This window comes from Pedobacter sp. B4-66, from assembly GCF_018492665.1.
Classification (GTDB): Bacteria; Bacteroidota; Bacteroidia; order Sphingobacteriales; family Sphingobacteriaceae; genus Pedobacter.
In genome coordinates this window covers 173,015-288,357 of the sequence record NZ_JAFVME010000003.1, presented here as the reverse complement: position 1 = coordinate 288,357, position 115,343 = coordinate 173,015, and the positions used below count along the sequence as shown (strand labels likewise).

The window sequence follows — 115,343 nt, the reverse complement described above, 5'->3', positions numbered from 1 at the left end:
AATCCCGGGTTAGTGCAAAACTGACCTGACCCCATGGTTACAGAACCAGCCAATCCCTTTGCAATTGCTTCTCCTTTGACCTTCAATGCTTCGTCCATTAAAATAACCGGATTTATAGCACTCATTTCGGCATATACCGGAATGGGCTCAGGTCTGTTAACTGCAGCGGTATAAAGTATCATCCCTACTTTTCTAGATCCTGTAAAACCTACAGCCTTTATTACCGGATGCTGAACAAGCTTTACCGATTGATCATTAGTAAGATTTAACGCAGAGAATACACCTTCTGGCATTTGGGTTCTTTGAGCAGCTTTAATAATTGCAGATGATATCAACTCACTTGTACCTGGATGTGAAGGATGTGCCTTAACAATCACAGGACATCCTGCCGCAAGTGCAGAAGCAGTATCTCCGCCGGCAGTAGAGAAAGCCAACGGGAAATTACTGGCACCATAAACTGCTATAGGGCCAATTGGAATAAGCATCCTTCGGATGTCAGACTTTGGCAAAGGAGCTCTTTCAGGTTGTGCGGTATCAATCCTTGCATCTAAATACCAACCATCACGAAGCAACTGAGCAAACATTTTTAACTGCCCACAGGTACGACCTCTTTCGCCTGTTATTCTTCCTACTGGCAAACCTGATTCTGCAACAGCTCTTTCTATTAGTGACTCATCAAGCGCCATTATTTCATCAGCAATTGCTTCTAAAAACTCCGCACGTTGTATTGTAGACGTGTTTTTGTAAATTACAAAAGCTTGCTGTGCCAGTGTTAGTGCCCCCTCTAACTCAGTTTCTGTAGCATAAATAAATTTTTCGGATATTGAAACATTCTCTGTTGGATTGAAAGCTTGAAAACTGCCCTCTCCTTTACCACTACGAATATTTCCAATAAAATTCTCACCTGTTATAGACATAATTCTTTATAAAATTTAAAGCTACTTCCGTTATAAACGAATAGCAATATGATTTGTTAATGTTCCTATATTATCAATACTTATACTAACCTCGTCCTTTTCATTCAAAGTAAAGTCATTAGGAGGTACTATACAAGTTCCGGTCATTAAAAAACAACCGTTCTTGAAATCACATTCAGCATATAAATAGATCACCAACTCATTTAGTGAACGTTTCATTCTACTAATAGAAACGGAATCACGAAATACCTCTTTATTATTTCTCTTTATCACCATTTCTATCATTGTCTTGTCCGAAATTGGTGTTTCAGGGACATATAAACATGGTCCTAATGCAGCACTTCTTTCATAAATCTTAGCCTGAGGAAGATACAATGTGTTTTCTCCTTCGATACTTCTGGAACTCATATCGTTACCTACAGTATAAGCCTGTATGTTTCCAGATGAATTTATAAATAGCGTTAACTCGGGTTCCGGCACATTCCAGGTAGAATCTTTTCTGATATTTACATGCTGATTATGACCTGCAACGCGATGAGGTAAGGACTTAAAAAACAATTCCGGACGGTCTGCATCATAAACTTTATCGTACATACTTGCACCACCAGAATCCTGAGATTCCTCTTTACGGGCATCACGACTGCGCAAATAGGTTACCCCCGCTGCCCATACTTCTTGCTGTCCAATCGGAGCTTCAACACCATTTTCTAATATTGCTAATGCTTCATCGTTTTGCAAAATACTCCCTTCAGTTGATAAATGAAGCAAATGCTGATGTAGATTATCATTATTTATCAAGGTATCCCAATCAGTATTTAATAGATAATGTCCAGTATCACTATGCAAAATTGCACCATGTTTAGTTTTATATAATTTCATATCCTTGTTTTAATAATCAAAATGTCTGTTTCTTATAATGATATCCCTCTTTTCCATGGGATAAAGTCGTTGTGGCCTAGTACTTCGGCCTTGGCTTTTACCTGACCGCTTGCTATCTCAATGATGTAATCCAAAATTCGTTCTCCAACTTGTTTGATCGTTTCTTCTCCGGTTATTATAGTCCCTGCATCGATATCAATGATATCATTCATCTTTTTATACAGTGTTGTATTGGTTGAGATTTTAACCACGGGAGCAATCGGATTACCGGTTGGAGTGCCTAACCCAGTAGTGAAAAACACAAGAGTGGCACCTGCTCCAACTTCGGCAGTTGTTGACTCGATGTCACTACCTGGTGTGCATAGCAATGTGAGTCCCGGTTTAGAAACTTGCTCAGGATAATCCAGTACGTCTATAACAGGGGATGTACCTGCTTTTTTAGCTGCACCTGCGGATTTAATTGCATCAGTAATTAAGCCATCGCGAATGTTGCCTGCAGACGGATTTGAATCAAAGCCTGATCCTACTGCTTTTGCCCTTTCATGGTAAGCGGTCATTAGCGTCATAAACTTTTGCGCAACACGCTCATCTACGCATCGATCACTCAACTCTTGTTCAACACCACAAAGCTCAGGAAACTCCGAAAGTATTACTGATGAACCCAAAGCAACTAAAAGATCAGATGTGTAGCCTAAAGCCGGATTAGCTGAAATCCCGGAAAAGCCATCTGATCCTCCACATTCTAATCCAATGCAAAGTTTACTTAAAGGTGCTGGTTTACGTTTATATTCATTAGCCTCTATTAAACCTGTAAAAGTCTGTTTAATGGCTCGTTTCATTAGTTCAGATTCAGAACCTACTTCCTGCTGTTCAAAACAATACAATGGCTTGCTAAAGTTAGGATCACGCTTAGCAATCTGTTCTTTAAGCAATGGTATTTGCGCATTCTGACATCCCAGACTTAATACTGTAGCCCCTGCCACATTAGGATGGGTAATGTATCCGGCAAGCAATCCGCAAAGGTTAATAGCATCGTCTTTTGTACCACCGCAACCTAATGAATGTGTTAAAAACTTAACACCGTCAATGTTTGGGAACACCCTATTTTCGGCCTCAGCATCGGCATTGGTCATATCTAAATCTATACTCAGTATATCTTCTTTTGATATGCCTGCCCTATGCATCTTAACCAATTGCTGCACTTGACTGTAGTAAGAAGAGTCATTGTCATTATACCCTAATCCTTTCATAAAGGCGTCCTGAATCACCTGTACGTTCTTATTTTCACAAAACACCAAAGGGATAATAAGCCAGTAATTGGCTACACCAACAGTTCCGTTTTCTCTGTGATAACCCATAAAGGTTTTATCGTTCCATAATGATGTTTCAGGCACTTCCCAACTGGTTTTTCTTTCCTTAAGTTTGTAGTTATTAGCAGCATGACTAATATTACCTGTAGTAACTACTTCACCTTTTTTAATGGTTTTAGTTGCCTTGCCTACAAGTACGCCATACATTATAACATTATCTCCTTCTTGCAAGTCTACAGTGGCAAACTTATGCTTTGCCTGCACATCAGTAATCAAATTGTATGTTCCACTATCAGTACTTACAGACTCCCCTGCTTTTAAATCTGACAATGCTACTTCTATATTGTCTGTACTATTTATTTTTAATGTCCTCGATTTCATTAACCAACTGTTTATTTTTTCAAATCTTTTCTAACAACATCCTTCAGGGCCACAATAATTATCAGCTACCTGAGGATTTAATCCTCCTTCTATTTCTTTATTTGTTGCAAAACGAATACAGTCGACTACAACTTTAATATAGAATTCATCATCTAAGTCCTTATAGCCCTTTTCTTTTGAAAGGAATATTTGTTTTTCTTCTCCTTCTTTTAATCCTTCTAATTCCGCTTCAAGTGAGGGTAATATCGACCCAATACCATGCAAATAGTTAATAGGTAAACCATTAAGATTATCCTCGAGTATTTCTCCTTTGCTATTCTGCATTTTGTATCTAATAGATACCACTGTTTTATCCTCAACTTTCATAATATTGCTCGTATTGAATTAGTCAAGTATTCTGTGAATTGGCTTAGGATAACCAGGCTTAAAAGATGATAGCCTTTTTTGAACCACTTTATAGCCATTTTTTTTCTCCGCTTCCTGAATCAAATTCAATAAGAGTGACTCAAGATGGTCAGGGTCTGATTGTACCCTTGCATTTATAAGAATCTCCACTTTACCTGAAGATGTTTTTCTATTTCCACTTAAAGAAGACTGACTTCCGGCAGTGAAGCTGATTTTCTCTTGTTGTGTTCCATCGTCAATAAAGAATTTCAAATGACCTATAGCTAATTTTTCCATATTTATTGCTTCATGAAACTCCTTAATCAATGCCATTCCATCTTCAAATGCATTATTAGTATCTGTAAATAGTTCAATTTCTAAGTCAAGCCAAGCTAACTCCGCCTCTCCGGCACCATATATATCATAGTCGATTACTAATGAGTCTCTGGTCTTTATTTTAAAATCAACTAATGCAGTCATCCACTTCTTTATGCTCGATTCATCAAGTGAATTTTGAAACAGCGTTGTTTTATCAGGATACTTTTTACCCACCAGTAGTTTCATTTTTTCAAATTCCACTTCGCTTAATGAATCAATTTTATTTACTATTAATAAATCAGCTTCGTCAATTTGCTTTTTATAGATGTAACTTACACTATCTACAAATAAAGGAGCTCCCTGAAGCATTGTAGGTAACACATTAGCATCAACAAAAACAGTAATTACAGTTTCTATGTCTTTATTGAATTTTTGTAAAGGTTTAACCACTGTAGCAATCATATCTGTGCATGAACCAACAGATTCAGCAAATATCACTTCAACATGATCGCTCTCTTTTAAGGCTGCTATTTGATTATCAAGCTTATCATAATTGCAACAGAAACAACCATCCGCAACTTCCATAACCGGAATATTGGCATTCTTAATAAACCTGGTGTCAACTAGCTCTACTCCCTGATCATTGGTGATAACCCCCACCTGTATTCCTTTACCGATCAGTTCAATAGATGCATTTAGAATAGCAGTAGTTTTACCGCTACCCAAAAAGCCACCAATGAGATATAATTTCATAGCACTGATTTTAATATAAACTAAGAGAACTTTGATTCTTTACCAGCTATCACAGTTTTTTTAACCGGTATACTCCCATAAGCAACACTTAGTGAGACTTTATTATCCTTAAAATGTACAGTGCCAAATCCGGTAGCTGTAGATACAAAACTTGTAAAATCACCAACTTTAGAATCTACATGTAAGATCTTATCCACGGCATCATACCGCACACCGGTAAGTCCTTGAAGCAGTCCATAGCTAGACATTGCTCTGGCATACCAATGCCCACATTCGTATTCATTAAAAGGATTACGAACCCGTCCATCATATCGGTCACGACAAGCTTTTACAATATCTAACCCTTCATTAACTTGCCCCATAAGCATCAAATGCGATGCAACCTGATATTCAATGCCAGTCCACACTTCATTACTATAAACAAATGGTAAAGAAAGCATTCCTCCCTTTGGCCACGAGCACAACAACAATCCACCTTCATGCCCTGCAGCATATGATGGACGTTGAGGATTTACGTGATCACTTAAATCAGCTTTCAGATTATATTTATGAACAGACAGTAAATGGCTTTTGGTCTTTTCAATATCCAATGGCTCTTCAAGTCCGCACATTTTCGAAATCCATCCTCCAAGAATACCATCAGATAAACAACCGGTTCCATACTGGTATTTTGGGCCTTCTTTTTTTAATATCTCCAATGCTTCTGAAGTATATTGAGTAGCAAACGATTGTTGATTTACCGGATTTGGAGCATTTAAACCTGTCCATTGTATTTTCTGATTAAAGTACTCTCCATTATATAATTCACTTTCCATGAATTTTTTACCGGCAGTATAAAGAGTTTTGTATTTTGATATATCCTTTTTAAGAAACTGTCCCATTTTTATAATGGCATTTAAAGCACCTAGATAAAAACTGGTACACATTCCGTCTGGACCCCAGAACTCAATATCGTATGTGTTATGATGAGGTTCTTCAATTATACCTTTACCCCTCGGATCCCAGGTTTTGATGGCATAGTCCATACTCGTCTTTACCATCGGATACATTTTTTTTAGCCAAACCGCATCGCCACTAATCCGCCATTCCCGGTATACTTTCATAATACCCCCAAGCTGACCGTCGGCAGCAGCATGAAAATCATGCTTAGCTGAGCTTATTGGCATATTTGCTCTAAATTGCTGATGACCTTCAAAATTCTGATTCTCACAGAACTCCGTAGTTCTCAGGCTCCTTTCTAAAACAGGAAAAAGATGAGGGATTGCCTGTGCGTAGTTCCATACATGTGTGCAGCTACCATGACAACAACCTCCATCATCTCCACAACCCTCCCAGCTCCATAACCGTCCATCAAATTGTCTCAATACAGTAGGAGATTTAAGAATGGTAAGGTTCGCAGCAACGGCTTCAGTAACCTCTGGAGGTAAACTGCTTGAATAAAAGGCATCGCGGAATAAGATTGATTTCTTTTGCAGTTCATTGTACTTGTTTAACAAATAGTCTGCTACCTCATTAATATCTTTAAATTTACTGCTATACCAAGGCTTATAGTTTGGTGAATTATAAGTTGATTTCTCTTCGAGACCACTAGCTGATGGGACAACACAGCATTCTGCCGAATCGGCCTTCTTTGAATCAATAACCATTTCACCTATACGTAGGTCCGAATCTGGCACATACCAAGCCATCATAAGTCTTACTGTTTTTTGTTCTCCGGCTTTTAATGTAAAGGGCACAAACAATGAAGCTCCCGGCGCATCTGAATCGGGTTCCTGTGCTTTAACTTTACCCTCTTTAATGGTATTCCACACCATAGTTAACGGATCAAACCAACCGCCTCTAAACCAGCAGTAGTCTACGGTAGCCGGTTCATTGGTAAAAATTGAGAAATCAGTTCTTAGGTGTGGTTTCTCGTTCGTGCCATCTTGCGATAGAATGAAACCATTAGGCATCTTTTTTATAGATCCTTTTTGTCCACCCTGCAACACAAAATTTCTTGAATTATAAGAAAAAACAGCCTCAATTGTTTCATTACTCTTATTGGTAAATTTATATTCCAAGGCGCCTACAGGTAAACTGGAGTTATCCTCATCAGTAGGAATAAAAGGGCTCCAACCTACTATCTGGGTTTTTAAAGGAATGTCTTTTTCTTCAAGATCTATAGTTGCAAACGGGAAACGATCGGTAAACACCGCACTGTTAAATCTTGGAAGCCCATAATTTGCTCCGCTTGCTCCGTTTCCGGTACCTCGTTGACCAAACATTTTCCATTCCTCAACGGGGCCTTCGAGTACACGGGCAACAACTTTTTCTCCTTTAACAGCAATCGCTGCAAACATATTAGGTTCATGAAATATTTCGGGTCTATTGCGAATGGACATATGAGATATTGCTCCACTACCTTCTAAACAAAACATTCCGGCACCTAAACCACCAATAGGAAATGCTACTCTTCTGAGATGCTCTTCTTTATAGCTGCTGTTGTAAGCTCTTTTGCTCTTATCCTTTGATGAAGAGGTCTGTGATACTTCTGTATCCTTAGTAAGAGTTTCCTCTTTACTTTCACTTGCCAACATCACTGCAGGCATAGCTGTAAGACCAAAACCTCCTATAGCTACCTTTTTAATGAATGAGCGACGGTTATCATTGTTTTTCATCAGAATATTGTTTTAGTGATGTTGCATTGAAATATTTTTTGATTCGATCTTTTTCCCAATACCTTTTATGGCATACCAGGCAATAAATGCGAAACAAAGCATTGGTATTACAAAGGCTATAGACATACCGAAATTATCGCCGATAAGTCCCATTATTGGTGGGCAAAACGCCCCACCTGCTACAGCCATTACTAAAAATGACGCGCCTTTTTTCGTTAACGGACCCAAATCATATACGCCTAAAGCAAAGATGGTTGGGAACATTATCGACATAAAAAAGTAAGTGAAAAATAAAGCCACTACCGAGAACCATCCAACCTCCAACAGTACAATAAACACAAGAACGGTATTAACCAAAGCATATATGCCAAGTAGCTTTTGTGGTGATAAATATTTCATCATGTATGATCCAGATAAACGACCTATCCAGAAAAGCCCCATTCCACCAATAGCAAGAATAAGAGATGCAGCTTGTTCAGGATTTTTAGGTGTAAATACCTCACCGAACCAACCTAAGTGTTGCATGATATCTTGAACTGGCCCAGTTACATTAGGGACAGTTTCGGTAACATAGTTAATAAAGAAAGAGTTAACCCCTGTTTGAGCTGCTACATATAGAAACTGAGCAATTACCGCCAGTACAAAAGCCGGATGCTTCAATAAGTTACGCATTGGTGGATCTTCAGCCAATTCAGTATCGCTGGCTTCCTTAACCTCAGGTAGCTTAATCAGCATAAAGATAATGGCAACAACAACAACAATTCCCCCTACCATCATATAAGGTCTAACCAACGAATCGAACTTATCTACCCCTGGAGTGTGTTCTGTGCCAAAAATGAATAATCCACCCATTAATGGCCCAAGTATCCATCCTAAACCATTAAAGGACTGAGAAATGTTAATCCGCCTTGCGGCATACTCTTTAGGCCCCAAGATAGTAGAATAAGGATTCGCTGCTGTTTCCAGACAAGCTAATCCACAAGCCAGTACGAACAGCGCAAGTAGAAAAGGAATGAATGCCTGAAACTTAGCCGCAGGATAAAAAAGGAAAGCCCCTATAGCAAATAGCACAAGCCCTAAAATTATTCCCTTCTGATAGCCAAAGCGCTTCATAAATAGCCCTGCCGGTACTGCCATCACTAAATAACCGATGTACAAAGAAAACTGTATAAAGCCCGATTCTGCTTTTGATACATGTAAGATATTTTGGAAATGCTTATCCAGCACATCAAGTAAACCATGAGCAAAGCCCCACAATAGGAATAAGCTGCATATGAAAATAAAGGGCATAAGATAACTCTTGCCGTTTTCCGTTCTAAACATAGTATTCAGTATATATTTGGTTACAACTTATATTAGTATGGTTGATAAGCTTAGTTCATCAACCATACTAATAATGCGATTTAGTCTTTAAATGTGTCGGCAATCTCATCTAATGAGATACCCAGAACTTTTTTAGCGATTTCATTTAATGCAGTCTTATCACCTGTAAAATGAAATACGCTATGCATATGCGTATGCTTCTCTCCCGGTTTCAAGAATGTAGGTGGAGATACACTTTCCAACTCATAGAACGGCCCCATTTGAGAGCCATCAGCCAATGGTCCATCATTGTAAGCGTTCATACCATCCCCACTAAAAGGATCTTTATCTGGTGTCCACTCCTGATTCAGGTATTTAGCTTTATTATTTACATCAAACATGGTAATGGTCAGCAGATTTTGATCTGCAGCATAACTTCCAGCAATGTTTTTAACTCTTAGCGGAGGAATACCTAGCTTACCGCGAGATTTACCATCAGCTTTAAACAATAGAATACCGTTTTTGTAAGTAATGCGATCTTTTGCAATTTCTCCAAAATAGTCCGTTGTGGCTACTTTACCCGGTGCATTTTCGATATAAGGAATAACAATTACTGTTTTTGGTGATGGACTAAACATATCCAGACTCCAGATACAAGGAGCACCTGTTTTTTCTGTCCATTCATTAGTTCCGGTATTGATGATTGTATTTAATGTTTTAAAAGCAACCGAGTTAATTTTAGCATCCAAAGTAATACCTAAAGCATTCTCTATACTATCCTTTTCAAGAATCTCAACATCTCTTTCCAGCTTTATTTTCAAGTTAGTACCTGCATAGTTTTGCAGTTCCATATCCTTATTTAAAGAAGCTTTCTTTCCGTCAGATTTTACTAAAGTCCAGCTTTCACTATCAATGCCAGCAGGAGTTTTCCAGTTTTTAAACACCATGGAATCGCCAGGCTTAAAATAAAGTGAAAACTTGCCGCCCTCAGGGCCAAGCCATAAACGATCTTCGCCGCCATAAGCATTCATATGTGGGTCTAATGGCTTACCAAAAGCCTTATAATTAACCCAGCCGAAGCTTTTTCCATCAAGCCCTTCGGCAGTCGAGGTAAATACCTTTGCCTGATATTTAGGCGATAAAGCAAGCTGAGCACTTCCATCATGGTTTTTTAAAACAACGATACTGTCGTTTTCATTCAAGAAGTTTAAATCGTAACCAAATGTGCCTTTTTCATAGACCTTTGTAGCATCTTGCTTTTTGGAACCGGATTGACAAGAAATAATCATCATGCCAGCCATTATTAGTGAAGGAATCTTTAGCAATTTCATCTTATGAGTTTTAAGAGTATGGTTAATTAACTTCTAATTCATCTCTCGAAGGTAGTTTCGGGAAGCTACCATGAGGTTCTGTTTGATACCAGTAAGCTACAGTCATGATATCTGATTTCTGTGCTAAATATCTTCCACCATCTCTCCATCCTAAATCCTGAATGGTTACTTTAAGGTCCTTATCAAAGCGTATAGGGTCCATGATATGCCACCTGTACATTCCAAATCTTTGCTGAGCCTTGTATGTTCCATCTGGTCTAATTACCTGATGCAAACCCGCATAAGGAGTGCTGTATTCTACATACTTACCACCTCTATCGAAGTTATAAGATCCACAGAAATAATCCTCTGTTCCTGTTCCTGCGATTGTAGGGTATTCTTTATCGCCGTCTAAAAAGAACTTAATCTCTCCTTCGCCCCACCATCCGTTATTATTTACGCCAAGTCCCATGTAAAGACCAACAAATTGTCCTTTACCTTTTACACCATCAATTATAGTGTGTAAAGAAGTGGTATTAGGATTTGATCTTCTGTATTGTGCATGAAAATAAGCCTCATCATCTGCAACTGGAGTAAGTGCATAGTTAACCTGATAATATAACCTCATCTCATCTCTAGGATTGATGTTCTCAATCGTGATTTTACATTTCTTTCTGAACGGCATTTTCCAGTAGCAGTTAAATGCACTGCCAGGATTAACGCTTACCGGCAAAGAGTTTAATGGAGCATATTCTCCCCAACCCATCCCAAAGAATGCGCCTACAGGAGCTTCAATTGATGGTTCTTTCTCATCATCCCAGTAGAAACGTAAAATAGAGAACTGCCAGTTTCCAGTTGGTGTCATCCATATCTGCTGTATAGCACCCGGGCCTTCCATTTCGGCAATGGTTATGGTTTCTCCGCTTTTAACAATTATAAAGGGATTTACTTTCCAGCCAACGCCCAAGTCACGAGCCTCATTTGCAGCATTGGCTACGTTGCGCTGTCCTTTGTTTTTAACCGGATCTGCCATTCCTCCCTTACCTTTTTCGCCGGTAAAGTTCTCCGGACTAATGGATCTGGTCTTTGCGTCAGATAGTCTTGATAAATTACCAAGATTCATATCTAAGCCATCAAATTTCTTAGGTTGTTGCGCAACAGCAGGTAAAACAAAAATAGTTGCGACGATCAGTAATAAAAGCTTTCTCATAATTTTAAATTGCGATGTGCCTCAGTCACTTAACGCCTTTTGTTTTTAGAGATGTATGCTTCAGATTTTTAAAGTCTGAATTTGCTTACACGTTTAAGCTAAAAGGGATAAAAAAAAAATGCTGAGCACTTCGTGTTTTAAATGGTTTATATTGGTTGTGTAATCAAACTTAAGCTTAAACGTTTAAATGAGCAAATATTTTTTTACTTTTTTTTAGCCCTTACCGTAAAAATCCCATTCAATTATTATTTGAACCACACGATTGTCTCACTACCAATCTTGACGGTATACTCAATTGCGTATTAGTGTTTTTCTTATCCGTGATGTTCTTAATTAGTATTTGAACAGCCTTTTTACCCATTTCTAAAAGTGGTTGCTCAATATAAGTTAATGGAGAATAGAAAAAATCAAAAGCCTCACTCTCATCAAAACATACTACAGCAATGTCATCTGGAACCTTACAGTTCAAGTTATTTAGCGCCTTTAAGCCCTTTAACGTAAGCGTATTTGTTGCAAAAAATAGAGCATCCATTGAAGGATTCTGAGCTAATAGCTCTTTAATACCAGCTTCTACATCGTCCTGAGTAAAATCAAAGTCTACCGTTTTTATTAGTGGCGTTTTAGCTTTTAATTGCTTATTATCTTTAAGGGCATCCATGTAACCTCGTCTTCGGTCAAGCATATGCACCAGATCAGTTTTATAAGCTATCATGCCAATGTTTTTATGTCCTGCCTTTATTAAATGAGAAACAGCATTGTACGAAGCGTCATAATTATTGGTTACCACATAATTAGTTTCCAATTCTTTAAAATACCTGTCAATTAATACTAATGGAATATTGTTTTTTAAAATAGACTCTATCTGATCTTGCGAATTTTCTGCTGGTGCGATAATAAAACCATCAACCTGTCTTTCTGTTAAAATATTAATCAGGTTTTGTGATTTTTTAGGGCTTTCATCCGCACTTGCAAAAATAACTGTGTAATTAAAGTTCTTGGCTTCATCTTCAACGTTTCTGGCCAGATTGGCAAAAAAAGGATTAGAAATGTCAGCTACTATTAGTCCGAAAGTATGCGATTTACCTGTCTTTAAGCTCTTTGCAATCTGATTAGGCTGATAACCCATTTCAGCAGCGGTATCTCTTATCACTTGTGCAATCTCCTTACCTACCCTCGCCTCTTTCTCTTTATTGTTTAACACATAAGAGACTAATGCGGTAGATACACCTACGGATTGAGCAATATCTTTAATGGATACCTTTTTATTCATATAACAAATATATGCTTAATCGTTTAACAAGAAAACAATTAAATAACTCAATTGTTTCTTGTTAAATCTTTGCGTAATTTTTCGATAAACAACTATAAATAGATACCTCCAATAAAATTTAACTTAAATATTTCTTAACTATGAAAAAAATCGCCTTACTACTTTCATTGTCCTGTGCCAGCATTGTTGGCTATGCACAAGATAAGCCCGCTACCGACACGACTAAAACCTGGACTATCCACGGTGAAAACACTTTTTTAATCAATCAGAGTTCTTTTTCAAATTGGGCAGCAGGGGGTGTAAATTCAATTGCCGGAAATCTTGTTTTCAATTATGACTTTAACTACAAAAAGAACAAATGGAGCTGGGATAATAAAGCAATCGTGGGATTTGGTCTGAGTAAGCAAGACGATATTGGCGTCCGTAAAAATGACGACAGGTTTATTTTGAACAGTTTATTGGGCTATAAAGCCTCTAAATACTGGATGTATACTTTCTATGCAAATTTCCAAACTCAATTCGCTAAAGGATACAGATATGGTGGTGATGAAAAAACACTAATCTCAGATCTACTTGCTCCAGCTTATCTAACCTTAGGACCTGGTTTTGCTTACAAACGTGATGATAATTTCAGAGTCAACATCTCTCCATTTGCTTCCCGCTTTATCTTTGTAAAGAATAGAGAATTAGCTGAATCATTTGGAAACGATCCAATGAAAAGACTTCGTTATGAATTTGGTGCTTCATTAGATGCTTATTACAAAATAAATCTTGTAGAAAATATTAGTTTAGAAAATATCCTGAAATTATACTCTAATTATCTCGATAAACCACAAAATGTTTATACAGATTATACAGCCAATCTTTTCATGAAGGTAAATAAATTTGTAACCGTAAACGCCGGCGTACAATTGCTTTACGATGATAAGACTGAAATCCCAATCCTAGATGCTAATGGAGCGAGGATTGAAGGTGAATTCAAAAAAGCACTACAAGTAAAACAGATTTTTGGCGCTGGTTTTACTTATAAATTCTAAATATAGATAAGTGAACAAGGTTCCTGGAGCCCGTCATCCTGAATTTATTTCAGAAGGACGGGCGCTTTGTAACCAGTGTCTTAATAGGATATTGGAGCCGGTTGTTTTGTTCTAAGATTAACGATAGTCCTGTTAATGTAAGGAATCAGTGCTATAATCAATATTACAGCAACCAATAAACCACTTATAAATGTGTAATAATCAACAGCTGATCTAAGCTGGGCCTGAATTTCAATAGATCTACTTAACAAGCCATTGGCAATTTTAGCAGCTTGTCCCGAAGGAACTCCCTTTGCCATTAATCCTCTTTTATAAATCTCTAATTTCTCCAGTGCAACAGGGTTTAATGATGAAATACGCTCCTGAAACCTGTTTATATGATTGGTTTTGTTATAAAGCTGATAAAAGTTAATCAGCGCTATGCTACTGCAAAAACCTATAAAGCGAAAAAATACACCAACCGCTGAAGCAGTACCACCTAAGCGCTCCGGAACAGAGGAAACAGCAAAAACTATCACTGGAGTCATCAGCATCCCAGCCCCCATTCCCTGAATAATTAGAGGAATAACAAAGGTTGAAGCGTCTGCCTGAGTATTAAAAAGAAAAATCATCCAGGCATGAAATATCAACAACAAACCAAAGCCATAAATCCAGATCAATCGCATGGGTCTTTTTAAAATCAGGAGTCTTGAAGAGATTAGAACACTAATGCCAATTCCTATGATATTCACCATCATCATATAAGCAATATGGATTGGATCCATCCCTAAAACTGTGGCAAAATATAGGTTAGTGATATTAAGAGCGCCACGCACAATGTACAGTACAAAGATTAAAAACACTCCGATAATATAGTTTCGGTATTTAAATACCTCCATGTCCTGACTAGGTCTTTTTAATTTAAGCTGTCTGAAAACATGAATTGTAAGCAAGGCAAATATAGCCCAGCAACTTCTAACAATACGCTTATCTTCCAGCCAATAGTATTGCTGACCATAAGCCAGTACATAGCCAATAAAACAAAGCATTAAAGCGTAAATTACAAAACTTGCCCAGTCTACCTGATAAAGTGGAATTTTACGGTTTAAACGTACCGTATTCATTATGGACAACAATAAAATTGCCCCCGGGATATAACAAAATATGATCGCCTTGTACAAAAAATTATAGTCGTAGGTATCTACAATTGGCGCAGTTAGCAGGATTGATATTGGACTTATACACAGCAACATACCGTAAAAAATAGAATAACCAATCTCCCGGGCTCTCTCACTCTGTAATCTGGTAAATATTAAGGTAATACAGATGCTGGTAGTGCCGCAATTGGCCATTCCTTGTATAAACCTAAATATAAAAAGTGTATGTAAATTATGTGTATTATAGCAAATGTAAGAAGTAACAATCTGCAAAATAATACCCACTAAAAAGTACTCTTTAGTGGCTAAATAAACAAAGAAACGTCTTTCTAAAGCAAAGAAACTGGCGACAGCAGCATAGAATATAATCATTGAATACTGAACATCGGCCGGTTCAATACCATAGTATCCGGCAGCAGCGGTTGGATTGGCTGTAGACAAGCCAAAAAGTAGCAAACAAGGTAAAATAACAATGAATATTGTGCCCCTGATCAGCCACTCGGGTGCCCAACTTTTAAATACCGGTTTTACAGCGATCATTGGTTTTTAGCAATTACAACAATAGCGTTCATTCCTGCTTTAAGTTTGTCCGTCAATCTCTTACCATCATCTAACTTAATTTTAACCGGAATACGTTGCACCACCTTCACAAAATTGCCTGTAGAATTATCTGGCGGCAATAACGAAAACCTTGCTCCTGTAGCTGGAGATAAAGAAACGATAGTGCCTTGAAATTCCTCTCCCGGAAAGGCATCAGTTTCTATAACTGCATGGCCGTTTAGCTTCATTTTGGCAATTTGAGTTTCTTTAAAATTGGCAATAACCCATTTACCGGCTTCCTGATCTACAATAAAAGCCAATGTTTGTCCTGCCTGTATCAACTGACCTTCCTGAATGGTTCTTCTGCCCATTTTTCCGTTATATGGAGCTGTAATTACTGTGTAACCTACATCAAGTTTGTTTCTGTCCAAAAGTGCCTCTCTGCGTTTTATTTCTGCTAAATACACATCTCTTTGAGATCTGATGTCGTTTACTTTAGAGGTAGAGGTTTCGTAGCCGTTCAATGCAGATCTGTATTCAGCATCTGCAACATCCAAAGCAGCTTTGCTATTTTCCAACTGTTGAAGTGTTGCCGACTCTACTTTAAATAACTTCGAATAACGATCGTAATCCTGTTGTTGCTTTAAAAGTTTCGCTTTTGCAGAGGCGATTTGAGATTTCATTACACTGGCTGCCTTAGTAGTGGTTTGCTCATTGCTTTCCATTACTTTAATCTGAGCCTGTGCATTCAACAACGCAGCTTCCGCTTCTTGCTGACCTAGTTTGTACTCGCTATTATCGATAATTAACAGCGTATCGCCTTTATTTACGTCTTGATTTTCTTCGTATTTTATGGCTCTTATGTATCCTGTTACTCTTGAAGTTATAGGGTTTATATATTCTTCTACTTGTGCATCGTTGGTCTCTTCGTATTTATAGAGATCCAGTAAGGAAATTGCTCCCCATATCATCAAACCAACAACAATAACACCTGCAATCCAGGCTGTAACTTTGGTGATTAATTGATCGGTACTCGTGTAGTTTTTCTTTTTAGTTCGCATTTTAAAGTTTGCCTATTGCTTTTTGTAATTGAAAATATTGTAATTGTGCTGCTATCTGTGACGCCGCTAGGTCAAATCTGGTTTGCAGCAATTGTGTATCTGCATCTAAAAGATCTGTTAGTAGTGATAACTGATTGAAATAAGTATTGTTAACGATCCTTAGGTTTTCTGTAGCTTGCTTAATGTTCTGCTTAGCCACATCAATCCGAGTAATGGCCTCTTTATACCTTAAATAAACTTCGTTAACTTCTTGTCTAACTTTATCAGTTGTTGCCTCATGCTCAACTTCTCGTCGTTGAAATGCAATTTCAGCAGCCTTGGTTTTATGTTTGTTGTGGTAAAACGAGGATATAGGAAAACTTGCTTTTATACCACTTAGTCCAAGTCCATAAGTAGCTATAGAATAAGGGTAAAACTGAATTTGAGGATAGGAATATGCATAATTTGCAAACAGCCCTACTTTAAATGACACATTCGCTTTTACTTTTTTCAGTTCCAACTTATTCAATTCCGTTTCCCTTTCAGAGATTTTTAACTCGTAAGAGTGCGAAATGGCCTCATCAAGGTATTCAGGATAAGTTTTGACAGCTAAACTAGTATTCGCTAACGAATCAGGTGCTATTTTAAAATCATCCTCCTCGCCTATCAATATCGATAACTTTTGGTTGGCAATGCTAATGTCATTGTCAATCTGTATTAACGACATTTTTTGGCGCGACAACTTAAGTTCCGCTCGTAATACATCGCTTTTTAGTATCACTCCATTTTTAAGGAGTTGCTTGATCTCCTGAAGTTGCCTTTCCTGATCGCTGATGTTCTTTAGCAACAGCTCTTTAAAAACTTTACTTCTTTGCAGATCAAGATAATAAGCAGCTGATTTTAATTTAATTTCGGCGGTAGTCAGGTTTAGTTGCTCCGCAGAAAGGCTTCTTTTTTCTTTCTCTTCTTTAATCTTTAAATTGGTTTTATTCCCGTTGTAAAGGTTTAGATAAGCATTGCCTCCAAAACTATAGGCCGTATGCACCACTTCAAATTGTGATGGCGTATGAAACAAGCCATTATCGTAGATAGGCATATTACTTACTCTTGCATACTCACCCTCGGCTTCAATATCGGGCAATCGTTCTGCTTTAGCATCTTTTATAGCCTCTTCAGATTCGCTGAGCTTTAAATTCTGCATTCTAATAGTCTTGCTATTGGTTTCTGCTTTGTTCCAAACTTCTGTTAATGATAAGTGACTTGCCAATGGCTCCTGTTGAGCTAATGTAGTACTTGAAATGAGGACTGAGAGCGAGATAAGAGCATAGTGTTTTTTAAAGGGGTACATATAGTGTATTGAATACACAAAGGTACATATATGGAAAAGCTGTAATTTTATCTATATTGCCAATTATTTGTCCATTCCAGCCAATGAATACTCTACAGACCTCTGATTATCTCAATGCAATTGACTTAAAACCAGACAGTATATTCGTTTTACATGAAAAACTGGAACGTAAGTTACCTGCTCATTCACATACTAAAGGTCAGTTAACATATGTTCAGGGTGGAGTGGCTTTTATACATATAGAAAGTGTCACTTATATTATTCCTGCCAGGCATTATGTATGGGTGCCGACTGGTTTAATGCACTTCCTTGAAGTCAGACACCATGGAACAGTTATCCGAAATATCTATTTCTCTAACCAAGATGACGATAATGCCCCCTTTTTTAAGCAGTTAGCGATCTATCCAGTCAATAATCTTTTATTGGAGATGATTCTGTTTACCGAGAAGTGGAATGGTTCTATCTCTCCGGACAACGTGGTTCCTTTTCAATTTTTATCTTCCTTAAAGAACCTGCTTCCTCAGCTTGGCGTTAAAGAATTTCCAATTGCCTTGCCTACAACAAATAACGAACGCCTACTTCCAATTATAGGTTTTTTGGCTCGTCACTATAATGAACCACTGACTTTAGAAGAGATCGCCAAGAAATTTGGAATAGCAGAAAGAACGCTTTCCAGATTATTTCAAACTGTAATGAGCATCTCTTTTCTGCAATATTTAAAATTATTAAGGATGGTTAAAGCCATTGAGATGATTTTGCAAACCAGTAAATCGACAAGTGAAATTGCATATGCAACAGGATACAACAGCCTGGCAGCGTTTAGTAAGGCATTTTATCAGCTAACCAATATTCGTCCTTCTGACTTTGGAAAACGCTAACATAAGCCAGCTATATACAGTTGTATTTATGTAAAATCCAAGAAAGAAATCGAAATGACTCAAAACTGCCTGTTTTCAGGCTTTAGTCTGACCTGAGTCTGACTTGAGTCTGTGTTGAGTCTGACTTGAGTCTAAGAGGTTATAGTCTTAATCAAGAAATGATTTTCTCTCGCTTTAGCAACAAATTAAAGTTTTTTCGCCTTAATTACAGCCTTTAATATAAAAAGAAAGCGGGAACGATCATACCAACCGTTCCCGCTTATCTAAATTAACGCTCTCAATACAAAGACGTATATTTAACAGTAATATTGTATAAAGTTTAAAAAAATATTCAGGCCATGTCAGCAATCACAAGAAAGACTAAAATAGACGCGTCTCTTTTTTATGACACTAAGGATAACAATAAGCAACTTATTCAACTCCTGGAGCATCATATTAATAAAACCGGAGAATTGGAGAAGTTGATTCTGGATTATGAATATGGCAAGGGTAAAATAGATAACATTGAAATATTAAAAGATACCCTTGTTAGCAACGAAAACTTAATAGGCAAATTTAAGGCAGGTTATCATATCAGCGAATATTCTATATGTGCGGCAATTGATTACACCGACGTACACTCCATGGATATAGATTTTGCTATTGACAAAGACACTAACGAACTTATACTAACCGGTGAAACCCGTTATGAAAGATTTGATGAGATTTAAATGAACAATAAACAGTTTATTTAAATAACTCAAAACCATGTTTAGCATCATTCCAAAACTCATCTAGCGCTATCATACGAGGCTTAAAAAAGGAGATAAGCTTTGGCCAGTCATCCTGCTTAAATATGCTCACATCCGGCAAACCGATATGAATTTTGCTAACTGTCTTACCATACTCATCAATAGTATGAATCTCCCACTTCCATTCTTCTCCTAAAGTGCCACTTAACAGCTTTTTATATTCTTCAAACTGTTCAAATAGAAGTTGCTGTATGGCTAAGTCAGGATGTGACATTTCTATCCCTATCCATGCCGACTTTTTATCAACCTGCATTTTAAAAGCCAAATGTTTGATGCCGGTCTTATAGTTGATCCAGTTAATTCTTAATCCTTCTGCGGAAGGTTGTAATGCCATATACTGCCCATAAGCAGTCCAAAAAGCTTGCTTAATTTGCGAAGCCTGATCTTTTGAATACAATCTTTATAGTTTAATTGATACTTATACCGAACCTGTCTTTTTCTTAGCTCTGAAATGCAAAAATACAGCAATAGCTGAAATCAGCACTAGAATTAAAGAAGAAATCATTGAAATTTTATCTCCCACTAGGTAAGATGTCGGCTCAAACTTGAACTCTAAATTATGACTTCCCGAAGGCAACTTGGCTGCTCTAAGTATGTAATTAGCTCTAAAATAAGGGATTTTGTTGCCATCCAAATAAGCATTCCAACCTTTATTGTACCAAACTTCGGCAAATACAGCCACAACATCTTGTGAACTTTTATATTTATAAACCAGGTGATCTGGATGATATTCGGTCAATTCAATCTTCGCAGTAGAATCTGTTAATGGTTTTATGTCACCAATTTGAGATTTAAAGATTTCATCAACTATTGCAGTTGTTTTTGGATCAAACTTAGTAATGACTTTCATTTCCTCATCCGCATTTTTCACGTAGCTAATGTTGCTGATAAACCATGCGTTTCCTAAAGCAGTCTTTCTTTCAATAGCCTGAGGTGTCGGACTAGCTTTGTCGGCCATTATTAAGTATTTGGTATTCAACATATCCAATATAGGCTCGTTTATAGTACCATTGAATTGAGCTGTAATCATCTCATCATAGCGCTGTAGCCTTGCAGAGTGCCTTCCTCCTACCGATTTATGGAAGTATGAGGCCGAAGCATCAAAGAAAGGATTGCCTTTTGTAAGATCTATTACCCTATAATCAAGTGATTTATCATTCAGTATCTGAAGATCGGCAGCAGTAGGCTGATAATTTTGATCTAGCACAGACTTGTCGTAGAAATTGCTATTGTTCAAATATCTTCTATCTACTCCCCACATATCAACCAAAATCAAGATACCTAAAGCTATAAAGGCTGTATTTGTTTTCACTTTTCCTTTCAGTATTGCCCACATAACCCCAAAAGCGAGTAAAATGAAAACTAATGACCTAAACGCATCAGTACGTGCAAGAGAGATTCTGTCTTCTATCAGTGCATTACCTATAGAATTGCCGAAGCTAAGATCCGCTTTAAAAGCTTCAGCAATATGATTCACCATCTCCTGATGCGAAGTATCTCTGAAATCCAGAAACAAAGTAGGCACAAGCATAAACAGCACTAACGCCCCTCCTGTGATGTACAGAGAGTATAGTAGTTTTTTGGTTAAATCTTTCGCTGTATCTTTCTCATCTACAAACTGCTTAAGGGCAATAAATGCAAGTAGCGGTATAATTAAAGCAGGTATAACCAGTATAGATTCTACAGCCCGCATTTTGTTATACAGTGGAAAATAATCAAAGAACAAGTCTGAGATTAATGGGAAATGTCGACCAAAAGACAAAAACACAAACAGAAATGTGGAGGTTAAAATCCACCATTTCATTTTGCCTTTAACAATAAATAGTCCTAATACGTATAAAAAGATCACAATACATCCAAAATACCAAGGACCATGGGTACTTGATTTTTCACCCCAGTAAGTTCTTAGTAAACCTTGCTGTAATTGAGGAATAATTTCTTTAACCTGATCTTCTCGAACTCCATTATTTACCAGTGCTTTAGCTACATGAGAATGCTCATCTAATTGTTTAATATGTGTAGCTCCACCATACATATTTGGAACTAAGAATGTAGATATTTCACCCACACCCTGACTCCAGTTGTAAGCATAATCACGTCCAAGTCCGGTATCTGATTTTGAAGAAGTTCTGGTTAAGTTTGCCTTACCACGAATAGATTCATTTCCGTATTCGTAAGTAGTCCATAACTGCCCTGTGTTTACACCTACAGCTAAAATAACACCTGCTAAAAGGTATCCCACAGAAGTAAAGAAAGCCTTTAATTGCTTCGATGCTATTGCATAATACAATTCAAAGCCAGCCAATATCAGCAAGCACATGAACAGATAATAGGTCATTTGGATGTGGTTACACCTAATTTCTACAGCAAGGAAAAATGCAGTAAGCAAGCCTCCCAACAAATACCGCCCCCTAAAAGTGAGTAGAATGGAGCCCAATACGGGTGCAAAAAACGAAATTGCCATGGCCTGATTGCTGTGGCCGGCTTCGATATAGATGAAGTTATAAGAGGTAAAAGCAAAAGCAATGGCTCCGGCTGCAGCCAGCCAGGGCTTCATTTTTAGTACACTTAACAAAAAGTAAGCACCTAAAAGATAGCAAAGCACAATATCAATTGGATTCGGAAATACGGTTTTTAAGGTATTAATTACATTATTGGCTATACTGCCACTGTTAGATACCCATATCTGAAAACTCGGCATCCCACCAAACATAGAGTTGGTCCATAATGGTCCTTTTCCAGTTGCCGCTTTAACATCCATGATCTCTTTTGCCATTGCTTTGGCTTCAAGCACATCACTTTGGTAAAGGTCTTTCCCCTGCATTGCAGGACTGAAATAAGCAAAACAAAGAATAAAGAATATTCCGATGATAATAAAATGTGTGCTGTTAGCTTGAAACCATTTCTTCATACGGTAAAGAAAGCAATAATATTTTAGTCTAACAACAATACTAAATTAGTCGCGATCGCCCCTCTTTATTGACACACTTGCCCACTACACAACTTTGTAATTCGTAGTAATTTAGCATTAGAAATTAATTAACAACCCTAAACTATAAAACTATGGAAACGCTACAAGCAACCACAACAACACAACAATCAGTTAAAGCAGTATGGACAGGAAGAATCGTTAGCGCCCTGTGCATTCTTTTTCTGTTATTTGATGCCATTGGTAAAATCGTTAAAGAATCACATTCAATTGAAGGATCTGTTCAATTGGGATGGCCAGAGCATTTAATACAGCCAATTGGTATTGTTTTACTAATCTGTACCATTCTTTACGTTTTTCCTCGTACTGCATTTATAGGAGCAATTTTACTAACAGGATACTTGGGCGGCGCAATTGCAATTATGGTACGCGCTGGTCAACCCCTTTATTTTGCATTGGTATTCGGAATTTTGGTATGGATTGGATTATTCTTTCGCAATCCTAAATTAAAGGCTCTTCTGTAAACCATCAGATCGTCTTTTCCAGACAACCATGAAAATAAGTGCCATTAGTGCAACAGCGGCAGTACAATATAAAATGGACGGGATCATATAGATCACGTCCTGGTACGCCCAGCCCGCAAATAAAGCCCCCAAACCTATCCCTGCCTCAAGCGCGATGTACATGGTTGCCATAGCTTTACCTCTATGTTGCGGGTGACTCAGGTCTATTGTCCATGCATTTAAAGCTGGAGATAAAATACCTGTTCCTATACCATAAACTACTGCTCCGGTAAGTAAACCTGCTTCAGAAGTGCCATATCCTGTAATTACCAAAGACGCACACAAGATAATCAATCCGCAGATGGCAACATTTAAACGTCCATACTTATCGGATACTTTTCCGGCAATGAACCTGATTAATAGTGAAGAAATGGTAAATACCATAAAGAATATGCCTTTATTGGCTAGGCCGATATAACCACTCCAGTCAGGTATTAAAGTAAGTATCACGCCGTAACCTACGTAAGACAACAAAGTAACAATAGCCGCCGGTAACACACGAACATCAATAATATCCTTACGGGATATCTTTAAAATAGCGAAGCTAAACTTCTGTCTGTTTTTTAAAGTTTCTTTCATGTTCATCAATATGATGATGGAAAGCAGCGCCAAAGCGGATGAAGAATAAAACAATACATTTATTGAATACAAACCACTAATAAAGCTCCCAATAGCAGGTCCAATGGCCATTCCTGTGCTAAAACATAGGCCATGGATTCCTAAAGCTTCTCCCCATCTGTCTCTCGGAATGATATCAGCAACATACGCTGACGTTGCGGTCGGTTTAAAACCTGTAGAGAAACCATGAACCAGACGTAGAAAAAGAAATCCAGAAACTGTACCCAGTATCGGATATAAAAACCCACACAAAAAACACACGATAGAACCGACAGCCATAACAGGGACACGACCAATTGTGTCCGTTAATTTCCCACTAAATGGCCTCGATATCCCTGCCGTTAACGTAAACAATGCTATAATTAACCCCTTGTATTCTGCTCCGCCTAAGCCACTTAAGTAAGCCGGTAAATCGGGAATCAGCATATTAAAACTGGCAGAGAACAATAAAGAACTTAAGCAAAGTAAGGCGAAAGGAAGGTTGTAGATCGGATCTGATGTATTGGAATTATTCATTTGACCATGCAAAAGTAGTAAACTAATATTGAACAATAGCAGGTCTCTTATGTAGGTACAAGGATTTTTTATACATTAGGTCAATGAAATTACCACATCAAAAAGGCATGGTGATATGGCTTATGGGCCTATCTGGAGCAGGAAAAAGCACGATATCCAATTTGTTTGAAGAACAATTGAATGAATCAGGCTTCTTTTCTATGCAGCTTGATGGCGATGAAATGCGAAAAGGATTAAACTACAATTTAGGCTTTAGCATGGACGATAGAGCAGAAAACATTAGACGTGCTGCTGAAACAGCTAAAATAATTGCTTCAAATGGAGTAATTGTTACCTGCTCCTTCATCACCCCGTTAAATGCACACCGGGAAATGGCCAAAAACATTTTGGGCGATATGTACTTTGAAGTGTTTATTGATTGTCCAATTGACGTTTGCGAACAAAGAGATGTTAAAGGCTTGTATGAACAGGCTCACAACAACACTTTAAAGAATTTTACTGGTGTAAGTTCTGCTTTCGAAAGACCAACAGATCCTGATTTAATTCTCTATACCGCCAATTCTACTGTACAGCAATGCTGTAACGAACTATACAATGCCGTAAAAAATAGAATTACAGATCATGCTTAGCTTATTTTACAGTAAAACCCGGGATTTAGTAACGACGGTTTATTGTAAATAAATTCTTCAAAATCTGCGGTATGCATTATTGCACCACTACTTACCGCTATGGCTTGTCCGGCAGCAGTATCCCATTCCATGGTCGGTCCTTTTCTGTAATAGATTTGGGCTTTACCCTCAGCAACCAAACAGAACTTTAGTGAACTTCCAATTGATAGCTTACTGGTAACTGGATATTTCTTTAATATATTCTCCTCATCTTCATCAGCATGAGAGCGACTACCTATAGCAATCCATTCACTGGTTTTCTGATCTACACTGATTGACTGAGGAGCTTCTCCTGGTGTCAATTTCCAACTGCCTTTGCCTATTAAACCATAATAAACTACATTCAGTACCGGACTATAGATTACACCAATAACCGGCTTGTTGTTCTCCATAAACGCAATGTTTACGGTAAACTGCCCATTTCTATTGATGAATTCTTTAGTGCCATCTAATGGATCTACGCACCAATACTGTTTCCATTCTTTCCTGATTGTGTATTCAATATCAGCACCTTCTTCAGATAATATTGGTATTTCAGGATAAAGTTTGGTTAAGCCTTCAACAATGATTTCATGCGAAATACGATCAGCTATAGTAAGTGGAGAGTTGTCTTCTTTTGTGGTAATTCCAAAGTCTTCCTGCGTTCCGTTGTAAACCTCCAAAATAGCAGCTCCGGCTTTAATGGCAATATCAATTATAGGTTGTATAGCTGTAATGGTCATGTTTTTAGGTAAAATTATAGGGTTCTTGCTTTGATCTCTTTAAGGATTTTTGCTTGTCCTTCTCTATTGTCCAAATCACTTTGTCTGGCGGTTAACACAGCTTCCTTCTTTAAAGCCGCATTCTCCTTATCGTAGTTTACAATATGTGCTGCATCGATTAAACTCGCATCAGGGTTTTGGATAACCAGTTCATAATCCAGTTCTTTCAATACATCACCTGCAACCAGTTCAAAAATCTCCAGATCATTGCCTCTAAACTCTTTTAAAAACTTACCTGTATTGTTACTAATGATTGGCTTTTCCAGATTACTCCACATTTCACCTGCTGCAGCTGTAAGTTTAGAGGTTTTAGAATCATAGAACTTAAGCATCTCCGGATGATAGACAATATCAAGGTAAAGGCAGAGTTTCCTGATTTCACTTTCAGGTTGTGTAATCAATGTTTCATAATTCAATGAGAAAAAGCGCTCAGTAGGCAAGCTTGCTCTTAAGTGTAGACACGCTTCCTGATCTTCGTTCCATTGCTTAGCAATGTGATAGATATGTTTTTCCCCTACAATAGCCTTTTTAAATGAACAGGCCACATCCCTACCATCTCGGTACAGGTAAATGTATTTTAGGTTTAGTCCAAAATCTTCCATTTCTGTAGCATAGTGAACATTTGCCATGCTTTTACAGCACCAATACTTAGCGCCTTTATTAATAGCAGCTTGTTCATACACCAATCTATTGATCTCTAAAAGATCATAACGTGTTGATGCCTCGTAAATCTCATCAGCATCGAGCAAAACCCCTTCCCATGGCACAGGGTTGGCATTTACGTAAGTCACTACGTCATTAACCAGGGTTTTATAAGAAACGCTATCAAGCTCGCCATACAAGGGCAAAAGCGGCATAAAAACCACTAATATGTGAGGTGGATGTGGTGAGGCAATTTCTTCTGATTGATCCAGAATTACTCTTAATAGATTAGATCCGGAACGTTGCGTTCCTATAATTTGTATGCCGGTATTAGCCATTCTTGTCAGTTAAAATTTATTCAGCACTTACCCTATAAAGTGTACTGCAGTTCCTACTAGTAAAGAAATAATGATTAAGTATACAGGATTAAATTTAAATCTGAAACTTAAAATAAATGCCGCCACAAACAAAATTATATTTAAAGGTGCGGAATGCACTGAAAAAAAGAGCTTTATGCCCGAAGCGATGATCATCCCAACTACAACAGGTTTTATTCCTGCCAGTGCATTTTTCATTACTGTAGAGTCGGCGTTGTTCTTAAATATCTTAGAAACAATGATCATCAAAATAGAAGAAGGCACAAAAATAGCTATAGTTGCTAATGCTGCTCCTACCAAGCCGGCCAATTTATAGCCTGTAAAAAAAGCACTTACTAAAATTGGCCCAGGAGTTAGCTGACTAAATGCAATACTATCTATAAATTCCTGATTGGTTAACCACTTCAATTCTGTTACAAAAAGCGACTGCATAATCGGGATCATCACATACCCTCCGCCAAAAAGTGAGAGACTAATACCCGAAAAAACAGAAGGAATTTTAAGTAGAATCAAGTCTGTGTGTTTATACAATCCTGAAACAAAAGTTGAGTATAATAACAACAGAGATGATAAGCCTATTTTGGCGCCATTACTCAATCTCCCCCAAGTAAACTTTGCAGAGCCACTATCAGTTAAATTAGCCAGTTTAAAATAAACACCAATCAGTCCGCCAACTAATATCAGCAATAGAATAATCAGGTATCCCTTAACAAAATACAGCAGTACAATAGAGAATAAGCATAAAGCAATTTTACCATTATGTCCCTTTACTTCCTTTAAAAATATATTTAAACCTGTAGTTAAGATAATAGCACTAACCGCTGCTACTGTATAGGCCATTATGCCAGAAAGATCCTTAACATGAATGTAATTAAAGTAACACCACGACAGCACAAACATCAATGCACATGCAGGGAGCAATATACCCAACATACTCACTATCAAGCCTAGCTTTTTATGTAAATGATAGCCAATATACGACACCACATTTACAGCCAGAGGGCCAGGTAATAAGCTGGCAATGCTAACTGCATTTAGCAGGTTTTCCTGACTAAGCGTTTTATCCTTTTCAATCATTTCCTTTTGAACAACGGCTATCAATGCCATATGCCCACCAAAAGAAACACACCCTATTTTAAGAAAAGTAAGGAAAAGGTATTTTAAACCTGTTTCCATTTGCGTTAAGCTAATATCATTCTCCACTATACTTGTTTGTTTTTACGGTTATCACCTCAGGAGAACTTCCACATCTGATTTTGAAAACTTTACTAAAATAATAAATAATGACTAATCCTGCTTCATCAGCTTATACATATATGCGGAGATTAATAACAAAATGCTTACCCCTATCCAAAGCGGATTATAGCCATACTTTTCGGCTATAAAAAAGCCGGCCGTGGGACCAATAACCTGAGCAACAGACCAGCAGAGCATATAACCTGCGGCGTATGAGCCTCTGTTAAATTCGTTTGCCCTACTCATTACAAAACTATTAATAAAAGGCAAGGCAAACATTTCACCAAAGGTGAAGAATACTATACTAAGAATCCCCAATACTAACGGGCTTCCAATAGGGAGCAACAGTACAGCGAATGAGCCTGTAATGAATAAAACGCCTATTACAATAAAAAATACAGGTGATTTTTTGTTTTCAATCTTATGGATCAGTACCATCTCAAAGAGTGCAATAATAATTCCATTAAGCCCTAATATTAAACCAATCTCAAACTCACCAATCTTCCATATTTCTTTGTAAAATACCGGTACAACCCTAAACATCAGAAAAGTACAAATAATAAAAACTGCAGTAAGTAACAAAAATCTGATGAACACAGCGTCTTGCCATGGTTTACGTACCACAATTCCCTTAACTTTTTCTTTAATGGCTTTTCTATAGCCCTTAATTTTTGGCAGAAACCAAAAGATGCCTAAGCCTGCCATAATACTTACCGAGCCATCAACAAAAAACAATAGTCTGTAATCATAAGACGCAATTAAGCCACCTATACTTACACCTATCGCCCATCCCATATTAACAGCTAGTCGGTTTAAAGAATAAGAGCGTGTCTGCAAATCTGGCTTGGCGTAAGCTGCTATAGCCGCAAAGTTTGCCGGACGAAAGGCTTCAGAAAAGAAACTGATCACAACAGCAAGCACACAAAGCGTATGAAAATTAGTAATGTTCGCAAAAAACAAAAAGAATATGCCACTAACAATTGATGCAACTATTTGAACAGGCCTAAAACCAATTACATCAGTAAGCTTACCTCCAGCCGCAGATCCCATAATGGAGCCAACACCAAAAAGTGTAATGATTAATCCTGCATCAGAAGCTGATCTATGAAGGGATTGTGTAACAAACAACCCCATAAAAGGAACCGCCATATAGCCACTCCGATTAATGAGCATAACGATGCTCAGAATCCAGGTTTCACGGCTTAACCCGGTAAAAGACAGTTTATAATTGCGCGCAATTTCTTTGAATAATAACATAAGTAGCTAGGTCGAACAAAGATAATAAAGCAATTAGTTTTTTCTATTTTAGCCAAATACTTTTACATACATGCAGAAACTTAAAGCCATATTATTCGATCTTGATGGCACACTTATCGACTCAGAATATTTTCATTATCAATGCTGGTTAGAAATCCTGGATACCTTCTCGTTATCTATGACTTATCAAGAATGGGTTAGCACATACGCAGGTTACCCGCTCCCAATCAATAGCAAAACAATTAAAGAAAAATACAACCTGGACATTGACTTGTCAGAACTAATTGACTGGCGCGAGCGATTAAGCAAAACAGGCTTCTTTACCAAAGACATCAACCTAATGCCGTATGCTTTAGAAACAATTCAATTCTTTAAACAAAAAGGCCTTAAGCTAGCTGTAGTTACTGCTAGTCCACGAACTGACGTTGAGTTAATTTTTGCAAGGAATGGTTTGAGCAGTTATTTTGATCTTATGATTACCAGAACCGACGTTACTTTAACAAAACCAGATCCTGAATGTTATAACACCTGCTGCCAGAAACTAGGACTGGAAAAAGATGAATGTTTAGCTTTCGAGGATACCATTAATGGTTTAAAAGCCGCTAAGGCAGCCAATTTAGTTTGTTATGCAATACAAAGTGATGCATCACAACATCCTAAATTAGCTATTGCTGATAAAATATTTAAAGATCTAAAAATAGCTACGGAAGATATTGAAAGGCACTTCGCATTTTAAAAACAGACCTATGCTTAAGCTCAATCACATTTTAATTTTACTGCTATTAACCAGCAGCGTAGCTGTCGCACAAATAAGACACGAAAAAATTGCTGATAGTCTTTATAAAGCGAAGAACTTTAAACAGGCAGGGCAGTATTACTTGAAAGCCACGGAACAATCTGATTTTAACGTTCTTAAAATGAGTAATTACTATAATGCAGCATGTTGCTATGCATTGAGCAATCAGCAAGATAGCGCCCTTGTTTTACTTACAAATGCAGTGAACAGTGGATATAAAAATGTTGATCACCTTAAAAAAGATAGTGATCTTGAGTCCTTACGTTCATTACCTGGCTGGCCTAAGCTACTAAATAGCATTAAGGTAACTAAAAATAGTACTACCGATCCTTATAAAGCCAAACTGATCACCACCGATGTAAAGAACTTTTGGAAAGCGTACGATCTGGCTAAAAAGGACACAGCCAACTCAATTAACATCTACAAAAAATACTATGTAGAGCCAGCAACAGATGGACTTCAGGATTATTTGGGCTATAAAATCAGGAACCTAAAGTATTTCGTTAAATCTGTAAACACCAAACCTGAGTTTTACGCTGCAGTACGTAAAAATACCTTTGCTGTTGATCAGATGAAGCCTCAAATGATCAACAGCTTTGTTAATTTTAAGAAAATCTACAGTAATGCTCAATTTCCAGACATCTACTTTGTTATCGGCGCATTTAATTCTGGAGGAACCAGTACTGGAGCCGGATTATTAATCGGTGTAGACCAATCTGCACGTACCGAAGATGTTCCTGTTAAAGAGCTAAACTTATGGCAGAAAAACAACTTTGCTAATCTCAAATCCTTGCCAAACCTAATTGCTCATGAGCTTATCCATTTTAATCAGGATGGTTTAGCTAACGATACTACTCTCCTGTCGAATGCTCTTGTAGAAGGTATGGCTGATTTTATTGGCGAACTGATATCAGGCAAAACGGCTAATGAACGTCTGTTTGTTTGGGTTAAGGGTAAAGAAAAACAAGTTTGGGCCGACTTTGAAAAAGAGATGTATTTAAACAGAGCAAGGAACTGGATTGCAAATTCTGATCAGGAAACTGCCGATAAACCAGCCGATCTTGGTTATTGGGTTGGTTATCAGATATGCAAAGCATACTACGATAAAAGCGCTGATAAGAATAAGGCTGTAAACGAAATACTTAATATAAAAAACTTTAAGGAGTTTTATGACAAAAGCGGTGCTGCGCTATTGTTTAAGTAAAATTTTGACTTTAAAATAGTCTATTTATTACATTACCATGTTCTAAAAATAAGGTATAAAAACCTTTGAAAGGGTAACTTTGGCTGCTCAAAACATCGCCAATTGACTGCATCAAAACCATTAAAAGAACAAAACAAGGGCATTTCAACTGTCCTTGCTTTTGCATTGTTACCCTTATCGGGCTTTGCTACAGATATATACATTCCCTCCTTACCTACCATGGCTACAACCATGCAGGTGAGTAGTTTGCAAGTACAGTTAACATTAAGTCTATTCCTAATCAGTTACGGAATTTCTCAGCTCTTTATAGGTAGTGTATTAGATAGTTTCGGAAGGTACAAACTTAGCCTTATCTGCTTACTTATATTTGCAGCAGCAAGTATTGTGATTGCCAACACGCATAATATCTACCTTATTTACCTCATGCGAATCATTCATGGTTTTACTGTAGGGACTATTATTGTAGGTAAACGTGCATTCTTTGTCGACATCTTTGAAGGCGACAAGCTAAAGCATTACTTAAGTCTATTCTCTATTATCTGGTCTACAGGCCCCATAGTAGCACCATTTTTGGGCGGCTATTTACAAACTGCTTTTGGTTGGGAGTCTAATTTTTACTTCCTTGCCGGATTAGCCCTGATACTTGCAGTCCTCGAATTCATTTACAGTGGAGAAAGCCTACGCAATTTCTCTAAATTCTCCTTAAAGAACATAGGTAATATCTATCTTAAAATGATTAAAACACCTAGTTTTAGTTTAGGTATAGTGATGCTGGGTTTGGCTTACTCGATGGTAATGATCTACAACATGACAGGGCCATTTATTATAGAGCATCACCTTAACTTTTCCCCTGTAGTTGCCGGATACAGCTCGCTTATTCTTGGCTTCGCCTGGATGGTGGGAGGTTTTATAGGTAAAGCCACCATAAACAAGCCATTCCTAAAGAAAATGATTGTTAATCTGGGATTACAAATTCTGTTTGTAGCATTAATGTTCATTTGTATACAATTCATATCCAGCATATATACTTTAATACTATTTGCCTTCTTAATCCATGTAACTGCAGGCTACATCTTTAACAACTACTTTACTTTTTGTTTAGGCAGATTCCCTAAAAACGCAGGTATAGCAAGCGGATTAACAGGCGGTGTTACCTATGTAATTGTATCCTTTCTGAGCTACAGTGTTATCTCTTTTCTACCAGCCAAGGACGAACATAACCTAAATTCCAGCTATTTATTGTTAGCCGTTATTTCGGGAATAGTGATGTTTGTTATCTATAAGCTGACAAAAAAAGAAATTGTAGCGGAGTAATAAGCCCTAAGAAAACCCAAGATCTTTTAGCAACTGATCTTTATAATTACTCCCAATCGGGATTTCATTGTTATTAATAAATACACGATTGCCTTCTATATGGCCAATTTTGGATTTATTAATAATGAATGATCGATGAGTTCTCAAAAACAGTGCTTTAGGCAAAAGTTCCTCAAAACTAGAGAAAGGCATTTTAGGCAATAGTAAATTGCCTGAGGTTATTATTTTGGTGTAATTTCCTTGCGCTTCAGCATACAATAGCTCATCATACCCTACTTTATAAATCTTTCCATCCGTTTTAATGAAAATGAAATCCTCTGCAACAGAACCAGCTACTTCACTCACCTGCACAACTCCTTTAGGCTCCAACCTTTCCAATGCTTTATCTACAGCAATAATAAAACGATCAAAAGAGAAAGGTTTTAATAAATAATCGCAGGCAGCCAAATCAAAAGCATCAATGGCGTATTCCTTATAAGCTGTTGTAAATATTACCTGAGGCTGATCCTTTAGCGTTTTAACAAATGAAATCCCATCCATTATAGGCATATTGATATCAAGGAAAAGAATATCAATTTTCTGTTTCTGTAACGTGGCTTTAGCTTCAAGCGCGTTCCCACAAGAACCCACAACATTCAGATAATCCAAATGACTGCAATAGGTCTTTATAATGTCTCTTGCAATAGGTTCATCATCAACAATAAGGCAGTTTACCTGGTTCATTATTTCATTTTAAGCTGTAAGATAACATTGTAAAATGAATTATCCCTTTTAATGTTCAATTCATGCTCACCGGTATAAAGCAGGTTTAACCTTTTACTTACGTTATCCAATCCGAAACCACTACTTTTATTAAGTGTACCCTTCTCATTATCCTCACTACCATAAGAATTTTTAACAGAAAAGAGGATAGAATTGCCCCAGGTCTTTAACTTTATATCAATATATATCTTTTCATCAATCGTATTTTTAGAGTGCTTAAAAGCATTCTCAATAAACACAATCAACAACATTGGGGCTATCTTTATTTCAGGCACAATTACCTCTTCAATTTCTGTAGTTAGTACTAGCCGGTCACCAATCCTTATCTTTTCAAACTCGATGTAGTTGTTAATATAGGTTACTTCATCCTTTAATGGCACATATATTTCTGTGGCATCATAAACCGAATAGCGCAACAATTCGGACAATTTTAATAACAGTGCGGGTATTTTCTCATGATCCGTAATAGAAAGTCCATACATGTTATTTAAAGTATTAAACAGAAAATGAGGGCTCAACTGAGACTGCAACAGGTGCAATTCGCTTTTGCTGTGGGCAGCCATTGTTTTGGCCTCTTTCAATTGATTTTCAGAAATAGCATGAACAATCTTGATCAATGCACCAAGTGATAAACTAATCAGCATAAATGGAACCCACGACAGTAATAAATTAATTGCAATTCTTCCATGCAGTGGGAAATCAGCATGAAAAAATAACCACCCGGTACAAACTATAATCAGGATAAACAATCCAAAAGAAAGCTCTTTAGGGAGAACTGTTAATCTTGCTGTCCAGATCTGAGCTACATATCTACCCGTAAAAAGCCCGATAAAAAAGAATACAGTTCCTGCAAAGGCCACGGCCTCATCTTCATGTACGTCAATAGATCTTACATACGTTTCTATTACCAAAAAAACAGGAATCGAAATAATAAGCGATAATATTATGTAAAGCGGCTGACCAAAGAAGCCAATCAATGGTTTCAATTTTATATCGTTCGTAGTATTTCTCATGTTCCTAGTTTCAATCATAGACTACAAATTTGAATAAGTTCATTGGATCAATAAATATTTACTGACGAACAAGTCAAAACCATTGACAGAACCTCAATATCTGGGTACAAAACTGTTTAACACCCCAAAATCACCTTCCATCATCCAATAGCCAAGTTACAACATATTTTTTTCCAGAGCTAGCACGAACAGGCAATATTTGATCAATCAACAACCTCATCACCATTAAAACCAGTAGTAATGAAAACATATACCATTTTCTTTCTCGCCTTTCTAATCTCCTTTGCATCGCTCGCACAAGTAAAACCAGGTGTCATTTCTTCGACAGTAAAAGATTCAAAAAACGAAGCCATTGCCGGAGCCACAGTACATTTGTTTAAAGCAACAGATACAGTGGGTGTTGCTACAAGAATTACCGATGGAGATGGAAAGTTCCAATTCACTAATATAGATAAAGGCTCTTATCTATTGAAAATAACCGCTGTAGGAAAAAAAGAATTCAACTCCTCCCCCCTGCATGTTGAGGAAAATAAAGGCATTACGCTTCCAGTTATCATTATGCTTCCTGCTAAAAGCACAGAGCTTGCCGAAGTGGTGATAAAGGCAAAACGTCCATTAATTCAAATGGAAATAGACAGGACCGTAGTAAACGTTGATGCAATGATTAGCAGCGCTAGCAGCAATACTTTAGAAGTATTGGAAAAAACACCAGGCATCGTAGTAAATTCCAGCGGAGATATCACATTAAACGGGCGCTCAGGAGTAATGGTATTGATTGATGGCCGACCTACATACATGTCAGGACAACATCTATCTCTTTACCTAAAATCACTTCCTGGCTCTCTGTTAGATAAAATAGAATTGATGGACAACCCTCCTGCCCGTTACGATGCTTCTGGAAATGCAATAATCAATATCAGGTTGAAAAAAAGCAGAATAGGTGGTTTTATAGGAAGTTTTTCTACAGGTTATTCTCAAGGAGAATATGGTAGAAATAACAACTCTCTGAACCTAAACTACAACTATAAAAAAATCAACTTATTCGGGAGTGTAGGCTACAACTACGAAAAAAACTACTCCAACGATAACATGACAAGAAGCTTCTTTGATACCAACAATACACCAACATCAACTGTATCATTATTAAACAATCAGGAGTTTAAAAGTAATGGACTAAACACAAATATTGGCGTAGATTACGCTGCTACTCCTAATACAACCTATGGTTTTCAGGTCAACTTAAATGACAACAAAAACAACGATCTGCTTAACTACAACAGCGGAAATTATAATTCCGGACAGTTAGACAATGTTGGCAGAGGGAACACCATCGGAGACAACAACAGAAGAAACTTAGGCTCAAACATTAACTTCTTACATAAATTCGGAAAAACAGGTAAAGAACTCTCTGCTGATGTCAATTACTTAAATTATCGGAGCACAGGTAATCAATCATTGATAAATAACCTGTATCAGCCAGATGGCGCTCCAATCAGCAACGATGAATTTCTTTATAATTTACCGTCCAAAATAAACATATACACTGCCAAAGCGGACTATGTGCAGACCATGAAAAACAATGCAAAGTTCGAAGCCGGCTTTAAAACTAGTTTCGTTAACAACGACAACAAGTCTGACTACTATAACATTACCGAGCAAGGACCGGTTATCGATAATGGCCAATCCAATCACTTCAAATTCAGAGAAAACATAAACTCTGCTTACATCAATGCTCAAAAAGGATGGAAATATCTCTCTATCCAATTTGGATTGCGTTTAGAAAATACACAATCCAAAGGCAATCAGTTAGGTAATGAAATCGTTCAGCAAAGCCAGTTTACTAAAAACTACACACAGCTATTCCCTAGCGTATTTTTAAACTACAAGTTCGATACAGTTGGCAGAAACACGTTAAATTTTAGCATTAGCAAAAGAATAAACCGACCAAATTACCAATACCTAAATCCGTTTGTATTCTTTAAAGATAAATACTCTTATTCTTCAGGAAATCCACTGTTAACACCACAATACCAGTTTCGTTATGAACTTAAATACCAATACAAACAACTACTTAGGATGGGGTTAAGCTACAACAGATTTACTGATGTAATTTTCCAAACCACACAGGTAGTCGACGATGTGTTTATTAAGAAGCCTGAAAACGTAGCCTTTGGCTATATGTTATTGCTTAATACCAGTATCACTATAACACCAGCAGAATGGTGGACGCTCTACTTAGAACCTCAATTTTCCAAAATGGGATTGGATGGTATGGCTTATGGAAAAAAGCTTGATCCAAGTACTTATGTGGCAAGAATTGGCATATACAACCAATTCCAATTTAAAAAAGGCTGGAGTGCTGAACTTGGAAGCTATTATGCCAGCAGAGATTTAAACGGACAAACTTTTACATCTGGAATGTACAGAGTGAACGCAGGAATTCAGAAGAAGATCTGGAAAGATAAAGGAAGTATCAGAATCAATATGGATGATATCTTTCATTCATGGGTGTACGAAAACCGATCTGTTGGATTAGATCGTGCTTATTCATTTCAAACCAATGAATCTGACACCCAGCGCTTTGGTGTGGCGCTCACTTATCGCTTTGGTAAAGATACATTTACACGTAAAAGCAAACACAAAAACAATGCGCTGGATGAAGAAAAAGGCAGGATGTAAGGCGTTAAACTTCAGTGGGCGAAGGACTTATTGCGCTCCAGCCCCCGTCAATTACCAAGCTCTGCCCTGTTATATGTTTTGCGCCATCAGACACTAAAAACAAAGCCGCATTGGCAATATCAATAGTTTTAGCCGGACTGCCCATAGGGGTAATCCTGGACCATACCGCTTCATAATTCGGATCATCCAAAGTGCGCTCGGTTAGCGTTGCACCGGGCGCAATCGTGTTTACATTAATTTTAAAAGGAGAAAGCTCCAGTACCAAATTCTTGGCAAGCATTTCAAGGGCAGCTTTAGTCATTCCATAAGCAGCCAAATCCTTGTGTGCCTGGTGCGCGGTAACAGACGAAGTAAACAACAAAGAACCTCCTTTAGGCTGAGTTTTCATTTGATTAGCTGCTGCCTGGGCCAGAAAAAATGTACCACCAAGATTTGTATGTAAAACCTTATACAACGAATCCTGAGGATAAGTAAAGAAATCGCCAAATAAAGTAATACCTGCGTTAGCGATTACAACATCCAAACTGCCAGATGTTTGAACAGCCAGATCAACCATACTTTGAATAAATTCCTTGTTGCCGGAATCACCTGCACAGGCAATACAATTTCCACCTGCCTCATTAATCGTGTGCGCTGCGTCATTTGCCAGCACCTCATCTATATCATTCAATAAAACTGTAGCACCCCTAGATGCCAGCTGCTTACATATTTCAAATCCGATGCCCTGTCCGGCACCGGTTACAATTACCGTCTTATTTACAAATGCTGTTGAAGTCATCATAATAGTTTCTTAATTAATGCGAATCGCGCAATACTTCACTCCCTGAGTTACCCTTTAAAAAATCAAAATCAGCACCTAAATGTGCTTGTTCAACATGTTCTACATACAACCTCGCATATCCTCGCTTAAACTGATTTACAGGATCAGCAAGCCCTGCCCGTCTCTTATTCAGCTCCTCATCAGATACCAATAAGCTTAACTTTCTACCTGCTACATCAAGTTCAATCATATCTCCATCCTTAACCAATGCAATAGTTCCGTTTTCGGCAGTTTCTGGAGATACATGCAATACCACTGTTCCAAAGCCAGTACCACTCATTCTGCCATCAGATATACGTACCATATCTGTAACTCCTAAATCGAGCATCTTTTTAGGCAAACCCATGTTGCCAACCTCTGGCATACCGGGATAACCTTTAGGACCGGTATTTTTAAGTACCAACACACTATCTGCATCAACAATCAACTCCGGATCATCAATTCTAAGCTTATAGTCTTCAATGTTCTCAAAAACTACAGCCTTGCCAGTGTGCTGCATTAAGCGGGCATCAGCAGCCGAAGGCTTAATAATAGCCCCCTCCGGACAAAGATTCCCTTTTAATACCGCCACACCCGAGTCTAATTTAAACGGTTGTTCAACAGAAGCAATAACTTCTTGATTTAAAGTCTCTGCCCTTTCCAAATTCTGAGCTATACTTCTGCCATTAACAGTAATACACTCCCCATTTAAAAAGCGTTCCATCTCTTTCATTACCGCCGGTAAACCACCTGCATAATACAAATCTTCCATAAAATGCGCTCCCGAAGGTTGCAGATTAGCTATTAATGGAATACCATTAGAGTAACGATCAAAATCATCAATAGTCAACGGTATACCTACTCGTCCTGCAATGGCCAACAAGTGTATTACAAAATTGGTAGAGCCACCAATAGCAGCATTTACCTTTATTGCGTTTTCAAAAGCCTTGCGCACTAAAATGTCAGATGGCTTCAAATCCTCCTTAACCATATCCACAATCCTCCGACCAGAGAACTGTGCCAGCACCTTTCTAGAAGCGTCAGCAGCAGGTATTGCCGCATTTCCGGGTAACGAAAGCCCTAGCGACTCTACCATACACGCCATAGATGAAGCAGTACCCATCACGGCGCAATGTCCTCTGCTTCTGCACATCCCAGCTTCAGCCATATTCAGTTCCTCTTCCGACATGATTCCTGACCTTACTTGCTCAGAAAACCTCCAAATATCACTTGTGCCTATACTTTTACCCTTAAATTTACCGGTCAGCATAGCACCACCCGAAACTACAATCGAAGGAATATCTACACTACAGGCCCCCATAACAAGCGCAGGTGTTGTTTTGTCACATCCGCACATCAACACAACACCATCTATAGGGTTTGCCCTGATGGATTCTTCAACATCCATACTTACCAAATTGCGATAAAGCATTGCTGTCGGTTTAATAAGCGTTTCGCCTAAGGACATCACCGGGAACTCAACCGGAAAACCACCTGCCTCAATTACCCCTCTTTTTACAGATTCGGCAAGCTCTCTAAAATGCGCATTGCATGGTGTAAGTTCCGACCATGTATTGCAAATTCCAATAACAGGCTTACCCTGAAACTCATCAGCAGGGATGCCCTGGTTTTTCATCCAGGCTCTATAAATAAAACCGTCTTTACCTTTTTTACCAAACCATTGCTGACTTCGTAGCTTTTTTTCCATATTATATCAATTATAAAGCACAATTAAAAACCGGCAAACCTGTTGTGCCTGGTTTTATTATAAATATATGACCACTTTGCGGAAATTCATTAAGATCACTTTCCGTCATTTCTTTTTTTGCTGTAGTAATAATTAACTGATCTAAAGCCTCGCCAACAAACGCACAACTGCTAACATGAGGAGCAGGTATCTCTATGAACGACAACATTTCACCACTATCCACATCAAACCTACCAACACCATACCCACCCCATAAAGCGATCCAGAGTTTACCTTCGGCATCCAGCGCAATACCATCAGGTATTCCACTTTCAGTAGGAATCTGAACAGCCACACGCTCAAACTCCAAATCACCCGTCTGCTCATCATAGAAATAAGATTTAATAGCCCTCGTAACACTATCGGTATGAAACAGTCGTTTGTTGTCGGCAGTCCATGCCATGCCATTCGAAATGGATAGGTTGTCAAGCTTTTCACTAATCACCAATTCTTTATCTACACAATAAAGAGCGCCTGCATCCGCTCTATGATTCAACTCAGTTGTGCTGATCCAAAACCTGCCCATATTATCAACGCCGCCGTCATTGCATCGGTAAGTTTTCCAATCTGCATTAAGTTCTGTGGTAATGAAAGATAAGGTTTCAGTTATTAAATTAAAACGAGCAATACCACCTTGCAAGCCTAAAATAAGCTCATCAGCAACATTGCTTTTAACTACTAATGATACACGTTGAGACAATTGATACTGGCGACAACTTTTATTAAGCAAGTTGTATTCATAAATTATACAGTCCTCAATGTCTACCCAAAAGCAGCTACTTCGCTCATTATGCCACATAGGGCTCTCGCCCAAAATACAGCCCGAAGGATGCAGTACTACCGCCCCTGTTATATTTACCATACTAAAAATCTATATCTGATTAGTTCATTGTTAAAGCATAAATATATACAATACAATTCTGTAAATAAGGTAACAAATCGAATAGAGAAACAAATATTCACATTAGTTTAATATATAACATTGAAACTTGTATATTTATGACCTCTACCTTGGGATTTTTTTTATAGTAGGATAACAATTGTTCTCAATTATTTGCTCAAACGTTCAAATGTGGTTTAAAAAACCTTATCTTCTAGTCTTTGCAGTAGCCATAACAAGCTGCTTTCAGTCTCTTGCTGCCAATAATAGCCGCCCGTCAAGCTCAAAAGCGGTAATAGATTTAACCAGTCAATCGTTAACCAAAGGCGTAGAATTAAATAACCAGTGGGAGTTCTATTGGAATCAACTCCTTAGTCCTCAGGATACCACATCAAAAAAAGGTTTGCTCGTTAATTTTCCTTTTGAATGGACTAAAAAACTAGATGGAAAATCATTTCCATCATTCGGATACGCCACTTTTAAAGTAACTGTATTACTACCCAAGAACAAAAAAGCGCTACTAATTGCAATTCCCGAAGTTTACTGTGCTTACAGGCTATATGTGAATGGTGTACTAGAAAGCTCAAACGGAGTAGTTGGTAAAAACAAAGACGATTTTGAGCCTTATTGGGAGCGCAACACTGTTCTTGTATCTGCCAATGTAGATACGCTAAACCTCCTGTTGCAGATTTCTAATTTTGCTCATAGCAAGGGAGGGATAAAGAAGGCATTGATAATAGGAAATAAAGACGATCTATTGCTGGAAGAAAAACAAACAGCATCAATAAATTTACTTCTTACTGGATGCTTATTAATGGGCGGCCTTTTCTTTCTCGGGCTATATTTACTTGGAAAAAGCGACAAAACCATTTTACTGTTTTCACTCTTTTCTCTGGTCTTTAGTTATAGAATTATAGGTACAGATACCTATATATTACACTCCATTATCCCCAACATGAATTGGTACTTTACCGTTAGGTTGGAGTACTTATCCTTATTTATAGGTATAGGATTATTTTCGCACTATACGCTTAATCTATATCCCAAAGATATTAGGCCTTTAGTGGCAAATGGTATATGCATAGCAAGTGCATTTTTTAGTTTAGCAGTACTTTGTTTACCAGCGGTCTATTTTACCCAACTGGTAGATCCTTTTTTGGTAGTGATGCTCTTCTGTCTGCTATACGTTCCTTACGTATATATTAAGGCATACAGACGAAATAGACCGGGTGCTATATACACATTAATGAGCTCTCTTGCATTACTTCCGGTATTTGCCATCTCATTACTTCATTACTGGGTAATTATTCCGCCCTATCAAATGGTGACTTTTACCTGTTACATAGCCTTCTTCTTTCTTCAGTCCTTAGCCCTATCGTACAGAGTATCTTTTGCCTTAAAAAACGCAAAAAGGATAGCCGAAGAAGGATATGAAGCTAAAAGCGAATTCCTAAGTAATATGAGTCACGAGATAAGGACACCACTCAATGCCGTAATAGGAATGAGTCATTTACTACTAAAAAGTAAGCCTACTGAAGATCAAAAAGAACACCTTGACGTATTACTATTTTCAGCCAATAACCTGTTAGCTATCGTAAACGATATTCTCGACTATCATAAAATTGAGGCAGGAAAAATATCAATTGAACATGTTGAGATGGATATTACTACCATAGCGAACTACGTAGTTAAAGGTTTGGAGTTGGCGGCAAAAGAAAAAGGTTTAGCACTTAATTTAACCATAGATAAAGCAATACAAAACAAAGTAATTGGCGATCCAACCAGAACATCGCAGGTAATAACTAACCTTGTACATAATGCTATTAAGTTTACAGAAAAAGGTTCTGTAGATGTTTCAATAACTGTTGTATCTCAAACCAAAACCTCAATTACCCTTACTATTCAGGTAAAAGATACAGGAGTTGGAATATCAACAGAAAAGCAAGGGCTGGTTTTTGAGAGATTTGAGCAAGCTGGTTCTTCTGAATTTAACGGCCCAAGAGGTACAGGACTTGGTTTATCTATATCCAAAAGAATTCTTGAATTACAAAACTCTACTTTATATCTAAAAAGTGTTGAAGGCAAAGGTTCTACATTCTTTTTTGAACAGACTTTTGAAAAGGGCGAAGAAAGAAATGAAATCAACTACAACTTAGAACCCGTTAAGGAAAACCTTAAGCCTTTTGAAGGGATTTGTATTCTGCTGGTAGAAGACAACCCTATGAATGTTCTTGTTGCACAGCGATATCTTGAAGGTTGGGGAGCCACAATTGATGTTGCCTTAAATGGATTTGAAGCCCTTCATAAATATGACGATTCAAGACACAGGATTATACTTATGGATTTGCAAATGCCAATCCTTGATGGTTATGAGGCTGCCAAAAAGATGCGAAAAACAGGTGTAACCAAGCCGATAATTGCTCTTACAGCAAACCTTGCTACCGAAATAGAAGCACAGATTGCAGCAGTTGGTATCGACGACTATATTATAAAGCCATTTCTTCCTAAAGAACTGTTTAAAAAGGTATCGCAATATGCTATAGAGAAGCAACAATCAGAAGAACATCAGCTTATTTAACACAAGCTACATCAAATTATGAGTTTCTTTAATAACATCCATTACAAATACACTCTTTGTTTGGCCAATCCCCGCAACCTCTGTTAATTTATCGACAAAAAAAGTGTGATAGCTTTCCATATCTTCGGCAACAATTTTGAGCATAAAATCAAAATCGCCCGAAATATTGTAGCATTCAATCACCTCTTTAAAGCCCATTACCGCATTTACAAAAACAGCCCCAGCTTTTTTGTTATGTTCTCTTAAAGTAACCATGCACAGAACAATCATTCTTTTGCCAACCAACCGCTTATCAAGAATAGCCGAATACTGCTTTATTACACCGTTTTTTTCTAATCGTTTTATTCTGTCGTGAGTTGGCGTTGGGCTTAAATGAATTTGCGCAGCAATTTCCCTAACCGTAAGTTTACTGTTTGACTCAATTAGTTTCAATATTTCATGGTCTTTGCCATCCAAACTGATTTCCGGTAATTTCTTTTGTTCTGTTTTCTTCATTATTTATAAGTGCTTAAAAGACTATTGTTCTTTGTAAGTTCAAATATCAATATAATTGTTCTTATTATTTTTTATCATTTGAATCAGGAATTCATTATATATACTTTTGACAGGACAACTAGCTAACTTATGTTTTCAAAAAAGAATATCATCCTGATGATTGCTTCTATGGCTATTTTTGTAGAGGCCCTTGATATTGCAATTATCAATCTAACTATACCATCTATTCAAGCCCAATTTAAAGTTGGCAACGATCAGGTTCAATGGCTCCAAACCCTGTACGTATTGCTTTATGGAGGTTTTCTTATTATTGGTGGCAAACTATCGGATGTATTAGGGAAAAAGAAGATATTCATGATTGGCTCCGTATTGTTTCTGCTAACCTCTTTAGGCGCAGGACTATCGTCATCTTTTGAAATGCTGGCTATTTTTAGAGCCCTACAAGGTTTGGCAGCGGCGTTGATTATGCCTTCTTCCCTATCTATTGTAATTCACAATTTCACAGAAGAAAAAGAACGTAGCAAAGCAATAGGCATTTTCAGTTCCTTTGCGGCCATCGGTTCAGGCAGTGGTTTGTCTTTTGGTGGTATTATCAGTACTTTGTGGGGATGGCATTGGGTTTTCCTTATCAATGTACCTATCCTGTTTTTTGTGGTAATTATAGCTTATTTCTATCTGGAAGTGGATGCGCCTGAGAAGAATAAAAGCACCCCTGATATTATTTCAGGCTTGTTACTTGCAACCACTCTACTTATGATTAGCTACGCCGTGCATACCGTTGGCGATTTTCAAAAACACGTCGGGCTACTTAGTTCTCTTGTTGTTTTAATAATTATATGCCTTAAAGTACTTTATAACAGACTTACTCGCCTCACAGATCCACTAATCAACCTGTCTATATTTAACTCATCTTCCGTAGTTACCGCCAACCTTGCATTTATACTTCTAGGTGGATTTTTTACCGGATTCTTGTTTATGGTTTCCTTGATTCTTCAAAAAGACATGAATTTGAGTGCTGCAAAATCTGGATTATTGCTAGTTCCTTTTAGTTTATTGTCGGCCATAGTTGCAAAATTCGGAATACCTTTTTTAACTAAAAGACTAACCATTTCGCAATTGGGCATTGCGGGAATGTTGAGTATGCTAATCGGTGGTATATTTTTAACCAATAGTGTACTGTTTAATCACTCGCTGGCGCTGGTGCTTTTATCCGCGACGTTTGTTACCGGACTAGGAATGACCATGTGTTATACCAGTTTATCTGTGCTCTCAGTACAGGGAATCCCGAAGGAACATTATGGCCTTGGATCAAGCATTGGCACAACATCATACTTTTTAGGTGCCGGAATTGGGCTTTCTATTTTGACACTTTTTATGAAATCAGAGAATATAGCTGTTTCAGTAAATATACCATCTTTGATAGTTCTAAGTCTATATGCTTTGATTGGATTAGTCTTAATGATCCTATTTAACAGATCAAAAAAACTTCAAGCTGCAGAACCACAATTTTAACGCTCTTATTTTTGAAACTTACATAATTTGGCTCTTTAGTTTGGCTAGAGTCAATCCACGTTTTTCTAGAAAAAGGTCGACTCATTGTTAAAGCACTGTGGCCTCACATTAGCACTCTCCAAAGCTGAAGTAGGTGTAGCATTTCATTCAATTTTTTATTAATTTGGATAAAAAAACAAATGAAAAAATCACGCACTCTATTCTGTATATTATTTGTATTGGTTTGCGGGCTAAATACCAAGGCGACATCTATTAAAACTGTTTTAAGCACAGCTAATACATTTATTGAATCGTTAAATACTGATCAACAGAAAGCAGCCGTAATTAGCTATACTAAAGAGAGCGCCACAAAATGGACCAACCTCCCTTGCGGATTGCAGTGTAGAGTTGGAGTTTTATTAGGTTCATTAACAGATAAACAACTCAGATATGCTAAAGAAGTAGTTAAAGCAGCTATGGGTACACTTCCTTCGAGAGGATATGATCAGGCTATGCAGATTTTAGCTGCAGATGGTTTTCTGGGCACTAATCGTAGTGGCTACTCATCAGGAAATTATATCATTGCCTTTTTAGGTAAACCAAGTGCTACAAGTAAATGGCAATTGCAGTTGGGTGGACATCATTTGGCAGTTAATTTAACGTTTGACAATGGAAAAGTAATAAGTGCTTCGCCCCTTTTTATTGGGTTAGAGCCAAAAAACTTTACTGCAAATGGAGTAACTTATTCTCCACTTAAAGCGAACCATGATAGTTTGGTAGCTATGATTGCCTCATTAAATTCAGAGCAATTAGAAGATGCTAAACTAAGTGCTGCATTTGGCGATGTTTCGGTTGGCCCTGGTGCAGATGGTAAATTTCCTGATGTAAAAGCCGGATTAAAAGTAGGAAAGCTAAACAAACAACAAAAAGCAATGGTCATTGAGGCGATAAAAGTTTGGGCTCAGATTGCTGATGATGCTACGGCTAAAAAATTAATAGCAACTTACAGCTCAGAAATCGATAGTACTTACATTGCATATTCCGGCAACCCTATGCTAATCAACAAGACTGATTATGTGCGAATTGATGGCCCATCGGTATGGATTGAATTCATTTGTCAGCCCGGTGCAGTGTTTCCTGCGGAGGTGCATTATCATACTGTTTATAGGGATCACATCCGTGATTATGGTGGTAGTTTTAGTTTTTCCAACTAACTTGATTGTATTTTTAATTAACTTCATGGCGCCTTATTGTTGATGAACAAGGTGATTTTTCAAGAACAAAGGGCGAAAAACCACAAACTAATTTTAATTAACATCCTTATAAATGGCATTACCTAATATCTTTACCAAACCTGTTTCTGATGAAATAATTGCAAGAATCAATAAGCTTACATCTGACAATCAACCACAATGGGGGAAAATGGATGTTGCGCGTATGCTTGCCCATTGTAATGTAACTTACGAGTTGGTATATGATGACATTCATAAACAACCAAATACTCTTTTGAAATTTATATTAAAGTTGATGATCAAAAATAAGGTTGTTAATGAAAAACCTTATGGTAAAAATGGTGCTACTGCTCCTCAGTTTTTGATTACCAACCCTCGAGTGTTTGAAACTGAAAAAGCACGCTTAATTAGCTATATCGAAAAAACTCAGCAATTAGGAGAAAGTCATTTCGATAATAAGGAATCGCATTCATTTGGCGTACTTGCAAAAGCTGAATGGAATAACATGTTCTATAAGCACCTAGATCACCATTTAAATCAGTTTGGCGCTTAAGATGGTCTGCGTTTAATGATGGGCAAACCATCATTAAACTACTCACTACAACGCTAAAGTTAGCTCATAATCACTGATTGCAAAAAACAGATTTTGGATTTGATGTACATACTGTACTCTTTTTAAAGGCTGCTCATTGTACTGAACAATCCAGATTTCGCGTTTATTTTCATCAACTGAGTTTAATAAATTGAACTCATTACTTTGACCTTGGCTATCTTCTACATAGGTTATGAAGGCGCTTAGTTTAACTTGTAAGCCCAGGGATGACGCCCAGTATTCGTTTATTGGTACTCCCTGATAGGAACCATGAAAAGACTCCCAAAATTTTGGGGTTTTAAATTGATCTTCCGTTACAACAAACCAGCTTCCGTCTTTATGGCCAACAATATTTCCGATTCTTAATTCATGTGCATCCATACAATTTATTTAAATAACCGCAATTAAAATCTAGTAACTAACTACTATTAAATATAACAACTGCCGGGCTAACTTTTTAATTTTGTTTTTAGAAAAATCAATGGATTATAAAAACGTTGATTCAGCTGTTTTTGATTCATAGTTAACCAACTGGCACAACCATAATCATCAAAACTTTTGCGGATTTCGAGATGAAGATGATGGTAGTCTCCCCCATATTTTTTCGATTCTTGCTTTGTAAACAAACGGGCTAGCTTTGTGTTTTCACTTATTTGCTGACCTTGCCTTACGTATACTTCTTTTAAGTGTTTGTAGGATGTATACATGATTTTCCCATCGGCAAGCTTGTGTTTTACTACAATTGTTTGCTGGTTTTCACCCAAATGCACTGAACATACCACGCCTTTTGCCATAGGGTAAACGCTTACTAATTCTGTTTTAGATTTTGCCGGGTTAATATCTATTGCGGTATGGATGTGTCCTTTGTAAAAACTATCTCTATGATCTCCAAAAATGCTGATGACTTTGATTTGCTTTATATCTTTTCTATTAGTTACATCAAATGGTAGTAACCAGTTATTAGCTACTTCTATTGGCGCAGTATCAACATAATAAGGCTTCCATCTGCTTTTATCATTATCGATTGTAGGTTTTTGGAAGTTTAGCAGTAAAAGCAAAGTAGTTAGGAGCGCTATTTTCATAAAGATATTTCGTTTGGTAAGTTTACAATCGATGGCTAATGTTTTATCACTTTAAACTTAGCAGCTTGTTTTTTAGATAGAATAACTGGCTTAAAGGTTACAGGTTCTAAAGGAAGATCATTTTTATCCGTTTTTACTGAATTTATTGCATCAGCTACCTCCATTCCCTCTACTATCTCTCCAAAAACTGTATAGTCATTATCTAAATGGGGTGTTCCGCCGATTGTTTTATAGATAGCTCGCTGAGATGATGAGAATTTAACTCCCTTCTTCTTTTCCAGGGCATCAAGCTGTTCATCTGTTTGAGGTTTGCCTACTACAAGTTACATTTGCGTTAAATATGAACTCTTTTCAGGATTGTCGTTTCTGCCAGCGCCAAGAGCTCCTTTTTTATGAAACAAGGTTGGCTTTATTTCGGCAGCTAAGCGTTGTATTGGCATTTCGGGATGTTGTTTTTCTCTATCCAGAATAGTCTCATCAAGTTCCCCACTCTGGCTAACAAAAGATTGAATAACACGATTGAATTGCGCATTGTTATAAAGGCCTTTCTTTATGGTTTGAAGAAACATATCTCTGTGCTTTGGCGTTTCGTCGTACAAAAGCAAAGTGATGTTGCCTTTATTGGTAACCAACCTCACATAGGTTGATTGGGCATTAGCCATAGAAGCAATTAGTAAAAACACCAAGGTTAGTGTACGAGTTCTCATTTGATTTTTCCAATTTTAAGAATATATCTCTAATATAGGATTCTGTCGATATATTATTGCTACTGGTCGGTAAATTGCCTGATCTCGCAGACGTGCCAGTTATTGCGTGATTCTACGGCACGTTCATTGTTCTATTACTACCAAATAGAACACACAACAAATGAAAAGAATCCTTTTAGCTGTAGTTTTCGGAGTAGCTTCGTTAAGCAGCATAAATAGACAAACATTAACTACCAAAGTCCTCACCCTTTCGAAGCTTTAGTTACCCCTTTATAGCTTTCGCTATTTCTTCAATTAAACCAGATTCCACAAACGGCTTACTGACTACACCTGAAAAGCCTTTGGTTAAAATTTTATTCATTTCAAACTCTTCAGGACCGGCACTAATTACTATTACAGGTAGTTGATTTAATGGTGCAGGCAATTTCTTAATGGATTTTAAAAGTTCATATCCATCCATTTCCGGCATTTGAATATCTGTTAACACTACCGTCACTTTTTCTTTCGCCAAAATATCCAATGCTTCCAACCCATTAGATGCACTATAGAATTTAACATTCCATTTTTGCGTCATCATTTTAAGGAATTTAAGGTTAAGCTCGTTGTCGTCAACCGCAAGAATACTTATTCCATTAAGTAATGAAAGCGGATCTTCTATTTCTTGTTTTTTCGCTAACTCACCCTTTTCATTGTTTTCTGAATATGGAATATAGAATGAAAAAACGCTACCTTCTCCTTCAGTGCTTTTTACACTTATTTTACCGCCCTGAAGTTCTACAAATTGCTTGCAAATGTATAACCCTAGTCCCGTACCGGTTTTGCCTTTAGAAGAGCTGGTTTGGTAGTACTTAGAGAACAGATTAACCTGCTGATCTACACTGATCCCCGCTCCTGTATCTGCAATGTCTACCGTTAATCTTGGTTGATCATTTAGCCTTACCAAACTGGCACGCACCTTAATTTCTCCTTCTTTGGTGTATTTTATGGCGTTGCTCAACAGGTTAATCATAATTTGCTTTAGCCTAAAACTATCGCCGAGTAATATTGCTTCTTTATCTCCCTCGAATTCGTAATGTAGGTTTAGCTTCTTCTTAATGGCACTGAACTCCATGTTCTCTATTAAACCGGTAAGTACAAAATTGGGGTTAAAGGGGTCATTATTAAACTTAAACTCGCTGTTTTCCATCTTAGCGGCGTCTAGTGTATCGTTTAAAGTACCCAATAACATATCTGATGATAAGCGGATAGAATCCAGCATATCGGATTGACGTTTAGATAATTCCGTTTGACTAAAAATATAAAGGAAGCCCTTTATAGCGGTTAGTGGATTTCTTATCTCATGGCTCATATGTAACAAAAGGTCCATTTTCTGTTGTGCTATGGTGACCGCCCTTTCGTTTTCTTTGCGTAGCTGTACTTCAGATTCGTTTAGCTTGATAATAAACACAATGAGCAAGGTAGCAAAAACCAAAACCAAGAAAAGCGCTGCCAGATATAACCTATTTAGCAATCCGGTAGACTCCTGATAACTTTTGAAGGCCATTGCCTTAAACTCATCGGCCATCTTATAATTAAGCGTTTTAACATCATTAATTATATTTTCGAGCTCTGTGGTAATATGATCGTTTAGACTTATTAACTCACGCTGCATGGTAAGCATTTTTACATTTCGATCTTGTAGTTGCTGTAGCTTATTGAGATATACCGACCTGGTTCTTTCAGACTCTTTGCGTGTCTCAAGCGCTGAATTTTCAGTTACTTGTCGGTGGTTTATTTCTACTACTGCCTTTGGACCAGAATTGTTTGTTTTATTAGAGATAGCATCTTTTAATCTTGAAAACAAACCTTTTTTCTGTCCCACGACTTCTTTGCGAACAGTATCTGTTTTGCTTTTTATCTTCTTATCAGATTTTATAATAGTAACTATCTTTGGTTCGCCTTTCCCATCTTCAGCAGAAAACTGAGCGTACACTGTAAGAAGTGAATCGAAATTATGTTTAACTGAGTAGAGTTTATCTGAAAGGGTAAGTTTTTTATTGTACCACTCTTTCACTTTTGTACTCTGATCTGGTGTTAGGTTAAGTGTATCAGTAGTCCTTTTTAACAGTATATCTATTTCGTCGAAAGCTTTAGATAATTTAGCTTTATAGTCTACACTTTTTGTACTTTTTACATTAAGTAAAGATTCTTGAAAATCGTCTTCTGCCTGGTGTAAAAGCAAAAGTATCTGCTGAGGTTTGGAACCGTCAACTTCTACATTATCTGCTTGTTTTACTATGTTCTCTAATTTATGTGATATGGTATTTCGGACAAAAAGGGCTGCCACAGCCAAAACAATTATAATAGCCAGAAAAGCAAGGAGAATCTTTCGGGATTGACTTTGTGTGTATGTTATTTTCATTGAATTATATTAAGACAATAAGGGTAAAAATAGGTTTAATTGTGTACTGCACATAGACAAATAGCATACCAATGTGGAGAAAGAGCTTTGCATGTGTTTTAAACCCTGATATTCTTGTAAATTACCCAATACAAGGAAATTATTGCTCGATTTCTGATTAATATAGGTAAATTAGGGCAACCAACTATGTTTAAAATGAGAACAACGCTCCTCTTATCTCTGCTAATATGTGCTTCAACGATTGTTACGGCGCAAACTACCCAAAAAACTACTTCAGGAATAGTTACTATGAATGGTGCAGATTTGAATAAAATGATGGATCAAAGTGGAATTGTATATGATGAGGAAGGAAATAAAGTTGATTCTTTAAAAGTAGCAGATATGCTTAAAGGAGAAAAGTATCGGATTGTTCTAATGAAAAAGAATTCAGATAGCCTAATGAGAAGGGTTATTCAGAAAAGAGACCTTGTTAAGGAGGCAGAACAATATGAACGCACCAAAATAGCGTTGCGCCCACCTAGTCCATTACTACAGGTTGGAACTACTTTAAGTCTGGATCCATTAGCTAAGAAAACTAATACTGAGGCTTTAACTCAAAAGTCAATACTTATGATTTTTTGGTATCCTGGTTGTTTCAGTACTAATAACTATGACAAGGTTAATGAACTCATTAGATCTATTAAGAATCCTAAAGGTTTAGAAGTTCTGTTAATTTCCCACGAAACGGTAAATAGCGTAGCCGATGGACTAAAGAAAACACCAATCTTTTACAATCAACTGTTTATAGACGCAGGTGCCGTCACTAAGGCTTACCAAACAGAAAACATGCCTATAATGCTGGTTGCAGATCAAAACCACACTATTAGATTTGCTAGTTGGGGTAATCCTGATTCAATAATAAAAGGGCTCAAAGAAGCCCTCTTAGAAGTTGATAAATAAGCTGTTAATTCACTTTTATATTAGTATAACAGATCTCCGATCGTCCATTCTTTTCTCTTACCCATGCTATTAGCGCCCCGTCATTTAGAGTGGTAATCACTGCATGATGATCTGGCTGTTGGCCATCCGTAATAGCGATAGTTTTGTTTTTACTTGAGTCGGTAAGTACTATTTTAGAGTTTGCCGCCGGTTCATGACTCATTTTTATTCCTCCTCCTCCATGTGAGTGGTTCATTTTCATTGGTTCTGCTTCCGGCTCCTCATTCAATTCTTCGCAAACCATAATTAATTCGTTGTTTGCAAGCGCAATTAACTGTGGGTGTTTACCATGAGCAGTAATTAACCTGCGCTTACTGAAATTTGTATTCTTGTTTAGTGATGCATTATAAATGCCCGAGCCTCCCCCGGCAGTAAACCAAACAGCATTTACGCCATCTTTTGTAAAGGCAAGTGAAGGACCTGAATGCGGACAACCATCGATTTCCCAATTGTCGTTACTTAATGTGCTTGAGAGTCGTAGATATGGCCTTTAATAGGCTGTGTTTGGGCTTGGTTATGAATAAATATCATAACAAGCCCTATAGATATATATATGTAGAATCTGCTAAAATTAGCAGTCAGTATCATAAAGATTAGAGAAAAGCAATAAGGCCTCTGAACATAATTGTGGCAAAGGTAGTGATTGTGAAACAACGTGTAATTAAAATGTAACATTTAGTTGTTTGTTCTTTCTAAATTTCAATTAACAATAACCATTATGCTGAATGCTTCAATTTAACAACTTTCGAAAATCATATGGCTATCATCCTATTTTAGAGATAAATCGATTGGCAATTGAATCTGGCATCTATTGGATTAAGGGAGTTAATGGGTCCGGAAAAAGTACTTTACTAAAGTCTATTGGCGGATTCCTCTTCTTTGAGGGCGAAATATTATTGAACAATGTGAGCGTGAAAAAGGATGGTGTTGCCTATAGAAAAATGGTAAATTTTGCCGATGCCGAACCTATTTATCCTGAGTTTTTGACGGGCTGGGAAATGATAGCTTTGTTTGCAAAAGCAAAACAAGCCTCACCTGGTCAAGAAACCTATTTCATTGAAAGTATGAAAATGGAGAGTTACCTGAGTAATGCAGTAGGCTCTTATTCGAGCGGGATGCTTAAAAAGCTTTCTTTGGTACTTGCTTTTTTAGGAAAGCCTAAAGTGATTCTGCTCGATGAACCCTTGATTACGATTGACACTGAGTCTTTATCCATATTATGCCAGTGGATACTGAAGAAGCATGAGGACGAAAACGCTACTTTCCTTCTGTCCTCTCACCAAGCGCTAAATGAAGAGCTTTTAGTAAAATCCAGGATACTGCTGGTAGATCAACAAACACTTACAGTGGAGCAATGAGGCAATCACCATTGACAAATGTATTGATGAAGATATTCTCTTCTGGTTTCTATCGGATGCACTCTGGAATGCTGATCTTCTTATTCGGCACGATTCTGTGTTACTGTTTTTTTATTAATACACTGGGCAGTGTTCCTACATGGGCTTTTACCTTTTGGAATTTGATGATTACACTATCGCTGGTAAGTAGCCCGGTGATAATGGTTTTTTTCTGTCTGGCTGCTCTGATTTATGCCGTAAAAAGCTGGCAATATGTTGCAACGCAATTGGCAAACAGGAATAATGAATTTCTATACCATAGCGTTTCATCATTCAATAAATGGCAGCAGTTTAAAAGTTGGTTCTATGTACAGTTTAGTATATTTCTGCCATTGATAGGCTACGCTTTGTTTGCGAGCATAATTGGCTTTAATTTTGGCCATTATACTATTCCTGTTGCTATTTTACTTTATCTGCTTGTGCTATTAATTTTAAGTGTTTGGATATTCATTAGGCTCTCAAATAGACTGATAGATATCGACAAGCAGACTTTACTTATTAGATTATTCAGAAAATGGAATAAGCCATTTTTTCTTTTGTATACACTCTTTGTTTTTGATAAACTTAAAATCACTTATCTGGTAACCAAAGCTATTTCATGGGTACTCATTATTGGTGTATTTGCAGTTTTCTCAGATATTAAAGATGGTTCAACCGTTCCAAGTTTAGTTATATTAATGATTGCAACAGCGCATACTTTACTTATCTATAACGAATTTCGCTTTAACGAGAAATATCTTTATTTCTCCAGGAATTTCCCTTACAGTATAACTAGGCAGTTTTTAGGCGCTTTTTTAAACTATTTTATATTAATGCTCCCTGAAGTGCTATGGTTTGTTAGTGCTTTCGGGATTGATTCATTTAAGCTTCTTATACAGGGTTTTAGTATAATGATCTTATTTAGAAGTTTACTTTACTGGATTGGCTTAAATATGAAAAAGTATCTGATATGGATCTTTGTACTGTTTAACCTGGTATTTCTTATAATCCTTTATAGGGTAACCTGGGTGATACCCACCACTTTTGCTCCAATAGCATACTTGGTTTTCCGGAAAAACTATCTAAATAAGAATCTGATTGATTAAATATTTATCTTGATGCAGTATTTAAATCTTTAATTTAAAACACCTTAGAACAATGAACAAATTAGCTTTCATTCTATTGTTATTAGGATCAGTCTTATGCGGATTCGTATTGGCCGATTCATCTGCAAAGATTCTTCAAAAGGGATTGATTGTTGATTTGGATGCAGATAAAGGGGTTGTTGCCAATAATGACAATAGGGTTGAGAAATGGATAAATCAGGCCTCAACACCTGCAGTAAAGGAATTTGTAAAAAGAGATGAAGGACGAAAAGTTAAAGGTTCGGGCATGCCATCTTTAAAAAATAAACTATCGGAATTAAACGGCCACAACACAATTGTTTTTAGCAAACAGGAGCTCGTTGCTCATGATGAAGATGCATTTGATCATTTACTTACGGGAAATGGATACACCTGGTTTTGTGTTTTAAAGGCAGGAAAACAATCTGGTGAGCTGAAAGATGTAAATTCCTTTTTTGGAAATTTAAAGAATGGCGGAAATTACGAAGGTATTTGGGGAGGGCTTAATGATAACAATAGCATTTGGATGGGCAGTAGAAATGGGGTAACATTTGGGCGCTGGGACAACAACAACCCACACGTTACTGCCGCCAACACAATACTTGAACAAGATAAATACTACCTTTTAATGGGCAGAATGGGTAAAGGAACTGACACTGTTATGCTTTCTTTGTATTTAAATAATGGCATTTTACCGGTTGTTACACACCCCTTCCCTGTTAATAAAATGGCCAACTCCTCCAAGCTTTCTATTGGCCAGGAACGTGATGCCATTGAACATCCGGGTACAGAATCCTTTATTGGTGAGATTTCAAGATTTCTACTCTATGATCGTCCATTAAGTGACCAGGAGTTAAACAAAACGGCAAAAGGGCTTAAAAAGACATACAGCATCCATGATTAGCCTATTGACCAGTACTACAATTTAAAGAAGATCTTTTTCTTATACAAGAAATAGAATACTCCCCATTCAGCAGCAAATATTGAAAGGGAAACCAGCACCATAATAAGGTTATCTCCCAGTCCGGTTAATTTAAAAATAGGCATGGTAATGATTTCAACGTACTCATTGAGCCAATGCTTCCCTACAGTATCACAAAATAGGTAAACGAATATAGAGTTCATTCCTACCACCTGAAAGAGCAGCAGCCCCTTACGATTCAGTTTTACATCTATCCACCAGTAACTTAGAGCCAATGCTAACATACAGAAACCTAGTGAAGTCAACATAAATGAACTGGTAGCTATCGGTTTAATTATTGGGGTAATATTAGCTGCACTCATACCGTAGCCTATGATAAGGGAAATGGTTCCAACCACCACCAAATACTTCAATTGATTTCTGTTCTGAATGAACATTTTACCTACTATTGTTCCGGCTATGGTGTGAACAGCTGTTGGCAGCCAATTGATGAACACATAGCCATGCGTATGCTGTCCAAATAGAATCAAATCCATATAATCGCCGAAGTTCTTTCCGTCAACAAAAGCCTGATTATATCCATCTACCGGATTATAGCGATACAAAAGCTCGGTTAAAACTAGAATGCCGAGACATGCAAATATTTGAGCCTTAGACTTTAGGTTGAACAACAAGAATGCAATTAATGTAGTGAAAGCCAATTGAGTAAGAATATCGGTAACATCTAATGCTTCAAGAGATAGCCAATTGGGGTCATGTATCCTTTTGAACAAACCAAAAAACAACAATAGCCCACATCTTTTTAGGACTTTGATTAACTGCTGGTTCCAACTAACTCCATTTGCTGTTTGACTTGTTAAGGAATAGGCCATAGAAACTCCTGCCATAAACATAAATGCAGGTTGAATTAAATCCCATAAGTGAAGCCCAACCCATTGATTATGGAAAAACTGAGAAATGACCTTAAAACCAAAGCTTTCTTTATCTGTAATACACGCTCTGATGTGGGGATAGAGTTCTGCCGTTTCGAGTGTCAGTAAAACCATCACTAATCCTCTCATAAAATCAAGGGAGAGCAATCGGTTAACGTTGTTTTTGGTTATTGAGTTTTCCATTTGGCTTTATGTCTACTTAAAAATATATTATTTATTTGTTTTTAACACTATTAATATTTACGCAAACGTTTGTTCTTAAAATTTGTAAAGTTTCGTTCGTTGAAGTTTGAACTAAATGAATTTTAATACTAACTTTCCTGAACAAGTGAAATCATTATGACTACAAGAAGGAGTTTTTTACACAAAGGAATATTAGGTGTTGCTGCAACTACCCTGGCCAGCATGCCATCTGTTTTTGCTGAGCCGCTTAAAACTAAAGCCTCTAAAGGAAAACATGATCCATTTAAATTAGGTATTGCCGGCTATAGCTTTGTGAACTTCAATTTGGATGAATCACTTAAAATGATGAAAAAAGTTGATGTACATTACTTGTGCATTAAAGACTTTCACTTGCCTTACAAAAGTTCTGCAGAAGAAATTTCTGCATTTCATGCTAAACTTAAGGAAAACGACGTAACTGGTTATGCAGTAGGTCCTATATATACAAAAACCAGGAAAGAAATTGACGATGCATTCGATTATGCGAAAAGAGTTGGTGTTGACTTAGTTATAGGTATCCCGGTGCATACTGACTTGGATTATGTTGCTCAAAAGACAAAAGAATACAACATTCGATACGCGATCCATAATCACGGTCCTGAAGATAAATTGTACCCAAACGCTGAAAGTATTTACAATCTCATTAAAAACCTTGATGAACGTGTAGGGATATGCTTTGATATGGGACACAACAAAAGAGACGGACGGGATTCTGTGGCTGATTTTCAGAAGTTCTCCAAACGTATTTTTGATATGCATTTAAAGAATGTTACTGCGGCTACTAAAGACGGCAGTACGTGTGAGCTTGGTCGTGGTGTAATTGATATTCCTGCTTATGTAAAAATGCTGAGAAAGGTAAATTATACTGGTTCTTGCAGCTTAGAATATGAAAAGGATATGAAAGATCCATTGGCCGGAATAGCGGAATCAGTCGGCTATTTTAAGGGTGTTTGTGATGGTACACGCTAATCCTACTTCCGTATCTTTCTTAGGTATGCTGTCTGTTTTTCACTAGGCAGATAGGTAAATTCAGAGAGGTTCTTTATCCAATAAACATGTTCAAAAACTCAACTTAGATTGCAAGAATACATCAATAAAAAAGGTGAATTTGACTAATTTCATTTGGTGTTTTGTAAAGAAACTCCGGGAGAAAAGATTAGATAATCAGCGATTTAATACTAATGTATCAATACATATAAACAACATAAATATACTGATAAATAGATTTTTAATATATTAAACTAAAGTAAAAGATCACTATAAATTCCTTTACGAAATATAATTCTGTTGGTGCTTTAAAGCACCATTCAGTAATACTAAAATAAATAGCATAAAAAAGTCTTCAAAGTTATCTGAAATCTGCTACCCACCCTAACCTATTAATTGGTTATCTTCGTTCTTATTAACCTAACCATGAATAAAGCCTACAAAATCCTCCCCCTTTTCTTACTCCTAATTTCCAGCACTTGCTTTGCTCAAAAAAACACTAAGCCGAACGTTATTTATATTTATGCTGATGACCTTGGTTATGGAGACCTTAGTTGTTATGGAGCCATCAAAATTCAAACTCCAAATTTAGATAAGCTTGCCGCATCCGGTATTCGCTTTACCAATGGACATGCTACATCTGCAACTTGTACCCCATCTCGCTATGCTTTGATGACAGGGAGATATCCTTGGCGTAAAAAAGGTACTGGAATTTTACCGGGTGATGCGGCCTTGATAATTCCTACTGATAGGACTACTTTACCTAACCTCTTTAAAAAAGCAGGTTACAAAACAGCAATTGTTGGCAAATGGCATCTTGGCCTAGGCGAACAAGTAGAGAAGAATTGGAATGGTGAGATTAAGCCTGGTCCTAACGAAGTAGGTTTTGACTATTCTTTTATTTTTCCGGCAACTGCCGATCGAGTGCCTACAATATTTTTAGAAAACCATAAAGTTGTTGCGCTTGATACAAACGATCCAATTACTGTAGATTATAACAAAAAGGTTGGCACAGATCCGACGGGCAAAGATCATCCTGAACTATTAAAGTTGCAATCATCCCCTAATCAAGGTCATAATCAAACTATTGTTAACGGGATTGGAAGGATTGGTTATATGAATGGCGGTAAAATGGCCCGCTGGGTTGACGAAGAGCTATCAACAACGTTCCTAGCTAAAGCTCAACAATTTATAGGAACTAACCAAAAGAAACCGTTCTTTTTGTACTATGCTTTAACTGAGCCTCACGTTCCAAGAATGCCTGCTACAATGTTTAGGGGAAAAAGTGGTTTAGGCTTAAGAGGTGATGCTATTTTGCAACTTGATTGGACTGTTGGGGAAATCATGAAACAATTAAAGACGCTTAATATTGATAAAAACACCGTAATTGTATTTAGCAGTGACAATGGCCCTGTACTTGATGACGGTTATCAAGACGAAGCAGTAACCAGACTGAATGGACATACACCTGCAGGGCAATTTCGTGGAGGAAAATATAGTGTTTTAGAAGGCGGCACCAGAGTTCCATTTATATTAAGCTGGCCGGGGACAGTTAAGCCTCAGGTTTCAGGAGCAATGGTAAGTCAGATGGACTTGCTGGCAAGTTTTTCAAAATTGATTAATCAACCAATACCTAATGGAGATGCCCCTGATAGTGAGAATTTGCTAGATGCCTTTTTGGGTAAATCACCAAAAGGAAGATCCATATTTGTTGAACACGCTGGTACTCTTGCTGTCATAAAAGACGGATGGAAGTACATCTCTCCTTCTAAGGGCGCGACTTATGATGAACTTGTAGCTATTGAGACAGGTAACTCTCCAGAACCGCAGCTATATAATCTTAATGAAGATAAAAGTGAAAAGCATAATCTTGCTGCTCAACATCCGGAAGTAGTGAATGAACTAAAGGATTTGTTAATGAAGATAAAACAAAAGGAATAAGCGTTTTATGATGTTTAATTTAAATAAGAAAGTCTTTCTGTTTGTACCAATAGTTGTTGGCCTTTCTTGCAGTCAGGCCAATAAGTCTGAAACGTCTAAGAAATCTGATGAAGAATACTGTTCTGATAAATTGCCAAGCAGATATGGCGCTATGGTACAAGATACCACGCTTTCTTCAAATTCGAACGGCTCTGTTAAAGGCATGAAGTGGATTCCTGGCGGCACCTTTTTAATGGGTGCCGCAGATCAGGAAGGCCGTAAAGATGAGTATCCGGCACATCAGGTTAAGCTTGATGGCTACTGGATGGACGAAAAGGAAGTTACTAACGCTCAATTTGCAGAATTTGTAAAAGCTACCGGATATAAAACGGTGGCTGAAAGAAAACCTGATTGGGAAGAAATCAAAAAGCAACTGCCAGAAGGCACACCAAAACCTTCTGACGATTTACTTGTACCGGCTTCTCTGACGTTTAATCCTCCCACCAGACCAGTTTCTCTTCATGATGCATCTCAGTGGTGGTCGTGGACTCCCGGAGCCGACTGGAAGCATCCTGAGGGGCCGCAGAGCAATTTAAAAGGAAAGGACAATTATCCGGTTACTCAGGTTTGCTGGGAAGATGCAAATGCTTATGCAAAATGGGCCGGCAAACGATTACCAACAGAAGCCGAATGGGAATATGCTGCCCGAGGTGGACAAAAGAGTGCAATTTATCCTTGGGGAGATGAACAAATAGAGCTGGGAAAACCAAAAGCGAATACCTGGCAAGGAAGTTTTCCCGACAAAAATACTGATTGGGATGGTTATCATGGTTTAGCTCCTACCGGATCATTCCCGGCTAACGCATATGGTTTGTTTGATATGGCTGGAAATGTTTGGGAATGGGTTGCGGACTGGTATAGCAATGATTATTATGAAACATTGAAAGGGAAAACGGTAATCAATCCGAAAGGTCCTGTTAAAAGCTTCGACCCTGATGAACCTACTGTCCCAAAAAAAGTTACTCGAGGAGGTTCGTTTATGTGTAACAGCTCTTATTGCAAAGGCTATAGAGTGGCTGCCCGTATGAAATCATCTCCGGATACCGGATTACAAAATACAGGGTTTAGATGTGTAAAATCTGAACCTGTTTCTAAAAAATAACATACTGAGTTGTAATGAAAAAAATAGCATTCCTAATCTGTTTCTCTTTTTGTCAATGGGTTAGCGCTCAAAAAAAACCAAATATTGTAATTATCATTTCCGATGATCATGCCTATCAAGCCATCAGCGCGTATAGCAGTAAGCTGACCCAAACCCCTAATATTGATCGCATTGCTAAAGCTGGAGTTACGTTTAATAAAGCTTATGTAACAAACTCTATCTGTGGACCAAGCAGAGCGGTTATCTTAACCGGAAAGTACAGTCATAAAAATGGTTTTAAGGATAATGAAACCTCAGAATTTGATCATAGTCAGGATAATTTCGCCAAGCATCTCCAGTCAGGGGGCTATCAGACTGCATGGATAGGAAAGCTCCATCTAGGCCATAAACCGCAAGGTTTTAACTATTACAGCATACTTCCAGATCAAGGTCAATATTACAATCCTGACTTTATTGGTATGGATGGCAGATCGACCAGAAAAGAAGGGTATGTTACAAATTTGATTGAGGATGCTTCGGAAGAATGGTTGGATTCAAGAGACCCCTCTAAACCATTTTGCTTAGTCATAGGCCATAAAGCCACACACAGGACGTGGCTTCCGGATACTACTGATATGGGTAAATATGACAAGGCAAATTTCCCTTTACCAAAGAATTTCTATGACAATTATACAAATAGAGAAGCCGCAAGAGTTCAAGATATGACGATTGATAAAACCATGCTGATGGGCTATGATCTTAAAATGCTTTCTTACAGTAAAAATGGAGAAGGTTCGGTCAACAGAATGAATCCGGCCCAGCGCGCCAAATTTGATGCATATTACAAACCAATTGAAGCCGATCTAAAGGCTAAAAACTTATCGGGTAAGGCTTTGGTAGAGTGGAAATACCAGCGCTACATGAAGGATTATTTAAGTACCGCAGCATCGTTAGACAGAAACATTGGCCGTACGCTTGATTATCTTGAAAAGCATAGTCTAAAGGAGAATACAATTGTGATTTACATGTCTGACCAAGGCTTTTATATGGGAGAACATGGTTGGTTTGACAAACGTTTCATGTATGAGGAGTCGTTTAGAACACCAATGGTGATGAGTTATCCGGGTGTAATAAAACCTGGTACACAGTCTAATGATTTTGTAATGAACTTAGATATAGCCCCAACCCTTTTGGGTGCCGCCAGTATGAAAATACCGGCTGAGATGCAGGGTAAATCAATGTTGCCATTGTTTAAATCTAGGCATGCGAAAGGTAGAGATAATATGTTTTATCACTATTATGAAAATGGTGAACACTCTGTATCCCCTCATTTTGGTGTCAGAACAAAAAGATATAAACTAATTCGTTTCTATAAACGTGTTGAGGGCTGGGAACTTTACGACCTTGAGAAAGACCCGAATGAAATGACAAACATCTATGGTAAAAAAGGGTATGATAAAATTACTACTGAGTTAAAAACAAAGCTTAATGAATTAATTCGTCAATATGAAGATGAGGATGCGAAGAAACTCATGAATTGATTTGAGAATTAAATTTTGCCAGGAAGCTAGATATTAGCTTGGAATAAAATAATAAATGGTATTAAATTCATTAACAGGAGAATTTACTGAAGTAAGGCTCCGGCTCTAATTAAAACACTGACGTTCATATTTTTGCTTTCATTAAATACGACAATGAGAGCAATTAAAATTGAGCGATTAATAACAAATCGCGATGACGTTACGCGACGTTATTTTAACGAACTAGAGAGAATGCCTTTAGCTAAGCTTGAAGAAGAAGTAGAATTGGCAAAGAAAATTAAAGATGGCGATAAGGCAGCCCTTGACAAACTTGTTGCTCTTAACCTACGTTTTGTTGTTTCCGTAGCAAAAAAATATCTTGGTAATGGTGTAAGTTTAAATGACCTTATAAGTGACGGAAATATTGGATTAATTGAGGCTGCAAAACGGTATGATGAGACTAAAGGATTTAAGTTTATCACTTATGCCGTTTGGTGGATAAGACAGGCTATTTTAATGGCCACTTCAAACTGCGATCGTATGATTCGGTTACCGCAGAATCAAATTTTAAGTATTACTGCTATAAACAAATCTAAAGCGATTCTATTAAACGAATTAGAACGTGAGCCAACTATCGAGGAATTAGCAGAGCATACTGGGTTAAGTGTAAAAATAATAATCCAACTTACAAGAATCTCAAAAGGCTGTTCTTCGTTAGATGCGATAATTAATGATGAAAGTGGTGCTACACTTCTTGACGTTGTTCCTAATAATGATCCGGATGTAAGTCCAGGCAAAATAGAGGATTCATCCCTACTTATAGAGCTCCAACAAATTATGAACGAAAAACTTACAGTAAGAGAACGGTATATACTTGAGCATTTTTACGGATTGACCACAGGGAACTCAAGAGATATGGAAGATATAGCTGAAGATCTAAAGATATCTAAAGAACGAGTTAGGCAACTTAAGTACAAAGCGCTAAACAAATTAAAATCAATCCCTCAAACAAAGAACCTGTTCCAGTATTTACTTTAAGTTCTAATGTCGACGGATTATTTAAGAATAAAGTGATGGAGATCACAAATACTTAAGATTAGGGTCACTTTTGCCCTTTACTTAAATACTCAACTTTGAGGCATACTTTTTAAAAAGATGCTAAAGGAAAAAGTAATTTCATCGGAGAAACATTGTTTCCATTGTGGGGAAGATATTCTGGCAAAAAAATATATCCAGGATGACAAACACTTTTGTTGTTCTGGATGTAAAACTATCTATGAAATCTTAACTGAACATAATCTTTCGAACTATTATGTTTATAATAAAATTCCAGGAAAAACTCAACGTAAGATTACCTCAAACTTTGACTATTTAGAAGTAAAAGAAGTTATTAGTAAACTGGTAGATTTTGAAGATGATACCAAAACAATAATAACTTTCTATATCCCTGCTATTCATTGTAGCTCATGCATTTGGCTTTTGGAGCACATAAATCTACTTCAATCTGGAATCTATCAGTCGAGAATTGATTTCCTTAAAAAACAAGTTACTATCACAGTTAAAAATGATGAGGTAAGTTTAAAGCAACTGGTGCAGTTACTTTCATCAATCGGTTACGAACCTCTTATAAGCTTACAGGATGTTGTAAAGACCAGCCAGACGAAGAAGACGGAAAGAAGTTTAATCACTAAGATTGCGGTTGCAGGTTTTTGTTTTGGTAATGTGATGCTCCTAAGTTTCCCTGATTATTTTGGGCTTGCTGATTTTGAGCATGAGTTTAAAGATTTCTTTGGATGGCTTAATCTTGCATTTTCTTTACCTGTAGTTTTTTATAGCGGCAGGGAATATTTTATTTCTGCCTGGACTAATTTAAAAGCGAAAAGACTGAACCTTGACTTCCCACTGGCACTGGGTATTTTGGTTATGTTCCTAAGATCTGCCTATGAAATTCTACTGCAAACAGGTCCTGGATTTGTAGATACCTTATGTGGTTTAGTCTTCTTTTTGTTAATTGGAAAATGGATGCAGGAAAGAACTTTTCATCATATTTCATTTGAAAGAGATTACCGCTCCTATTTTCCTGTAGCTGTTACTACAATCAATGATGGGATTGAAAAACCGATACCTCTCTCCGATTTAAAGATTGGCGATAGAATCCTTATTCGCAGTCATGAGATTTTACCGGCCGATGCTATTCTTTTAAAAGGGGAAGCTGAGATAGACTTTAGTTTTGTTACTGGAGAATCTATTCCTGTAAAAAAGACCTTAGGAGAGATTATCTATGCAGGAGGACGTCAGTTATCTGCTTCTATAGAGATGGAGGTTGTAAAGCCTGTATCACAAAGCTATCTAACACAATTATGGAACAATAGTGCCTTTATTCAATCCAAACAGAGGATTAAGACATTTAGTGATACAGCCAGCAGGTATTTCAGTATCATATTACTATGTATTGCCTTAAGTTCAGCAGCTTTTTGGCTTCCAACAGATCCATCTAAAGCATTGGCTTCCTTTACAGCTGTATTGATTATAGCTTGCCCATGTGCATTAGCACTTAGTTCGCCATTTACATTAGCAGCAGTGCTGTCAATTTTTGATAAAAACAGATTTTATTTAAAAAATACAAGCATTATTGAAGAATTGGCTCGTATTGATACCTATGTATTTGATAAAACTGGCACAATAACCAATCCGGATGCGGCCTCATTGAGCTTTAATGGAATTATTACCAATGATCAGATGCAATTAGTGAGTGATCTCGCAAGGAATTCCGGACACCTGTTAAGTCGTGAATTAGCAAAATTTATTAATAGACCTTCAGTATTTCATGTACAGGAATACACGGAAAAAATTGGAAGAGGCATCAGTGGTAAGGTTAATGGAAATTATGTAAAATTGGGAAGTTCTACCTTCCTTAATCTTCCACTGAATAGCTCTTCTTCTCATGGTTCTATCCATGTAATGATTAACAATACCTACGTAGGTTTTTTTACCATCAAACAGCAATGGAGAAATGGCTTTAAAGAATTAATGCAAAAACTTTCATTCGAATCAGATTTGCATTTACTTTCAGGTGATCGTGATCACGAAAAGAATCAACTTATTCCTTTTTTTGAAGATAGTCGTAAGCTTCACTTCGAACAATCTCCACAAGATAAACTCGATTACATACAACACCTTCAAAAGGAAGGAAAGAAAGTATTAATGTTTGGTGATGGTTTAAATGATTCAGGTGCACTTAAGCAAAGTGACTTGGGTATAGCAATAACAGATAACATAAATAATTTCTCTCCGGGTTGTGACGCGATACTAGATGGAACTTCTTTTCATAAAATTCCACAATTCATCCAGCAGGCTAAAGATGGAGTTAAGGTAATCAGAATGTGCTTTGTTATTTCATTAATGTACAACACTGTAGGGTTATACTTTGCGGTTCAAGGGATCCTATCACCGTTAATGGCAGCCATATTAATGCCTTTAAGCACCATTACAATCATCCTGTTTACTTCTATAGCTGTCAGACTATTTGCACGTAAAAACAAATTATTATGAATATGATCTATTTCCTTATTGGTTGCAGTATTCTACTTGCACTGATATTTTTAGCCGCTTTTTTTTGGGCAAGTAAATCGGGTCAGAACGACGACACCTTCACTCCTGCCGTCAGAATTCTTTTTGATGATGACGTGGCTGATAAGGAAATAGAAATAAGTGATGAAGATCATGTTTAGCTAAAACTTTGATCACAGAGAGGCATACTTAGCTGCAGTAATTTTACAAACGTTAACTACACATTTTACATATGACTGAAAAATTCTATTACGACAATAAGATCGTCAGGAACTTTGCCGTAGCCACCATTGTTTGGGGGATAATAGGCATGATTGTGGGGCTCCTTGCGGCGATGCAGCTCTTTAAACCTGAACTAAACATGGGTTCGCAGTATACCACTTTTGGGCGCATCAGGCCTTTACATACCAATGCTGTAATTTTCGCATTTGTTGGTAATGCCATTTTTATGGGTGTTTATTATTCATTGCAACGTTTGCTAAAAGCAAGAATGTTTAGCGATGTATTAAGTAAAATCCATTTCTGGGGATGGCAGCTTATTATTGTTTCTGCAGTAATTACACTTCCATTGGGTTTTACATCATCCCACGAATATGCTGAACTTGAGTGGCCAATTGACATTGCCATAACGGTTATCTGGGTAGTTTTCGGGATAAACATGTTTGGCACAATCATTAAAAGAAGGGAACAGCATATGTATGTTGCCATTTGGTTTTACATTGCAACCTTTGTAACTGTAGCGGTTCTACATATTGTAAATTCATTTCAATTACCTATCTCATGGTTTAAAAGCTACTATATGTATGCCGGTGTTCAGGATGCATTGGTTCAGTGGTGGTATGGCCACAATGCAGTAGCCTTCTTTTTAACCACTCCATACTTAGGCATGATGTACTATTTTCTACCAAAAATGGCTAACAGACCTGTTTATTCTTACAAGCTCAGTATTTTACACTTTTGGTCGTTGATATTCATATATATATGGGCTGGTCCTCACCATCTTTTATATACCTCTCTTCCTTCATGGGCGCAATCACTTGGCGTAGTATTTTCTATTATGCTAATCGCTCCTAGCTGGGGAGGTATGATCAATGGTTTATTAACACTACGCGGAGCCTGGGATAAAGTAAGAGAAGATGCTACTTTAAAGTTCATGGTTGTAGGTTTAACAGCTTATGGTATGGCCACATTTGAAGGTCCTTTGCTAGCTTTGAAACAGATTAATGCTATTGCTCATTATACTGACTGGATTGTGGCGCATGTACACGTTGGCGCATTAGGATGGAATGGCTTTTTAACTTTCGGAATTCTATACTGGTTAATACCTAGAATTTACAGAACACCATTATACTCAAAAAAACTTGCTGCATTTCACTTTTGGATAGGCACTCTCGGAATTATTTTCTACGCAGTACCACTTTACTTTGCAGGTTTCACGCAAGGTTTAATGTGGAAACAATTTACAGAGGATGGGATGCTAAAATACCCTAATTTCCTTGAAACCTTACTACAAATCATTCCTATGTATGTACTAAGGGCTATTGGAGGTGCCATGTATTTAATTGGCGTAATAGTAATGACCTATAATCTTATAAAAACTGCAAAAGCTGGTAAACTAGTTGCCAATGAGCCTGCAGAGGCATTTGCACTATCAAAAGACTATGAGCCTGTTGGTTCAGACAAAAAATTACACAGAATACTGGAGCGAAAACCAATGGTATTCATGGTATTATCTTTAATAGTGATTTTAATAGGAGGCATGATTGAGATGATGCCTACGTTCACAATTAAATCAAATATCCCTACCATTAGTAGTGTAAAGCCCTATTCGCCTCTAGAATTACAAGGACGTGATCTTTATATAAGAGAAGGTTGTGTAAGCTGCCATTCTCAAATGATCCGACCATTTAGATCAGAAACTGAAAGATATGGTGAGTACAGCAAGGCCGGTGAATTCGTATACGACCACCCATTTCTATGGGGTTCTAAGCGTATCGGTCCTGATTTAGCAAGAGAAGGTGGTAAATATTCAAATGCATGGCAGTTTAACCACCTATTGGATCCTCAAACTATGTCGCCGGGTAGTATTATGCCTCCTTATGAATGGTTGATTAATCAAAAGCTAGACACCACAACTACCATTGCCAAGATTAATGCAATGCGAACTCTTGGTGTTCCTTATGAAATTGGCTATGAACATAAAGCGAATACTCACCTGGACAATCAGGCAAAAGAGATTGCAGCAGATCTTCAGAAGAGTAATGTACGCGTTCAAAGTGACAAAGAAATTATTGCAATTATAGCCTATTTACAAAGGTTAGGTACAGACATTAAAGCTAAATAGACCTAAAATTCAGAAAAGATGTTTAAACAATTTTTAAATCAAGTAGATGGTAGTCAGGTGTATTTAATAACATCACTTGGCATATTCCTGGTATTCTTTATTATGGTGGCTGTATTGCTTTTAGTAATGAAGAAAGATAAAATTAAGTATATGAGTGAGCTACCATTAAATGACGAAGTACAATGACAGATATGTTTATATGGGCTTTACTGATTACCGCGGTATTGCTCCTCGCAGTTTCGGTACTGCTTTTAAAGGTAATAAAAGTTTATGTTCAGGAAACTCTAAATCCTACTCCGTTTGCAACTCCAGAAGAAAGAAAACTTAAGCAACTAGCAGCTAAAAACATAGAGGTAGAGGTTAGGAAAGGCCCTTCTATTTGGACAAAACTAATGGGCTTAAGGCCGATATCTGAAGAAAAGGATATTGTAATGGAACATAAATTTGATGGGATAGCTGAACTCGACAACCCCACTCCTGCCTGGTTTATGGTTCTGTTTTATGGGACAATCATTTTTGCTATTGTTTACTTACTTAGTTATCATGTATTTGGTTTAGGCAAGCTACAGGAAGAAGAATATACTATAGAACTAAGACAGGCCGAGGATGCTAAAATTGCTTTTCTGCAAAAACCTGGAAGTTCAGCCAATAAAATAAATGAAAACAATGTTGAGCAGTCCAAAGATCCGGCAGTACTTACAGCCGGAGCGGGTCTATTTAAAGCTGCTTGTGCTCCATGCCATGGCGAACATGCAGAAGGATTGGTAGGGCCAAACTTAACAGATGAATTCTGGCTTCATGGTGGGACAGTAAATGATATTTTTAAAACCATTAAATATGGTGTGCCGGACAAAGGTATGATTGCCTGGGAAAAAACGATGAAACCCAAACAGATTGCAGATTTAACGAGTTACATCATGTCTCTTAAGGGCAGTAATCCTGCAAACGCCAAGGCGCCACAGGGTACAAAACAGAATTAAAATGTCACAAACACCAGCACATTTTAGAGATCAGGTATCCACGCTTACAGATGACGGTCTAAAGAGAAAGTGGATTTATCCGAAGATAATAAAAGGAAAACTGTACAGGTATCGCTCAGCGGTTAGTTACTTCTTCCTTTTATTACTATTCTCTGCACCATTTATTAAACTGAATGGAGAGCAACTGATACTTCTGAATGTGCTGGAAAGAAAGTTCGTCTTTTTTGGGATCATTTTCTGGCCTCAGGATTTTTATCTATTTGTATTAGCACTACTGATTTTCATAGTATTCATTGTGCTTTTTACTGTGATCTTCGGACGGGTATTCTGTGGTTGGGCCTGCCCGCAAACCATATTTCTGGAAATGGTGTTCAGAAAAATTGAGAACTTGATTGAAGGAGATCACAATCAGCAAAGAAAGCTAGACGCCGCACCATTAACCTTTAATAAATTCTTTAAAAAATCGCTAAAACATGCGCTGTTTTTCTGTATTTCATTTCTTATCTCCAATGTTTTTCTCGCCTATGTTATAGGATCTGATAAACTTGTCGAGATTGTTACCGAACCCATTAAAGGCCACCTATCTGGTTTTATAGCTATATGGGTGTTTTCTCTAATATTCTACTTAGTATTTTCTAGAGTCAGAGAATTGGTTTGTACAGTTGTTTGCCCTTATGGTAGATTACAAGGGGTTCTTCTGGATAATCAAAGTATCATTGTGGCTTATGACTATGAACGTGGTGAGCCTAGAAATAAAGTAAATAAGGGACAAGAAAATCAGGGAGGAGATTGTATTGATTGTAAATTATGTGTTCAGGTGTGCCCCACCGGTATTGATATAAGAAATGGTACTCAACTGGAGTGTGTTAATTGTACCGCATGTATTGATGCCTGCGATATGGTGATGGAAAAAATTAACAGACCCTCGAGGCTTATTGGCTTCAAGTCAGAAGCAGAGATTAAGGATAAAACATCCTTTAAAATCAGTAAGAAAATATACGGATATTCTGCCGTCCTATTGATTCTAATTGCTATACTCTCCTTCCTATTAATTAAGCGTACTGATGTACAAACAACAATTTTACGAGCTAGCGGAACGCTATACCAGCTTAGGGATAAAGACCAAACTGTAAGTAATTTGTATACAGCTGAAATGGTTAATAAAACTAACAAAACGGTGGATTTCGTGATAGTGCCTGATGATAAAGATGCGAAAATTCAATATATCCAAAAACCAGATTCTATTGCTTATGGCGGCAGTGCTAAAGTAACTTTCTTTATTATAATGCCTCAAAAAAATATCAAACAGTATAAAACTAAAATCGGTTTTAAACTCCTATCGAACAATAAGGTTGTAGATAGATTTGAAACTACATTTATAGCACCTTCAAACAATTAAAAATATGAATTGGGGTACAAAGTTAATTATTGGAATGCTGTCGTTTATGACTTTCATCGTAGTACTGGCTGTACTTATGATTAGGAGTGAAACTGATGCGCTTGTTGATCAGGATTACTACGAAAAGGGACTAAACTATGATCATGAATTCACACTTAAAGAGCAGGTAATAAAGGATAATGCGTTACCTGTAATAAGATTATCAGATGAAAGCTTAATTATAACATTTAAAACTGAAGCTACCGGCACATTAAAAATAATGCGCACTGCAAAAAAAAGCATGGATAGGATGATGAATTTTAAAAGTGATAGTAATAAGAATGTGATTCTGTCATCCAAAGATTTAGCGAAAGGAAATTGGAAATTCATTATGCAATGGAAAGCAAACAATGGTATTGCTTATTTAAATGAACAGGAGGTTTCAATACCATGAGCAATGAAAGACTAGCGTTTTTTATCGGTTTATTAGGTTCCTTGCATTGCATTGGTATGTGTGGACCATTAGCCTTCGCGGTTCCGCTAAGACATTCAGGATGGGCCAGTTTGTTATGGAATAAATTACTCTATCAATTTGGACGTATTCTTTCGTACTGCATATTAGGTGCTTTAGTTGGATTAATAGGGAAACAAATATGGCAGGCGGGAATTCAACAAGGCATTAGTATACTTACAGGGACATTAATCATATTAGCTGCCAGTTCGAGATTACTTAAATTCTCTTTTTTTAAGGAAACTTCAGTAAAAGTATTGAGTCCATTTAATAAAGTATTTAACTATGCTTTCAAGCACAAATTAAATCATTTAATTATTGGAATGATAAATGGCCTGTTGCCATGCGGATTCGTTTATCTGGCTCTGGCAGGAGCATTAAATACAGATAGCGTTAAACAAGGTGTATTTTATATGTTTTGGTTTGGAGTAGGAACAATACCATTAATGCTAGGTGCAGCCATTGTTGTCGGTTTTTCTGGCTTTACTTTTAGGAGAACATTGAATAGATTTGTTCCTTATGCAATGCTAATTCTGGGTTTCTGGTTTTTATTTAGGGGATTTGAATTAAACATCCCCTATTTGAGTCCACAAAAACCAAATTCTAATACAATTGAATGCAGATAATCTAATCTGCTAAGCTAAATATTTGAGTGCTTGGTACATTTGCCCATAGTCTAGCATCAAATGCCATACATATGTTCCTAAGAAATTTCTTCCCATACTCTGTAACGCGTACATCATAATCTGAAAGCATTACCAGACCATCTTGAGCTAACCATTTCATTCTTCTTATACCATCTTCTACTTTATCATCCATCTCTTCGGGCTTTTTCCAGGATGTATGTCCTTTACACATTAAGTTTAAAATGTGCTTGCGAATTACTAGATCTGTTTCGCTTAGGATATGCCCTTTAGTGAGCGGCAATTCTCCCTTTTCTACTAAGCTAATATACTCTTCAACACTTTTCACATTTTGAGCAAAGGCAGTCCAGCAATCACTTATAGACGATACCCCTAATCCTATCAAAACATTACTTGATTGTTCTGTGTAGCCCATAAAATTTCTGTGCAATTTACCCTCTCGCTCAGCATTATAAAGACTATCTGTTTTTAATGAAAAATGATCCATACCAATTTCAAAATACCCTCCTTCTATAAGCTGGGCTCTCCCCATTTCGTATAAACTCTTCTTCAGATCTACAGATGGCAACTGATCTTCTGTATACTTACGTTGACCTGGCTTTACCCATGGAACATGAGCATAGCTATAAAAAGCGACTCTATCAGGCTTTAATTTCAACACTGATTTTATTGTTTTGTTTAATCCATTCAAAGTTTGAAGTGGTAATCCATAAATCAAATCATAATTAATTGACTGATATCCTAATTTCCTCGCCTTCTTAGTAATCAACTCAACAGACTTATAAGTTTGCACGCGGTTAATTATTGCCTGCACTTTTTTATCAAAATCCTGAATGCCGAGACTCAATCGCTTGAATCCGAGTTTGTATAAAACGGTAAGGTGCTCATCTGTGGTATTATTAGGATGCGCTTCAAGGCTAAATACAGCTTCTTCATGTAAACCGGATGGTCCAACAAGTCCATTAATTAATAGCTCAAGGTTTTCAGGACTGAAGAAAGTGGGTGTTCCTCCACCCAAGTGTATTTCTTTTATTACAGGCACCCCGCCAAGATGATCGGTATATATGTCCCATTCTTTTAGAACTGCTTTAATATAAGGGATTTCGACGCCATGATTTTTGGTAATCCTTGTATTGCAACCACAATAGGTACATAAGCTTTCGCAGTATGGTAAGTGGACGTATAGACTTATGCCTTCTTTACTGTTATTAGTGGCGGTAATAAGCTTATCAATCCATTTATTTTCATTAAAACTTTGTGCATCCCAGAATGGCACTGTAGGATAGCTGGTATATCGAGGTGCTGCAACGCGATACTTATCTGTTATAGAAGTACTATTTATCATCTCTACCAAATTTTGCGTTAACATCTAGCGTAATTTTCTGACCGCATGACCTAGCACATATACATGCATCTCCTAGGCACCGTTGTCCTTGCCACTTATCAAGGTTATTGATAGTTTCTGTAGCAAGGGCCATTGGAAGTCCATCTTCATTAATTCCATTTAAAGCTGATGGTGGAACGCTAGCAATCTTAATATTCTGATTGCTAGCTTCTTGTTGGTCAATATGAGAACTATCAATTGATCTTGTTGCGATATACCTTATACCAAGCTTGGCTAGCTTATTAATTACATTGGCAGACACATTATCATCGGTAAAAACAACGACTGCATCTTTACCTTCCGCATAAAACACAGTCTCATCTGATAATGAATTGGAAATCAGTGTGATTTCGTGCTTTTTATGATTTGCTATTGCCAGCGGCTCCTTTTCCGTCGACTTAATACTATATGCTACAACTCTCATTCTTTTGAATTTATCTATCAAAATTAAGGGGTGTCCCCCTTTTAAAGAGTGAGGTTGGTCACATCAAAATAGTGATCTTCGTCAGTTTTTCATTGTTCGCAGCCTTAAATGATCAAGGATTAAAATCTGACTGCCTTTTCTTTCAATTAATTCCTCATCCTTAAAGTCGCTTAAAATTCTACTAACTGTTTCCGTAGCCATTCCAGTCATTGCGGCAAGGTTATCTCTTGACATACTTAATAAGATACCTTTAGTTGAAGCATCTTTAATATTACTTAATCTTATCAACACTTCTGCCATGCGTTTTCTTACTGAATGGTAAGCTAACTGAAGCAACTGTTCTTCTTTATTTAATACATTGTTGGCTAAAAGTTTTATAAACTGAGCTGCAACTACAGGGTACTTATTAAGTAAAGGTTCTAAAAAATCTTTAGGAAGCAGACATAGCGATGTATCCGCCATAGCTTCACTGGTTTCATGATAGTTTTCATTAGCAAGTAATGACGCAACGCCAAAATATTCATCTTGGCCATATATTCCGGTTAATAACTCTCTGCCATCCTCCGCTACTTTAAAAGTTTTAACGCTTCCGGAAACTATAAGATACACACCATTAACAGTATCGCCCTGATAATAAACAACCTGTTTTTTCTTTATATTTCTAACCTTTCGTTCAGAAATTAACCGAGCAAGTTCTTCTAATCCTCTATTACTATTTAAAAGGCTATCCAATTTATCTAGAGATTGGCTATATAGCTGTTTTTGCAAATCTCTTTTCTTTACCCTACATTCTATTGCGTTTAACAGCTCTACGTCATCAAATGGTTTAGTTAGATAGTCATCTGCTCCCATTTCCATTCCCTTCCTCATATCAACACGCTCAGTTTTGGCAGTTAAAAAAATAAAGGGTATTGCTGATGTTTCGGGTGTTTTATTTAAAAGATGTAACACGCCATAACCATCAAGCTCAGGCATCATTATATCGCATAAAATAACATCTGGTAAGTGTTTTATTGCTAATTCTACTCCATCTTTACCATTTACAGCCTGAAATACTTCGTAATTTCCTAGTATTAAAATTTCGGCAGTACTCTCTCTAATATCATTGTTGTCTTCAATAATAAGTATCCTTGTTCTCTCCATTAGCTCTATTTATTAAATAACAATGTAAACTTTGTTCCTTTATGAAGTGTGCTGGTAAAACCCACTGTTCCTTTCATTAATGTTGCATACCTCAATACAATATTTAGTCCTAATCCTGTACCAGGAATGTTGCCTGTATTATTTGCTCTGAAAAAAGGTTGAAAAAGACCCTTTTGATCTGATTCAGGTATCCCTATGCCATTATCATTAATAGTTACGATGCATGATTCATCAGTAATTTCAGTATTAAACTCAATAAATGTATGCTCACCTGAATACTTAATAGCATTTGATATTAAGTTGATCATGCAGTTCTTGAGTAAGTTTTGATCAAGGGAAACCATACTATTTAAACCGGTATGCTGGTAAATAATATTTTGATCCTCCTTGGCTATCATTTGCATTTCTTCTGTTATTTCTTCAGCTAGCTTAACAAGGTCAAACGATTTAAAAGAAGGTTCAACATTACCTGCCTCAAGACGTTCAAGAGAGAGAAAGTCATTCAAAATAGTAGTTAAATTTCCTACCGCATTTTTAATTTTACTTACATGTTTCCTTATATTCTCGTTATCATATGGGGTGGCATATTTATCGATAAGAACAGAAGATAGTTGAATGGAGCTTAAAGGGGTTCTAAATTCATGAGATGCCATAGAAACGAATCTACTTTTCATCTGATTTAGTTCTTTTTCCTTTTCTAAAGATGTACTAACTTCTTCTTTTGCCATACTCAAAGCAAGAACCAGCTCTTTTAATGAACTTGTCCGCTCATCTACTAAGTTTTCAAGCTCAGCTGCGTACTCTTTTAAGCGTTGCTCAGCTTCTTTCTCTTTTGATAAATCATGAATAAATCCGGTGTAAATGGTTCTATGATCGTAATGTACTTCACTTACTGCCAAACGAAATGGAAATGTCGTTCCGTCCTTGCGTAGTCCTCTAACCTCTCTCCCTTTTCCGATAATCCGTTTTTCACCGGTACTTTGATAACGATGAAGATATCCATCATGACCACTTTTATCAGGTTCCGGCATCAGCATAGAGATATTTCGACCTATAACTTCCTCTGCAGAATAGCCAAAAAGTTTTAATGCTGCAGGATTAAGACTTTCTACTACCCCTCTGTTATCAATAGTAAGAATTCCATCAATTGCAGTTTCAATAATTGCTTTGAGTAACTTAACTCCATCCATAGTTTTACTTTGTTCAAATGTAATAAAAACACGATTAGGCTCGATATAACCTAAATCACTACAAACAGTGACCATCGTCATATTTTACAAATGCTAATATAATTCTCTTTGCTAAATAAAACAGTTACTCATGCTACACACTTTCCACATTCCTGTTCTTGGATTAGGTTATTCAATTGATACCCCTTTAAAAGTTGCAAAATACGGTATATCTTCTGTCATCTCCATTGTTGACGACGAACTTACGGAACGAATGAGAAAGTATCATGCACAACTAAATAACGAGCCCTATCATTTTATTGCTAAGAACTCTCCGGATAGCCGGTCAATGAGAATTACAGCTTATTTGAATCTATTAAATAAATTAATAAACAAACAAATTGATGAACTTAAGACTCTGGATTTTGAAGAAGGTAATGATTTAAACAAGTACTTTGAGCTACTGCCTGAAACCTCTGCATTAAAATTAAAATTCAGATTAATGCAAGAATTAACCCTGGGTCATCGAAGACAGGAACTTGAGATCGAACTAAAAGATAGCATTGTAGCTGGTAAAATCGATGTAAACATAATGTCGAAAGTAGATAAGGCAAATTATCATGATGGAATATATCTGGGAGATGAAAATACCGACGCATTAGCGGCATTGCGAGGTTTCGCAAAAAGCACACTTAACTCAGCTGTAACCATTTCGGCAGGTTTAAACCAGAGATTATACGGCTACATGGAAATCTTTATCGACTTTTTCCCTAATGATAAAGGTGAATTTCCAAAACAAATAATACTAAAAGTGAGCGATTACCGGTCTGCAATTATTCAGGCTAAAGTATTAGCTAAGAAGGGACTTTGGGTATCCGAATTCAGAATTGAATCAGGATTGAATTGCGGTGGCCATGCTTTTGCCACTGACGGGCTACTTATGGGGCCGATACTCCAGGAATTTAAAGAGAAAAGGTCAGAGTTATATACTGAACTGTTTAAAATATGCTCAGACATATATCGGACGAAGGAAATAAATATTGATTCTGACTGGAAGCCAGAACAAAGAGTTACCTACCAGGGAGGAATAGGTACAGCAGATGAACATCAATATCTAATTAATTATTACCAACTTGATGCCGCAGGCTGGGGAAGTCCATTCCTATTAGTGCCCGAAGCAACAAATGTAGATGAACAAACATTAAATGACCTTAGCAGCTCCACTGAAAATGACTTCTATCTTAGTAACTCCTCTCCTCTAGGGGTTCCATTTAACAATTTCAGAAAAAGCACTGCAGAATTACAAAGACTGGAAAGAATTGCTAAGAAACGCCCAGGAAGTCCTTGCACTAAAAAATACCTATGCAGCAATACAGAATTTACTATAGAGCCTATATGTACAGCATCACGACAGTATCAAAATCTTAAATTAGAGCAACTAAAGACTTTAAATCTCCAACCAGACGACCTAAAGAACAAAACAGATTTGATTACCGAAAAAGTCTGTCTATGCGAAGGTCTGTGTTCTTCTGCCTATCTAAAAACGGACATACTTAAACAAAGGGAAAATAAGGCTGTAAGTATCTGTCCTGGGCCAAATATTGCTTATTTCTCCAAACAATACACCTTGAATGAAATGGTAGGTCATATATATGGTCGAAATGATTTGCTGAAAGGTATTGATAGACCCAATGTATTTATTAAAGAACTTGGACTTTATGTTAGTTATCTTAAAAAGGAAATAGAAACATTTATTTCTGATTTGAATTTACAGCCTGGGGATTCAAATTCACAAATGGATAAATCAAGTTTAAAGAAAAGTCAATATCTCACTAAATTTTGTACTCAACTTATTGAGGGAATTAACTACTATCATGACATAATAGATAAATCTGATTTAAAGCGGTTAATTTGGAATAATGATCAGGTAAATAAACTTAATAGAATGGCAGTTAATCTTAATCTATTAAAGTTTTAATGAGCAAAATCGCTGAAGAGTTAGCTATAATATACCTAGTCCTTCAGTGATTTCATATAATGTACTTAAACTGAAACAATAGGTTCCACTTAACCATTTATTTATTGTAGATCTGTCTTTACCCATTATTGCTGCAAACTCAGCTACGGATATATTACGCAAGTCTAATACGTTCCTAATAGCTACTGCTAATCTAATAGAACGTAGTTGTTCTTTATAATCTTCTAAATCTATATTCTCATTCAAAAAACGAGACTTGATATGTCTACGATGATTTTTCATAGGAGTATTTGTATGATTATATACAGTTCAGTTATAGTACCAAACTATAATAAATGGCAAAAAGTGCCCCTTACAAGCTAAGAGTAGCGATACTCAATTTATTGAAATTATTTTGTGAAGATTTATGAGGAATGGGAGCGACTAATTGTGAAAATAATTACCATACTAAGCACTTTATCAGGCTGCAGGTGTACTTGAACTTCCAGATAAAAAGAAATACAATTCTATTCCGTTGTCTACAATAACTTGCTGCAACTCAGTTCCGTTTGCTTTTGTATATTCCCTACATAACTGAAGCCCGAGGCCTGTACTTATATCATTCCCATTTGTTATAGAATTGCTCTCGTCTCCCTTTTCAATAGCAATTTTTGCTTCGGCAATATTTAAAACTACGTTATGAACCGCAACCCTTAATCCTTTCGCTTGACGGACAAGATTTATAGAAATTTTATTATCTTCAGGAGAAAACTTTACTGCATTATCTAGCAAGTTTCTTAAAACAAGTTTTACTTGATTTTCATCTGCATACACCATGTTTTCGCCTATTGCATTAAGCTCTAGTTTAATATTCTTTGAGTGTGCTATTGGCTCATACACCAACATTAAGACCTCTGATAGCTTTTTAAGATCAAACTCTGTAAATTGGACGCTTACTTGTTTCATTTGATCTTTAGCCCAAAACAATAGATTATCTAGCGTAAGCCTCATTTGATCTATGTTTTTACGATTCGCATTAAGTAACATATCAAGCTCTTCATAGCTCAGCATTCCCATATCCTTTAATGAGAATATGCTTTGTAAGCTATTAAAGGGAGTTCTTAAATCATGTGCTATAATGGAGAACAACTTATCTTTCACTCTATTCGAGGATTCAAGTTCAACTATTGTTTCACTTAATTTTAATGTCCGTTCCTCTACAACGTGTTCCAATCGTTGATTGTGGGTTTGTATAAGCTGCATAATTTTCTCTCTCGCTTTACGTTCACTACCAATTAACATACTATAACGATCCCCCAAAGCAAAAGCTAACAACAACATTTCTATCGTAGTCGTAATAGGGAAAATCTCAAAAGTATAATCTCTTACTTCTAATATCCCTCTTAAATTCAAGTTTACTAAAATGACCCCTCCAACCCTAAAAAACCAGGCAAGCATATAAAATTTAGCAGGCCTATGTCCATATTTCCATGATGCAATCCCAGCAATACCCAGTCCTATTGAAATAAAAATTGTTGTATACTGAATCATTGAAGCTGCAAAGCTTTTGTAGCCAAGCAGACTCACAAACATCAAAGCTACTCCAAGTCCCATCATTATGTAGTATACAGGCTTAATTCGAGGAATCAATACTTGTAAATTCAGAAACTTCCATGAAAACAAGATACCTGCCATTGACGATATCGCTAAAAACACATGGGGATACTTATTTAAAATCGACCTAAAATCATATCCAATGAGATACCCATACCCCCTTAAGTACAGTACAAGATATACAAAACCAGCAAGCAGGTACAAGCCATAAAAGAGATACATTTTCTCATGCAAACTGATATACAAAAAGATGTTAAATAGGAATAAAGTTATTAGAACTCCAATGTAAATGGATTCGAGATGTTCTTTCCATGAAGAACCTGCTATATAAGTTTGATGCGTTACTACCTTGATAGGCAACAACATAAAGTTATTTGTTTTTACCCGTAGGTAAATCTCTTTAATATCATTTGCAATGACTGGCTCAGGGAGTGAAAAGATAAAGTTATTATTTGCAATTACTCCCTCTGTTTTAACGCTAAGACTACCGGAGTGTATTAATTTAGCACTGCCGTTACTGTCAATAATGTAATAGTCAACTACCTCCAAATTAGGAGCATCGACCACAACAAAACCACCAGAACCTGTATTGTCTTGATAAACTAATCTTATCCAAAATGTAGACTTGGTGTTACCAAAATTAAGGACATCTTTTTGAGATGGAAGGAATTTACCATCAATGTATAAATCTTTTACCTCTTTAAGAGTTAGATTATTTGTTGGATCCTCGTAATATAATATTTGTTTACCGATATTAGTATAATCCTGTTTTCCAAGCCGGATGGTATCTTCTCTAGCTATGGAACATAAGGAAAATGACAACAACAGTATTAGACTGAAAAATCTCATCTAGGGATGGCTATACGCCGATAAATTATTTCACCATAAGATATAAAAGATAACTCACATTTCAAATAAATAACTGTAATTATGATCGTGAATCATAACAAACAGCATTTAAAAAATCAATGCAACTTTAATTTTGAGATTTCAACCCAGAAATACCTGTTGTCTGATCTTCTTCTTTACTCTTCGCTTTCTTTCCTTTTTTCTTTTTGTTATCACCATTAAGGCGTTCTTCCTGTAATTTATCGAACTCAGTGATCTGATCGCCCTTTAGAATATTCTTGATGTTATCATTTGTTTCATTTTGAAACTTGTAAAATTTTGTAACATCATCTTCTTTAGAAGTTCCAGCCTGTTGCTTTTTTACAAGGTCAAGTTGTTGACGATACATATCAAACAAGTAATTATAGATTACGCTTTTCTGAGTTGGACTCAGCACCACACGCTCATTTAATTCATCAATATTCTTAACAGTTAATTCTTGAGCTGTTGGTATCTTCTTTTGTGCACTTGCAAAAGTATTAAGGCCAATCACAAATAATACTAGTAAAATATATGTTTTCATCAATTTAATTTTCTAATTGCGCAATTTAAAGATTTTTATCATAATCATGTTTGTACTTAGGCTTATATATTTCGAAATATTGCAAAAAGTCATGGAGCCACAGAATAAAAAACGAAAAGAGCCTCTATTATGATAAAGGCTCTTTTCGTTTTCTAAATTATACTCTTATAATGGAGCAACATAAATTATTACTCCATTTATTTTATCTGATTCATTACGCCAAAGATTTACAATACACTTGAGCAAGTGCCCCTTGTTATAGAAATCGTAAGTTCCGACACAATTGCTTATTGTTCCTTTAGAAAATCTATCCTTTAAGATTTCAAGACCTGAACCCGCTTCAGTAAAAAGATCAAAGAAGTTTAAACCCGCTGGATCTCCTTCATGAAGATCAAATTCTGTCATCCATTGTTCAGAAGCTAACAGATAATTCATATCTACATCAAACATTGCAACAGGCATAGGAAATTGGGCTATAAAAATTCTGTTTCGTTCATAAATATCTTCAACAAAAGTTCGTTTCCCAATTTTTTCTCCTTTACTTCTCTTGTATCTGTTATAACACAAAGTATAATTTGCGGGATTAGAAAACCCCAACATAAATGCCATTTGTTTCTTACTGCATCCTGTTCTACTTATGTACTGCTCTGCAAACTCCATTTGTAATCGTCTGTAATAGAGATATGGGCTGGTTTGGTAAGTTGCTTTAAAATCGCGCATGAGTTTTGAAACAGAAATATTATGCTGAATCGACAGCTGTTCTACTGTTGGAAATCCTGTAAGGATTACTGTGCCAAGGTAATCAGCAATCTGATGGCTTTTATTAGCCGTTAGATCATGTCCTGAACCAGACTCGGGATTATTACGGAATTTATCACCTAAAGTATTATCTCCCTGAATCCGCGATAAATCCTTGTTATAAATATTAGCAAAAAAACCTATTACGTTCCCATTCTCAATATCAGGATAATATATTATTGTAACTGGACATTTTTCACCTGTGATCGTTTTTATTTCGGATTGATATTTTTGCAACTGACCATCAAGGACTTTGTTTACATAAGGCAGGTGATGCTCATGGTAACTACCATTTAACAAAACTCTTAGACTTACAATGCCTAACAATTCTTCTGGGGTTTTTGCCCACCATTTAAAAAACTCCTTGTTTGCAAAACGGCATATTAAATCGATGTCCCAATAAGACCATAAACTAATCTCGGCACAAGACTGCATAATGGAAAACTCATTAAAATTTGATCCCATATAAATTTGCTTTTATCTTTTCACATATTTCTTAGGTAGATATATAGATATATTAAAAGCAGAGTAATTCTTCATACAATTTCTCCCCAGGTCGTAATCCGGTGAAGCAAATTTTAATATTAGCATAAAGCGCAAACCCAACTAACTTGATCATATTTATAGCCAAATTCAAAATCTTAATTGGTTCTCCCATATCGGGAATAAAAATCTCACCCTCTTTCCTCATTGCAGATACCTCTAGCACTAATTGTACTGCTTCAGGAATCGTCATAAAACATCTTGTAATGCCTGAATCTGTTACTGTAATGAACCCTCATATTTCAATTTACGCCCTAAATCGTAGAATAACCACCCCATTTAACCCCAGTGCATTCCCGAATCTTCTTGTAATAAATCGTGTTCTGTAAACTAAGTCAGTTTGACTGATATGAATTTACATACTAATTATAATCAATGAATCATACTTTAATTAGTTGTCCAGTATATTGTAAATTTTTCACAGTTATTTGCGCATACTTGTGAAATACTTTGCACAATGAAGGGGTGGAAAATTTCTTTAGACCTGGAATTCTTAGGTAGTAACTACTTCACAAAAAAAAGAACATTAATTAATCACGATTGTTATAAAGATTGAATCAAGAGCTAAATCATGAAAACAATCATCATTGCCACTGATTTCTCTGCCTCTGCATTAAATGCGGCCAGATATGCAGCTTCTTTAAGTAAACAGCTTAGCGTGAAGCAAATTATACTATACCATTCGTACGAACTACCTATTGCTACAGAAATCCCCTTCCCTGAGTATCAGGATAGCCACATTTTACATGAGAAAAGTACCAACTCTCTTATCAATCTAAAACTAGCAATTGCAGACTCGTGCTCAGAAGATGCCATAATAACTATTCTCACCAACGATACACCCACAGCAACAGGTTTAGATTTGCTTGGTAAGCAATATCCCGAATCACTCGTAGTTATAGGAGTAACCGGCAAAAGCCGAGGATTAACAGCCTTAATTGGTAGTAACACCATAAGCATTGTTAAACATTCAAGAACACCCGTGTTAGTTGTACCTAATGAATCAAGCTATAAAATAATAAAAAATGTAGTGTTGAGTTGTGATCTAAAAGATGTAACTCAATGCAGTCCTGTTCTTACCATAAAGGAATTTGTTCATTCCTTAAATGCAAAGCTTTTGCTTTTAAATGTTGATCACAACGAATCACAACACTTTAACCCCGACATCATAACCGAGCAATACCATTTACATGCGCTGTGGGATAACGAAGCACCGGAGTACCATTACACAGATAATAAAGATGTTGCGTTCGGCATCATGGAATTTGCGAAGGAACATCAATCTGGAATTGTAATTATAATTGCAAAAACTTATGGTTTCTTCGAAGGTCTATTTCATAAAAGCATAACAAGAAAACTGGCCTTAAACACTCAGTTACCTTTATTAATTCTAAAAGAAGCTCAGAATTAATTAGACTTCTATTCCATTGATATCTGTAGTCAATACCTCACTCATATAATCGAAAAATGGTCGCATATTCGTGAAAGTTTTAACAGCTTCTTCAAAGAAGAATTCACTTAAAACTTCCTCATCAGTAAAATGTCTTACCAGTAAAAACTGCTTATACCTCAACAAATCAATATTCTCGTGATCTGACCTGAAGCCTTTAGGAGTGGTTTTCAGTTGCTCTCCTTTCAGCGATTTGAAAGTTGCAACAAATAAATCACTAGTTAGTATTTCCCTTAAAGGTGTGGCGTCAAAAGCGATATGCTCTCTTACTTGCTTTAAATCCAGTGCAGAAGGCCCCCAAAATCCGCCAGCAATAAAACTGTTGCCTTGCTCAATATGATAATAATATCCGCCTCTGCGATATTTCGTTGCACGCCTAAAGCTACCACTCCAATACGTTTTGTAAGGTGTTTTATCCTTAGAAAACCGTGTATCTCTATAAATACGATACACACTATTCTTACCTGATGGAGTTTCAATTACATCATCGATATTAAGTTCTTTTAATAAAGCTTCTGCAAAATCCTCAATAAGACCTTGTTCTTTTTGAAACTCTTCTTTGCACAAGCTAAACCACTCTCTATTGTTGTTTTCTTTTACTTGATTTAAGAACTCAAAACTTGAATTATATATCTGAGGTTTTTTAAGGAGCTTTGCCATTTGACAAAGTTAATTTTAATATCCGAAATTAAATTTCATACAAACATATACAAAGCAAAAATCGACCGATTACTATTTTTTCTTAGGCTCAATAATGGCTCTATAACCAGTTTCAAGAACTTCTCTAAGTAATTCTATACTATAACTGTTAACATATAGGCAGATGTAAGGATACTCTTTGTAATGAGGTATAATAAAACAGGTTTCAGGATACTTTTCTAAAAACATTTCTCGACTTTTGAAATCAGTACGTACTGCAAGCCATTCACCATTTTCATGAAGCCTACAAAGTAGGTTTTTCTTAATCTTTATTGAAGGCGTATCGTAATGCGATAGACTATCTGAAGAATCTGGGAATTGCAAAGCAATTTGTCTTACAGGTTCAAAATCCGCAGGGTTGAAATTAATAGCCTTCATATATATAAAGATAATAGAAGTAATAATCTTCTTATTACCTTTATTGCAAAGGTCTAAAAAGATAATTACATAGCTTCATTTATGCTAAAAGAATCCCTAAAAAAACTCTTAACCAGAGATCTGAACAAGGTTAAGCTCGAAATTGAACAATATCAGAATGACAAAAATATTTGGCGCGTCGAAAACTCTGTATCAAATTCTGCCGGTAATTTATGTCTGCATCTTGTCGGAAATCTGAAAACATTTATTGGTAAAGAGCTTGGTAAAACTGATTATATCCGAAATAGAGAGCTAGAATTTTCCTTGAAAGATGTTCCTAAAAGCGAGTTAGTAAAACAGCTTGAAGAAACCATTGAAGTAGTTAATTACACAATTGATCAATTAACTGAAGAGGATCTTGAAAAAGATTATCCCGAAGTAAAGGTATTAGAAGATGATAGATCCGTAAAATACATGCTTATCTATTTAAGTTCTCATTTGGCGTATCATTTGGGCCAGATCAACTATCATAGACGCTTATTGGATATTTAGCGTTTTGAACTCCTAATACTGAACAAATTGAATAAACACCTGAACTTGAATAATTATTAAATTAGTTCTAGTGCTTTTTAAAGCATTTAGGCGTAACCTGAAAAGCCTTTAATGAGTAAGGAGATTATTTTATTGAAAACAAATATGAAAAAGTTAGAACTAAACAATCTAGGTGTTCAAGAAATGAACTCGGTTGAAATGACAAAAACTGAAGGTGGAGGTATATTATGGAGTTCTTTAGGCGCTTTACTAGGTAATGTTGGTGCAACAGTTAACTCAGTTCTTGGTGATACTTCTCAGTTTCTATCTAAGCAACTAGCCACTGTTTTTAGTTTAATCCGTACTCTATAGGGGGAGTTTGATAGTTGAAGGGCCGGACGATTAAATGTGCAAACATTGAGTTGTCCGGTCTTTTTTTGTCTTGAATATTTAACGACTTATTTCTTCTACCCTTCTATTGTGAACTTCTGTTAAGTTTAACCACATTTCATCTAAGAAAAAAAGCAATAGCAACTCTGTGCTGACCGGTATTTGGCTTTAGCCCAGCTAGTATTACAAAAGGACTTATATAGGAGAAGGAGTCTTAAAAGACTTTCATAGGACTAATGGTCCTTTAAGACTCCTTTGAGAGTCAATTCTCAGTTCAATTTTAATGTTTTAAAAGCTTTAAGGGCCTCTTTCTGATCCTGAATAGACAAATCTCGTCCTTCAAGACTAAAGCTCAATGGGCTCTTAAGAGATTTGATATATAGTCCTGTTTCTCCATCATTCCCTTCCTTTGGCCACGCCATCTTAACAATATAGTTTGCGTTTGTATCAATACTAGAATCCACTTTACTAATTTTACTAGGGATAGTAATCGGAACATTTAAAATATCACCTCTATATTTAACTTCAGCTATATATTGAGCTTTACCAAATTTCAATTTCTCCTCTTCATTAGTAGAATGGATTTTTACAACCTGTACAGAGTCAACGATTTTTTTATCACAGTACTGACAATCATTCAGCCATTTTTTACTATCTAAATACTCCCTTTCAGTTTCCGGGCCAAAAGAAGTATTACCAATATCACTATAATCAAATAGCAAACTTGTTTTACCTGTTGAAATTTCACCGACGAATGAAAAATCATCATTCTGTTTTATATACTGCCAACTCTCTGGAATGGAAACACTAAACTTCTTCAAGTCTAATGACTTATACTTGTTTCCTGAACAAGAAAATAATAAAGAAGCGGAAAGAAAAAATAATAGTCTAAATTTCATATTCATTGTAATTGCTGAAAATAGTACTTTAAAAATTATTTTTCTAATGTATTTTTAAGCTGCTAAGTGTTACCATGGATTAATTCGTTATTAAATTGTAAGGTTTAACGAATAAATACCCTTGTAAATAAATCATTTTCAGGCACTGCGTCAATTACCATAGGTTCCACTTTGGCTGTAATTGCTTTGATTTTCAAGTATCTGAAAAACAGGAAGTAGTGACTTAATAATCCTAACCGACCTGTCATTATTTCTTTTTTACTGAAATTTTTTCAGTAAAAACCATAGAAATCATGCACTTTGATTGAAAAACTGACGTTTGGCATGAGACTTGAAAAACACCTATTAGTTAAATTGTTATAAAATTAATTAACGATTATGGGATTAGCAGGATATTATATAATAGCAGGAATCATGTTTGTAATCGGGCTTATTGTAAGTAACCGATTGAAGAGCAAATTTGCGGAATATAGCCAGGTAGGTTTACGTAATGGTCTAAGTGGTAGGGAAATTGCAGAAAAAATGCTCCAAGACAACGGAATATATGATGTAAGAGTCATCTCAACTCCAGGTCACTTGAGCGACCACTACAATCCTCAAGATAGAACCGTAAACCTTAGTGAAGATGTTTATTATGGAAGAAGCGTTTCTGCAGCTGCTGTAGCAGCGCATGAATGTGGTCATGCAGTACAGCATGCAACAGCATATAGTATGTTAAAATTCAGAAGTGCAATAGTTCCACTGGTAAATATCAGTTCCCAACTGTCACAATGGATTATACTTATCGGATTAGGTTTTATGTTCGGAGCGGCCAATCCTACTGTATTGCTGGTGGGAATTATATTATTTGCAGTTACAACTGTTTTCACTGTCATTACACTACCAGTTGAGTACGATGCAAGTAACCGTGCTTTGCGCTGGCTTGAAAACAAAAATATGACTACAGCCGCCGAACATGACCAAGCTGCTGATGCTCTAAAATGGGCCGCCAGAACTTATGTTGTTGCGGCAATCAGTTCAGTAGCTACACTATTGTACTATATATTACTTTTCGTAAACAGTAGGGATAGAAATTAATCTTTAAAAAATAATTTCTATTCACCTGTTGCTTTTTATCATTCGTCTTCGTTCTAAGGGTAATAACGTTAATGGCCATTAACAAAATGCATTTTAACTTACAAAACCTTAAAAATGAAAACAACAAAAAACTACCTATCTCCAGTTGCTAAAACTTTAGTATTCGCCCTAACGTTAACAAGTATCTTCAGTTCATGTAAAAAGGACAAGGACAATCCAACCCCAACTCCTAAGCCAGCAAGTTTATCTATAATCCATGCAGCACCTGAATCTCCTGAACTTTCTTTCTTTGTGGATAAAGTAAAAAAGAACACAAAAGCTTTAACATACAATACTGTAATCGATTATCAATCGATCAATTCAGGTAAACGCGAACTAAGCGTAACAAAAAAAGATGTTACAGATATTCTTGTTAAGTCAGAACTAACATTAGCACCTGATAAATCATATTCTGCATTCGTTGCCGACAAAACAGGTAATGCACTTGTAGTTGTTCTTGATGATCTTAGTGCACCGTCTGCCGATAAAGCAAAAATCCGTTTCATCAATTTAAGCCCTGATGCAGGTAGCATTGACCTTGCTATTACCGGAAAAGCTGAAGTTCTTTTAGCTAAAAAAGCATTTAAAGAAGCTAGTGATTTCGCTAACACCACTGAAGTTGGTGCTGAGATCAATTTCGAGATCAGAGAGAACGGCAAAACAACCGTACTTGCTACACTCCCAAAAGTTAAAATTGAAAAAGGGAAAATATACACCATCTATGCAAAAGGCCTTAAAGCTGCTACAAATGACACTAAGCTTGGCTTAACAGTTCTTACCAATAAATAACCACAAATATTTTATGGGGTTGCTGTGACCTGTTTGGTTGCAACAACCCTATTTATACCTTCTGTTTTTAAAACATTAGAAATGCGGACAATGGTTATATGCTAATCCTGTAAGAGTGCTAAGAAAACTCCCTAAGCTTAAAGAAATCATTGCAGGCGTTGCTAATCAAAAAGATACGTCGAAGGAAGTTATGTATAAAACCTATTACGGGTATCTGATGGCAGTAGTTATGCGCTACATCAATAACAGAAGTGATTCCGAAGAGCTAGTAAACGATACTTTTATCAAAATTTTCAATCACATTACACAATTTCAGCTTTTAGAATCCGCCATTGATCCTGAGAAAACATTTAGGGGTTGGATAGCAAAGATTGCTTCACGTAACTGCATAGATTACCTCAGAAAAAAGAAAACTATAAACGGGGATTTCGATGATGTAGAAGAAGAAAAACACCCACAGATTTACAGTCGTGCCCTCGATCAGCTTTACGTGGAGGATATCTTAAAATTACTGAATACACTTCCCGAATCGCAAAGGATAATATTTAACATGTTCGAAATTGAAGGTTTCTCTCATGAGGAAATTTCAAAATCACTAAACATACCAGAAAACATCTGTAGAGTATACTTGGGAAGAGCTAAACAGAAATTAAGAAAACTTTATAATGAATCTTTAATAGTTGAGGATGGAACATACGGATAAAGGGCTAGAGGTTATTAAATCACTTTTACAAAATAACGAAGAAGCTTACAGAGAAGGTTCATGGGAATCATTTTCTAAACAGAAGCCAACTAAAAATAGAACAGTTGGCTGGTTTTGGATTTCTGGAATTGCAGCCTCACTCCTTTTTATTGGATTATTTTTTTTGTGGAGTGATAATCCTCAACCCAAACAAGCTCAACTGGCAGAGATAAAAATAAAACCGATTCAACAGAAAGCCATAGGGGAAACGCCTTTATTAAAGCCCAGTAAAGTTAAAGAAAAGCAATTTGGTAAATCACTTGTTACGAGTATTCGTAACGAACAAGATAAACCTGAGCCAACACCTCAAAATACAATAATAGTTCAAACAACACCCAAACAAGAGCGTGGTGATACAGATCGTCCAAAAAGAAAGGAGAATAAAACCGCATATCCTTTTTATCCACAACCAGAAAACAACAATAAAAAACATACAAAAGCTGAAGATAATTGGATGCTCGGAATGGCAATGGCAACAGACTTCAGTAATTCAAAGAAAATAGGTCTTGCAGTCGAAGCAGTGATAGGGTACGCGCTTAATCCCAAAATTACAATAATGCTCGGTGCGGGCTATCGCCAAACATCCACTTTTAAAGAAAACGATGGGCAAACTTTAAGTGCATCAAATGAAAAACAGTTGGAATCAGCAACAGTTCGACTAACCGGAATTGAAGTTCCACTGGCATTACGATATAACGTAAATAAACGTTTATATGCTAAAGTTGGCGTTTCTGCCTTTGCAACAATAAAACAAAGTGGAGAGTTAACCTATCTTAGCTCAGTTTCGCATATAGAAAGCATCGTAGATCCAAATGGAGAAGTGTATGATAAAACCGTCATTAGTGAAGTAAGGTCAGTAATAGATCTTGAAAACGAAAATAGAGATAAAGGAAACTACAAAAGCTTCATCAATGTTTCTTTCGGATATAAGTATCCCCTGTTAAAAAATAAAACGATTACATTAGAGCCTTTCATTAAGTTACCTCTGCAAAGTTCTAAAATAGAAAACGTTAAGCTTTCATCTGCAGGCTTGAGACTTGGTGTTGATTTTTAAAGCTTTAGAGCGTATATTCTTCAAAACAAATGTTAAATTGCATCCTATAAATCATTTATTATGGAGGCTGTAGATATCAATAACGAAATTTCCTTACTTACTTAACTGCCGAAATTATCAATGCTGCGTATTCTAGTGTAGCCTCACCCTCTTTATTTTTAGCTTTAAACAATTCTGATACCTCAGTCTTAATTTTCGCTATTGTAATTTTATCAACGCCACCCAAGGCAGCAACAATCGGCGCACCAATATCTAACATAATCTCCCAATAACGATCAAAACTCTGATAATCGACTTTACCCCTTACCTCTTGGGTTAAGATACTCCTAAAGCCTACCTTTTTTAAAAGATTGCCAATTAAATCCGGCTCCGCACAACGAAACATACCAGGAGCGCCCGGTTCTGGAGAAGGAAGTGCAACATGCTTTTGAATAACACTCATAATTGTGGTAATCCAATCATTCTGCTGAGGGCCATCCCAAACGGATGTCGAAAGTTTACCATCTGATTTCAAGACCCTATACATCTGTCTTGCCGCTAGCATCATATCTGGAAAAAACATAAATCCCATACGACAACTAATGGCATCAAAAGTATCTTCTTCAAAAGGTAGTTCACACGCATCAGTAGTTAGAATCTCATAATTACTTAGACCCTTCATTTCAGCATTCTCGGCAGCAATAGTTAACATCTCTTCTGCAAGATCAGTTCCGATTACCATCCCATTTGGTATTAAACCCGCTATGGTAAGTCCGGGCTCCCCCGTCCCTGCTGCAACATCCAAAACCTGGTCATGATCCTTTAAGTCAAGATTCTTAATGATAGCATCCCCCATAGGTTTCAAGAAATTCATAGTAAACTCATCCCATTTTTTCCATCCGGGAGAAAATTTGTTCCACGTCATCCTTTGCTGCTCGCGGATCTCTTCTACTAGTGTTCCCATACAAATAAATTATTACTGTACAGTTAGTTAACCGTTCAATAAAGCTACCTAAATAATTTAGTCAACGCAATAAAAAGCCATTATCGACGATGATTTATCACAGCTTGTGATAAGTCTTAACCAAATTATTATCTTATATCAATTACACTCTAAATAAACAGTTGAATTAGCGCATCAATTAGTGCTAATTACAGAAAACGCAGAAAATTAACATTAACTTAATCCTGTAAAAGTAGATTTACATTCATATGAACAGTTCAAGAAGAAGTTTTATCAGGAATACAGGTCTGGTGAGTTTAGGTTTTATTGGTCTAAACAATTTTGCAGCCAATGCAGCGATTGATTTATTTTCAATCGAGGATACAGGAATTGGTTTTGGTCCACTCCATTATCAACAAGGTGATACGCTTAGCCTTCCAAAAGGTTTCAGCTCCAGAATAATTTCCCGTAAGGGAGACCTGATGAAAGATGGACTATTGGTGCCTGGAATGTATGATGGGATGGGATCATTTTCATCAACGGGAAACAAAATCATTTTAATCAGGAACCATGAAAACACGCCAGGTGCAGATGTATTGGGCCCTTTTGGAAAAAACAATGAGCTAATTCATAAAATCAATAAAAGCAAGATCTACGATTTTGGAAATGGTAAAGATACCTGTGTAGGCGGAACAACCACACTTGTTTACAATGAAAAAACACAAAAAGTAGAGTCACAATATTTAAGTTTAATTGGTACAGTAAGAAACTGCGCAGGTGGTATTACTCCTTGGAAATCCTGGATCACCTGCGAGGAAAGTAGTCAGAAAATAAGTGATGGTTTGGAAAAAGACCATGGTTTTAATTTCGAAGTCCCGGCCACTGAGAAAATCGGGATCGCCGATCCCCACCCAATTAAAGCGATGGGACGATTCACACACGAAGCCGTTGCTGTTCAACCTAAAACTGGAATTGTCTACCAAACTGAAGATGAAGGAGACAGTCTTTTCTACAGATATTTGCCTAATACCTATGGTAAATTACACAATGGTGGAAAACTGCAATGTCTTGCCATCAAAGAATGGAAAAGTGCCGATACACGTAACTATTCAAATTTAACAACCGACAAGTTTCCCGAAAAGAAATCTTTTGAAGTAGAATGGATAGATCTTGCTGATGTGGAAGCTCCTGATAGTGATTTGAGATTAAGAGGATTTAAACTAGGCGCCGCCAGATTCTCCAGAGGGGAAGGCATTTGGTATGGAAAAGACGAACTGTTTTTTGCCTGTACTGATGGTGGTAATAATAGAAACGGTCAAATATTCAAATATATACCAAGTATACACGAAGGACAACCGGCGGAAAAAGATGCTCCTGGAAAACTAGAACTCTTTATTGAACCGAACAATATTGAAACCTTTCAGAATTGCGACAACCTAACAATAGCACCTTGGGGAGATGTTATCATTTGTGAGGATAAAAAAGACGCAAGGATAATTGGTATTACACCTCAGGGAAAGACCTATGTAATTGCAAAAAACATCGGATATCGCAATTCTGAGTTTGCAGGGCCAGTGTTTTCACCTTCGGGAAATACTTTATTTATTAATATTCAAAACCCAGGACTAACACTTGCCATCACCGGCCCGTGGAAAAACATTAACATTTAAGACTCTAAGTTCCCCTCCAGCATTTTAATCAGCGCCTTTGCTGTAGGTCTTGCTGAGAGGGGATTCTGCCCGGTAATCAATGCTCCATCAATCACCACATGACTCATAAATGGAATCAAGGATGAACGAACTCTAGCACCCAATTCTTTTAACCTTGTTTCCAGCATGTAAGGGATATTATTCCCTCTGCGAACCATCATTTCTTCCATATTGGTAAAAACTGATATATTTTTCCCAGCTAAAAAACCAGGTTGCAATTCGGCCGCTTTAATCAAAGCTGCCGGACTATGACAAACTGCTCCAATAGGCTTACCGGAATTGTAAAATTTAAGGATCAACAGGCCGCTATCTTCATCAGTTGCCAGATCCCAGATAGGCCCATAACCTCCCGGATAAAACACCGCATCATAATCAGTGGCATTAATACCCCTCAACATTTTGGTACTGTTGAAAGCCTTCTTCGCAATTCCATCCTCATAAAACCTACGGTTAGCCTCAGATCTATTTTCAACAAGTTCACTTAAAGGGTCAATTGGCGGTCGCCCCCCAAGGGGACTAGCCAATGTCACCTGGTAATCCGCATCAATAAACTCATAATATGGGTCTGTAAATCCACTCAACCATACCCCCGTTTTGCTGTCGGTGTGCTCCATCTCCTCATGAGAAGTAAGCACAATTAAAATCCGCCTTTCCATTTTAATCCTGTTTTACACCGTAATCCTTTGCTTATAAAGAACATTTCACAAGAGTAAATGTTTAAGTTTTTAATGATCACTATTCTTTCATCCAAGAGTGAGAAGGGAGAATAGTGCATCGAGATAGAGTCCTAATTTTAAAAATCGTTTCTGTAAAACACACCTAAAAAGAGCTCTAAATTCGGTATATTTAAATGATTTTTAGTCTGTTGCAAGAAACCAACCTTAATACCGACCTTATGAAAACAATACTGCTGTTTTTTGTACTCTGCTTCTTTTTTTCTGGTGGTGAGAAATATATACAAGGACCTTCAAATCTATTAGACTATAGCAAAACAATTGTAGCAACATGTGGTTCTTTGTCGCCCTCAGAAAATATTGGCCCAAGCGATAACGGTAAATTTATGATACTCCTGCCGAACTGGGGAGACTATTCCTACCAAATATCAACGACTAGCGACAGCGCTCAGGTTTATTTTAATCAGGGGCTAACGATGTATTATAGCTACCACATGAAGGAAGCTTTGGCTTCCTTTAAAGAAGCAGCAAGGTTTGATCCCAATTGTGCTATGGCCTATTGGGGGCAGGCATTGGCTACGGGCCCATCCTATAATTCTGCCCATCTTTACGTCATTCCTAAAAACATATCAGAAGTTTTAAAACTGATGAATGCAGGTAAGGCATCTGCAAAAGAGCGCGACCTGCTGAAAGTAATGAATCTTCGGTATCCATCATCAGATGTCGATACTGTTAAAAAGGATCTGAATACGAAATATGCACAAGGGATGAAAGCCCTCATTTCTATATACCCAGGAGATGCAGACATTAAAGCGCTATTTATTGACGCAGTGATGCTCATCCATCCATGGGAATTCTGGAACAATGATGGATCAGCAAAACAATGGACGCCCGAAGTAGTAGATTTATGTGAAAACGTACTGAAGGAAAACCCAAAACATCCTGGTGCCATACACTATTATGTACATTTAACCGAAGCTTCACGTAAACCTGGGCGTGCCCTGCCTAATGCACAACTGCTAAAAAATCTTTTTCCGGGCGTGGCCCACATGGTTCACATGTCCAGTCATGTTTACCAAAGAAACGGTCTGTATGTGTTGGGTGTAGAGGCAAATGACAGGGCCGATGCGAATCTTATGCACTATGATTCACTCGCCAAACATCTTTCACTTAACAAACATTCGTCGCATTATTTTGCAGTACAGGCTTTTTGCGGCCTCACAGGTGGAATGTATACTAAAGGAATACAAGATGCCATTAGGTGCAGAAGAAGTGTTGAGCCAAGTTATGAGGATACTTATGCCCAATATTTATACATGATGCCAACACTTACCCTCGTAAGGCTTGGTAAATGGGATGAGCTATTAAGGGATACTGTTCAACTAAATGCAAGCTGGATGTACGCAGGAATACTAGATAATTTTGCCAAAGGACTGGCATATGTGTATACAGGTAAGCCGGATTTGGCAAGCGAACAGCTTGTTCAGTTGCGCAATAAAATAACAGATCCGATTTTAAAAAGGAGACGCATTCCTTTTAATACCACATTACAGGGAGCAAAAATTGCCGAAAACATCCTAAATGCAGTTATTTTATTCGATAAGAAAAAGAATGCTGCCGGCATTAAAAGCCTCAACAAAGCAATAAAAATAGAAGACGAAATGATTTACGCTGAGCCAATGGATTGGCCACTTCCTGCAAGACAATTTTTAGGAGCCTACCTTTTAAAGCTAAACAAACCGAAAAATGCAGCGCAGGTTTACAAAATGGATCTTGAATTGAACCCTGGAAACGGCTGGTCTTTACTTGGGCTATATCAAAGTTTAAACGCCCTGCATAAAGCTGACGAGATAGTTGAATATAAAGCTGCTTACCTTAAGGCATTCTCTGATGCAGAGAATATTCCACCAGCCTCTGTTTATAGTAGATAAGAACAATCTTAAAATATTTTTTCGGCAGCATCTTCTCCGGTATTTATTGCACCTTCCATGAACCCTTGCCAATCAGCCAAATGTTCGCCTGCAAAATGTGTATGTATAAATGTCTCTTTTAATATAGGCATAACCCTAAACCATTGTCCCGGTTTATAGAGTGCATACGCTCCTTTTGTATAATCATTATTGCTCCAATTAAAATTGGCCTGGTTTTCAATTAAGGGCCTAATATCTCCAAAGTGAGGTTTTAATGTCCGTCCTATTTCTGCAGCATTCCACATATTGCTTTGGTTTGCAACCACGTCTGCCTTATCGCCAATGCTGTATGAAATAAGCACGCCTTTAGCAGAAGGTTGACCTTTTGTGGCATGATAAAAATAGTGCGGAAGCTGGTCAGTAATCAGATCGAAACTTTCATCCTTCCAAAATCTTTTACTAAATAACATTGCGTGCTTGTTAATTCTGGCATACTGAAGTTCATTCAACGCTAATACCTTCTCGTCAGGTAACGCCGGCTGCCAATGAATTTTCTTGATGGCGAAAGTAGGTAACGAACAGATAATTTTATCAGCCTCGAAGAATTTTCCATTTTGACAATAGATTTTTACTTTATCATTTTCCTGTACAATCTTGTCTACTTTATGATCTAATAAGATATTTTCCTTTCCAATGGCTTCAGACAACCTGGTTGCCAACATTCCATTGCCCCCTATTATCTTTTTGTCCATCTCATTTTTTTCGCTACTTTCTGCATATTCCGCTAATGCAGAAAAGGCGGAAACATGTCGTATACTCTCACCAAAATCTGTACTGTCTAGAAGTTCCTTGATCTCAAGATCTCTCCCCTCGCAACCATTGTTTACAAGGTAATGCCACCAGTCGTATTTGTCCAACAACTCTTTATCCGCTTGAGAAAAATCTTTGAATCCTTCTTTAAGTGACTTGAATTTCTGAATCCATTCGTCGCTGAAATTCCATTTATCCTTAGTAAAGTATTTTCCTTTATAAATTAGATGGGTATCCATCTGATTATTTAAAAGTTTTAAATTGAATTCGCTGCATAATTCCTGAATTCGGGTGTGAGATTTCCCGACCCACTCCCCACCAAGTTCCACGGTTAGATTATCAGTCATGCGGTGAGAAAATACCCTTCCACCAATTCTATGTTGACTTTCCAGAATGGTAAATTCAATCCCTTTCTGCTTTAATTTATAGGCCGCCGCCAATCCCGAGAATCCAGCGCCGATGATAATAACTTTAGGCTTTCTACCAATATTAACTGTAAAGAAAGTAGACGGAGATACAAGTAAACCGGCAGTAGCTATACCACTTTGCTTGATAAAGGTTCTTCTTGAGGTCATAATTTAGATTACATATAATAAAAATAAGAAATTTACTTAACTAAATAAAATGCGCTAACCTTGGGTAACATAAAAAGTAAAAAACCTATCTTGAGTTAATTTTTAAAACCACTAACCAAATATCTTTCAATCGCTCTCATGAAAAATGTCTTATTGCTGTTGCTCCTGTATTTTTGCACAACTTTAATGTCTTATGCCCAAAATAATGCTTCCATAAAGGGAACAATTATCGACTCCGCCACCAAATCACCCCTTGGCCTTTCTACTGTAGCCGTCGTAAATGCTAAGGATACCTCACTAGTGTCATATACTGTAACAAAAGATGACGGGACATTTCAACTCTCGCGCCTGCCAACAACAAGATCATTAAAACTTATCGTATCCTATGTAGGGTACGAATCTCACAAGCAAATGATTGATTTAAAGCCAGGCTTACTCGACCTTGGACTCCTTAAATTAACCGGCAGAAGCCTTGGCGAAATTGTCATCACAGGAGAACGATCGCCGGTAGTAATGAAAAAGGATACCATTGAGTTCAATGCAGAAGCCTTCAAAACCCGACCAAATGCTTTGGTTGAAGAACTGCTACGGCTGTTACCCGGTGTTCAGGTAAATGAAGGTGGTGAGGTATTGGTTAACGGGAAAGGCACCAGCAGGATACTAATTGATGGTAAGGAGTTCTTCGGCACCAACCAACTCATTGCCCTAAGAAATCTAGACGCCGAGATGATTGAAAAGATTCAGGTATATCTCGACAGGGAAAATGACCCGGACCGTAAGATGAACGAGATCAATTTGCAAAACGTCATTAACCTGAAATTAAAAAGCGCCGTTAAAAAGAGTACTATAGGTAAGTTTATGGGCGGAATCGGTTCAAGAGAACGATATGAAGCAAGCGGAATTATAAGCAGTTTTAGGGATACACTACAGTTTAGTTTAATGGGAGCCGCCAATAATTTAAACAGTACCGGCTTTAGTCAGAACGATCTGCAAAGCATGGGCGGATTCAACCGATCAGGGAGTGATCAGGTAGATTATGGCAACTTCGGAGGGCGACAGTCAGGTGGCTTGGTCAACGTAAAATCGGGCGGAATAAACATCAACAACGACTATGGCAAAAAGCTAAAACTTAACCTTGCCTACTTTTATGGAAATACGATTAACACCAATGAAACGAAAAACTTAAATGAACAGTCTCTGGTAAACACTGTAATCACCTCACTCCTAACCGATCAGGCCAAACGCAATGCTACAACCCATTCATTAGGTGGCCTGGTAGAATGGAAACCAGACACTACCGAGAGCATTAGATACCGTCCGGCACTTACCTTTTCTCCCGAACGGTACAGGTATTCCAGTTTTGTGAAACAATCCAACTCCCAAATTCCGGCGCTGAGTGAAACTGATGGACGAAACCGAAGCACCACCAGCAGAGATGCCTTTTCGCACGATTTCACCTATTACAAGAGATTAAAAAAAGGAAGGTCTCTTACGGTTAACAATCAGTTAAATTTAAACGTTGGTAGTACCGAAACCTACAACTACAATCAGCTTACTTCTTTTTCTTCTGAGCTCGAATCGTCGCTATTCGATCGTTACATCACAAATAGCAGTAAAACCAAAGGGACTGCCTTATCTATTCTTTACAACCTTCCGCTGAGCAAAAAATTGACCGCTGAGCTATTCACCAACAGCAGGTATTATTATTGGGCCGAACCTCTTTTTACCTTTGATGTAAATAGTACATCAGGAAATTACGATCAGTTCCGTCCTGAACAAAGCAACGATTTTGAGCGCACAGGCTTTTTTCAAAACTTTAAACCCCTACTCAATTATCAGATTACTACTCAGCTAAGGCTCAGAGTGGCACTCGATTTGGAAATTCAGGACGTGAATAACAAATTCAATACTTCAGTTAACGACATCAGACAACGCGCTACTGTCCTCTTTCCATCGTTTTCTATAGATTACAGTGGGTTTTCGATGAGCTATGGCGAATGGATTGATTTTCCATCCATCTACAATATGCAACCGCTTACTCGCGAACTCTCTACACAATATACTTTTGTAGGAAACCCGCAGTTAATGCCTAGCAGGCAACGGAATTTGAGGGCAAATTATTACAAGTACATTACATCACGGCTTTTGAGTATCAGTGGATATGCCAGTTCAATGTTTTCAGACAATAACTTTGTTCAAAAAGCAATAATTGATCATAAAGGTTTTACCACTGCCACCGTGGTAAATAAAGATGGTGGGAAATGGATAGACGGCGGTGGCTCAATCGGCAAGCAGTTTAAAAAATCACAACACTGGCAAATAGGTATCCGAACAGGACTATCAGGTGCTTACAGTAGCCGAATTGTTTTCTTAAACAACGACGAGGCTAAACAGCGTTTCCGTACGTTTTCGATAACCCAGGATTTCAATATCAATTACAAATCGGTTGCCATGATCAATTTCGGTTACACCTACCAAAGGTCGTTGGTCGATTATATGAATCAGAATTTCAATAAAGTCTTAAATTATTCTCACCGCCTTGGCAGTTCCGGGACGTTCAGGCTTCCTAAGCGAATTGTAATTGATGCAAAGTATGGGTTTATGTATAACCCTCAAATTGCTCAGGGTTTTCCAAAAAGCTCACATATCGTCAACCTAGCCTTGTCTTTACTTACACATAAAAAAGACCGCGGCCAGTTAAAGCTATCTGTTTATGACTTGCTGAACCAAAATATTTCGGTAAACAGGTATGGGAATTTGAACGCGCTGATTACTAAAGAACAGCTTATACTTAGGCGATATGTTATGCTAAATTATCAATACCGATTTAGCATCTTTAAAACTAAGAATTAGATGGAGCGGTAAAACACTCTTGCCTTAATCTCTTCTTAATAAAACCTAGATTCTTTAATCTAAAAATAATGCTGGGCCTACATCCTGTTAATTTGCTTTGAATAAAATTGCTTTCAAATTAATTCACAACAAACTAAAGGTTAGGAACACCACATGAAGCACTATTACATCTCATTCAAACTTCTATTTTCTGCCATCCTGTTTAGCTTTCTTCTACCAGCACAGGTAAATGCGCAGGGCAAAATTTCGGGATCAGTTACCGACGAAACCAAACTTCCGGTACCGGGAGTCAGTGTATTTATTAAAGGCGGTAAAGTAGGAACAACAACCGATAACAATGGTAATTTCAACATCATGGCTACACCAGGTGATGTGCTGATCTTTACCTACATCGGAACACTAAGACAGGAAATCAAGATCAACAGTCAAACGACTTTAAATGTTCAGCTCAAAGCAGATTCAAAAGCACTTGATGACGTGGTTGTTGTTGGTTACGGCACTCAGAAAAAGTCAAGCCTTACCGGCGCTGTAGATCAGGTCGGTAGCGAATATTTTGAGGACAGGCCCCTTCCAAGCGCTACGAGAGGCTTGCAGGGCGTCATTCCCAATTTAAACATCAAAATGACCGACGGTAAACCTACACGTGGCGCCACTTATAACATTAGGGGTACCACTTCTATAGGCGCCGGCGGTAGCGCACTTGTACTTATAGATGGTGTACCCGGTGATCCGGAAACACTAAACCCTAATGATATTGAAAGTGTCTCGGTATTGAAAGATGCATCTTCTGCAGCTATCTATGGATCAAGAGGTGCATTTGGCGTGGTTCTAATCACCACCAAATCCCCAAAAGCAAACCAAATCCAGGTGAGTTACAATACCAACTATTCTTTAAGTCAACGTACAACCACGCCAGACCTCATTTCCGACGGCTATATATGGGCAAAGAACTTTGACGAATCTTTCAATGCATGGAACGATTACCTGTCCCACCCGCAGAGCATCAATTCTCAGTTGCCCTTTTCACTTGCTGATCTTGACTCACTTAAAGCCAGGCACGATAACCCTTCATTGCCAAAGGTTTCAATAGACCCTACAACCGGAGCTTACAAATATTACGCAAGTACCGATTGGTTAAAGGAGCTTTATAAAGACAATAATGCAACCATGGAACATGCTTTAAGCATTGGCGGAGGATCGGATAAAGTGAATTTCCAAATGTCTGGACGCTTTTATACTCAGGAAGGTATTTTCAGATACAGTTCAGATGATTTCAACAAATACAACCTGCGTTTTAAAGGAAATATTAAAGTAAATGATTGGCTTAGCATTGCTACCAATTCAGATTTCTCTAGCAATAAGTATACCTACCCCCTTACTGCTGTTGGCGGGCTCAATGCCGTCTGGCGAATGATGGCCGTAACCGCATTTCCGGTCTCGCCCATGCTAAACCCGGATGGGTCAATGTCCATCGTAGGTGCTTATTCTATAGGCGATTTTTACACCGGAAAAAGTAAATCTAATGCAACGGAAACTTTCAATAGAAATACCATCGGATTCACAGCAACACCAATAAAGGATAAATTTATCATCAAAGGTGATTTCTCCTATTTAAACACCAGAGAGGGTGATCAGCGCAAATTCTTCCCGGTACCTTATAGCATAAAGCCTGGTGAAACCATCACTTCAGGGCTCAACTATCTTGGTGAGAGAGAGGTGAATGAAAATTACTATGGCTCCAATCTCTTCGGCGAATTTACCCAGCAGATGGGCAACCATCAGGTAAAACTGATAGTCGGCGGTAACCTCGAGTACAATTCAAAGAAGCTCAGGTACAGCCAGCGTGATGGGGCTATAGTAGATAACCTGCCTGATTTTAACCTGGCAACAGGTCTCAATTACCGCCTTACAGGTGGTGGTGAGGAATGGGCTACAGCGGGTGTTTTTTACCGCGCCAATTACTCATATAAAAACAAATACTTGCTCGAACTGAATGGCAGGTACGACGGATCTTCAAAATTCCCTCAAACACAGGCTTTTGGATTTTTTCCATCGGCATCTGCCGGCTGGGTGATCAGTGAAGAGACATTTGCTGAAAGATGGAAACCGATCTTAAATGTATTAAAATTAAGAGGTTCCTATGGTTCTTTGGGTAATGGTGATATAGCTCCCTATACTTTCCTTCAAACAATAGCCCCAGGTACTTCCGGAATGATCATGAACAATTCTTTTTCAAATTATATCAGTATGCCACGCGTACTTCCCGACGGACTGACATGGGAAAAATCGACAACGCTTAATCTGGGTACCGACGTAGAACTGCTTAAAAACCGTTTAACATTAAATTTCGATTGGTATCAGAGAAACACAACCAATATGATTACCATTGGACAACCCCTTCCGGCAGTATTCGGTGCAGGTATACCTAAAGGCAACTATGCAGACCTTAGCACAAAAGGATGGGAATTATCTCTAACCTGGCGTGACCGCATTGGAGCAACCAATCCACTCACCTATAGCCTGCGCCTTACCCTGGCAGATAACATTTCTACCATTACCAAGTTTTATAATCCAAATAAGCTGCTATCATCCTATTATACCAACCAGAGGCTTGGAAGTATCTGGGGCTTCGAAACTGAAGGTTTCTTTACCTCAGCAGAAGATATAGCGAATCATGCCAACCAAAACTATTTTGTAGTCTCAAATACCAATAAATTACTACCTGGTGATATCAAATTTAAAGACCTTAATGGTGATGGATTCGTAAACGCCGGTAATAATACGCTTGATAATCCTGGAGATCAGCGCATCATCGGCAACTCAGAGATCAGGCTGCCCTATGGTATCACCGGCGATTTAGGCTTCAAAAACTTTTCACTTTCCTTCTTCTTTCAGGGCGTAGGAAAGCGCGACTGGTACCCATCTACTGAAGCCGCATTTTTCTGGGGACAAAACAACAGGCCTTATAGCTTTCTCCCGGCTTTCAACTTAAACAGATGGTCTGAAGAGAACCCGGATCAGAATGCTTATTTCCCAAGGTATAGAGGTTATACCGCATTGTCAGGCACAAGAGAACTGGCCGTACGCCAAACCCGCTACCTGCAGGATGCAAGTTATATCAGGTTAAAGAACCTTACTATAGGCTATTCTTTACCAGCTACATTAACCAACAGATGGAAGATCAAAAGTGCTAAGGTATTTCTTACCGGTCAAAATCTTTGGACTTATTCGCCAATGTATAAAATCACCAAAAACTTTGATCCAGAAGTTATTGAAGGCTCAGATCCTGAAATCAACGCCGGTGGCGGAGACGGCTTCTCTTACCCTATGCAGAAAACGTATACAGTGGGTATAAATGTTGGGTTTTAATTAATGAACGACATGTATTTCAACTTAAAATATAAAGTGATGAACATAAAAAATATAGTGCTCATGGTGCTTGTTGCCATGACATTCAGCTCATGCAAAAAGTTTTTGGATTTAGATCCGGTGGATAAACTGACACCTGAACAAGCTTTTTCTACAGAAAACAATCTCCAGCTTTACGCGAATTCCTTTTATATAAATGCGCTTCCCGATGGCCCAGGCATATACCAGGCAGATGTGATGACAGATATTACGGTACCCAATACGGTTCCTAATTACATCAGTGGCAAATTGAATGTCCAGGATGTGGGTGCATGGAGTTTTGGAGCTTTGAGGAATATCAATTATTTCCTCGAAAACTACAATAATAATCCTGCAATACCCATAAAAGCAAGAAACCATTTTGCCGGGATTGCCAGGTTTTTCCGCGCATACTTTTACTTCCAGCAGGTAAAGCAGTATGGAGATATGCCATGGTATAATAAAACATTGGGCATTAATGATCCTGATTTATACAAAGGCAGAGACCCAAGATCGCTGGTGATGGATTCGGTCCTTGCCGACATCAATTTTGCTATTAATAATATATACACCACCAAAGACAACTCGGCAACACAAGTTACCAGTTGGGTTGCCCTTGCTTTAAAATCCAGGATATGCCTGTTTGAAGGTACTTTCAGGAAGTATCATTCCGAGGCCAAACTAATAGGCACAGCAAATACATGGCTCGAAGAGAGTGCTGCAGCGGCCGACCTCCTGATAAAGAGTGGACAATATAAACTCCAGACTGGTACCGATGCGACCAGAGATTACCGTTCCTTGTTCATTAGTGAAAATCCGGTATCTACAGAAGTCCTGCTTGCGGCAGTATACAATAATTCATTAAAAAAATGGCATAATGCTGCCTGGTGGTTCAACAGTGCCACGCTTGGTGCCCGTCTCGGACTTGACAAAAGTTTCATCAATACCTATTTAAATCTTGATGGTTCACGCTTCACTGACGATGAATCGTACAAAACCATGGAGTTTCAGAATGAAGTAAAGAACCGCGACAGGCGATTACAGCAAACCATACGGATGGGCAACTATAAACGTACTGATGGTAGTCCTGCCCCACCGGATTTCACAGTAACTTACTCAGGATACCAGATTCAAAAATTCTCTCTGGATGATAAGTATTTTGACACCCGAACCGAAAGTTATAACTCCGTTCCCATTATGCGCTATGCCGAGGTCTTGCTGAATTATGCTGAGGCTAAGGCCGAACTGGGCGCCCTGGGCCAGGCAGATTGGTCTTTAACTATAGGTGCATTGAGAAAACGTGCTGGAATTGCAAATGCTGATATGATGCCCTCAAGTGCTGATTCATACCTGCGCACCAATTTCTATCCAACAATCAGTGACCCTTTGATACTCGAGGTAAGAAGAGAACGTGGAATTGAGCTGGCTGTAGAGGGCTTCCGCTATGATGACCTAAAACGCTGGAAAGCCGGAAAAAACCTGGAAAGACAGTATACCGGCATTTATATTCCCGGAAAAGACCAGTTGCTGGATCTTAATGAGGATGGCAAGCCTGATGTAAGTTTTGTAGACAAAGTTCCTACTGCTAAAGTACCAGGGGTAACTTACTTCGTATTAGACAATAATACCTCTAAACTATCTGAAGGCACTAAAGGTAATTTATTATGGCTCAGTACAACTAAAAAAATGTACGAGGATAAGCAATACCTGTATCCTATTTCTCCGAATGAAATTCTTCTTAATCCTAATTTGAAACAAAACCCATTATGGCAACAATAAAAAAGTTACTGCTGATTCTGGTACCCTGTTTATATTTAAGTTTCCAGGTGTCGGCTCAGATACAGGAAAAAAAAGATGTGCAAAGAAAGATCTCCCTTCCAAATATCCCTGGCTTTCAAACTTTAAAGGGCGACTTCCATATGCACACCGTGTTTTCAGACGGACATGTATGGCCCTCTTTTAGAGTCAATGAAGCCTTGCGAGACGGACTGGACGTTATTTCGCTAACAGAGCATATAGACTACGAAGGTTTCCCTGATGAACTGAAAAGAGATTACAATAAGTCTTATCAGATAGCCACTGAAGCCGCAAAAGGTAAAGATTTGCTGATAATAAGGGGTGTAGAAATCTCGCCAAGGGTACCACCTTATCATAATAATGCGTTATTTGTAAAAGACGCCAACATCCTCCCTATCGAGTATATGAAAAGCGGTAAGAAGAAATTTGTAATGAAAGACAGCATGACGCATGAGCAGTTGATCGCTCCTTTCCTCGAAGCAAAAAAACAGGATGCGTTTGTGTTTTATAATCATCCGGGTTATTCCTGGTGGGACAAAAAGGACACAGCCATATTTACAACTTTCCATAAGGAGCTGCTGGAAAAGAAAATACTTGGCGGCGTGGAGGTCGCCAATTCCGGAGTCTATAACATCATTGCGCACAGACTGGCAATGAAATATAACCTTACCATGTTTTGTAATACCGACGAGCATTATGATATGTACCCGAGGTATGCAAAAACACATCGTCCGATGACACTTGTATTTGCTAAAGATAAAACTGAGGAAAGTTTAAAAGAGGCAATGCTAGCCAGAAGAACTGCCGTGTATTTTGATGATTACCTTATAGCGCGACAGCCGGAAGCCGAAGCTTTTTTTAAAGCTGCTATAAAAATAACTACAGAAAAGAAGGTAAGAAACGGCGAGCCGATATTTGAAGTAAGTATGTTTAACGACAGCGATATTCCTTTTAAGATCCAGGCTTCTGCTGATTACAACATCGAAAAGTTCCCAATGGGACAAGCAACCCTGGTACCTCATGACACCACTAAGATGATTCTTAAGGCGATATGGGACCTGCCTAAACAGCTTGTATTAAAACTGACGGTTCATAATATTCTGGTTACACCAGACGAAGCTTTAAAAACTCAGTTTATCTTTATTAACGAAGAAAAGAAGTAAGAATAACTATTTAAATTATGATGAAATATATAGGAAGTCTGTTGTTATTGGTTTTGTTTATTCATAGTCCTCTATTGGCTCAGAAGGTTCGTATCATGAGCTACAATATTCACCATGGCGCAAACAAACAGGAGGTTAATACATTAAAGGAAATTGGCCTTTTCATTAAGGCCTCCGGTGCAGAACTTGTAGGTCTGCAGGAGGTCGACAGCATGTGTAACCGATCTGGAAAGGAAGATCAAATGAAAAAGCTGGCCGAAATAACCGGGATGCATTATATGTTTGTCAGACATTTTGCTTATGACGGAGGGGCGTATGGTTTGGGCATTTTGTCTAAATATCCCATTTCGAATGCAAAGAACGATAGGATCACGTCTATTTCCAAAGACTCAGAAAAGAAATCGCTGGCATTATTATCGGCCAAAGTATTGCTACCGGGTAAAAAAGAGATAATTTTTTCGACCGTGCATTTTGCTTTAGATCAGCCAACCAGGATCACTCAGTCTTCGGAAACGATAGCTTATTTAAACAGAGGGTTGCCAGTTATATTAACTGGCGACCTCAATGCTGAGCCCGGTCAGAAAGAGATTGGGCAACTTGAAGAAGGTTATGCTAACATTGGTATTGGTGATACAAATATTTTAACCTATCCTGATCAAAAAGCCGTAAAAAGGATAGATTATATTTTTGTGAGCAAGGATAGTTTGAAGAAGACAATAAGCTGCGCCGCTAATAGCGATATTCATCATTCTGATCATCTCCCACTAATGGCCGAAGTTGTACTGAATAAAGGGGCTAAGTAAACCTGAGCCCCTTTACATATACCTTTTAGGAAGAGGTGGAATTATTTTGGTCTACCGATCCAGAGACTCTATTTCTTCTTTGGAAAGTCCTGTTAATTTTGCAATTTGTTCAATCGAAAAATCGTCCTTCTTCATTTCACGTGCAATTTCCAAATCTCGATCGTGTCTACCCTCTAGTCTCCCCTTGAGTTCAGCCTCTTTTCTTACCGTTTCATCGTGACTATAATTATCCCTTGCGATTTTTAAACTTGCTTCATAAGCAGCCATTTCATCTGGATTTAAATTGCTCACCTCTGCTATTTTAAATAGTTTAACAAATTCTTCCTTATCTTTCAAAGATACTGGAATTTCTGTTAAAGTTAATTCGGCACACTTCTATCTTAAATAATTTATTTTAGACGGAGTGTTTACAACACCAACAATAAAACTAGCTTACTTCTTAGAAATATTGATGGTCGTCTATTTATTTCCTTGTATAAGGTGTCCTTTTCAAACAATACTACGATTGATAAATCGGAGTATTTAGTTTTTAATTTGGGCTTAGAATTATCATAAGTTACACTCGTCCAAGTTGCATCTGATGAGGAGTTAGCGTCCGACTTATAAAGGTTAAGATCTAATACTCCTGTCTCTCTAAGAACCATCACAATTAGGAGGATTCCTACTATAGCGAAAAATAGTTTAATGCGAGGCGTCATTTAATATGATTTTAAGGCGTTTGTACTTAAGGTAAGTATAAGCAATTAACTGTTAAAAGTCCGAAGCATGCTTTTCAACGAATTTTAAATTTAAAGAATTAAGATCCTCTTCATAATCCATAAAGCGTTTTTCAATATCATCCCAAATGGAGGTTTCGGGATCAATTTTCCCTACCAAAACGGATCTGCTCTCTCTATCTTTTGGAACTTTTGAATTGGGAAATTTATCTATAGCTTCTTGTAGTATAATAGCGGTCTTGATGGCGCCAATTGCTTTTAAAGAGCGTACGGTTTCATGAGCATAATCGCCACTGGAATTGATAAAATATTGATTAAATCCGCCGTTATTCACTTCCCTCTCCAAATTTTGATTTATATAAAATAACTTTTGAGACTCAGAAAGTTTCTCCATATGATCTCCATAATCGCAAACCGCTCCAATGAAATTATCAATCTCGATAATGCTATTGTTAATTGTTTCCGCTTTAAGTAGCTGTTGCAGATTTGGAATTCTTGATATCTTTAGATTATCTTTTTGCTGGGCATTTGTCATGAGTACAAAAATGGTGAGTAAGAGTGTTACGAAAAATTTCATATTTGTGAATTCAAATCCATATTTGAAAGATATTAAATGTAAGATATAAAGACGTAAACTATGGCATCAGATCAGAAATTTGTTGATTTCATTGTAGACCAAATACAAGGAGCTGGAAAAATCAGCGGCAAGAAGATGTTTGGAGAATACGGCCTATATGCAGATGAAAAGATCTTTGCTTTGGTGTGTGATAACAAATTGTTTATTAAACCAACAGAAGCCGGAAGAGACTTTATAGGAAACGTGGTTGATGCACCACCCTATCCTGGAGCAAAACCGAGTTTTCTTATTGAGGAGCAAATAGAAGACAGAGAATGGATCAGTGAGCTGGTGAAAATCACAGTGGCAGCCCTTCCAGAGCCTAAGCCTAAGAAGGCCAAGAGTAAAAAGAAATAAGTGCTGCCCACAATTGAGCAGCACTTAAATACTATTTCATAGAATGAAAGCCAATATGATTGCCTTCAGTATCTTCGGCAACACCACAGAAGCCATATTCTCCAAGAGACATCTTTTCTGCAATTACTTTGCCTCCTGCGGCTGCCACTCTTGAGAGTTCAACGGCACAATCTTCGGCATGAAAATAAACCAATGTACCTCCAGCACCTGGCTTGCCCATACTTGATTTAACTAATGTGCCGCTACTGCCAGGCCCCATCATATCTCCAGGAAATGCAAGCATTTCAAAGTAATAAGGGTCATCTTTATCCACTTTCATTGTATCCGGAGTCGCCAATTCAGATAGCTGAATCTGCAATACCGACTCATAAAATTTCTTAGCTCTGGCCAAGTCGTTTACACTGATCTCTGTCCAGACAAATGGGTTTTTAACTGTCATGATTTTAAGTTTTAATAATGGAATAGTTCCATTGATACTAAGTTCTTAAAATATAGCTTTAATAATGAGGGGCAACTATGACAAAAGTCAGGGCAAATTGTGTCACCAACAGTTGTCAAATAATGACTTTTATCATTTTTTTCGATGATCTTTTGTGACGAAATCCGTTGATTCTATAACCTAAATTCGCCACAACATATTTCGATTAATGAACACAGGTCCCGTTTCAACAGCCTATTATTCTGACGATGAACTTTATGCTAGCCAGCTTTCTCCAAGAATGAAGAAACTTTCCCCCATGCATTGGAGTCCGCTGGAGGTGATTAAGACCGCTGCGGCTTTTCTAAGTGATAAACCCGGCAGCAAGATCATTGATATTGGCAGCGGTATTGGGAAATTTTGCATTGCCGCCGCACAGGAATATCCAGATTGTGATTTTTATGGAATTGAACAAAGAAAAGATCTTCATGAAATTGCATTGTTGTCCAGGAAGAATAGCCCTAGCGAACTCAACATCCACTTTATGCATGGTAATTTCACGGAGCTTGATTTTAGCCGTTATGACGGCCTTTATTTTTTCAACTCTTTTGCGGAAAACCTGTACAGTTTTGGACGTATCGACAACTCAATACAGTATTCGGCAGGCTTATACAACTACTACGCCAATTATCTTTATAAAATCCTTGAAGACAAAGCATATGGAACCAGATTGGTCACTTACCATGCAAATGATGCAGAACTTCCCAAAAACTATCAATTGATACAAACTACCTTCAACGATCACCTTAAAATGTACATCAAGGAATGAGTCACTCAACCAATAAAAGAATGACAATGGAGGAAATGATAGATTCCTTGATTCAGCAGATTTCTTGCATGCAAAACTATGCACAAGTGGAGTCAGTGATTCTGGATATTTCCAGGAAAGCGGCAGTCCATGGCTTGCCTGTATCCCAATGCTTCAGTAAATTGGAAATTACCATCGAAGAACTTTCGCCAATGAATTTAACCAGTACACAATGGAGCTGTTTTCGTTATGCACTAATATGTCTTCGTGAAAAAGCTAGCCTGTTAAGAAAATACAGGAGGCATTAAAAGCCCGTTATTATGCTAACTTTGCACACATGAGTTTGAATGGTCTTTTCCCCATAGAAAAGTGGTTGTTTTCTACCCGTTCCGTCCTGAATATGCTCAATGAGCAGGATTATACTTTTTTAATCGGCAGACAGAATATTGAGAAGTACAAGAAAGGAGAAATAGTATTCAAGGAAGGAATGGTGCCCTCTGGAATTTACTATATCCATTCGGGTAAAGTAAAAAAATACAAAAAAGGACCTACAGAAAAAGAGCAGATCATTTATGTCGCCAATAAGGGAGAGCTAATTGGATACCATGCCTTGTTAGCCGAAGAAAGGCATCAGGATTCGGCGGCGGTCTTAGAGGAGAGTTCGATCAGTTTCATACCAAAAGAAGATTTTCTTGAAGTTCTTCAGCGTTCTCCTCAATTTGCAATAAGTCTGTTAAAAGCGTTGAGCCATGAATTTACTGTATTTGCCAATAACATTTCAGCATTTTCGGATGCCTCTGCCGTTGAAAGACTAGCGATTGCGCTCATTGTATTCAGGGAAAAATCGAAAATAGGCCTTATTGAGGGGCAACAAATTGTTATAGATATATCTAGAAGTGACCTCGCAGCAATAGTTGGAATAGCCAAGGAGAATGTAATCAGGCTTTTGAAAGAGTTTAAATCTGAAGGGATAATCACAACCCAGGGTCGGAAAATCTGGATTCAAGACATTGAAAAACTTGTCAAGCGCTCCAATAGAAATTAAGCTTAATCAAATGTAGCAGCTAATTTGAATATAAATAAATCTGAAGTAAATCCCTATATTTAGTTAATCAGTCTTGCTATGCTAAATAACATACTAAAAAAGATATCGGAACTGTCCATAAAATCAGAACATTTCAACAGCTATTCAAATGAACAAATTAAAGCTAATTGGATAGGTAATAACCCTTCAAAAATTGTTGATATAGAATCTGTCGAGAAGAATCTTGGGATAAAGCTTCCACAAGACTACAAAGACTTTCTCTTAATAACTAATGGATTTGCAGCAACAAGAAATCATACCAAACCAAGATTTGAAGCTGTCGAAAACATAGACTATTTGGTCAATATTGACAACTTTATAGTTGAAATATGGAACCAAGAGGGCTTAGAAGATATCGGTCGAGAGTTAGCAAGAAGTATATTAATTGCAGGTATCGAAGAGGAACAGTACTTTCTAATTATTCCTCCAAAATCGGCAGAAGATTCCTGGAAGTATTGGATGTTTGCTTCTTGGCTTCCTGGCGAACTGCCCTATAAAAATTTACTGGATTATTTCAAAAGCACCTTAGAAAGTATAGAAAAAGAGGGATACTCATAGAGATCTCGTTAAAGACTGTTAAAGTAAAGGCAAATAAGCATCAAATTGTTATATTTAGTACATGCCTATAAGCCTATGATTCAAATACTACTTATCCTAAATAGCCTAATTTTTTTCTGCCTTGCCTCTATCCATATCTACTGGGCGCTTGGTGGGAAATGGGGCGAAAATGCAGTCATTCCGACTAACGGCAATGGCAAAAAACTATTCAATCCAGGATTCATGGGTACACTTATAGTAGCATTAGGATTGCTGCTATTCATGCTAGCCGACCTCTCATACAGCGGTCTGATAGAATTTGAATTAAGTAAAAACACAATGCACTATGCCATATTGGTTATTGGTGCAATTTTCCTTGTTCGGGCAATTGGCAATTTTAACAATGTAGGATTTACAAAAAGACGTACACAAACTGTATTTGCAAAAATGGATACTCGATATTACAGTCCTCTTTGTTTATTCATTGGTATAGTGCACTTAGTGGCTGGCTGTTTCTAAAAGAACTATAGACACCTAGACCCTTGATTTCAAAATCAATTGTAAAAATACTAATATTATTAGTATTTTTGTTTCCTAAATCTTACTAAAATGGGGAACAGGCCAGAAAGACAACACAGACCATTAATTGGCTATCTGGGTGATTACGATCAAGAGATAAAATCAATAGTTTTAATTAGAAACATAGTTTCCGAAGCACTTAAACAGAAGTTATGGGTATTCGATCGTTCCATTAAAAGATGGTTTACTCCAGAAGAATTTTTAGAGATGTATGAGCGTTATGATAACCTGGATACTAAATGGCTAGAGCGGATTGAGATCCTTGATCCAGTAACTGGATTAGAGGCGGCTGATAAGCAGATTGAAAGTATACTATTTCGAAAAGCCATCTTTACAAAAAGAATTATTGAGTATATGAATAAAAAAAAATAATATTTGTAATCTCTATTAGAAAGAAGAAACTTCTACCATGCAAGAACCTATTCATAAAAATTACAAGATTGCCGCCTACCTCCTCTTTACAGCATCAGCAGTTACATTAACAAATCATATGCTGCATTATGCTAAGCATATTGCTACAGGAAATCTGGTGCTTGAAACAGCACTCTTAATTGCTATTTTGGGGTATTTTGCACTTTTAGGCAAGGACTGGCTAAAATGGGTTCTAACTTTTATCACGGTAATTAGCGTGTTTGCATTACAACCCATTTTAAAGGATTTTGATGCTTATCCGGTTTATAGTGTACTAAGTGTTATTACTTGTGCGCTACAGATTATTGCTATGCCATTTTTATTTTTGGTACCAAAGCTCTAAGTCAGTCATTAAAAGGTCATATAAAGCGCGGATTGTGACGTATTGCGTCCATTCCGTCGTAAACCGCGTAGAATGTAGATGTGTCTTTATATTTCTGTTATATTTAATATATCAAATCAAAAAAATCGCTTGATATTAGAATACTTTGAGCTGAACAACACCGCTTAAAAGGTTTAATCAAGAGGGTGTTGCCATTAAATTGGATTGTTTTTGATTTGGTTTCGGATTTGGAAAAAATCCGAATTTGGGCGTATAATATAGTCGCTCCTGACACCACCTTTAAACGCACCTTGTTCGGACCTCGTTCGGCCAGAGCCGAACGAGGTCCGAACAAAAGCCCTAGAAGAAGCGAAGGATTTGAAGAACCCAAAAAAAATCCAAAAATTTGGGATATCCCTTCATTTTTGGAAAAAAATAGAATGAATTTTTTTCTATTATAAGTTGCTTTGAGCCTTACTCCTATGAGTTGAATTCATGGAAATGCATATGATGATTTCTGGGTACATCATCGTTTCATCAGGATTCGGAATACGCTATTTATTATTATATTAGAATCATGATTAAGAAACTGCTCTCACTCCTATTCCTTCTCGCATTATTGGGATGCAACTTAGCAAAGAAAAAATCAATAGATCCTGCCGAGGTGGGCAGGAAAAGAGAACAGGCATCAGCTGATAGAAACAATGGCAATTTGGGGAAATATATCGATGTCATAAACTTCAATGTTTATACTCCTGATTCTGAAGATGGTGATACTTCCAGTATAAGTATCGCAAATCCTGAAAAAAATCTTCCTCAGCTTCAAAATCCAGAAGAAATTGTAATAACCCAGCACACTGTAACCATAATCATTGACTATCCTTTAACCAACTAATATAAATTCGATCTCAGTTCAAATACAGGTTTTACAAGAGTGCATTTGATCAATGAAATCAATAAGGCTTATCTTAAAATATACGCGGAGGAAGAAGCTAGTGCCACCATCAAAACCATCCCCATAGAAAAAAGAACGACCTTATATAATCGTAATGACACCAATGGTAAGTACGGAATTTGGGGTCACGATATTGAAGATCTTATGTTGGCACAAATAGAAATTTATGAAACACCAGATAAAAAGCTAATTCTAGCACTTATAACGGAATCCTAATTTCCTAATACTTTTCGCCCCAAGCAGTTATAACCGAGGTTCTTTCACCTCCATAATTACGATGCTCGCAAAGATATATACCTTGCCAAATACCCAATGCAAACCTTGCGTTACGAATAGGTATAGTTACTGAGCTACCCAAAATTGACGATTTCAAATGAGCAGGCATATCGTCAGAACCTTCATAGTCATGCTCGTAATCCGGATCATCTTCCTCAACTGCTTTATTAAAGAAAGTTTCAAAATCTCTCCGAACAGTCGGATCTGCATTTTCATTAATAGTAAGGGACGCAGAAGTATGCTGAATAAATATCTGGCAAATCCCGGTTTTTAATAATCTAACTTCTGGCAAGGCCGCTTCTACTTCATCAGTAATCAGGTGAAACCCTCTTCTTCTTGCCCGAAGTGTTAATATTGTTTGAAAGATTTCCATAAATTAAATTAGGCAATGATATATTACTTTACACTAGGTCTTATTGCTAAATCAAATATACGTCATAATCCAAAAATTCAAGTCCATACCTATTTTTTAAAAGCACTACGTTTTACGGTTAACCGTATGAAAGAAAAATATTTAAATGAGTTTTTTGTATCTCATTTAAATAAATCAATTTTTATGGCAAAGACAGCTGCATTTCATTCGATTAAACAAAACGTTTATCATGACAACACTAAGTGTACAGAAGGTAACAACATTGAAAAAGAGAATCTAAGATCTGGAACCGGTAATAAACCTAAATGCGCGCACTGCGCTAAGTTAAACTAATTTCAGTTCTGGCTATCAATTGATTAATGAAAACTAATGACTGCCCCTTGGAAACGAGGGGCTTTATTTATCTTATAACATTTACAAAAAAATAGTTCCGACCTATATTTATAAGAAAAGAACCATTTATATTTATTTGAAATCGAACTCTAAACCAAAAGTATGAACTCATTTATTGCTATTGACTTTGAAACAGCCAATGAGAATCGTAATAGTATTTGCCAAGTTGCAATTGCTATAGTGGAAAACAACGTGGTAATAGACTCAAAAGATTGGCTAATTAGACCCAAGGAACTACGTTTCTCTCCTATAAACGTTTATAAACATGGAATAACCTTGGATCATGTAAAACATTCTGCCGAATTCCCCGAGATATGGCAGGAAATTAAGCCTCTAATAAATGGCAATATTGTGATAGCTCATAATGCCTCTTTTGACATGTATGTTCTAAGAGATGTGCTACAATTATATGCACTTGAACTCCCACAATTTAATTTTTGGTGTACATATTTAGCTGCTAAACAGAAGCTGCAGTTAGCAAAAAACACATTACCAAGTGTTTGTTTACATTATGGCATCAACTTATCCAATCACCACAATGCCAGATATGATGCCATTGCATGCGCGGAAATAGCTATTAAACTAGGAACTCCATTTAAGTTGCGAAACTTTCCGATTGAAATTGAACCAACAAAAGATTTCTCTAATCCATTCAAAATAAAAAAGGCTGATTTGTCTGGTATTGAAATTTATGATCTTTCAGAAAATCTATCTCAACAGACTTTCTTTGGTAAGAACGTCGTAGTCACAGGAACATTCAATGAAATCTCCAGAAGTAAGGCCGAAGAATACGTTATAAGAATGGGTGCGAAATTGGCCTCTTCAATAAACAGCAAAACCTCCCTCCTAGTTATGGGAGAAAATGCTGGCCCAAGCAAAATAGAAAAGATTAAAGAACTTAATAAAACCGCTTTTGTTCCGATAATTGATGAGAAGGAGTTTCTTGAGGTGATTGAGGCTTTAGGGCTTAACTAGAGTATTTAAATTTATATAAAAAACGCGATCTAATGAAAGAACAGAAAATATTGAAATTTATAGAGAGTAACAGTAAGGAAGATCTTAAAGATTTTTATAAT

Annotated in this window: 109 protein-coding genes and 1 pseudogene (2 of these 110 running past the window's edge); 57 read left to right on the top strand and 53 right to left on the bottom strand. The window is 37.3% G+C overall.

Features of this window, described 5'->3' with window-relative positions:
- The 10 genes from J1905_RS05825 to J1905_RS05780 form a co-directional block, all read right to left on the bottom strand.
- Positions 1-917: the 5' portion of an aldehyde dehydrogenase (NADP(+)) gene (locus J1905_RS05825; protein ID WP_214226288.1), read on the bottom strand. 676 nt of this gene lie to the left of the window's left edge; 917 of the gene's 1,593 nt are visible here — the first part of the coding sequence; the start codon lies at positions 915-917; its stop codon lies beyond the left edge, outside the window.
- A 30-nt stretch (positions 918-947) separates the two neighbouring features.
- Complete coding sequence (locus tag J1905_RS05820; protein WP_214226287.1) at positions 948-1,796, bottom strand: fumarylacetoacetate hydrolase family protein; 849 nt, start codon at positions 1,794-1,796, stop codon at positions 948-950.
- Between the two features lie 32 nt (positions 1,797-1,828).
- A complete protein-coding gene (locus J1905_RS05815) occupies positions 1,829-3,487 on the bottom strand; it encodes a UxaA family hydrolase (RefSeq protein WP_214226286.1) in 1,659 nt (552 codons plus the stop codon).
- Between the two features lie 30 nt (positions 3,488-3,517).
- On the bottom strand, positions 3,518-3,853 hold the full coding sequence (locus J1905_RS05810; RefSeq protein ID WP_214226285.1) for an FKBP-type peptidyl-prolyl cis-trans isomerase: 336 nt from the start codon (positions 3,851-3,853) through the stop codon (positions 3,518-3,520).
- 18 nt (positions 3,854-3,871) lie between these two features.
- Complete coding sequence (locus J1905_RS05805) at positions 3,872-4,942, bottom strand: GTP-binding protein (protein ID WP_214226284.1); 1,071 nt, start codon at positions 4,940-4,942, stop codon at positions 3,872-3,874.
- 20 nt (positions 4,943-4,962) lie between these two features.
- The gene (locus J1905_RS05800; RefSeq protein ID WP_214226283.1) at positions 4,963-7,599 is read right to left on the bottom strand and encodes a GH116 family glycosyl hydrolase; all 2,637 of its coding nucleotides are present in this window, start codon (positions 7,597-7,599) and stop codon (positions 4,963-4,965) included.
- A gap of 12 nt (positions 7,600-7,611) precedes the next feature.
- Positions 7,612-8,922, bottom strand: a complete 1,311-nt coding sequence (gene fucP, locus J1905_RS05795) for an L-fucose:H+ symporter permease (RefSeq protein WP_214226282.1) — start codon at positions 8,920-8,922, stop codon at positions 7,612-7,614.
- Between the two features lie 80 nt (positions 8,923-9,002).
- Positions 9,003-10,232 carry a DUF6786 family protein gene (locus J1905_RS05790; RefSeq protein ID WP_214226281.1) on the bottom strand — a complete coding sequence of 410 codons (1,230 nt, stop codon included), beginning with the start codon at positions 10,230-10,232 and terminating at the stop codon, positions 9,003-9,005.
- A 22-nt stretch (positions 10,233-10,254) separates the two neighbouring features.
- Complete coding sequence (locus J1905_RS05785; RefSeq protein ID WP_214226280.1) at positions 10,255-11,421, bottom strand: glycoside hydrolase family 172 protein; 1,167 nt, start codon at positions 11,419-11,421, stop codon at positions 10,255-10,257.
- Between the two features lie 238 nt (positions 11,422-11,659).
- Complete coding sequence (locus J1905_RS05780; protein ID WP_214226279.1) at positions 11,660-12,691, bottom strand: LacI family DNA-binding transcriptional regulator; 1,032 nt, start codon at positions 12,689-12,691, stop codon at positions 11,660-11,662.
- Between the two features lie 140 nt (positions 12,692-12,831).
- On the opposite strand from J1905_RS05780, the gene J1905_RS05775 reads away from it, so the two are divergent.
- Complete coding sequence (locus tag J1905_RS05775) at positions 12,832-13,728, top strand: DUF3078 domain-containing protein (protein WP_214226278.1); 897 nt, start codon at positions 12,832-12,834, stop codon at positions 13,726-13,728.
- An 80-nt stretch (positions 13,729-13,808) separates the two neighbouring features.
- On the opposite strand, the gene J1905_RS05770 is transcribed toward J1905_RS05775, so the two are convergent.
- From J1905_RS05770 to J1905_RS05760, 3 genes are read right to left on the bottom strand one after another with little or no spacing between them, the layout of a single operon-like run.
- On the bottom strand, positions 13,809-15,404 hold the full coding sequence (locus J1905_RS05770) for an MFS transporter (protein ID WP_214226277.1): 1,596 nt from the start codon (positions 15,402-15,404) through the stop codon (positions 13,809-13,811).
- Positions 15,401-16,465 carry an HlyD family secretion protein gene (locus J1905_RS05765; RefSeq protein WP_214226276.1) on the bottom strand — a complete coding sequence of 355 codons (1,065 nt, stop codon included), beginning with the start codon at positions 16,463-16,465 and terminating at the stop codon, positions 15,401-15,403. The genes J1905_RS05770 and J1905_RS05765 overlap by 4 nt, the downstream gene beginning before the upstream one ends.
- Position 16,466: 1 nt before the next feature.
- Positions 16,467-17,792: a TolC family protein gene (locus J1905_RS05760; RefSeq protein WP_214226275.1), complete on the bottom strand. Its 1,326-nt coding sequence runs from the start codon at positions 17,790-17,792 to the stop codon at positions 16,467-16,469.
- An 83-nt stretch (positions 17,793-17,875) separates the two neighbouring features.
- Between J1905_RS05760 and J1905_RS05755 the strand changes: the two genes are divergently transcribed.
- Together J1905_RS05755 and J1905_RS05750 are read left to right on the top strand one after the other, a co-directional pair.
- Complete coding sequence (locus tag J1905_RS05755) at positions 17,876-18,670, top strand: helix-turn-helix domain-containing protein (protein WP_214226274.1); 795 nt, start codon at positions 17,876-17,878, stop codon at positions 18,668-18,670.
- Between the two features lie 338 nt (positions 18,671-19,008).
- Positions 19,009-19,380 (top strand): hypothetical protein, encoded by a 372-nt coding sequence (locus J1905_RS05750; protein ID WP_214226273.1) that lies wholly within the window; start codon positions 19,009-19,011, stop codon positions 19,378-19,380.
- A gap of 16 nt (positions 19,381-19,396) precedes the next feature.
- Here J1905_RS05750 and J1905_RS05745 read toward each other — a convergent pair whose 3' ends face one another.
- Both J1905_RS05745 and J1905_RS05740 read right to left on the bottom strand, forming a co-directional pair.
- Positions 19,397-19,858, bottom strand: a complete 462-nt coding sequence (locus J1905_RS05745; protein WP_214226272.1) for a DUF4268 domain-containing protein — start codon at positions 19,856-19,858, stop codon at positions 19,397-19,399.
- Between the two features lie 21 nt (positions 19,859-19,879).
- Positions 19,880-22,372, bottom strand: a complete 2,493-nt coding sequence (locus J1905_RS05740) for a YfhO family protein (RefSeq protein ID WP_214226271.1) — start codon at positions 22,370-22,372, stop codon at positions 19,880-19,882.
- A gap of 152 nt (positions 22,373-22,524) precedes the next feature.
- On the opposite strand from J1905_RS05740, the gene J1905_RS05735 reads away from it, so the two are divergent.
- On the top strand, positions 22,525-22,914 hold the full coding sequence (locus J1905_RS05735; protein ID WP_214226270.1) for a DoxX family protein: 390 nt from the start codon (positions 22,525-22,527) through the stop codon (positions 22,912-22,914).
- Here J1905_RS05735 and J1905_RS05730 read toward each other — a convergent pair.
- On the bottom strand, positions 22,897-24,087 hold the full coding sequence (locus J1905_RS05730) for an MFS transporter (RefSeq protein ID WP_214226269.1): 1,191 nt from the start codon (positions 24,085-24,087) through the stop codon (positions 22,897-22,899). The genes J1905_RS05735 and J1905_RS05730 overlap by 18 nt on opposite strands.
- 83 nt (positions 24,088-24,170) lie before the next feature.
- On the opposite strand from J1905_RS05730, the gene cysC reads away from it, so the two are divergent.
- On the top strand, positions 24,171-24,716 hold the full coding sequence (gene cysC / locus J1905_RS05725; protein ID WP_214226268.1) for an adenylyl-sulfate kinase: 546 nt from the start codon (positions 24,171-24,173) through the stop codon (positions 24,714-24,716).
- On the opposite strand, the gene cysQ is transcribed toward cysC, so the two are convergent.
- The 4 genes from cysQ to J1905_RS05705 all read right to left on the bottom strand — a co-directional run bounded on the left by cysQ (position 24,713) and on the right by J1905_RS05705 (position 29,028).
- Complete coding sequence (gene cysQ / locus J1905_RS05720) at positions 24,713-25,477, bottom strand: 3'(2'),5'-bisphosphate nucleotidase CysQ (protein WP_214226267.1); 765 nt, start codon at positions 25,475-25,477, stop codon at positions 24,713-24,715. The genes cysC and cysQ overlap by 4 nt on opposite strands.
- A 14-nt stretch (positions 25,478-25,491) precedes the next feature.
- Positions 25,492-26,496 carry a sulfotransferase family protein gene (locus tag J1905_RS05715; protein ID WP_214226266.1) on the bottom strand — a complete coding sequence of 335 codons (1,005 nt, stop codon included), beginning with the start codon at positions 26,494-26,496 and terminating at the stop codon, positions 25,492-25,494.
- Between the two features lie 27 nt (positions 26,497-26,523).
- Complete coding sequence (chrA, locus tag J1905_RS05710; RefSeq protein ID WP_214226265.1) at positions 26,524-27,711, bottom strand: chromate efflux transporter; 1,188 nt, start codon at positions 27,709-27,711, stop codon at positions 26,524-26,526.
- 111 nt (positions 27,712-27,822) lie between these two features.
- Positions 27,823-29,028: an MFS transporter gene (locus tag J1905_RS05705; RefSeq protein WP_214226264.1), complete on the bottom strand. Its 1,206-nt coding sequence runs from the start codon at positions 29,026-29,028 to the stop codon at positions 27,823-27,825.
- A gap of 70 nt (positions 29,029-29,098) precedes the next feature.
- Here J1905_RS05705 and J1905_RS05700 point away from each other — a divergent pair, with 70 nt between their 5' ends.
- The 3 genes from J1905_RS05700 to J1905_RS05690 all read left to right on the top strand — a co-directional run bounded on the left by J1905_RS05700 (position 29,099) and on the right by J1905_RS05690 (position 32,342).
- On the top strand, positions 29,099-29,764 hold the full coding sequence (locus J1905_RS05700) for an HAD family hydrolase (protein ID WP_214226263.1): 666 nt from the start codon (positions 29,099-29,101) through the stop codon (positions 29,762-29,764).
- Between the two features lie 10 nt (positions 29,765-29,774).
- Positions 29,775-31,028, top strand: a complete 1,254-nt coding sequence (locus J1905_RS05695; RefSeq protein ID WP_214226262.1) for a gliding motility protein GldB-related protein — start codon at positions 29,775-29,777, stop codon at positions 31,026-31,028.
- A gap of 102 nt (positions 31,029-31,130) precedes the next feature.
- Positions 31,131-32,342, top strand: coding sequence for an MFS transporter (locus J1905_RS05690; protein WP_214226261.1), 1,212 nt, complete (start codon positions 31,131-31,133; stop codon positions 32,340-32,342).
- A gap of 6 nt (positions 32,343-32,348) precedes the next feature.
- On the opposite strand, the gene J1905_RS05685 is transcribed toward J1905_RS05690, so the two are convergent.
- Positions 32,349-33,065 (bottom strand): LytR/AlgR family response regulator transcription factor, encoded by a 717-nt coding sequence (locus tag J1905_RS05685; protein ID WP_214226260.1) that lies wholly within the window; start codon positions 33,063-33,065, stop codon positions 32,349-32,351.
- A complete protein-coding gene (locus J1905_RS05680) occupies positions 33,065-34,117 on the bottom strand; it encodes a sensor histidine kinase (RefSeq protein WP_214226259.1) in 1,053 nt (350 codons plus the stop codon). Before J1905_RS05680 ends, J1905_RS05685 begins: the two co-directional genes overlap by 1 nt.
- 240 nt (positions 34,118-34,357) lie before the next feature.
- Here J1905_RS05680 and J1905_RS05675 point away from each other — a divergent pair, with 240 nt between their 5' ends.
- Complete coding sequence (locus J1905_RS05675) at positions 34,358-36,796, top strand: TonB-dependent receptor (protein WP_214226258.1); 2,439 nt, start codon at positions 34,358-34,360, stop codon at positions 36,794-36,796.
- Positions 36,797-36,800: 4 nt separating this feature from the next.
- Here J1905_RS05675 and J1905_RS05670 read toward each other — a convergent pair whose 3' ends face one another.
- The 3 genes from J1905_RS05670 to J1905_RS05660 are packed head-to-tail and all read right to left on the bottom strand — an operon-like array spanning position 36,801 to position 40,204.
- Entirely contained in the window at positions 36,801-37,577 is a 777-nt protein-coding gene (locus J1905_RS05670) for an SDR family NAD(P)-dependent oxidoreductase (RefSeq protein ID WP_214226257.1), read from the bottom strand.
- 13 nt (positions 37,578-37,590) lie between these two features.
- Complete coding sequence (locus tag J1905_RS05665; RefSeq protein WP_214226256.1) at positions 37,591-39,303, bottom strand: IlvD/Edd family dehydratase; 1,713 nt, start codon at positions 39,301-39,303, stop codon at positions 37,591-37,593.
- A gap of 10 nt (positions 39,304-39,313) precedes the next feature.
- Positions 39,314-40,204 (bottom strand): SMP-30/gluconolactonase/LRE family protein, encoded by an 891-nt coding sequence (locus tag J1905_RS05660; RefSeq protein WP_214226255.1) that lies wholly within the window; start codon positions 40,202-40,204, stop codon positions 39,314-39,316.
- Between the two features lie 208 nt (positions 40,205-40,412).
- On the opposite strand from J1905_RS05660, the gene J1905_RS05655 reads away from it, so the two are divergent.
- Complete coding sequence (locus tag J1905_RS05655; RefSeq protein WP_214226254.1) at positions 40,413-42,800, top strand: ATP-binding protein; 2,388 nt, start codon at positions 40,413-40,415, stop codon at positions 42,798-42,800.
- A 6-nt stretch (positions 42,801-42,806) separates the two neighbouring features.
- On the opposite strand, the gene J1905_RS05650 is transcribed toward J1905_RS05655, so the two are convergent.
- Positions 42,807-43,295 (bottom strand): Lrp/AsnC family transcriptional regulator, encoded by a 489-nt coding sequence (locus J1905_RS05650; RefSeq protein WP_214226253.1) that lies wholly within the window; start codon positions 43,293-43,295, stop codon positions 42,807-42,809.
- A 129-nt stretch (positions 43,296-43,424) separates the two neighbouring features.
- Between J1905_RS05650 and J1905_RS05645 the strand changes: the two genes are divergently transcribed.
- The 3 genes from J1905_RS05645 to J1905_RS05635 all read left to right on the top strand — a co-directional run bounded on the left by J1905_RS05645 (position 43,425) and on the right by J1905_RS05635 (position 46,571).
- Positions 43,425-44,807, top strand: a complete 1,383-nt coding sequence (locus J1905_RS05645) for an MFS transporter (RefSeq protein ID WP_214226252.1) — start codon at positions 43,425-43,427, stop codon at positions 44,805-44,807.
- A 179-nt stretch (positions 44,808-44,986) separates the two neighbouring features.
- Complete coding sequence (locus J1905_RS05640; protein ID WP_214226251.1) at positions 44,987-46,000, top strand: DUF3500 domain-containing protein; 1,014 nt, start codon at positions 44,987-44,989, stop codon at positions 45,998-46,000.
- Between the two features lie 112 nt (positions 46,001-46,112).
- Positions 46,113-46,571: a DUF1569 domain-containing protein gene (locus tag J1905_RS05635; protein ID WP_214226250.1), complete on the top strand. Its 459-nt coding sequence runs from the start codon at positions 46,113-46,115 to the stop codon at positions 46,569-46,571.
- Between the two features lie 45 nt (positions 46,572-46,616).
- On the opposite strand, the gene J1905_RS05630 is transcribed toward J1905_RS05635, so the two are convergent.
- The 4 genes and pseudogenes from J1905_RS05630 to J1905_RS05615 form a co-directional block, all read right to left on the bottom strand.
- A complete protein-coding gene (locus J1905_RS05630; RefSeq protein ID WP_214226249.1) occupies positions 46,617-46,991 on the bottom strand; it encodes a hypothetical protein in 375 nt (124 codons plus the stop codon).
- A gap of 68 nt (positions 46,992-47,059) precedes the next feature.
- The gene (locus tag J1905_RS05625; RefSeq protein ID WP_214226248.1) at positions 47,060-47,692 is read right to left on the bottom strand and encodes a M23 family metallopeptidase; all 633 of its coding nucleotides are present in this window, start codon (positions 47,690-47,692) and stop codon (positions 47,060-47,062) included.
- Positions 47,693-47,727: 35 nt separating this feature from the next.
- Positions 47,728-48,354, bottom strand: a pseudogene (locus J1905_RS05620) (peptidylprolyl isomerase).
- A 307-nt stretch (positions 48,355-48,661) separates the two neighbouring features.
- A complete protein-coding gene (locus J1905_RS05615; protein ID WP_214226247.1) occupies positions 48,662-50,800 on the bottom strand; it encodes a hybrid sensor histidine kinase/response regulator in 2,139 nt (712 codons plus the stop codon).
- Between the two features lie 195 nt (positions 50,801-50,995).
- On the opposite strand from J1905_RS05615, the gene J1905_RS05610 reads away from it, so the two are divergent.
- Positions 50,996-51,739 carry a peroxiredoxin family protein gene (locus J1905_RS05610; protein ID WP_214226246.1) on the top strand — a complete coding sequence of 248 codons (744 nt, stop codon included), beginning with the start codon at positions 50,996-50,998 and terminating at the stop codon, positions 51,737-51,739.
- A 4-nt stretch (positions 51,740-51,743) separates the two neighbouring features.
- Here J1905_RS05610 and J1905_RS05605 read toward each other — a convergent pair whose 3' ends face one another.
- Positions 51,744-52,022 (bottom strand): hypothetical protein, encoded by a 279-nt coding sequence (locus J1905_RS05605; RefSeq protein WP_214226245.1) that lies wholly within the window; start codon positions 52,020-52,022, stop codon positions 51,744-51,746.
- Positions 52,023-52,503: 481 nt separating this feature from the next.
- Here J1905_RS05605 and J1905_RS05600 point away from each other — a divergent pair, with 481 nt between their 5' ends.
- Genes J1905_RS05600 through J1905_RS05590 form a run of 3 tightly spaced genes read left to right on the top strand, consistent with a single transcriptional unit; the run spans position 52,504 to position 55,182 of the window.
- A complete protein-coding gene (locus J1905_RS05600) occupies positions 52,504-53,136 on the top strand; it encodes an ABC transporter ATP-binding protein (protein ID WP_214226244.1) in 633 nt (210 codons plus the stop codon).
- The gene (locus J1905_RS05595; RefSeq protein WP_214226243.1) at positions 53,133-54,260 is read left to right on the top strand and encodes a hypothetical protein; all 1,128 of its coding nucleotides are present in this window, start codon (positions 53,133-53,135) and stop codon (positions 54,258-54,260) included. Before J1905_RS05600 ends, J1905_RS05595 begins: the two co-directional genes overlap by 4 nt.
- A gap of 52 nt (positions 54,261-54,312) precedes the next feature.
- Complete coding sequence (locus J1905_RS05590) at positions 54,313-55,182, top strand: LamG-like jellyroll fold domain-containing protein (RefSeq protein WP_214226242.1); 870 nt, start codon at positions 54,313-54,315, stop codon at positions 55,180-55,182.
- Between the two features lie 14 nt (positions 55,183-55,196).
- On the opposite strand, the gene J1905_RS05585 is transcribed toward J1905_RS05590, so the two are convergent.
- Positions 55,197-56,315, bottom strand: a complete 1,119-nt coding sequence (locus J1905_RS05585) for an acyltransferase family protein (protein WP_214226241.1) — start codon at positions 56,313-56,315, stop codon at positions 55,197-55,199.
- 156 nt (positions 56,316-56,471) lie between these two features.
- On the opposite strand from J1905_RS05585, the gene J1905_RS05580 reads away from it, so the two are divergent.
- From J1905_RS05580 to J1905_RS05525, 12 genes are all read left to right on the top strand, one after another.
- Complete coding sequence (locus tag J1905_RS05580; protein WP_214226240.1) at positions 56,472-57,323, top strand: sugar phosphate isomerase/epimerase family protein; 852 nt, start codon at positions 56,472-56,474, stop codon at positions 57,321-57,323.
- 444 nt (positions 57,324-57,767) lie between these two features.
- Positions 57,768-59,282 carry a sulfatase family protein gene (locus tag J1905_RS05575; RefSeq protein ID WP_214226239.1) on the top strand — a complete coding sequence of 505 codons (1,515 nt, stop codon included), beginning with the start codon at positions 57,768-57,770 and terminating at the stop codon, positions 59,280-59,282.
- A gap of 7 nt (positions 59,283-59,289) precedes the next feature.
- Positions 59,290-60,423 (top strand): formylglycine-generating enzyme family protein, encoded by a 1,134-nt coding sequence (locus J1905_RS05570; protein ID WP_350027969.1) that lies wholly within the window; start codon positions 59,290-59,292, stop codon positions 60,421-60,423.
- A 14-nt stretch (positions 60,424-60,437) separates the two neighbouring features.
- Positions 60,438-61,943, top strand: coding sequence for a sulfatase family protein (locus tag J1905_RS05565; protein ID WP_214226238.1), 1,506 nt, complete (start codon positions 60,438-60,440; stop codon positions 61,941-61,943).
- A gap of 153 nt (positions 61,944-62,096) precedes the next feature.
- Entirely contained in the window at positions 62,097-62,960 is an 864-nt protein-coding gene (locus J1905_RS05560; protein ID WP_284445099.1) for a sigma-70 family RNA polymerase sigma factor, read from the top strand.
- Between the two features lie 117 nt (positions 62,961-63,077).
- The gene (locus J1905_RS05555; RefSeq protein WP_214226237.1) at positions 63,078-65,474 is read left to right on the top strand and encodes a heavy metal translocating P-type ATPase; all 2,397 of its coding nucleotides are present in this window, start codon (positions 63,078-63,080) and stop codon (positions 65,472-65,474) included.
- Entirely contained in the window at positions 65,471-65,653 is a 183-nt protein-coding gene (ccoS, locus tag J1905_RS05550; protein WP_214226236.1) for a cbb3-type cytochrome oxidase assembly protein CcoS, read from the top strand. The genes J1905_RS05555 and ccoS overlap by 4 nt, the downstream gene beginning before the upstream one ends.
- 71 nt (positions 65,654-65,724) lie before the next feature.
- Complete coding sequence (gene ccoN, locus J1905_RS05545) at positions 65,725-67,836, top strand: cytochrome-c oxidase, cbb3-type subunit I (RefSeq protein ID WP_214226235.1); 2,112 nt, start codon at positions 65,725-65,727, stop codon at positions 67,834-67,836.
- Positions 67,837-68,018: 182 nt separating this feature from the next.
- The gene (locus J1905_RS05540) at positions 68,019-68,816 is read left to right on the top strand and encodes a cbb3-type cytochrome c oxidase N-terminal domain-containing protein (RefSeq protein WP_214226234.1); all 798 of its coding nucleotides are present in this window, start codon (positions 68,019-68,021) and stop codon (positions 68,814-68,816) included.
- Between the two features lies 1 nt (position 68,817).
- Positions 68,818-70,215 carry a cytochrome c oxidase accessory protein CcoG gene (gene ccoG, locus J1905_RS05535; protein ID WP_214226233.1) on the top strand — a complete coding sequence of 466 codons (1,398 nt, stop codon included), beginning with the start codon at positions 68,818-68,820 and terminating at the stop codon, positions 70,213-70,215.
- Positions 70,216-70,219: 4 nt separating this feature from the next.
- The gene (locus tag J1905_RS05530; protein WP_214226232.1) at positions 70,220-70,648 is read left to right on the top strand and encodes a FixH family protein; all 429 of its coding nucleotides are present in this window, start codon (positions 70,220-70,222) and stop codon (positions 70,646-70,648) included.
- A complete protein-coding gene (locus tag J1905_RS05525; protein WP_214226231.1) occupies positions 70,645-71,331 on the top strand; it encodes a sulfite exporter TauE/SafE family protein in 687 nt (228 codons plus the stop codon). The genes J1905_RS05530 and J1905_RS05525 overlap by 4 nt, the downstream gene beginning before the upstream one ends.
- A gap of 1 nt (position 71,332) precedes the next feature.
- On the opposite strand, the gene hemN is transcribed toward J1905_RS05525, so the two are convergent.
- The 4 genes from hemN to J1905_RS05505 form a co-directional block, all read right to left on the bottom strand.
- Positions 71,333-72,694 carry an oxygen-independent coproporphyrinogen III oxidase gene (hemN, locus tag J1905_RS05520; RefSeq protein ID WP_214226230.1) on the bottom strand — a complete coding sequence of 454 codons (1,362 nt, stop codon included), beginning with the start codon at positions 72,692-72,694 and terminating at the stop codon, positions 71,333-71,335.
- On the bottom strand, positions 72,684-73,157 hold the full coding sequence (locus J1905_RS05515; RefSeq protein WP_214226229.1) for a Rossmann-fold NAD(P)-binding domain-containing protein: 474 nt from the start codon (positions 73,155-73,157) through the stop codon (positions 72,684-72,686). The genes hemN and J1905_RS05515 overlap by 11 nt, the downstream gene beginning before the upstream one ends.
- A gap of 81 nt (positions 73,158-73,238) precedes the next feature.
- Positions 73,239-74,300, bottom strand: coding sequence for a response regulator (locus J1905_RS05510; RefSeq protein WP_214226228.1), 1,062 nt, complete (start codon positions 74,298-74,300; stop codon positions 73,239-73,241).
- Positions 74,301-74,305: 5 nt separating this feature from the next.
- Positions 74,306-75,490, bottom strand: a complete 1,185-nt coding sequence (locus J1905_RS05505) for a PAS domain-containing sensor histidine kinase (protein ID WP_214226839.1) — start codon at positions 75,488-75,490, stop codon at positions 74,306-74,308.
- Between the two features lie 130 nt (positions 75,491-75,620).
- Here J1905_RS05505 and J1905_RS05500 point away from each other — a divergent pair, with 130 nt between their 5' ends.
- Positions 75,621-77,447, top strand: coding sequence for a hypothetical protein (locus tag J1905_RS05500; RefSeq protein WP_214226227.1), 1,827 nt, complete (start codon positions 75,621-75,623; stop codon positions 77,445-77,447).
- 24 nt (positions 77,448-77,471) lie between these two features.
- On the opposite strand, the gene J1905_RS05495 is transcribed toward J1905_RS05500, so the two are convergent.
- The 5 genes from J1905_RS05495 to J1905_RS05475 all read right to left on the bottom strand — a co-directional run bounded on the left by J1905_RS05495 (position 77,472) and on the right by J1905_RS05475 (position 82,021).
- The gene (locus tag J1905_RS05495; protein WP_214226226.1) at positions 77,472-77,729 is read right to left on the bottom strand and encodes a helix-turn-helix domain-containing protein; all 258 of its coding nucleotides are present in this window, start codon (positions 77,727-77,729) and stop codon (positions 77,472-77,474) included.
- Between the two features lie 177 nt (positions 77,730-77,906).
- Positions 77,907-79,889: a sensor histidine kinase gene (locus tag J1905_RS05490; RefSeq protein WP_214226225.1), complete on the bottom strand. Its 1,983-nt coding sequence runs from the start codon at positions 79,887-79,889 to the stop codon at positions 77,907-77,909.
- A 127-nt stretch (positions 79,890-80,016) separates the two neighbouring features.
- Positions 80,017-80,451, bottom strand: coding sequence for a hypothetical protein (locus tag J1905_RS05485; RefSeq protein ID WP_214226224.1), 435 nt, complete (start codon positions 80,449-80,451; stop codon positions 80,017-80,019).
- A gap of 165 nt (positions 80,452-80,616) precedes the next feature.
- Positions 80,617-81,714: a helix-turn-helix domain-containing protein gene (locus J1905_RS05480; RefSeq protein WP_214226223.1), complete on the bottom strand. Its 1,098-nt coding sequence runs from the start codon at positions 81,712-81,714 to the stop codon at positions 80,617-80,619.
- 52 nt (positions 81,715-81,766) lie between these two features.
- Positions 81,767-82,021, bottom strand: coding sequence for a polysaccharide biosynthesis protein (locus tag J1905_RS05475; protein WP_350027972.1), 255 nt, complete (start codon positions 82,019-82,021; stop codon positions 81,767-81,769).
- Positions 82,022-82,363: 342 nt separating this feature from the next.
- Here J1905_RS05475 and J1905_RS05470 point away from each other — a divergent pair, with 342 nt between their 5' ends.
- Positions 82,364-83,203 carry a universal stress protein gene (locus tag J1905_RS05470; RefSeq protein ID WP_214226222.1) on the top strand — a complete coding sequence of 280 codons (840 nt, stop codon included), beginning with the start codon at positions 82,364-82,366 and terminating at the stop codon, positions 83,201-83,203.
- Here the strand turns inward: J1905_RS05470 and J1905_RS05465 are convergent, their stop codons facing one another.
- Positions 83,204-83,902 (bottom strand): DUF2461 domain-containing protein, encoded by a 699-nt coding sequence (locus J1905_RS05465; protein ID WP_214226221.1) that lies wholly within the window; start codon positions 83,900-83,902, stop codon positions 83,204-83,206.
- 72 nt (positions 83,903-83,974) lie between these two features.
- Entirely contained in the window at positions 83,975-84,319 is a 345-nt protein-coding gene (locus tag J1905_RS05460) for an MmcQ/YjbR family DNA-binding protein (RefSeq protein WP_214226220.1), read from the bottom strand.
- An 81-nt stretch (positions 84,320-84,400) separates the two neighbouring features.
- On the opposite strand from J1905_RS05460, the gene J1905_RS05455 reads away from it, so the two are divergent.
- Together J1905_RS05455 and J1905_RS05450 are read left to right on the top strand one after the other, a co-directional pair.
- Positions 84,401-84,850, top strand: coding sequence for a DinB family protein (locus tag J1905_RS05455; RefSeq protein WP_214226219.1), 450 nt, complete (start codon positions 84,401-84,403; stop codon positions 84,848-84,850).
- 144 nt (positions 84,851-84,994) lie between these two features.
- On the top strand, positions 84,995-85,201 hold the full coding sequence (locus tag J1905_RS05450; protein WP_173087632.1) for a hypothetical protein: 207 nt from the start codon (positions 84,995-84,997) through the stop codon (positions 85,199-85,201).
- A 287-nt stretch (positions 85,202-85,488) separates the two neighbouring features.
- On the opposite strand, the gene J1905_RS05445 is transcribed toward J1905_RS05450, so the two are convergent.
- Entirely contained in the window at positions 85,489-86,118 is a 630-nt protein-coding gene (locus tag J1905_RS05445; protein ID WP_214226218.1) for a hypothetical protein, read from the bottom strand.
- 104 nt (positions 86,119-86,222) lie between these two features.
- Positions 86,223-86,366 carry a hypothetical protein gene (locus J1905_RS05440; protein WP_214226217.1) on the bottom strand — a complete coding sequence of 48 codons (144 nt, stop codon included), beginning with the start codon at positions 86,364-86,366 and terminating at the stop codon, positions 86,223-86,225.
- Between the two features lie 130 nt (positions 86,367-86,496).
- On the opposite strand from J1905_RS05440, the gene J1905_RS05435 reads away from it, so the two are divergent.
- The 4 genes from J1905_RS05435 (at position 86,497) to J1905_RS05420 (ending at position 89,819) form a co-directional block, all read left to right on the top strand.
- Entirely contained in the window at positions 86,497-87,195 is a 699-nt protein-coding gene (locus J1905_RS05435) for a zinc metallopeptidase (protein WP_214226216.1), read from the top strand.
- Between the two features lie 114 nt (positions 87,196-87,309).
- On the top strand, positions 87,310-88,023 hold the full coding sequence (locus tag J1905_RS05430) for a DUF4397 domain-containing protein (protein ID WP_214226215.1): 714 nt from the start codon (positions 87,310-87,312) through the stop codon (positions 88,021-88,023).
- Positions 88,024-88,138: 115 nt separating this feature from the next.
- The gene (locus J1905_RS05425) at positions 88,139-88,726 is read left to right on the top strand and encodes an RNA polymerase sigma factor (protein WP_214226214.1); all 588 of its coding nucleotides are present in this window, start codon (positions 88,139-88,141) and stop codon (positions 88,724-88,726) included.
- Entirely contained in the window at positions 88,710-89,819 is a 1,110-nt protein-coding gene (locus tag J1905_RS05420; RefSeq protein ID WP_214226213.1) for an outer membrane beta-barrel protein, read from the top strand. The genes J1905_RS05425 and J1905_RS05420 overlap by 17 nt, the downstream gene beginning before the upstream one ends.
- Positions 89,820-89,916: 97 nt before the next feature.
- On the opposite strand, the gene J1905_RS05415 is transcribed toward J1905_RS05420, so the two are convergent.
- Positions 89,917-90,762 (bottom strand): class I SAM-dependent methyltransferase, encoded by an 846-nt coding sequence (locus tag J1905_RS05415; RefSeq protein WP_214226212.1) that lies wholly within the window; start codon positions 90,760-90,762, stop codon positions 89,917-89,919.
- Positions 90,763-91,010: 248 nt separating this feature from the next.
- Here J1905_RS05415 and J1905_RS05410 point away from each other — a divergent pair, with 248 nt between their 5' ends.
- Positions 91,011-92,411, top strand: coding sequence for an alkaline phosphatase PhoX (locus J1905_RS05410; RefSeq protein WP_214226211.1), 1,401 nt, complete (start codon positions 91,011-91,013; stop codon positions 92,409-92,411).
- On the opposite strand, the gene J1905_RS05405 is transcribed toward J1905_RS05410, so the two are convergent.
- Positions 92,408-93,106 (bottom strand): type 1 glutamine amidotransferase domain-containing protein, encoded by a 699-nt coding sequence (locus J1905_RS05405; protein ID WP_214226210.1) that lies wholly within the window; start codon positions 93,104-93,106, stop codon positions 92,408-92,410. The genes J1905_RS05410 and J1905_RS05405 overlap by 4 nt on opposite strands.
- Positions 93,107-93,345: 239 nt before the next feature.
- Between J1905_RS05405 and J1905_RS05400 the strand changes: the two genes are divergently transcribed.
- Positions 93,346-95,055: a hypothetical protein gene (locus J1905_RS05400; RefSeq protein WP_214226209.1), complete on the top strand. Its 1,710-nt coding sequence runs from the start codon at positions 93,346-93,348 to the stop codon at positions 95,053-95,055.
- Between the two features lie 8 nt (positions 95,056-95,063).
- Here the strand turns inward: J1905_RS05400 and J1905_RS05395 are convergent, their stop codons facing one another.
- Positions 95,064-96,419 carry a flavin monoamine oxidase family protein gene (locus J1905_RS05395; protein ID WP_214226208.1) on the bottom strand — a complete coding sequence of 452 codons (1,356 nt, stop codon included), beginning with the start codon at positions 96,417-96,419 and terminating at the stop codon, positions 95,064-95,066.
- A gap of 138 nt (positions 96,420-96,557) precedes the next feature.
- Between J1905_RS05395 and J1905_RS05390 the strand changes: the two genes are divergently transcribed.
- The 5 genes from J1905_RS05390 (at position 96,558) to J1905_RS05370 (ending at position 106,422) form a co-directional block, all read left to right on the top strand.
- The gene (locus J1905_RS05390; RefSeq protein ID WP_214226207.1) at positions 96,558-99,272 is read left to right on the top strand and encodes a TonB-dependent receptor; all 2,715 of its coding nucleotides are present in this window, start codon (positions 96,558-96,560) and stop codon (positions 99,270-99,272) included.
- 153 nt (positions 99,273-99,425) lie between these two features.
- On the top strand, positions 99,426-102,641 hold the full coding sequence (locus J1905_RS05385) for a SusC/RagA family TonB-linked outer membrane protein (RefSeq protein ID WP_214226206.1): 3,216 nt from the start codon (positions 99,426-99,428) through the stop codon (positions 102,639-102,641).
- A 39-nt stretch (positions 102,642-102,680) separates the two neighbouring features.
- Positions 102,681-104,438 (top strand): RagB/SusD family nutrient uptake outer membrane protein, encoded by a 1,758-nt coding sequence (locus J1905_RS05380; RefSeq protein WP_250318012.1) that lies wholly within the window; start codon positions 102,681-102,683, stop codon positions 104,436-104,438.
- Entirely contained in the window at positions 104,426-105,619 is a 1,194-nt protein-coding gene (locus tag J1905_RS05375) for an Sb-PDE family phosphodiesterase (protein ID WP_214226204.1), read from the top strand. The genes J1905_RS05380 and J1905_RS05375 overlap by 13 nt, the downstream gene beginning before the upstream one ends.
- 17 nt (positions 105,620-105,636) lie before the next feature.
- Positions 105,637-106,422 carry an endonuclease/exonuclease/phosphatase family protein gene (locus tag J1905_RS05370; protein ID WP_214226203.1) on the top strand — a complete coding sequence of 262 codons (786 nt, stop codon included), beginning with the start codon at positions 105,637-105,639 and terminating at the stop codon, positions 106,420-106,422.
- Between the two features lie 51 nt (positions 106,423-106,473).
- Here the strand turns inward: J1905_RS05370 and J1905_RS05365 are convergent, their stop codons facing one another.
- The 3 genes from J1905_RS05365 to J1905_RS05355 form a co-directional block, all read right to left on the bottom strand.
- Entirely contained in the window at positions 106,474-106,758 is a 285-nt protein-coding gene (locus J1905_RS05365) for a hypothetical protein (RefSeq protein WP_250318011.1), read from the bottom strand.
- 71 nt (positions 106,759-106,829) lie between these two features.
- Positions 106,830-107,120, bottom strand: coding sequence for a hypothetical protein (locus tag J1905_RS05360; RefSeq protein WP_214226202.1), 291 nt, complete (start codon positions 107,118-107,120; stop codon positions 106,830-106,832).
- A 52-nt stretch (positions 107,121-107,172) separates the two neighbouring features.
- A complete protein-coding gene (locus J1905_RS05355) occupies positions 107,173-107,715 on the bottom strand; it encodes a DMP19 family protein (RefSeq protein ID WP_214226201.1) in 543 nt (180 codons plus the stop codon).
- 60 nt (positions 107,716-107,775) lie between these two features.
- Here J1905_RS05355 and J1905_RS05350 point away from each other — a divergent pair, with 60 nt between their 5' ends.
- Positions 107,776-108,111, top strand: coding sequence for a TfoX/Sxy family protein (locus J1905_RS05350; RefSeq protein ID WP_214226200.1), 336 nt, complete (start codon positions 107,776-107,778; stop codon positions 108,109-108,111).
- Positions 108,112-108,142: 31 nt separating this feature from the next.
- Here J1905_RS05350 and J1905_RS05345 read toward each other — a convergent pair whose 3' ends face one another.
- A complete protein-coding gene (locus J1905_RS05345) occupies positions 108,143-108,550 on the bottom strand; it encodes a VOC family protein (protein ID WP_214226199.1) in 408 nt (135 codons plus the stop codon).
- A gap of 208 nt (positions 108,551-108,758) precedes the next feature.
- Here J1905_RS05345 and J1905_RS05340 point away from each other — a divergent pair, with 208 nt between their 5' ends.
- The 9 genes from J1905_RS05340 to J1905_RS05300 all read left to right on the top strand — a co-directional run bounded on the left by J1905_RS05340 (position 108,759) and on the right by J1905_RS05300 (position 113,441).
- On the top strand, positions 108,759-109,358 hold the full coding sequence (locus J1905_RS05340; RefSeq protein ID WP_214226198.1) for a methyltransferase domain-containing protein: 600 nt from the start codon (positions 108,759-108,761) through the stop codon (positions 109,356-109,358).
- A complete protein-coding gene (locus tag J1905_RS05335) occupies positions 109,355-109,645 on the top strand; it encodes a hypothetical protein (RefSeq protein WP_214226197.1) in 291 nt (96 codons plus the stop codon). Before J1905_RS05340 ends, J1905_RS05335 begins: the two co-directional genes overlap by 4 nt.
- Positions 109,646-109,674: 29 nt before the next feature.
- On the top strand, positions 109,675-110,382 hold the full coding sequence (locus J1905_RS05330) for a Crp/Fnr family transcriptional regulator (protein WP_214226196.1): 708 nt from the start codon (positions 109,675-109,677) through the stop codon (positions 110,380-110,382).
- A gap of 78 nt (positions 110,383-110,460) precedes the next feature.
- Positions 110,461-110,979 (top strand): SMI1/KNR4 family protein, encoded by a 519-nt coding sequence (locus J1905_RS05325; protein ID WP_214226195.1) that lies wholly within the window; start codon positions 110,461-110,463, stop codon positions 110,977-110,979.
- Between the two features lie 75 nt (positions 110,980-111,054).
- Complete coding sequence (locus tag J1905_RS05320) at positions 111,055-111,477, top strand: DUF3995 domain-containing protein (protein ID WP_214226194.1); 423 nt, start codon at positions 111,055-111,057, stop codon at positions 111,475-111,477.
- 90 nt (positions 111,478-111,567) lie between these two features.
- Positions 111,568-111,909: a hypothetical protein gene (locus tag J1905_RS05315; RefSeq protein ID WP_214226193.1), complete on the top strand. Its 342-nt coding sequence runs from the start codon at positions 111,568-111,570 to the stop codon at positions 111,907-111,909.
- A gap of 37 nt (positions 111,910-111,946) precedes the next feature.
- A complete protein-coding gene (locus J1905_RS05310) occupies positions 111,947-112,291 on the top strand; it encodes a hypothetical protein (protein ID WP_214226192.1) in 345 nt (114 codons plus the stop codon).
- Positions 112,292-112,847: 556 nt separating this feature from the next.
- Positions 112,848-113,165, top strand: coding sequence for a hypothetical protein (locus J1905_RS05305; protein ID WP_214226191.1), 318 nt, complete (start codon positions 112,848-112,850; stop codon positions 113,163-113,165).
- A 45-nt stretch (positions 113,166-113,210) separates the two neighbouring features.
- Positions 113,211-113,441, top strand: a complete 231-nt coding sequence (locus J1905_RS05300; RefSeq protein ID WP_214226190.1) for a hypothetical protein — start codon at positions 113,211-113,213, stop codon at positions 113,439-113,441.
- Between the two features lie 4 nt (positions 113,442-113,445).
- Here J1905_RS05300 and J1905_RS05295 read toward each other — a convergent pair whose 3' ends face one another.
- Positions 113,446-113,874: a secondary thiamine-phosphate synthase enzyme YjbQ gene (locus J1905_RS05295; protein WP_214226189.1), complete on the bottom strand. Its 429-nt coding sequence runs from the start codon at positions 113,872-113,874 to the stop codon at positions 113,446-113,448.
- Positions 113,875-113,889: 15 nt separating this feature from the next.
- Between J1905_RS05295 and J1905_RS05290 the strand changes: the two genes are divergently transcribed.
- From J1905_RS05290 to J1905_RS05280, 3 genes are all read left to right on the top strand, one after another.
- Positions 113,890-114,207: a hypothetical protein gene (locus J1905_RS05290; protein WP_214226188.1), complete on the top strand. Its 318-nt coding sequence runs from the start codon at positions 113,890-113,892 to the stop codon at positions 114,205-114,207.
- Between the two features lie 162 nt (positions 114,208-114,369).
- Entirely contained in the window at positions 114,370-115,242 is an 873-nt protein-coding gene (locus tag J1905_RS05285) for a 3'-5' exonuclease (protein WP_214226187.1), read from the top strand.
- 32 nt (positions 115,243-115,274) lie between these two features.
- Positions 115,275-115,343, top strand: partial view of a hypothetical protein gene (locus tag J1905_RS05280; protein ID WP_214226186.1) — the start only. It continues 588 nt past the right edge of the window; only the first 69 of its 657 coding nucleotides appear in the window; it begins with the start codon at positions 115,275-115,277; its stop codon lies off the right edge, out of view.

Excerpts from the sequence above, each read along its gene's own strand:
- J1905_RS05820 (WP_214226287.1), bottom strand. The coding sequence starts at position 1,796 with ATGAAATTATATAAAACTAAACATGGTGCAATTTTGCATAGTGATACT.
- J1905_RS05815 (WP_214226286.1), bottom strand. The coding sequence starts at position 3,487 with ATGAAATCGAGGACATTAAAAATAAATAGTACAGACAATATAGAAGTA.
- J1905_RS05810 (WP_214226285.1), bottom strand. The coding sequence starts at position 3,853 with ATGAAAGTTGAGGATAAAACAGTGGTATCTATTAGATACAAAATGCAG.
- J1905_RS05805 (WP_214226284.1), bottom strand. The coding sequence starts at position 4,942 with ATGAAATTATATCTCATTGGTGGCTTTTTGGGTAGCGGTAAAACTACT.
- J1905_RS05800 (WP_214226283.1), bottom strand. The coding sequence starts at position 7,599 with ATGAAAAACAATGATAACCGTCGCTCATTCATTAAAAAGGTAGCTATA.
- fucP (WP_214226282.1), bottom strand. The coding sequence starts at position 8,922 with ATGTTTAGAACGGAAAACGGCAAGAGTTATCTTATGCCCTTTATTTTC.
- J1905_RS05790 (WP_214226281.1), bottom strand. The coding sequence starts at position 10,232 with ATGAAATTGCTAAAGATTCCTTCACTAATAATGGCTGGCATGATGATT.
- J1905_RS05785 (WP_214226280.1), bottom strand. The coding sequence starts at position 11,421 with ATGAGAAAGCTTTTATTACTGATCGTCGCAACTATTTTTGTTTTACCT.
- J1905_RS05780 (WP_214226279.1), bottom strand. The coding sequence starts at position 12,691 with ATGAATAAAAAGGTATCCATTAAAGATATTGCTCAATCCGTAGGTGTA.
- J1905_RS05775 (WP_214226278.1), top strand. The coding sequence starts at position 12,832 with ATGAAAAAAATCGCCTTACTACTTTCATTGTCCTGTGCCAGCATTGTT.
- J1905_RS05770 (WP_214226277.1), bottom strand. The coding sequence starts at position 15,404 with ATGATCGCTGTAAAACCGGTATTTAAAAGTTGGGCACCCGAGTGGCTG.
- J1905_RS05765 (WP_214226276.1), bottom strand. The coding sequence starts at position 16,465 with ATGCGAACTAAAAAGAAAAACTACACGAGTACCGATCAATTAATCACC.
- J1905_RS05760 (WP_214226275.1), bottom strand. The coding sequence starts at position 17,792 with ATGTACCCCTTTAAAAAACACTATGCTCTTATCTCGCTCTCAGTCCTC.
- J1905_RS05755 (WP_214226274.1), top strand. The coding sequence starts at position 17,876 with ATGAATACTCTACAGACCTCTGATTATCTCAATGCAATTGACTTAAAA.
- J1905_RS05750 (WP_214226273.1), top strand. The coding sequence starts at position 19,009 with ATGTCAGCAATCACAAGAAAGACTAAAATAGACGCGTCTCTTTTTTAT.
- J1905_RS05740 (WP_214226271.1), bottom strand. The coding sequence starts at position 22,372 with ATGAAGAAATGGTTTCAAGCTAACAGCACACATTTTATTATCATCGGA.
- J1905_RS05735 (WP_214226270.1), top strand. The coding sequence starts at position 22,525 with ATGGAAACGCTACAAGCAACCACAACAACACAACAATCAGTTAAAGCA.
- J1905_RS05730 (WP_214226269.1), bottom strand. The coding sequence starts at position 24,087 with ATGAATAATTCCAATACATCAGATCCGATCTACAACCTTCCTTTCGCC.
- cysC (WP_214226268.1), top strand. The coding sequence starts at position 24,171 with ATGAAATTACCACATCAAAAAGGCATGGTGATATGGCTTATGGGCCTA.
- cysQ (WP_214226267.1), bottom strand. The coding sequence starts at position 25,477 with ATGACCATTACAGCTATACAACCTATAATTGATATTGCCATTAAAGCC.
- J1905_RS05715 (WP_214226266.1), bottom strand. The coding sequence starts at position 26,496 with ATGGCTAATACCGGCATACAAATTATAGGAACGCAACGTTCCGGATCT.
- chrA (WP_214226265.1), bottom strand. The coding sequence starts at position 27,711 with ATGGAAACAGGTTTAAAATACCTTTTCCTTACTTTTCTTAAAATAGGG.
- J1905_RS05705 (WP_214226264.1), bottom strand. The coding sequence starts at position 29,028 with ATGTTATTATTCAAAGAAATTGCGCGCAATTATAAACTGTCTTTTACC.
- J1905_RS05700 (WP_214226263.1), top strand. The coding sequence starts at position 29,099 with ATGCAGAAACTTAAAGCCATATTATTCGATCTTGATGGCACACTTATC.
- J1905_RS05695 (WP_214226262.1), top strand. The coding sequence starts at position 29,775 with ATGCTTAAGCTCAATCACATTTTAATTTTACTGCTATTAACCAGCAGC.
- J1905_RS05685 (WP_214226260.1), bottom strand. The coding sequence starts at position 33,065 with ATGAACCAGGTAAACTGCCTTATTGTTGATGATGAACCTATTGCAAGA.
- J1905_RS05680 (WP_214226259.1), bottom strand. The coding sequence starts at position 34,117 with ATGAGAAATACTACGAACGATATAAAATTGAAACCATTGATTGGCTTC.
- J1905_RS05675 (WP_214226258.1), top strand. The coding sequence starts at position 34,358 with ATGAAAACATATACCATTTTCTTTCTCGCCTTTCTAATCTCCTTTGCA.
- J1905_RS05670 (WP_214226257.1), bottom strand. The coding sequence starts at position 37,577 with ATGATGACTTCAACAGCATTTGTAAATAAGACGGTAATTGTAACCGGT.
- J1905_RS05665 (WP_214226256.1), bottom strand. The coding sequence starts at position 39,303 with ATGGAAAAAAAGCTACGAAGTCAGCAATGGTTTGGTAAAAAAGGTAAA.
- J1905_RS05660 (WP_214226255.1), bottom strand. The coding sequence starts at position 40,204 with ATGGTAAATATAACAGGGGCGGTAGTACTGCATCCTTCGGGCTGTATT.
- J1905_RS05655 (WP_214226254.1), top strand. The coding sequence starts at position 40,413 with ATGTGGTTTAAAAAACCTTATCTTCTAGTCTTTGCAGTAGCCATAACA.
- J1905_RS05650 (WP_214226253.1), bottom strand. The coding sequence starts at position 43,295 with ATGAAGAAAACAGAACAAAAGAAATTACCGGAAATCAGTTTGGATGGC.
- J1905_RS05645 (WP_214226252.1), top strand. The coding sequence starts at position 43,425 with ATGTTTTCAAAAAAGAATATCATCCTGATGATTGCTTCTATGGCTATT.
- J1905_RS05640 (WP_214226251.1), top strand. The coding sequence starts at position 44,987 with ATGAAAAAATCACGCACTCTATTCTGTATATTATTTGTATTGGTTTGC.
- J1905_RS05635 (WP_214226250.1), top strand. The coding sequence starts at position 46,113 with ATGGCATTACCTAATATCTTTACCAAACCTGTTTCTGATGAAATAATT.
- J1905_RS05630 (WP_214226249.1), bottom strand. The coding sequence starts at position 46,991 with ATGGATGCACATGAATTAAGAATCGGAAATATTGTTGGCCATAAAGAC.
- J1905_RS05625 (WP_214226248.1), bottom strand. The coding sequence starts at position 47,692 with ATGAAAATAGCGCTCCTAACTACTTTGCTTTTACTGCTAAACTTCCAA.
- J1905_RS05615 (WP_214226247.1), bottom strand. The coding sequence starts at position 50,800 with ATGAAAATAACATACACACAAAGTCAATCCCGAAAGATTCTCCTTGCT.
- J1905_RS05610 (WP_214226246.1), top strand. The coding sequence starts at position 50,996 with ATGAGAACAACGCTCCTCTTATCTCTGCTAATATGTGCTTCAACGATT.
- J1905_RS05605 (WP_214226245.1), bottom strand. The coding sequence starts at position 52,022 with ATGGTTTGCGAAGAATTGAATGAGGAGCCGGAAGCAGAACCAATGAAA.
- J1905_RS05600 (WP_214226244.1), top strand. The coding sequence starts at position 52,504 with ATGCTTCAATTTAACAACTTTCGAAAATCATATGGCTATCATCCTATT.
- J1905_RS05595 (WP_214226243.1), top strand. The coding sequence starts at position 53,133 with ATGAGGCAATCACCATTGACAAATGTATTGATGAAGATATTCTCTTCT.
- J1905_RS05590 (WP_214226242.1), top strand. The coding sequence starts at position 54,313 with ATGAACAAATTAGCTTTCATTCTATTGTTATTAGGATCAGTCTTATGC.
- J1905_RS05585 (WP_214226241.1), bottom strand. The coding sequence starts at position 56,315 with ATGGAAAACTCAATAACCAAAAACAACGTTAACCGATTGCTCTCCCTT.
- J1905_RS05580 (WP_214226240.1), top strand. The coding sequence starts at position 56,472 with ATGACTACAAGAAGGAGTTTTTTACACAAAGGAATATTAGGTGTTGCT.
- J1905_RS05575 (WP_214226239.1), top strand. The coding sequence starts at position 57,768 with ATGAATAAAGCCTACAAAATCCTCCCCCTTTTCTTACTCCTAATTTCC.
- J1905_RS05570 (WP_350027969.1), top strand. The coding sequence starts at position 59,290 with ATGATGTTTAATTTAAATAAGAAAGTCTTTCTGTTTGTACCAATAGTT.
- J1905_RS05565 (WP_214226238.1), top strand. The coding sequence starts at position 60,438 with ATGAAAAAAATAGCATTCCTAATCTGTTTCTCTTTTTGTCAATGGGTT.
- J1905_RS05560 (WP_284445099.1), top strand. The coding sequence starts at position 62,097 with ATGAGAGCAATTAAAATTGAGCGATTAATAACAAATCGCGATGACGTT.
- J1905_RS05555 (WP_214226237.1), top strand. The coding sequence starts at position 63,078 with ATGCTAAAGGAAAAAGTAATTTCATCGGAGAAACATTGTTTCCATTGT.
- ccoS (WP_214226236.1), top strand. The coding sequence starts at position 65,471 with ATGAATATGATCTATTTCCTTATTGGTTGCAGTATTCTACTTGCACTG.
- ccoN (WP_214226235.1), top strand. The coding sequence starts at position 65,725 with ATGACTGAAAAATTCTATTACGACAATAAGATCGTCAGGAACTTTGCC.
- J1905_RS05540 (WP_214226234.1), top strand. The coding sequence starts at position 68,019 with ATGACAGATATGTTTATATGGGCTTTACTGATTACCGCGGTATTGCTC.
- ccoG (WP_214226233.1), top strand. The coding sequence starts at position 68,818 with ATGTCACAAACACCAGCACATTTTAGAGATCAGGTATCCACGCTTACA.
- J1905_RS05530 (WP_214226232.1), top strand. The coding sequence starts at position 70,220 with ATGAATTGGGGTACAAAGTTAATTATTGGAATGCTGTCGTTTATGACT.
- J1905_RS05525 (WP_214226231.1), top strand. The coding sequence starts at position 70,645 with ATGAGCAATGAAAGACTAGCGTTTTTTATCGGTTTATTAGGTTCCTTG.
- hemN (WP_214226230.1), bottom strand. The coding sequence starts at position 72,694 with ATGATAAATAGTACTTCTATAACAGATAAGTATCGCGTTGCAGCACCT.
- J1905_RS05515 (WP_214226229.1), bottom strand. The coding sequence starts at position 73,157 with ATGAGAGTTGTAGCATATAGTATTAAGTCGACGGAAAAGGAGCCGCTG.
- J1905_RS05510 (WP_214226228.1), bottom strand. The coding sequence starts at position 74,300 with ATGGAGAGAACAAGGATACTTATTATTGAAGACAACAATGATATTAGA.
- J1905_RS05505 (WP_214226839.1), bottom strand. The coding sequence starts at position 75,490 with ATGGATGGAGTTAAGTTACTCAAAGCAATTATTGAAACTGCAATTGAT.
- J1905_RS05500 (WP_214226227.1), top strand. The coding sequence starts at position 75,621 with ATGCTACACACTTTCCACATTCCTGTTCTTGGATTAGGTTATTCAATT.
- J1905_RS05495 (WP_214226226.1), bottom strand. The coding sequence starts at position 77,729 with ATGAAAAATCATCGTAGACATATCAAGTCTCGTTTTTTGAATGAGAAT.
- J1905_RS05490 (WP_214226225.1), bottom strand. The coding sequence starts at position 79,889 with ATGAGATTTTTCAGTCTAATACTGTTGTTGTCATTTTCCTTATGTTCC.
- J1905_RS05485 (WP_214226224.1), bottom strand. The coding sequence starts at position 80,451 with ATGAAAACATATATTTTACTAGTATTATTTGTGATTGGCCTTAATACT.
- J1905_RS05480 (WP_214226223.1), bottom strand. The coding sequence starts at position 81,714 with ATGGGATCAAATTTTAATGAGTTTTCCATTATGCAGTCTTGTGCCGAG.
- J1905_RS05470 (WP_214226222.1), top strand. The coding sequence starts at position 82,364 with ATGAAAACAATCATCATTGCCACTGATTTCTCTGCCTCTGCATTAAAT.
- J1905_RS05465 (WP_214226221.1), bottom strand. The coding sequence starts at position 83,902 with ATGGCAAAGCTCCTTAAAAAACCTCAGATATATAATTCAAGTTTTGAG.
- J1905_RS05460 (WP_214226220.1), bottom strand. The coding sequence starts at position 84,319 with ATGAAGGCTATTAATTTCAACCCTGCGGATTTTGAACCTGTAAGACAA.
- J1905_RS05455 (WP_214226219.1), top strand. The coding sequence starts at position 84,401 with ATGCTAAAAGAATCCCTAAAAAAACTCTTAACCAGAGATCTGAACAAG.
- J1905_RS05450 (WP_173087632.1), top strand. The coding sequence starts at position 84,995 with ATGAAAAAGTTAGAACTAAACAATCTAGGTGTTCAAGAAATGAACTCG.
- J1905_RS05445 (WP_214226218.1), bottom strand. The coding sequence starts at position 86,118 with ATGAAATTTAGACTATTATTTTTTCTTTCCGCTTCTTTATTATTTTCT.
- J1905_RS05440 (WP_214226217.1), bottom strand. The coding sequence starts at position 86,366 with ATGACAGGTCGGTTAGGATTATTAAGTCACTACTTCCTGTTTTTCAGA.
- J1905_RS05435 (WP_214226216.1), top strand. The coding sequence starts at position 86,497 with ATGGGATTAGCAGGATATTATATAATAGCAGGAATCATGTTTGTAATC.
- J1905_RS05430 (WP_214226215.1), top strand. The coding sequence starts at position 87,310 with ATGAAAACAACAAAAAACTACCTATCTCCAGTTGCTAAAACTTTAGTA.
- J1905_RS05420 (WP_214226213.1), top strand. The coding sequence starts at position 88,710 with ATGGAACATACGGATAAAGGGCTAGAGGTTATTAAATCACTTTTACAA.
- J1905_RS05415 (WP_214226212.1), bottom strand. The coding sequence starts at position 90,762 with ATGGGAACACTAGTAGAAGAGATCCGCGAGCAGCAAAGGATGACGTGG.
- J1905_RS05410 (WP_214226211.1), top strand. The coding sequence starts at position 91,011 with ATGAACAGTTCAAGAAGAAGTTTTATCAGGAATACAGGTCTGGTGAGT.
- J1905_RS05405 (WP_214226210.1), bottom strand. The coding sequence starts at position 93,106 with ATGGAAAGGCGGATTTTAATTGTGCTTACTTCTCATGAGGAGATGGAG.
- J1905_RS05400 (WP_214226209.1), top strand. The coding sequence starts at position 93,346 with ATGAAAACAATACTGCTGTTTTTTGTACTCTGCTTCTTTTTTTCTGGT.
- J1905_RS05395 (WP_214226208.1), bottom strand. The coding sequence starts at position 96,419 with ATGACCTCAAGAAGAACCTTTATCAAGCAAAGTGGTATAGCTACTGCC.
- J1905_RS05390 (WP_214226207.1), top strand. The coding sequence starts at position 96,558 with ATGAAAAATGTCTTATTGCTGTTGCTCCTGTATTTTTGCACAACTTTA.
- J1905_RS05385 (WP_214226206.1), top strand. The coding sequence starts at position 99,426 with ATGAAGCACTATTACATCTCATTCAAACTTCTATTTTCTGCCATCCTG.
- J1905_RS05380 (WP_250318012.1), top strand. The coding sequence starts at position 102,681 with ATGAACATAAAAAATATAGTGCTCATGGTGCTTGTTGCCATGACATTC.
- J1905_RS05375 (WP_214226204.1), top strand. The coding sequence starts at position 104,426 with ATGGCAACAATAAAAAAGTTACTGCTGATTCTGGTACCCTGTTTATAT.
- J1905_RS05370 (WP_214226203.1), top strand. The coding sequence starts at position 105,637 with ATGATGAAATATATAGGAAGTCTGTTGTTATTGGTTTTGTTTATTCAT.
- J1905_RS05360 (WP_214226202.1), bottom strand. The coding sequence starts at position 107,120 with ATGACGCCTCGCATTAAACTATTTTTCGCTATAGTAGGAATCCTCCTA.
- J1905_RS05355 (WP_214226201.1), bottom strand. The coding sequence starts at position 107,715 with ATGAAATTTTTCGTAACACTCTTACTCACCATTTTTGTACTCATGACA.
- J1905_RS05350 (WP_214226200.1), top strand. The coding sequence starts at position 107,776 with ATGGCATCAGATCAGAAATTTGTTGATTTCATTGTAGACCAAATACAA.
- J1905_RS05345 (WP_214226199.1), bottom strand. The coding sequence starts at position 108,550 with ATGACAGTTAAAAACCCATTTGTCTGGACAGAGATCAGTGTAAACGAC.
- J1905_RS05340 (WP_214226198.1), top strand. The coding sequence starts at position 108,759 with ATGAACACAGGTCCCGTTTCAACAGCCTATTATTCTGACGATGAACTT.
- J1905_RS05335 (WP_214226197.1), top strand. The coding sequence starts at position 109,355 with ATGAGTCACTCAACCAATAAAAGAATGACAATGGAGGAAATGATAGAT.
- J1905_RS05330 (WP_214226196.1), top strand. The coding sequence starts at position 109,675 with ATGAGTTTGAATGGTCTTTTCCCCATAGAAAAGTGGTTGTTTTCTACC.
- J1905_RS05325 (WP_214226195.1), top strand. The coding sequence starts at position 110,461 with ATGCTAAATAACATACTAAAAAAGATATCGGAACTGTCCATAAAATCA.
- J1905_RS05320 (WP_214226194.1), top strand. The coding sequence starts at position 111,055 with ATGATTCAAATACTACTTATCCTAAATAGCCTAATTTTTTTCTGCCTT.
- J1905_RS05315 (WP_214226193.1), top strand. The coding sequence starts at position 111,568 with ATGGGGAACAGGCCAGAAAGACAACACAGACCATTAATTGGCTATCTG.
- J1905_RS05310 (WP_214226192.1), top strand. The coding sequence starts at position 111,947 with ATGCAAGAACCTATTCATAAAAATTACAAGATTGCCGCCTACCTCCTC.
- J1905_RS05305 (WP_214226191.1), top strand. The coding sequence starts at position 112,848 with ATGATTAAGAAACTGCTCTCACTCCTATTCCTTCTCGCATTATTGGGA.
- J1905_RS05295 (WP_214226189.1), bottom strand. The coding sequence starts at position 113,874 with ATGGAAATCTTTCAAACAATATTAACACTTCGGGCAAGAAGAAGAGGG.
- J1905_RS05290 (WP_214226188.1), top strand. The coding sequence starts at position 113,890 with ATGATATATTACTTTACACTAGGTCTTATTGCTAAATCAAATATACGT.
- J1905_RS05285 (WP_214226187.1), top strand. The coding sequence starts at position 114,370 with ATGAACTCATTTATTGCTATTGACTTTGAAACAGCCAATGAGAATCGT.